The sequence below is a fragment of the Emticicia sp. TH156 genome, assembly GCF_002855535.1.
In the GTDB taxonomy this organism is placed as follows: Bacteria; Bacteroidota; Bacteroidia; order Cytophagales; family Spirosomataceae; genus Emticicia; species Emticicia fluvialis.
In genome coordinates, this window is record NZ_PKRS01000006.1 from 230686 (window position 1) to 346028 (window position 115343).

Annotated in this window: 98 protein-coding genes and 2 tRNA genes (2 of these 100 only partly in view); 58 read left to right on the plus strand and 42 right to left on the minus strand. The window is 42.9% G+C overall.

From position 1 onward, the window contains the following. Positions 1 to 718 carry the 5' end (the start) of a RagB/SusD family nutrient uptake outer membrane protein gene (locus tag C0V77_RS13030; RefSeq protein ID WP_101726777.1) on the minus strand. The gene continues 833 nt to the left of window position 1, outside the view, so only the first 718 of its 1551 coding nucleotides appear in the window; it begins with the start codon at positions 716 to 718; its stop codon lies beyond the left edge, outside the window. Between the two features lie 33 nt (positions 719 to 751). Next, entirely contained in the window at positions 752 to 3883 is a 3132-nt protein-coding gene (locus C0V77_RS13035; protein WP_101726778.1) for a TonB-dependent receptor, read from the minus strand. A 230-nt stretch (positions 3884 to 4113) separates the two neighbouring features. Between C0V77_RS13035 and C0V77_RS13040 the strand changes: the two genes are divergently transcribed. Beyond that, positions 4114 to 7410: a VCBS repeat-containing protein gene (locus C0V77_RS13040; RefSeq protein ID WP_101726779.1), complete on the plus strand. Its 3297-nt coding sequence runs from the start codon at positions 4114 to 4116 to the stop codon at positions 7408 to 7410. Positions 7411 to 7517: 107 nt separating this feature from the next. Here C0V77_RS13040 and C0V77_RS13045 read toward each other — a convergent pair. Next, positions 7518 to 7593 (minus strand) — tRNA-Phe (locus C0V77_RS13045). A gap of 192 nt (positions 7594 to 7785) precedes the next feature. Here C0V77_RS13045 and C0V77_RS13050 point away from each other — a divergent pair. Beyond that, positions 7786 to 9120 carry a 4Fe-4S dicluster domain-containing protein gene (locus C0V77_RS13050; protein WP_101726780.1) on the plus strand — a complete coding sequence of 445 codons (1335 nt, stop codon included), beginning with the start codon at positions 7786 to 7788 and terminating at the stop codon, positions 9118 to 9120. A 407-nt stretch (positions 9121 to 9527) separates the two neighbouring features. Here C0V77_RS13050 and trxA read toward each other — a convergent pair whose 3' ends face one another. Beyond that, positions 9528 to 9827 (minus strand): thioredoxin, encoded by a 300-nt coding sequence (gene trxA, locus C0V77_RS13055; RefSeq protein ID WP_101726781.1) that lies wholly within the window; start codon positions 9825 to 9827, stop codon positions 9528 to 9530. Positions 9828 to 10055: 228 nt separating this feature from the next. On the opposite strand from trxA, the gene C0V77_RS13060 reads away from it, so the two are divergent. The 5 genes from C0V77_RS13060 to C0V77_RS13080 all read left to right on the plus strand — a co-directional run bounded on the left by C0V77_RS13060 (position 10056) and on the right by C0V77_RS13080 (position 15597). After that, complete coding sequence (locus C0V77_RS13060) at positions 10056 to 11189, plus strand: glycoside hydrolase family 88 protein (protein ID WP_101726782.1); 1134 nt, start codon at positions 10056 to 10058, stop codon at positions 11187 to 11189. A 99-nt stretch (positions 11190 to 11288) separates the two neighbouring features. Beyond that, on the plus strand, positions 11289 to 11969 hold the full coding sequence (locus tag C0V77_RS13065) for a response regulator transcription factor (protein ID WP_101726783.1): 681 nt from the start codon (positions 11289 to 11291) through the stop codon (positions 11967 to 11969). After that, positions 11969 to 13345 carry a cell wall metabolism sensor histidine kinase WalK gene (locus C0V77_RS13070; RefSeq protein WP_101726784.1) on the plus strand — a complete coding sequence of 459 codons (1377 nt, stop codon included), beginning with the start codon at positions 11969 to 11971 and terminating at the stop codon, positions 13343 to 13345. Before C0V77_RS13065 ends, C0V77_RS13070 begins: the two co-directional genes overlap by 1 nt. A gap of 96 nt (positions 13346 to 13441) precedes the next feature. Then, positions 13442 to 14383 (plus strand): hypothetical protein, encoded by a 942-nt coding sequence (locus tag C0V77_RS13075; RefSeq protein WP_101726785.1) that lies wholly within the window; start codon positions 13442 to 13444, stop codon positions 14381 to 14383. Positions 14384 to 14439: 56 nt separating this feature from the next. After that, entirely contained in the window at positions 14440 to 15597 is a 1158-nt protein-coding gene (locus C0V77_RS13080; protein ID WP_101726786.1) for an endonuclease/exonuclease/phosphatase family protein, read from the plus strand. Here C0V77_RS13080 and C0V77_RS13085 read toward each other — a convergent pair whose 3' ends face one another. The 5 genes from C0V77_RS13085 to C0V77_RS13105 all read right to left on the minus strand — a co-directional run bounded on the left by C0V77_RS13085 (position 15598) and on the right by C0V77_RS13105 (position 19578). Further along, entirely contained in the window at positions 15598 to 16455 is an 858-nt protein-coding gene (locus tag C0V77_RS13085; RefSeq protein ID WP_229236276.1) for an SDR family oxidoreductase, read from the minus strand. It abuts the gene before it with no gap. A 118-nt stretch (positions 16456 to 16573) separates the two neighbouring features. Next, complete coding sequence (locus C0V77_RS13090) at positions 16574 to 17659, minus strand: DUF4097 family beta strand repeat-containing protein (protein WP_101726787.1); 1086 nt, start codon at positions 17657 to 17659, stop codon at positions 16574 to 16576. Next, on the minus strand, positions 17634 to 18212 hold the full coding sequence (locus C0V77_RS13095; RefSeq protein ID WP_101726788.1) for a hypothetical protein: 579 nt from the start codon (positions 18210 to 18212) through the stop codon (positions 17634 to 17636). The genes C0V77_RS13090 and C0V77_RS13095 overlap by 26 nt, the downstream gene beginning before the upstream one ends. 42 nt (positions 18213 to 18254) lie before the next feature. Beyond that, positions 18255 to 18833 carry an RNA polymerase sigma factor gene (locus C0V77_RS13100; protein ID WP_101726789.1) on the minus strand — a complete coding sequence of 193 codons (579 nt, stop codon included), beginning with the start codon at positions 18831 to 18833 and terminating at the stop codon, positions 18255 to 18257. 118 nt (positions 18834 to 18951) lie between these two features. Continuing rightward, positions 18952 to 19578, minus strand: a complete 627-nt coding sequence (locus C0V77_RS13105; protein WP_229236277.1) for a hypothetical protein — start codon at positions 19576 to 19578, stop codon at positions 18952 to 18954. Positions 19579 to 19904: 326 nt separating this feature from the next. Here C0V77_RS13105 and C0V77_RS13110 point away from each other — a divergent pair, with 326 nt between their 5' ends. From C0V77_RS13110 to glyA, 6 genes are all read left to right on the plus strand, one after another. Continuing rightward, positions 19905 to 20627, plus strand: coding sequence for a GNAT family N-acetyltransferase (locus C0V77_RS13110; RefSeq protein ID WP_101726791.1), 723 nt, complete (start codon positions 19905 to 19907; stop codon positions 20625 to 20627). Between the two features lie 180 nt (positions 20628 to 20807). After that, the gene (pssA, locus tag C0V77_RS13115; RefSeq protein WP_101726792.1) at positions 20808 to 21560 is read left to right on the plus strand and encodes a CDP-diacylglycerol--serine O-phosphatidyltransferase; all 753 of its coding nucleotides are present in this window, start codon (positions 20808 to 20810) and stop codon (positions 21558 to 21560) included. A 44-nt stretch (positions 21561 to 21604) separates the two neighbouring features. Further along, entirely contained in the window at positions 21605 to 21856 is a 252-nt protein-coding gene (gene purS, locus C0V77_RS13120) for a phosphoribosylformylglycinamidine synthase subunit PurS (protein WP_101726793.1), read from the plus strand. Positions 21857 to 21880: 24 nt separating this feature from the next. Next, positions 21881 to 22381 carry a hypothetical protein gene (locus C0V77_RS13125; RefSeq protein ID WP_101726794.1) on the plus strand — a complete coding sequence of 167 codons (501 nt, stop codon included), beginning with the start codon at positions 21881 to 21883 and terminating at the stop codon, positions 22379 to 22381. 107 nt (positions 22382 to 22488) lie between these two features. Then, the gene (locus tag C0V77_RS13130; protein ID WP_143706089.1) at positions 22489 to 23682 is read left to right on the plus strand and encodes a hypothetical protein; all 1194 of its coding nucleotides are present in this window, start codon (positions 22489 to 22491) and stop codon (positions 23680 to 23682) included. Positions 23683 to 23827: 145 nt separating this feature from the next. Further along, positions 23828 to 25120, plus strand: coding sequence for a serine hydroxymethyltransferase (glyA, locus tag C0V77_RS13135; protein WP_101726796.1), 1293 nt, complete (start codon positions 23828 to 23830; stop codon positions 25118 to 25120). A 103-nt stretch (positions 25121 to 25223) separates the two neighbouring features. Here the strand turns inward: glyA and C0V77_RS13140 are convergent, their stop codons facing one another. From C0V77_RS13140 to sucD, 9 genes are all read right to left on the minus strand, one after another. Next, the gene (locus tag C0V77_RS13140) at positions 25224 to 25574 is read right to left on the minus strand and encodes a hypothetical protein (RefSeq protein ID WP_143706090.1); all 351 of its coding nucleotides are present in this window, start codon (positions 25572 to 25574) and stop codon (positions 25224 to 25226) included. Positions 25575 to 25932: 358 nt separating this feature from the next. Then, entirely contained in the window at positions 25933 to 26808 is an 876-nt protein-coding gene (gene gldN / locus C0V77_RS13145) for a gliding motility protein GldN (protein WP_101726798.1), read from the minus strand. A gap of 23 nt (positions 26809 to 26831) precedes the next feature. Continuing rightward, a complete protein-coding gene (gene gldM, locus C0V77_RS13150; protein WP_101726799.1) occupies positions 26832 to 28433 on the minus strand; it encodes a gliding motility protein GldM in 1602 nt (533 codons plus the stop codon). A 96-nt stretch (positions 28434 to 28529) separates the two neighbouring features. Beyond that, the gene (gldL, locus tag C0V77_RS13155; protein WP_101726800.1) at positions 28530 to 29342 is read right to left on the minus strand and encodes a gliding motility protein GldL; all 813 of its coding nucleotides are present in this window, start codon (positions 29340 to 29342) and stop codon (positions 28530 to 28532) included. Positions 29343 to 29541: 199 nt separating this feature from the next. Continuing rightward, positions 29542 to 30630, minus strand: coding sequence for an SUMF1/EgtB/PvdO family nonheme iron enzyme (locus tag C0V77_RS13160; RefSeq protein WP_101726801.1), 1089 nt, complete (start codon positions 30628 to 30630; stop codon positions 29542 to 29544). 439 nt (positions 30631 to 31069) lie between these two features. Next, a complete protein-coding gene (locus C0V77_RS13165) occupies positions 31070 to 32020 on the minus strand; it encodes a type IX secretion system membrane protein PorP/SprF (RefSeq protein WP_101726802.1) in 951 nt (316 codons plus the stop codon). A 113-nt stretch (positions 32021 to 32133) separates the two neighbouring features. Further along, a complete protein-coding gene (locus C0V77_RS13170; RefSeq protein ID WP_173830544.1) occupies positions 32134 to 32919 on the minus strand; it encodes a uroporphyrinogen-III synthase in 786 nt (261 codons plus the stop codon). A gap of 82 nt (positions 32920 to 33001) precedes the next feature. Beyond that, positions 33002 to 34111: a DUF4271 domain-containing protein gene (locus C0V77_RS13175; RefSeq protein WP_143706091.1), complete on the minus strand. Its 1110-nt coding sequence runs from the start codon at positions 34109 to 34111 to the stop codon at positions 33002 to 33004. A 129-nt stretch (positions 34112 to 34240) separates the two neighbouring features. Further along, on the minus strand, positions 34241 to 35116 hold the full coding sequence (sucD, locus tag C0V77_RS13180; RefSeq protein ID WP_101726805.1) for a succinate--CoA ligase subunit alpha: 876 nt from the start codon (positions 35114 to 35116) through the stop codon (positions 34241 to 34243). Between the two features lie 613 nt (positions 35117 to 35729). On the opposite strand from sucD, the gene C0V77_RS13185 reads away from it, so the two are divergent. The 3 genes from C0V77_RS13185 to C0V77_RS13195 all read left to right on the plus strand — a co-directional run bounded on the left by C0V77_RS13185 (position 35730) and on the right by C0V77_RS13195 (position 38232). Further along, positions 35730 to 36179, plus strand: coding sequence for a hypothetical protein (locus C0V77_RS13185; RefSeq protein ID WP_143706092.1), 450 nt, complete (start codon positions 35730 to 35732; stop codon positions 36177 to 36179). Positions 36180 to 36265: 86 nt separating this feature from the next. Next, complete coding sequence (gene murB, locus C0V77_RS13190) at positions 36266 to 37282, plus strand: UDP-N-acetylmuramate dehydrogenase (RefSeq protein WP_101726807.1); 1017 nt, start codon at positions 36266 to 36268, stop codon at positions 37280 to 37282. Between the two features lie 218 nt (positions 37283 to 37500). After that, positions 37501 to 38232, plus strand: a complete 732-nt coding sequence (locus C0V77_RS13195; RefSeq protein ID WP_101726808.1) for an outer membrane beta-barrel protein — start codon at positions 37501 to 37503, stop codon at positions 38230 to 38232. 81 nt (positions 38233 to 38313) lie between these two features. Here C0V77_RS13195 and C0V77_RS13200 read toward each other — a convergent pair whose 3' ends face one another. Then, positions 38314 to 38766, minus strand: coding sequence for a hypothetical protein (locus C0V77_RS13200; protein WP_101726809.1), 453 nt, complete (start codon positions 38764 to 38766; stop codon positions 38314 to 38316). A gap of 125 nt (positions 38767 to 38891) precedes the next feature. Between C0V77_RS13200 and C0V77_RS13205 the strand changes: the two genes are divergently transcribed. Next, positions 38892 to 39308 carry a DoxX family protein gene (locus C0V77_RS13205; RefSeq protein WP_101726810.1) on the plus strand — a complete coding sequence of 139 codons (417 nt, stop codon included), beginning with the start codon at positions 38892 to 38894 and terminating at the stop codon, positions 39306 to 39308. Positions 39309 to 39335: 27 nt separating this feature from the next. Here the strand turns inward: C0V77_RS13205 and C0V77_RS13210 are convergent, their stop codons facing one another. The 3 genes from C0V77_RS13210 to hflX all read right to left on the minus strand — a co-directional run bounded on the left by C0V77_RS13210 (position 39336) and on the right by hflX (position 44801). Then, positions 39336 to 41126, minus strand: coding sequence for an acyl-CoA dehydrogenase (locus tag C0V77_RS13210; protein ID WP_101726811.1), 1791 nt, complete (start codon positions 41124 to 41126; stop codon positions 39336 to 39338). A 3-nt stretch (positions 41127 to 41129) separates the two neighbouring features. Then, the gene (gene rnr, locus C0V77_RS13215; RefSeq protein WP_101726812.1) at positions 41130 to 43478 is read right to left on the minus strand and encodes a ribonuclease R; all 2349 of its coding nucleotides are present in this window, start codon (positions 43476 to 43478) and stop codon (positions 41130 to 41132) included. Between the two features lie 87 nt (positions 43479 to 43565). Beyond that, positions 43566 to 44801 carry a GTPase HflX gene (hflX, locus tag C0V77_RS13220; protein ID WP_101726813.1) on the minus strand — a complete coding sequence of 412 codons (1236 nt, stop codon included), beginning with the start codon at positions 44799 to 44801 and terminating at the stop codon, positions 43566 to 43568. Positions 44802 to 45638: 837 nt separating this feature from the next. On the opposite strand from hflX, the gene smpB reads away from it, so the two are divergent. Both smpB and C0V77_RS13230 read left to right on the plus strand, forming a co-directional pair. Then, positions 45639 to 46094: an SsrA-binding protein SmpB gene (gene smpB / locus C0V77_RS13225; protein WP_101726814.1), complete on the plus strand. Its 456-nt coding sequence runs from the start codon at positions 45639 to 45641 to the stop codon at positions 46092 to 46094. Positions 46095 to 46127: 33 nt separating this feature from the next. Next, positions 46128 to 46931: an HpcH/HpaI aldolase/citrate lyase family protein gene (locus tag C0V77_RS13230; RefSeq protein ID WP_101726815.1), complete on the plus strand. Its 804-nt coding sequence runs from the start codon at positions 46128 to 46130 to the stop codon at positions 46929 to 46931. A gap of 45 nt (positions 46932 to 46976) precedes the next feature. Here the strand turns inward: C0V77_RS13230 and C0V77_RS13235 are convergent, their stop codons facing one another. Both C0V77_RS13235 and C0V77_RS13240 read right to left on the minus strand, forming a co-directional pair. Then, positions 46977 to 50000: a PVC-type heme-binding CxxCH protein gene (locus C0V77_RS13235; protein ID WP_158237957.1), complete on the minus strand. Its 3024-nt coding sequence runs from the start codon at positions 49998 to 50000 to the stop codon at positions 46977 to 46979. 218 nt (positions 50001 to 50218) lie between these two features. Next, the gene (locus C0V77_RS13240; RefSeq protein WP_101726817.1) at positions 50219 to 50563 is read right to left on the minus strand and encodes a hypothetical protein; all 345 of its coding nucleotides are present in this window, start codon (positions 50561 to 50563) and stop codon (positions 50219 to 50221) included. 263 nt (positions 50564 to 50826) lie between these two features. Between C0V77_RS13240 and C0V77_RS13245 the strand changes: the two genes are divergently transcribed. Together C0V77_RS13245 and C0V77_RS13250 are read left to right on the plus strand one after the other, a co-directional pair. Further along, positions 50827 to 52068 (plus strand): PQQ-dependent sugar dehydrogenase, encoded by a 1242-nt coding sequence (locus tag C0V77_RS13245; protein WP_101726818.1) that lies wholly within the window; start codon positions 50827 to 50829, stop codon positions 52066 to 52068. A gap of 161 nt (positions 52069 to 52229) precedes the next feature. After that, a complete protein-coding gene (locus C0V77_RS13250; protein ID WP_101726819.1) occupies positions 52230 to 52865 on the plus strand; it encodes a TetR/AcrR family transcriptional regulator in 636 nt (211 codons plus the stop codon). Between the two features lie 58 nt (positions 52866 to 52923). On the opposite strand, the gene C0V77_RS13255 is transcribed toward C0V77_RS13250, so the two are convergent. Beyond that, the gene (locus C0V77_RS13255; RefSeq protein ID WP_101726896.1) at positions 52924 to 55776 is read right to left on the minus strand and encodes a pitrilysin family protein; all 2853 of its coding nucleotides are present in this window, start codon (positions 55774 to 55776) and stop codon (positions 52924 to 52926) included. A gap of 232 nt (positions 55777 to 56008) precedes the next feature. On the opposite strand from C0V77_RS13255, the gene C0V77_RS13260 reads away from it, so the two are divergent. Next, on the plus strand, positions 56009 to 59914 hold the full coding sequence (locus tag C0V77_RS13260; RefSeq protein WP_101726820.1) for an AAA domain-containing protein: 3906 nt from the start codon (positions 56009 to 56011) through the stop codon (positions 59912 to 59914). Between the two features lie 40 nt (positions 59915 to 59954). Here C0V77_RS13260 and C0V77_RS13265 read toward each other — a convergent pair whose 3' ends face one another. Further along, positions 59955 to 60593 (minus strand): REP-associated tyrosine transposase, encoded by a 639-nt coding sequence (locus C0V77_RS13265; RefSeq protein ID WP_101726821.1) that lies wholly within the window; start codon positions 60591 to 60593, stop codon positions 59955 to 59957. 79 nt (positions 60594 to 60672) lie between these two features. After that, positions 60673 to 61737, minus strand: coding sequence for a TerC/Alx family metal homeostasis membrane protein (locus C0V77_RS13270; protein ID WP_101726822.1), 1065 nt, complete (start codon positions 61735 to 61737; stop codon positions 60673 to 60675). 202 nt (positions 61738 to 61939) lie between these two features. On the opposite strand from C0V77_RS13270, the gene C0V77_RS13275 reads away from it, so the two are divergent. Beyond that, positions 61940 to 62680 (plus strand): glycosyltransferase family 2 protein, encoded by a 741-nt coding sequence (locus C0V77_RS13275; protein WP_101726823.1) that lies wholly within the window; start codon positions 61940 to 61942, stop codon positions 62678 to 62680. A gap of 56 nt (positions 62681 to 62736) precedes the next feature. Here C0V77_RS13275 and C0V77_RS13280 read toward each other — a convergent pair whose 3' ends face one another. Continuing rightward, positions 62737 to 64014 carry a metallophosphoesterase gene (locus C0V77_RS13280; RefSeq protein ID WP_101726824.1) on the minus strand — a complete coding sequence of 426 codons (1278 nt, stop codon included), beginning with the start codon at positions 64012 to 64014 and terminating at the stop codon, positions 62737 to 62739. Positions 64015 to 64106: 92 nt separating this feature from the next. On the opposite strand from C0V77_RS13280, the gene C0V77_RS13285 reads away from it, so the two are divergent. The 6 genes from C0V77_RS13285 (at position 64107) to purU (ending at position 68461) form a co-directional block, all read left to right on the plus strand. Next, positions 64107 to 64796, plus strand: a complete 690-nt coding sequence (locus C0V77_RS13285) for a TetR/AcrR family transcriptional regulator (RefSeq protein WP_101726825.1) — start codon at positions 64107 to 64109, stop codon at positions 64794 to 64796. A 104-nt stretch (positions 64797 to 64900) separates the two neighbouring features. After that, complete coding sequence (locus C0V77_RS13290; RefSeq protein WP_101726826.1) at positions 64901 to 65428, plus strand: DinB family protein; 528 nt, start codon at positions 64901 to 64903, stop codon at positions 65426 to 65428. A gap of 138 nt (positions 65429 to 65566) precedes the next feature. Then, on the plus strand, positions 65567 to 66226 hold the full coding sequence (locus C0V77_RS13295) for a thioredoxin family protein (protein WP_101726827.1): 660 nt from the start codon (positions 65567 to 65569) through the stop codon (positions 66224 to 66226). A gap of 102 nt (positions 66227 to 66328) precedes the next feature. Next, positions 66329 to 67144, plus strand: a complete 816-nt coding sequence (gene mazG, locus C0V77_RS13300) for a nucleoside triphosphate pyrophosphohydrolase (protein ID WP_101726828.1) — start codon at positions 66329 to 66331, stop codon at positions 67142 to 67144. Between the two features lie 21 nt (positions 67145 to 67165). Continuing rightward, positions 67166 to 67573 carry a Holliday junction resolvase RuvX gene (gene ruvX, locus C0V77_RS13305; protein ID WP_101726829.1) on the plus strand — a complete coding sequence of 136 codons (408 nt, stop codon included), beginning with the start codon at positions 67166 to 67168 and terminating at the stop codon, positions 67571 to 67573. A gap of 48 nt (positions 67574 to 67621) precedes the next feature. Continuing rightward, positions 67622 to 68461, plus strand: a complete 840-nt coding sequence (purU, locus tag C0V77_RS13310) for a formyltetrahydrofolate deformylase (protein WP_101726830.1) — start codon at positions 67622 to 67624, stop codon at positions 68459 to 68461. 156 nt (positions 68462 to 68617) lie between these two features. Here purU and C0V77_RS13315 read toward each other — a convergent pair whose 3' ends face one another. Then, positions 68618 to 70240: an OmpA family protein gene (locus tag C0V77_RS13315; protein ID WP_173830545.1), complete on the minus strand. Its 1623-nt coding sequence runs from the start codon at positions 70238 to 70240 to the stop codon at positions 68618 to 68620. A 219-nt stretch (positions 70241 to 70459) separates the two neighbouring features. Between C0V77_RS13315 and C0V77_RS13320 the strand changes: the two genes are divergently transcribed. Beyond that, a complete protein-coding gene (locus tag C0V77_RS13320) occupies positions 70460 to 71440 on the plus strand; it encodes a bifunctional heptose 7-phosphate kinase/heptose 1-phosphate adenyltransferase (protein WP_101726831.1) in 981 nt (326 codons plus the stop codon). A 582-nt stretch (positions 71441 to 72022) separates the two neighbouring features. After that, complete coding sequence (rsgA, locus tag C0V77_RS13325) at positions 72023 to 72931, plus strand: ribosome small subunit-dependent GTPase A (protein WP_101726832.1); 909 nt, start codon at positions 72023 to 72025, stop codon at positions 72929 to 72931. 6 nt (positions 72932 to 72937) lie between these two features. Here rsgA and C0V77_RS13330 read toward each other — a convergent pair whose 3' ends face one another. After that, a complete protein-coding gene (locus C0V77_RS13330) occupies positions 72938 to 73585 on the minus strand; it encodes a phosphatase PAP2 family protein (protein WP_101726833.1) in 648 nt (215 codons plus the stop codon). 62 nt (positions 73586 to 73647) lie between these two features. On the opposite strand from C0V77_RS13330, the gene C0V77_RS13335 reads away from it, so the two are divergent. From C0V77_RS13335 to C0V77_RS13390, 12 genes are all read left to right on the plus strand, one after another. Next, positions 73648 to 74196: a DUF177 domain-containing protein gene (locus tag C0V77_RS13335; protein ID WP_101726834.1), complete on the plus strand. Its 549-nt coding sequence runs from the start codon at positions 73648 to 73650 to the stop codon at positions 74194 to 74196. A 69-nt stretch (positions 74197 to 74265) separates the two neighbouring features. Continuing rightward, positions 74266 to 74457 (plus strand): 50S ribosomal protein L32, encoded by a 192-nt coding sequence (gene rpmF / locus C0V77_RS13340; protein WP_101726835.1) that lies wholly within the window; start codon positions 74266 to 74268, stop codon positions 74455 to 74457. Positions 74458 to 74554: 97 nt separating this feature from the next. Beyond that, entirely contained in the window at positions 74555 to 75496 is a 942-nt protein-coding gene (gene plsX, locus C0V77_RS13345; protein ID WP_101726836.1) for a phosphate acyltransferase PlsX, read from the plus strand. Between the two features lie 135 nt (positions 75497 to 75631). Next, the gene (locus C0V77_RS13350; RefSeq protein WP_101726837.1) at positions 75632 to 76618 is read left to right on the plus strand and encodes a beta-ketoacyl-ACP synthase III; all 987 of its coding nucleotides are present in this window, start codon (positions 75632 to 75634) and stop codon (positions 76616 to 76618) included. Between the two features lie 42 nt (positions 76619 to 76660). After that, positions 76661 to 77329, plus strand: a complete 669-nt coding sequence (locus C0V77_RS13355) for a hypothetical protein (RefSeq protein ID WP_101726838.1) — start codon at positions 76661 to 76663, stop codon at positions 77327 to 77329. Positions 77330 to 77362: 33 nt separating this feature from the next. Further along, on the plus strand, positions 77363 to 77932 hold the full coding sequence (efp, locus tag C0V77_RS13360; protein WP_101726839.1) for an elongation factor P: 570 nt from the start codon (positions 77363 to 77365) through the stop codon (positions 77930 to 77932). A 309-nt stretch (positions 77933 to 78241) separates the two neighbouring features. After that, complete coding sequence (accB, locus tag C0V77_RS13365; RefSeq protein ID WP_101726840.1) at positions 78242 to 78715, plus strand: acetyl-CoA carboxylase biotin carboxyl carrier protein; 474 nt, start codon at positions 78242 to 78244, stop codon at positions 78713 to 78715. 92 nt (positions 78716 to 78807) lie between these two features. Beyond that, positions 78808 to 80151: an acetyl-CoA carboxylase biotin carboxylase subunit gene (gene accC, locus C0V77_RS13370; protein ID WP_101726841.1), complete on the plus strand. Its 1344-nt coding sequence runs from the start codon at positions 78808 to 78810 to the stop codon at positions 80149 to 80151. Positions 80152 to 80359: 208 nt separating this feature from the next. Further along, positions 80360 to 80770 (plus strand): hypothetical protein, encoded by a 411-nt coding sequence (locus C0V77_RS13375; protein ID WP_143706093.1) that lies wholly within the window; start codon positions 80360 to 80362, stop codon positions 80768 to 80770. Positions 80771 to 80984: 214 nt separating this feature from the next. Then, the gene (locus tag C0V77_RS13380) at positions 80985 to 82070 is read left to right on the plus strand and encodes an efflux RND transporter periplasmic adaptor subunit (protein WP_101726898.1); all 1086 of its coding nucleotides are present in this window, start codon (positions 80985 to 80987) and stop codon (positions 82068 to 82070) included. Positions 82071 to 82083: 13 nt separating this feature from the next. Next, a complete protein-coding gene (locus tag C0V77_RS13385; RefSeq protein ID WP_101726843.1) occupies positions 82084 to 85242 on the plus strand; it encodes an efflux RND transporter permease subunit in 3159 nt (1052 codons plus the stop codon). 3 nt (positions 85243 to 85245) lie between these two features. Continuing rightward, a complete protein-coding gene (locus tag C0V77_RS13390; protein WP_101726844.1) occupies positions 85246 to 86685 on the plus strand; it encodes a TolC family protein in 1440 nt (479 codons plus the stop codon). A gap of 43 nt (positions 86686 to 86728) precedes the next feature. Here the strand turns inward: C0V77_RS13390 and C0V77_RS13395 are convergent, their stop codons facing one another. From C0V77_RS13395 to C0V77_RS13405, 3 genes are all read right to left on the minus strand, one after another. After that, positions 86729 to 87499: a TSUP family transporter gene (locus C0V77_RS13395; protein ID WP_101726845.1), complete on the minus strand. Its 771-nt coding sequence runs from the start codon at positions 87497 to 87499 to the stop codon at positions 86729 to 86731. Positions 87500 to 87565: 66 nt separating this feature from the next. Continuing rightward, entirely contained in the window at positions 87566 to 88537 is a 972-nt protein-coding gene (locus C0V77_RS13400) for an aldo/keto reductase (protein ID WP_101726846.1), read from the minus strand. A 48-nt stretch (positions 88538 to 88585) separates the two neighbouring features. Then, complete coding sequence (locus C0V77_RS13405; protein ID WP_143706094.1) at positions 88586 to 89125, minus strand: hypothetical protein; 540 nt, start codon at positions 89123 to 89125, stop codon at positions 88586 to 88588. A gap of 323 nt (positions 89126 to 89448) precedes the next feature. On the opposite strand from C0V77_RS13405, the gene C0V77_RS13410 reads away from it, so the two are divergent. The 8 genes from C0V77_RS13410 to C0V77_RS13450 all read left to right on the plus strand — a co-directional run bounded on the left by C0V77_RS13410 (position 89449) and on the right by C0V77_RS13450 (position 97826). Further along, a tRNA-Lys gene (locus C0V77_RS13410) sits at positions 89449 to 89521 on the plus strand. A 420-nt stretch (positions 89522 to 89941) separates the two neighbouring features. Continuing rightward, positions 89942 to 90784: an EboA domain-containing protein gene (locus C0V77_RS13420; RefSeq protein ID WP_173830546.1), complete on the plus strand. Its 843-nt coding sequence runs from the start codon at positions 89942 to 89944 to the stop codon at positions 90782 to 90784. Between the two features lie 7 nt (positions 90785 to 90791). Further along, the gene (locus tag C0V77_RS13425) at positions 90792 to 91811 is read left to right on the plus strand and encodes a TatD family hydrolase (RefSeq protein ID WP_101726848.1); all 1020 of its coding nucleotides are present in this window, start codon (positions 90792 to 90794) and stop codon (positions 91809 to 91811) included. Between the two features lie 15 nt (positions 91812 to 91826). Next, the gene (gene eboC / locus C0V77_RS13430) at positions 91827 to 92708 is read left to right on the plus strand and encodes a UbiA-like protein EboC (RefSeq protein ID WP_101726849.1); all 882 of its coding nucleotides are present in this window, start codon (positions 91827 to 91829) and stop codon (positions 92706 to 92708) included. Between the two features lie 46 nt (positions 92709 to 92754). After that, entirely contained in the window at positions 92755 to 93903 is a 1149-nt protein-coding gene (locus C0V77_RS13435; RefSeq protein ID WP_101726850.1) for a 3-dehydroquinate synthase, read from the plus strand. A gap of 1 nt (position 93904) precedes the next feature. Next, complete coding sequence (eboE, locus tag C0V77_RS13440; protein WP_101726851.1) at positions 93905 to 95098, plus strand: metabolite traffic protein EboE; 1194 nt, start codon at positions 93905 to 93907, stop codon at positions 95096 to 95098. 22 nt (positions 95099 to 95120) lie between these two features. Then, positions 95121 to 96497, plus strand: coding sequence for an alkaline phosphatase family protein (locus C0V77_RS13445; RefSeq protein ID WP_101726852.1), 1377 nt, complete (start codon positions 95121 to 95123; stop codon positions 96495 to 96497). Between the two features lie 234 nt (positions 96498 to 96731). Next, complete coding sequence (locus C0V77_RS13450) at positions 96732 to 97826, plus strand: NAD(P)-dependent alcohol dehydrogenase (protein ID WP_101726853.1); 1095 nt, start codon at positions 96732 to 96734, stop codon at positions 97824 to 97826. Between the two features lie 76 nt (positions 97827 to 97902). Here the strand turns inward: C0V77_RS13450 and C0V77_RS13455 are convergent, their stop codons facing one another. Beyond that, positions 97903 to 98547 (minus strand): ankyrin repeat domain-containing protein, encoded by a 645-nt coding sequence (locus C0V77_RS13455; protein ID WP_101726854.1) that lies wholly within the window; start codon positions 98545 to 98547, stop codon positions 97903 to 97905. A gap of 166 nt (positions 98548 to 98713) precedes the next feature. Here C0V77_RS13455 and C0V77_RS13460 point away from each other — a divergent pair, with 166 nt between their 5' ends. The 6 genes from C0V77_RS13460 to C0V77_RS13485 all read left to right on the plus strand — a co-directional run bounded on the left by C0V77_RS13460 (position 98714) and on the right by C0V77_RS13485 (position 106885). Beyond that, positions 98714 to 101305 (plus strand): T9SS type A sorting domain-containing protein, encoded by a 2592-nt coding sequence (locus tag C0V77_RS13460; RefSeq protein WP_101726855.1) that lies wholly within the window; start codon positions 98714 to 98716, stop codon positions 101303 to 101305. A gap of 375 nt (positions 101306 to 101680) precedes the next feature. Continuing rightward, positions 101681 to 102586 (plus strand): OmpA family protein, encoded by a 906-nt coding sequence (locus C0V77_RS13465; protein ID WP_101726856.1) that lies wholly within the window; start codon positions 101681 to 101683, stop codon positions 102584 to 102586. Between the two features lie 192 nt (positions 102587 to 102778). Beyond that, positions 102779 to 103819 carry a DUF4097 family beta strand repeat-containing protein gene (locus tag C0V77_RS13470; protein ID WP_101726857.1) on the plus strand — a complete coding sequence of 347 codons (1041 nt, stop codon included), beginning with the start codon at positions 102779 to 102781 and terminating at the stop codon, positions 103817 to 103819. Positions 103820 to 103868: 49 nt separating this feature from the next. Beyond that, positions 103869 to 104639 (plus strand): pentapeptide repeat-containing protein, encoded by a 771-nt coding sequence (locus C0V77_RS13475; protein ID WP_101726858.1) that lies wholly within the window; start codon positions 103869 to 103871, stop codon positions 104637 to 104639. 215 nt (positions 104640 to 104854) lie between these two features. Beyond that, positions 104855 to 105517, plus strand: a complete 663-nt coding sequence (locus tag C0V77_RS13480; protein WP_101726859.1) for an ABC transporter ATP-binding protein — start codon at positions 104855 to 104857, stop codon at positions 105515 to 105517. 39 nt (positions 105518 to 105556) lie between these two features. Next, entirely contained in the window at positions 105557 to 106885 is a 1329-nt protein-coding gene (locus tag C0V77_RS13485; protein ID WP_101726860.1) for a TolC family protein, read from the plus strand. 46 nt (positions 106886 to 106931) lie between these two features. Here the strand turns inward: C0V77_RS13485 and folK are convergent, their stop codons facing one another. The 8 genes from folK to C0V77_RS13525 all read right to left on the minus strand — a co-directional run bounded on the left by folK (position 106932) and on the right by C0V77_RS13525 (position 113979). Next, entirely contained in the window at positions 106932 to 107420 is a 489-nt protein-coding gene (folK, locus tag C0V77_RS13490) for a 2-amino-4-hydroxy-6-hydroxymethyldihydropteridine diphosphokinase (RefSeq protein ID WP_101726861.1), read from the minus strand. After that, positions 107420 to 108178, minus strand: coding sequence for a geranylgeranylglyceryl/heptaprenylglyceryl phosphate synthase (locus C0V77_RS13495; RefSeq protein ID WP_101726862.1), 759 nt, complete (start codon positions 108176 to 108178; stop codon positions 107420 to 107422). Before C0V77_RS13495 ends, folK begins: the two co-directional genes overlap by 1 nt. Continuing rightward, positions 108159 to 108557, minus strand: a complete 399-nt coding sequence (locus C0V77_RS13500; protein ID WP_101726863.1) for a hypothetical protein — start codon at positions 108555 to 108557, stop codon at positions 108159 to 108161. The genes C0V77_RS13495 and C0V77_RS13500 overlap by 20 nt, the downstream gene beginning before the upstream one ends. Positions 108558 to 108796: 239 nt before the next feature. Further along, the gene (locus C0V77_RS13505) at positions 108797 to 109990 is read right to left on the minus strand and encodes a molybdopterin molybdotransferase MoeA (protein ID WP_101726864.1); all 1194 of its coding nucleotides are present in this window, start codon (positions 109988 to 109990) and stop codon (positions 108797 to 108799) included. Positions 109991 to 110203: 213 nt separating this feature from the next. Further along, positions 110204 to 110965: a hypothetical protein gene (locus C0V77_RS13510; protein ID WP_143706095.1), complete on the minus strand. Its 762-nt coding sequence runs from the start codon at positions 110963 to 110965 to the stop codon at positions 110204 to 110206. Between the two features lie 146 nt (positions 110966 to 111111). Next, entirely contained in the window at positions 111112 to 112233 is a 1122-nt protein-coding gene (locus tag C0V77_RS13515; RefSeq protein WP_101726866.1) for an XdhC family protein, read from the minus strand. A 30-nt stretch (positions 112234 to 112263) separates the two neighbouring features. Continuing rightward, positions 112264 to 112788: a nucleoside deaminase gene (locus tag C0V77_RS13520; protein WP_409012792.1), complete on the minus strand. Its 525-nt coding sequence runs from the start codon at positions 112786 to 112788 to the stop codon at positions 112264 to 112266. 36 nt (positions 112789 to 112824) lie between these two features. Further along, a complete protein-coding gene (locus tag C0V77_RS13525) occupies positions 112825 to 113979 on the minus strand; it encodes a cysteine desulfurase family protein (RefSeq protein ID WP_101726868.1) in 1155 nt (384 codons plus the stop codon). Positions 113980 to 114313: 334 nt separating this feature from the next. Between C0V77_RS13525 and C0V77_RS13530 the strand changes: the two genes are divergently transcribed. Beyond that, positions 114314 to 115343, plus strand: the 5' portion of a protein-coding gene (locus C0V77_RS13530) for a phosphoenolpyruvate carboxylase (RefSeq protein ID WP_229236278.1). 1436 nt of this gene lie beyond the right edge of the window; the window shows 1030 of its 2466 coding nt (coding positions 1–1030); its start codon is at positions 114314 to 114316; its stop codon lies off the right edge, out of view.

Consider the following 115343-nt stretch of genomic DNA (forward strand, 5'->3'; position numbering starts at 1 on the left):
CTACTTTTTCAAGTTCGGCTTTAGCGCTGGTGTAGTCGCCCAATTGCAGGTAAGTACGGGCAAGCAATACCTGCGCGGCACCTTTGGTGGCACGGCCATATTCACTGGCTGCGTAGGTAGCAGGTAGCAGGCCTTCGGCCGCTTTAAGGTCATCAATCACCTGTTTGTACACATCTTGCTGGCTTGATCTGGCCTTGGCGCCCTCAACAGACTTAACGTATTCAGTATAAAGTGGCACACCGCCCCATAGGGTGGCCAGTTCATAATAAGCCCAGGCACGCAAAAACTTCGCCTCGCCGGTTACTCGGTTTTTTATGGCAGTAGAGAAAGACGCCCCCGTGGTTTTATTGGCGCTCTCAAGCACCACATTGGCACGGTGGATGGTTCTGAACCAACCTGTCCATACTGAATTAGCAACCGAGTTAGCGGGGTCGTTCACACCAATAAGTAACTGGTTACGGGGGGTTTCAAGCTGCCCGCCACCTGTGGCCATTTCATCGCCTCTCAGGTCATGAACAAAGAACCACTCACGGGCTGCAAGGCCAAAACCCTGAATAATGGCATAAGCACCATTAACACCAGCTACCAACTCATTATCGTTCGTAAAATATGTCTCAAAAGTTACACCGTTCGGATTTACCTTGTCCAAAACAGAGTCATTACAACTCATCACGGTGGCCAGGCCTAATAAACCTGATAACAATACTGTTTTTTTCATTTCGAAGTATTTTAAATCTTTTTTGGCAATTTCTTAATTAAAACCAAGGTTTAAACCAATAGTAAGCGTGCGTGCCTGAGGGTACATGCCGTAGTCTACGCCATTGGTAAGCAGGTTACCGTTTCTTGAGGCAATCTCAGGGTCATAGCCGCTATACTTGGTAAAAGTGAGCAGGTTCTGGCTGGTAAAATAAACTCTGGCTCTGGTAAGCACATTATTGGTCAGCTTAGAGATTTTGTCTGATGGTATGGTATAACCTACGGTCAGGTTTTTCAGGCGCAGGTACGATCCATCCTCAATAAATCTGTCAGAAGTTCTTGCATTCTGGTTAGGGTCACCGCTAACGGCTCTTGGCACATCTGTGTTGGTGTTAGATGGGGTCCAGGCATTTAGCACATCAGTAGTGGCATTGAAAAGTCTTAACATACCCTGACCAATCACCTTGGTTCCATTATAGATTTTGTTGCCTTGCACACCCTGGAAGAACAATGAGAAATCGAAGTTTTTGTAGGTTCCTGAGTAGTTAAGACCATAAGAGAATTTAGGAAGGTAGCTACCCAGATAGGTTCGGTCATTGGCATCTATCTTACCGTCGTTGTTCAGATCTCTGAACTTAATATCACCGGGCTTGGTAGCCTCGTTCTGATACGGAGTACCTGAGTTACCGTCTGCACCGTTGGCCGCTGCTATTTCGCCTTCATTCTGGAAGATTTTTTCCACCTGCCAGCCGTAGAACGACTGCAGCGGATGCCCTGCCTCAGTACGGGTGATGTCAAATCCACCAAAATCGGCATTGTTACCGGCATTAATAGTAGCATTTGGCGTATCAAGACTTAATACTTTGTTTCTTACCAGGTCAAAAGTTCCGGTAATGGTTGACTTGAAGTCTTTTTTGCCAATATGATAACCCAGAGAAAGCTCAAAACCTCTGTTTTCCATGCTACCTACGTTTGCCAGCGGGCTGTTTGAGTATCCTTCTGAGTCTGGCAGAGGCACGCGCAGCAATAGACCATCTGTTTTACGTGAGTATATCTCGGTTGAGATACTTACCTTGTTGCTGAACAACGAAAGGTCTAAACCCAGGTTTTTCATGGTTGTTTCTTCCCAGCTCAGGCCGGTGTTACCCAGGCTGTTGAAATAAGAGCCCAACTGAGAAGCATTACCGAACGAATAATTAGTGTTATTGGCTGAAATCAACGGTTGCCAGTCATAGTCTCCGATTGAGTTATAACCTGTTACACCCACACTTCCTCTCAGTTTCAGTTCATTAATAGCTACGATGTCTTTCATGAAAGCTTCTTCGCTGATTCTCCAACCCAATGAAACCGAAGGGAACGTCCCCCACTTATTGCCCGGTGCAAATTTTGATGAGCCGTCGCGGCGTACCGTTGCACTCAAAAGGTATTTGTTGTTGTACTCGTAGTTTAAACGACCCACATAAGACAACAAGGTGTTTTCAGAACTTGAGGTATTACCGTTAATATTGGCGGCGCCTTGTATCTCTTTAATGTTATTGTCAGGTCTCTGGCCGGTCAGGTTGATAGACTTGAATGTAGCATCCTGTCTTTCAAGCACCGCGGTAGCGTTTACGTAATGCTTTCCGAAGGTTTTATCGAAAGTAAGCTGATTAGTAAGTATGGTAGAAAAATACTGCCCTCTGTTCTGGGTAAGCTCGGCTGTCTGGCGGCTACGGTTACCGTCGTTATAAATAGGCACAAACCCGTTGAAAATAGAACTTGAGTAGTCGCCACCCATGGTAAATTTGTAACGCAGCCAGTTAGTAAACTTCACTTCGGCATATACTGTACCCAACATTTTAAAAGAGCGGTCTATCTGGTCTTTTTGCTCCTGTACGGCAATACGCATCGGGTTTTCAGGGTCGGTTGCATCAAGCCCCTGTGCAGTAGTACTGTAACCACCCAGTTTAGTCGGGTCGCTTACAGGCCAGTAGGGTACCATACGCATAATGTTCATTACCATGCTCCGGCCACCGGCATCTCTTTCGGCAATGCGTTTGTCTTGCGTCACCATCATGGTCTGCCCGATTGATATATATTTAGAAATGCTATGGTCTGAGTTTAACCGGATGCTCTGGCGCCCATATTCAGTAAATGGCAGGATACCCTCCTGCTTGAAGTTACCCAGCGAAAGGTAAAACTTCGATTTCTCGGTTCCGCCTGCCAATGAAAGCTGGTTGTTATGAATCGGGCCATTTTTAAACATTACATCCTGCCAGTTGGTCTGGGTTTGGGCAAATGTGGTAGTGGCGCCCTCATAAATTGGGGTGTTCATGGCCGAAAAACGACCCGGAATAGGTTGACCCGAAGCAGACAGCAAAGCTGTACCATATTTGATATACTGCTCGCTGTTCAGCAGGTCCAGGGTTTTCCAGGCAGATTGCGTACCCACGTAAGAGTCAAGGCTGATGGTAAGTTTACCAGCCTTTCCTTTTTTGGTGGTTATCAAAACAACGCCATTGGCCGCTCTTGAACCATAAATGGCAGAAGCGCTGGCGTCTTTTAAAACTTCAATTGATTCAATATCGTTGGGTGCAATGGTATTCAAGCCCCCGGCAGGCACACCGTCAATTACATAAAGCGGATTAGGGTTCAAGCTGATAGACCCCACCCCTCTGATACGAACGGTTGGCTCAGCTCCGGGGCTGCTATTATTAACAATAGATACCCCTGCCACCCGGCCCTGCATGGCCTGCGTGGCGCTGATAACCGGTTGCGTGGCCAGTTCTTTATTGGTGATGGATGACACTGCACCCGTCAGCGACGATTTCTTCTGTGTACCGTATCCAACTACCACAATTTCTTCCATCAGGCCGGCATCTACATCCAGGGTTACGTTAATTTCTCTCTGATTACCAACTCTAACTTCAGCAGGTTTATAACCCAGGAAACTAAATATCAGAACAGACTCGCTGGAAGCCTTAATTTCGTAACGGCCGGCAGCATCAGTTACTGTTCCTTTGGTTTCGCCCTTAATCACAACATTTACTCCTTGAAATGCCTCGCCATTTTCGTTTTTGACTACCCCTCTGACCTGAGCCATCAGTGAGCCAACCGAAAACAAAGACATTAAGAAAAACAGCAACAGCCTTATCGACTTGCGTGATAAACCTCGCTGGATGGTCGGTTTGTAATTGTTTACCTTCATTTTTTAAGAGTTAAAATAAATTGTACAAATAGAAGTTTTATAAGGTTTTTTTATATAATTTTGATATGTGTCAAATGCACACAAATCAAATATGTGTCAAATGTACACATAAAAACGATAAAAAAAACTAAGTATAATTTTTTTTTTATTAACTAGTACTTTTTTAACAATTGCCCGTGCAATTCTTGAAATATTTAATTAAAATCACAATCAATTTCTATAAATCAAACATGAAACAAACCCTATTATTTTTACTTTTACTATTATTTATCTCCGGATGCAAAAAAAAAACCGCCAGGCTGTTCGATAAACTGGCTGTAACAGAAACAGGCGTTGATTTTGTTAATTCACTGAAGCCAAACGACACTCTGAATGCTTTTAACTTTACCAATTTTTATAACGGTGGAGGGGTTGGAATCGGAGACTTTAACAATGATGGCTTAATGGATGTGTTCCTGACGGGCAATCAGGTAAGCTCGGAGCTTTACCTCAATAAAGGAAACCTGAAATTTGAAAAAATAACCAAACAGGCCGGACTATCAACCAACCGCTGGTGCAATGGGGTTTCGATAATTGACATTAACAATGATGGCTGGGATGACATTTATTTATCGGTAGCATACCACCCCTCAATGGCTGACACACATAACCTGTTATTCATTAATCAAAAGACCTCTGCCCCCACTTTTAAAGAAGCTGCCGCCGCCTACGGATTAGATTACGCGGGCTATACTACCCAAACCGCCTTTTTAGACTATGACGGAGACGGAGACCTGGATGCCTTCTTATTGAATACCTCGCCTGATACCCAGAACCCCAGCTACCTGAGGCCGGCCATCAACGATGGGTCGCATCCTTCTGCCAGCAGACTTTTCAAAAATGATGGCGCATCAGACGGGCATCCGGTTTTCAGAGATGTATCGGCGGAGGCCGGAATCATTTATGAAGGCCTGGGACTTGGCGTAGTGGTGTCTGATTATAATAATGATGGCCGACCTGACATCTATTGCTCGAACGATTTCCTGAGCTCAGATGCACTCTATCTCAATAAGGGTAACAGACAATTTGAGAATGTAATTAAAGCCGCTATGCCTCACACGGCTTTGTCTGGTATGGGTATTGATGCCGCCGATATCAATCAGGATGGCAAAGTAGATATTTTTCAGCTGGATATGCTGCCCGAAGATAACGCCCGCCAGAAGCAAATGCTGGGCAAGCCCGACTACGACAAAAAAGAAATGAGTATACACGCACCATACAATTATGAGTTGCAGTATATGCGAAACATGCTTCAAGTCAATGTGGGAAATGCGGGGGGGATTCCGCAGTTCAGCGAAAACGGATTATTGGCCGGTGTAGCCAAAACAGACTGGAGCTGGTCTACCCTTCTTTGCGACCTGGACAATGACGGCCGCAAAGACATATTTATTACCAATGGTTATAGAAAAAACGTAACAGACCTGGACTTTATCAGCTATTACCGCAACAAAGATATGTTTGGCTCAAACAAATCGAGGGTAGAAAACCGTAAAAAGCTGATGGAAATGGTACCGGAAATTCCACTAAAAAACTATGCCTACAGAAACAGGAATAACCTTGATTTTGAAAATGTATCTGAAAGCTGGGGGCTGGATGAATTGTCTTATGCCAATGGAGCCGCCTATGCCGACCTTGATAACGATGGAGACCTTGACTTGATAGTAAATAATGTAGATAGCGAAGCATCGGTCTTCAGAAACAATTCAGATAAGCAAAATGGCAGCCTTACCATTAACCTGAAGGGAGATGCGAGTAATAAAGCAGGCATAGGAGCGCGGATAAATGCCTGGATTGGTAATGAAGTGCTGTTATTTGAAAACTACCCTGTAAGGGGCTACCTGTCTTCCATGCCCCGTAACATTGTAGTAGGTTTAGGAAAAAAGAAAAAAATCGACTCTCTAGTGATTACCTGGCCAGATGGCAAAGTGCAGAAAAAATATGGCATAGACAGTACGACCACAACAATTACCCTGAAATATGAAGACGCAACAAATGGTAAACCCTCACCCATGCCTGCAGAAAAGTTTTTTGAAACAATTGACGATGCACCCGATTTTGAGCATAGAGACTTTACATTTATAGACTTTAACCAAACAGCCACCTTGCATAAAATGCTCTCGAAGCCCGGGCCGGCAGTAGCTAAAGCAGATATCAACGGCGACGGGCTGGAAGACCTTGCCATAGGAGGTGCTTTGTATGGCAGCGAAACACAGGTTTTTGTGCAGAATAAGGATGGGAAATTCAGCAGGATACAGGAAATACCCACCAGCCGTTTAATGGAAGTTGGGGCAATTCATTTTTTTGATGCAGATAATGACGGAGACCAGGATCTGATTTTTGCCGGAGGCAGTTGCGAGCGACCTCTGGATGTAGCAGAAGCCTACCGGCCGCAATTATGGCTCAATAATGGCCGGGGCAATTTTAAAAACACGGCTGATTTCCCGCTATTACACCTAAGCAGCCGTACAATTACCACCCTTGATATTGACAACGACCACGACCTTGACATTTTTATTGGCGGGCGTGTTTCTCCAAATCAATATCCGGTTGCCCCTCCAAGCTATATACTCAGAAACGATAAAGGCAAATTTACTGATGCCACCGCTCAGGTTGCACCTTATCTGAGCAAGCTGGGAATGGTGTGCGACGCCGCCGCCATAGACATTAATCAAGACGGCTATACCGATCTGGTGGTAGTAGGTGAATGGATGCCCCTGACTACACTAATCAACAAACAAGGAATGTTTACACTCACCCAAAAGGCCGGAACAGAGGGCTGGTGGAACACAATAGCAACTACCGACCTGAACCATGACGGCCTGATTGATTTAGTGATGGGGAATGAAGGGTTGAACTCATTTTATAAGGCCACCTCGCAACATCCGATTGTGCTATTGGCCAAAGACTTTGATAACAACGGCAGAATTGACCCCGTTATGGGCCAGTATGTTAACAATCAATTGGTACCGGTGCATCCGCGCGACAACCTGAACCTGCAAATCAACAGTTTCAGGAAAAGATACACCAATTTTAAAGACTACTCCGGCGTTTTGTTTGATGACCTCTTCAGCGAAACCGATAAGAAAGGGGCTATAGAGAAGCAAGCCTATGAACTACGCAGCTGTTTAGGTATAAACACCGGCAAGGGCGGTTTCAGCCTTACGCCACTCCCCTGGCAGGCGCAACAATCGCCTGTTTTTTCAATACTATCCGAAGACTTCAATCAGGACGGGCACCAGGACATACTTTTAGCGGGTAATTTCTTTGCCAATGAGGCCCATCAGGGCAGGCAGGATGCTTCCAGAGGCGCCCTTTTGCTGGGCAACGGGAAAGGAGGGTTTCAGCCCGTTGACTTTGACCAAAGCGGCCTGAATTTTCAGGGTGACACCCGTCAATGTGTGTTCTTTAAAAAAACCGGGGTATTGCAGGTTTTTGCCAATGCAGGCAAGGTACAATCTTATCAGCTTCAAAAAAAGGTTCATCCTTAGGGTGGCATCCAAAAAAATTCACGGCTCTGAAGCTGTTCAGCCTCATGGCCGTGAATTTTTCACGTAAAAAAAGGCTTTACGAATTTCTCCATAAAGCCTTTTTTCTCTGGTGGTAATGGACGGAATCGAACCGCCGACACAAGGATTTTCAGTCCTTTGCTCTACCAACTGAGCTACATTACCTTATTACCACCATTCCCTGTGTTTTGGGACTGCAAAATTAGACAAAAACTTTTTATGAACAAATTTCAGACAAAAAAAATCTTAAAAATTTTTACAACGCTTGCTTTATATGTTTTTTGACTATATTTGTAATGGTATGCAAGCATACTGTTTGGCAAATTACCAACCATTCTTTTCCCAAATACAGATACCATGCAAGTACTCGCTCAGATATTATTTGTAGCCGCATTAGCAACCGCTGCCTTTTTTATTGGCCGCCGGGTAATACTAATTAAGAAAACCATCCTGCTGGGCCATGCCGAAGACCGTACCGACCGGCCGGCTGAGCGTCTTAAAACCATGCTTTTGATTGCTTTCGGGCAAAAAAAGATGTTCAACCGCCCAATTGTAGGGCTAATGCACTTTATCATTTATGCAGGTTTTCTGATAATTAATATTGAAGTGCTGGAAATAATGCTGGACGGCATACTGGGTACCCATCGCCTGTTCTACCCTTTGCTGGGCAGTATTTACGGTTTTCTGATTAACTTTTTTGAACTACTGGCCCTGGGTGTAGTAGCCGTTTGTCTGGTATTTCTTATCAGAAGAAATGTTATTAAAGTACCACGCTTTCAGGAGAGCCGTCACCGTGAAATGACATCCTGGCCCCGCACCGACGCCAATATTATATTGATAACCGAGGTATTATTGATGTGGGCATTTCTGAGTATGAATGCCGCAGATACCATTTTGCAACAAAGGGGCGTTGGCCATTATGCAGAGGCATCAACAGGTAATTTTCTGGTTAGCCAATGGCTACAGCCAGTTTTTAATAATTGGAGCGACACCGCCCTTGTTACCTATGAACGCATTGCCTGGTGGTTCCATATTCTGGGTATTATGGGTTTTGCTCTTTACGTTACCTACTCAAAACACCTGCATATCTTTCTGGCGTTTCCTAATACCTACTTTTCGAATCTTGACCCCAAAGGAGAAATGCACAACATGCCAGCTGTAACAAAAGAGGTGAAAATCATGCTGGGAATTGAGCAACCAGATGCAACACCGGCAGAAGTGGGCCGCTTTGGTGCTAAGGATGTAAAAGACCTGAGCTGGAAAAACCTGATGGATGCCTACAGCTGCACCGAGTGTGGCCGTTGCACCGCTGCCTGCCCGGCTAATATAACAGGCAAAAAACTGTCGCCACGCAAAATAATGATGGACACGCGCGACAGACTGGAAGAAATCCAGAAAGGCTGGTTACAAAACGGCCATGAATATGATAGCGGGAAAACCCTGCTGGGCGACTACATTACCGAAGAAGAAATTCTGGCATGCACCACCTGCAATGCCTGCGTACAACAATGCCCTGTTAATATATCGCCGCTTGATATCATTCTTCAGTTGCGTCGTTACAAAGTAATGGAAGAATCTTCGGCGCCCGGGTCATGGAATGCGATGTTTTCCAATCTGGAAAACAACATGGCTCCCTGGAAACTATCACCGGGAGACCGATTCAACTGGGCAGAAAACCTCAACAACCCCTGATTATCCTGATTTCAGGTACCGGAAAATAACTTTACCATAAAATCAATTTTTAATGTAGAAAAACTTTGCACTAAGGTGATATTTTTTTTAACTTTACATAGAAGTAAACGTTACTGAACGGTATTATAGCCATCGGGGTCACGTTTATTTAAGTAATCTTATTTACCTATTTGCAAGTTTGCCTCTACCATTATGAAAAAATTCAATTCATCCATGTTTTTACAATGGATAATATTCATGCCACTTCTTTTACCTTTGGCCATTGTGAGCGGTGCCTTTGATGGCATCAAGCGTTTCTTTGAACAGGCAGCGTCTGATATTATTGAAAAAGAAATAATATCATAATCTGCCCGTTTTACTACTACCTCTAAGGGCATATACGCTTAGGGTGGGCTTCTGTTTTGCTGTTACCTGTACTTCTCAACAACACTTTTCAATTGCGGTAAAGACAATACGCCAGACTGCCGCCATTTAAGTTCACTGTTCTTAAAAAGCATTAGTGTAGGCACCCCTGATATCTTGTATTTATTAGCCAGTTTCGGATTCCTGTCTACGTCTATTTTTACTATCTTAAGATAATCGCCTGCTTCATGCGCCAATTGCTGTAAAGTGGGTGATAAAACCTTGCACGGCCCACACCATTCAGCAAAAAAATCAATAAGTATGGGTGTTTCTGAGGCTATCAATTCTTCAAATGTTCCTGTCATAATGGTATAATTTCTATCAACAACAAAATACAGGCAGCCCGGGTTTCAGAAATCTCATTATTCAGCTTATTACAGCTTCGCACTACTCGGGGGCTTTTACTCACAACCCACACAGCACAGGAAAGTTACTCAACCCAAAACGTTATCTTTGTGTTTGGAAGCAGCCATTTATTATTGGCAAACGTCTTTTTATCATATTAGAAGTCCATTATTCAGTAATCAAGCTCCATGAAGAAAATTATATCTGCATTAACTATCATTTTTTTGCTTGCCCGCTTTTGTGCCTTTGCACAAAGCCTGCCTAAAAATCAGGATATCCTGAAAACCATCAACCTTGCCAACGAATATTTTATGCTCCGGTGGCCGGATGTCAGTAAACCCATTGCCGGACCAGACAAAACCAGACCCAGCAATATCTGGACCAGAGGTGTGTACTACGAAGGGCTGATGGCACTCTATAAAATTGACCCTCAAAAAAGATATTACGACTACGCAGTGGCCTGGGGAGATGCCCATAAATGGGGCTTGCGCAATGGCATTGCCACCCGCAATGCTGACGACCAGTGCTGCGGACAAACCTACATAGATTTGTATGTAATAGACCCTAAACCTGAGCGTATTCGTGATATTAAGGCATCTATAGACAGTATGCTGAACAACCCAAAAAAAGACGACTGGTGGTGGGTTGATGCCCTGCAGATGGCCATGCCTGTTTTTGCTCAGTTGGGGGCTATATACGAAGACAACCGTTATTTTGAAAAAATGCACGAATTATATCTGTACACCAAAACCCGGCACGGTGAAAAGGGGTTATATAATGAGGCAGATGGTTTATGGTGGCGGGATAAAGACTTTGACCCGCCGTATGCAACCCCGGCAGGCAAAAGTTGCTACTGGGCCCGGGGGAATGGCTGGGTTGTAGCAGCATTGGTACGTGTATTGGATATTTTACCCAAAGATGCCCCGCACCGAGATGAATATCTAAAAACGTATCTGGAAATGATGAATGCCCTGCTACCCTTACAACGGACAGATGGTTTCTGGAATGCCAGCCTGGCCGACCCGAACGATTTTGGAGGCAAAGAGTTAACAGGCACTTCGTTGTTTTTATATGGCATGGCATGGGGCATTAACAAGGGTATTCTTGACCGCCGTAAGTTTTACCCGCCAATGGCCAAGGCAACCCATGCCATCATGAACAACTGTGTGCATCCGAATGGATTTTTGGGCTATGTACAGGGTACAGGCAAAGAGCCAAAAGATGGCCAGCCTGTTAGCTATGATAAAGTTCCTGACTATGAAGATTTCGGGCTGGGGTGCTTCATGCTGGCCTTAACAGAGGTATATAAAATAAAACGCTGAGCGGGTACGCATTTTCTGCCGAAAACGCAGCTAAGTGTGCTTACTTAGCTGCGTTTTCGGTTTAATTTTATAATTTTGGTAAATCTAAAGCCACCAGACATGAAAATCCTAGTGATTGAAGACGAAGTACGAACCATTGAGTTAATCAGACAAGGCCTGGAAGAGCAGCAGTGGGAAGTTGATATAGCCTATGACGGTGCCTTGGGTTTTCAGCTGGCCACAAGGCAGGTATATGCACTTATCATATCAGACATCATACTTCCGGGCATGAATGGGCTGGAGCTTTGCCGGAAACTGCGCGAAGTAGGGGTTTCGTCGCCGGTGCTGCTACTGACGGCTTTGGGTACAACTGACGACAAGATTGAGGGCCTGGATGCCGGGGCAGATGATTACCTGGCCAAGCCGTTTGAGTTCAGAGAACTCATGGCACGGGTACGCGCGCTTACCCGCCGCAACATTGGTATTATGCATACCTCAAATACCCTGAAAGTTGCCGACCTGGAAATGGATCTGGACACCAAAACCGTTACGCGCGCCGGGCAGGAAATTACCCTTACAGCCAAAGAATTTGGCTTACTGGAGTACTTTATCCGTAATCAGGGCAGGGTTATTGCAAAGGCCGAGCTGGCCGAAAAAATTTGGGATGTCACTTTTGATACAGGCACCAACGTGATTGAGGTATATGTGAATTTTTTAAGAAAAAAAATAGACAAAGACTTTGACCCCAAGCTTCTGCACACACAAATAGGGATGGGCTATGTGCTGAAAGTAGTTTCCTGATGAAAAACATTCGCTCAAGGCTAACCTATCAGTTTGTCATACTGGTAACGGCTGTACTTCTGGTATTTTCTTTCGGGGTTTATTTCTTCAGTAAACTATACCTCGAAAAGCGTTTTTATAAACGCCTGCAAGACCGCGCCATTACTACTACAACTTTGTTGTTTGATATACAGGCCGCCGACACAACAGTAATGAAACTGGTGAATGTATCAGACAAAGAACTATTAACCAGCGAAAGCATATCGGTTTATAACGAAACCCTCGAGCAGTTCATTTTTTTCACTCATCCTGCCGACACCAGCTTTCATAAAAAGTTACTCCCGCTGGTGGCATCTGCCGCACCTACGGCCTACACCAGTTATAATGATTATCAGGTGCTGGGCATTCATTTCGCATCCACCAAAAATAAAGGTAACTGGGTTATTGTGAGCGCCATTGACGCCACCGGGCACGAGGCACTGAAAGATCTGAAAAAAATTCTGATTGTAATGGTAGGGGTAGGTATTTTGCTACTGGGTATATCCGGTTGGCTTTTTGCCAATCGGGCATTGGCGCCTGTGTCGGGTGTTATCAGGCAGGTAAATCAGATTTTCCCGCGTAATGTCAAAAAAAGGGTAGAATACCCTAACCCTGATGACGAAATAGGCACTCTGGTTGCCACGTTTAATCAACTGCTCGACCGAATTGAAGAAGCCCTGGTAACCCAGAAAATGTTCATTGCGAATGTGTCGCACGAGTTAAAGAATCCGCTAACCAAGATTTATTCGCAGATAGAAGTAACGCTGCTTCAGAAACGCAGCCCCGAGGCCTACGAAAAAAGCCTGAAATCGCTGCAGGAAGACACCCGCACCCTTACCCAGTTGACCAACACCCTGTTGAATCTGGCGAATGTAGTGGCCAATGCAGAAAATGTAAAATACACACCTGTCAGGCTTGACGAACTCTTGTGGGAAGCCAAAAGCCAGGTACAGAAGTGGCATGAAGACTACCAGATTCAACTTACCTTTGCCAATTTCCCCGATGATGAGAACGCATTAATTATACCGGGTAACGAAGCCGCCCTGAAAGTGGTTTTCATGAACCTGCTTGATAACGCCTGCAAGTTCTCAGACAATAAAACCGCTGTGGTCAACTTTTTTTCACACCCCGGCCAGATAACCGTATCGTTTTTTAACAGTGGCCCTGCTATTCCTAAAAGAGACATTCCATATATTTTTCAGCCCTTCTACCGAAGCAATGCCTCGGCCCAGGGTGTACAAGGGCACGGGGTTGGCCTGGCCATCGTATTGCAGATTGTACGGCTGCACAATGGCGACATAAGCGTAAATTCTGATTCTGAAGGCACTACTTTTACGCTCAGTTTCCCGCTTCAATAAATTTCAATCGTATTTTAAGGTAAATTTAAAGTGAGTTTAACGGCTCTTTAAGTTGGGTTGTTTTAGTTTGTAGGTAACAAACTATTACTAAGTATCATGAGTGCATCGGCAACACAAGGCGTATTCAAGATTTCGTTCGGAGTACTAACCGGTATCCTGGCATTGTTGGGCTACCTGTTTATGGGCGCCCGAAACGAGACTTTTGAGCTTCAGCAATCATTGACACAAAAGGTTGAGCAATTATCGGCCACCCAGGTAAAGCTGGATTCTATCTCAAAAGCGCTCGACGAAAAGATTGAAAAAATCAATCAGATGGGTGGCAATATTACAGAGTTGAAGCGCATCAGAGTACAGCTCGAAAACGATAAAAAACTGCTGAAGTCTGATTTGAACTTTTCAATACAGAAATATGACGCCAAAATAAAAGACTACGAAAATTTCCTTTCAGCCAAAGACAAAGAATTTAGTTTACTGAAAGAAGAAAACTCTCAGTTAAAAGAACGTACCCAAACACTGGAATTTGAAAAGCAGGTAGTATTAACTGAAAACGAAAACCTGAAAACAGATAAAGAGTCTTTGTCGCAAACGGTGGCGGAGTACTCGGCTGAAAATTTCAATCTGCAAAGGCAGGTAACCATGGCGTCATCCATGAAAGCCATTAATGTACAGGTTGCGGCTTTGTCGGCCAATGGCAAAGTAAGAGAGGCAATGCCTTTCAGAGCGTCTCGCATACATCGGCTGAAAATTGCTTTCATTATGCCCGCCAACCCAATTGCTGTTAAAAATAAAAAAGAAATTATTGTACGTATTCTTGATGCCAACGGTGGCGTGGTAAGCGACAACACCGGCAGTGGCGTTTTTGATTTTGAAGGTGATGAGCTGGGTTTCAGCACCCGGCATAGTGTACAATTTGAAAACAATGACCAGAAAGTTGATATCATCTATACACACGATGCCCCCTATACGGCCGGCAAGTATACAATAGAACTTTATTCAGAAGGGTTCAAGATTGGAAAAGGTGCATTTGAAGTGAAGTAGGCTGCCATTGATGGCAAGCCCTGTGTTTAATTTCTAACCTGAAAACCAGAGGAAACATGACAGTATTAAACGGCTTTAAAATATTTGTATGGGCTATGATTCAGACTTTTGGAGAAATAGCCCTGGTTGGGTTAAAGAGCATAGCCACCGTTTTTAAGAGATATCCACGTTCTTACATGGCATTGTTTTATCTGTTTATTACAATGGCCTTTTGCTATTACCCTATTTTTGGACACTGGCTTACCGGATTTATTATGATGAGCCTGCCACTTGCTGTGTTGGCCGGTTTAACAGCCAGCAGTTATTTGCTTTATAAAAACCAGAAACTGATTGCCTCGGCTGGCTTTATATGGGTTTTAATGACCTTCCCCATTATTAAACGTTTTGTTGGTATAGGTAATAGCCAGCCTGACTTCGGGTCGGCACAATCATTAAAAGTGCTGAGCTTCAATAGTGAAAGTTTTGGCGGACCAGACCGCAAGAATGTTAACTGGGCAACTTTAAAAGCAGACATTGCCTGTTTTCAGGAATACGTACCTAACGGCCATGTAGAGGAGCAGTATCAGGATAAGTTTGAAAAACTCATATCGCTCGATGCAACCACCAGAGTTGGGCTGGCCTTGTTTTCTCAGTATCCGATTATCAAGCAATACAGCAAAATCTGGGACCGTGACGGCCAGCCTAATATCAACGGTTTTATTTGTGCCGACATAGCCTATGAGCAAGACACCGTAAGGGTTGTAAACGTGCATTTGTGGTCGATGGGCGTGCGTATCAACAAAGCGGCAGACGCCTTTAAAAAAGGCCATATTGGCGAGTTTTTTATTGAAATAAGCGACACATTCCGCCGTTTGAAAGAAGGATTTGAAGCCCGTGACGAGCAGATAAAAGAAGTGGAGTCTTATGTGGCAGGCAGTAAATATCCGGTTATTATTTGTGGCGATTTCAATGAAATTCCGTTCGGATATGCATACGGTAAGCTTCGCCTGAGCTTCAAAAATGCTTTTGAAGATGCCGGCCAGGGTCTGGGTTTTACCCTGAACCGCAAGCCTTACTGGGTTCGGATAGACCAACAGTTTTTTAGTGCCGACTGGCAGGTGCAGTCGTGCCAGACCATGCGAGGCATTACGTTCTCAGACCATTTTCCGGTGGTGGCCAAATATGTACTTAAAAAATCTATTGACAAACCAACCCCGCTGGTGGCTCAACGCTAATTACAGTTTAAACATTCTGGCCAGAACCTTATGATAGGTATTCGGAAAAACCCGCGCAATTAAATCAAGGGTTCTGGCATCTTTACCTACTATAATGCGTGGCCGGTCTTTTTCAATGCCAGCCAGTATAATAGCAGCGGCTCTATCGGCCGACATCTTCAGGGCGGCTTTTTCAAATTGTTTAATTGCCCTTCTGCCCTCTTCATTATCTTTGGTGCGCCCCAGCCTTGAATTGGCCGCAATATTGGTTTTAATACCCCCCGGATGCACCGACGATACCTTTACGCTGGTTCGTAGCAACTCTATCTTCAATACATCAGAAAAACCCTTTACACCAAATTTGGCAGTAGAATAAGCCGAATTATTAGGCATGGCTGTTATACCAAAAACGCTCGACATATTGACGATGTGTCCCTGATTCAGTTTAACCATGTGTCTTAAAAAGGCCTTGGTCATTCGTACTACGCCCATCAGGTTTATATTGAGCAGCCACTCAAAATCTTCAGGCGATGTTTCAAGAAAACTACCTGAAAACAACGCAACCCCTGCATTATTTACCAGTATAATGGGTTCATGCGGATATTCATGAATGATATCCTTTGCAAAGCGCTTTATCTGCTCAGGGTCTGCCACATCAAGCAGGTACTTTTTAACAGTACCAGATGCCAGCGCCAGGGTATCATCCAGCCCTGTCTGGTTTACATCTGTGGCTATTACTTGGGCTCCGGCGGCGGCGGCCTGTATAGCCAGTGCCCTGCCTATACCTGAGGCAGCCCCTGTTACAATAAATACACTGTCTTTTATCTGGCTCATGCCCTGTGCTATGGTTTTTACAAAAATAAAAAAAACCGCCATCATTATCCGCCTGGTTGACCATTAGTTTTACAAAAGTAAGATTCAACGGCTACGCAAAGCCAGGAAACAAAAACAGGGCAGGCGTTAAACACCTGCCCTGCCTGATTTTCAGAACGCTTAATTATTGTAATTTTACACTGCCAAAATTACTGTCAACCGTTATTTTACAATTTGCCGACCCTTTACCCAGTTTGCCTGAATAATACTTGGTTGGATTAAACCCATACCTGTCTTTTTTCTCAGTATCGGTATTTCTGGTAAAAGACACGCCCTGGTCTTTAGGGTAGTTAAAATCGCCATAATGAACCTTTACATCAAAATCATAGCTTGAATTATCGGCAAGCACAAGGGCTACCGGAGAGTAACTGGCTTTTATTTCCAGTTCTTTCACGTTCTTCCCTATACTGCCCAGCTTAAACCCACTCGAAAACTCCAGGTTCAGGTTGCCTGACTCTTTCAACAAATCTATACTACCTTTAGAATAGCTGATTTTGGCATCAATTTTACCTACCTCTTTGATGTCAATATCACCAAAGCTGTTATTAAAATCAAAGTTATCGGCCTTTTCCATCTTGATACCCGAATAAGATGCTTTCAGGCTGCCACCATTCATTGACTTTATGTAAGAGTTCTGGCAAAAGGCTAATTTAACTTCCGTCTGCGGGTTAAGCAAATCATCAGCAACGAGTTTACCGTAACTTAAATCTAATTGCAGCGGTGCTGAAAACGAGGGCAGGTAACTATTGCCGAATGAGTTTTTTAACTGCAACGGATTAGACTTAGGCATATACACGATGTAGTCTATTTTTAATGAGTGTTTGTCACCTTTATTACTCCAGCTTCTGTTTTCAGATTGGTTCATAATGGTTTTGATACTCACAGCACTACCGTCTTTTTTGCCAAAAACGTCTACTGTACCCAGAAAATCCGCTGCCCGGTCTTCCGACGACGCGTTAGCTGTAATACTTACCTCCGCCCGCACTTCTTTTTTATCCCAGAAGTTTACTTTTACATCGCCAAACTGATTCTGGATATAAATTTTATCTGAGGCTGATACAGAGAAAGACAAATTGACAATTTTCTTCTTCTCAATCCATTCCTTTTCTTTGGGTATAGCAAATGCCTGCACCGCCGACAAAAATAACAATATCCGGAAAACCCCTCTTAATTGCCCCGGGAGGCTATACCATCGTTTTAATTTTTCCATCTTTCATATTTTTAATTTTCTGAATTATTTGTAACTGTTGGTTTAACAGATCGATCTGCATATTTAAGTTTTGTACCATAGCCTTCAGCAGCTCTTCCGGATTCGGATTCTGCGGCAACTCGTTTTTCAGGTTCTGGTAATTTTTGTCTAATGCCTGCAATTCGGCATCAAACTGGTGGTAGAGCTGCGGGTCTTCTTTCTCTAATGCCTTTAACTCTTCTCTTTTTTGCTCTACCAACGAAGTAAACTGAACCAGTTCTTTGCCATAGGCGCTTCTATAAGCAGGCGGAAGGCTCAGACCGGTTATATCATTGGGCATCTGCATATAAGTAATGCTACCGTAACCTACCGTAAGTATCAGGGCAATGCCTGCGGCTATACTCATGCGCCATTGCACTCTGCCCAAATTTACTATTTTGCCGTTCAGAGGTTTGCTTTTCGGTTGTTGTTGCGCTACTTCGGTTTCAATTTTTTTCCATAAGGCTTTAGACGGCTCGTAGCTATCAAAGTCTTCACGGTTGTCTCTCACAAATCTTTCCAGACGGTCTTTCATATCTATCACCCTTTACCGGGATTTTTTAATTCATTCATTTACTTAAAACAATTGTCTGCTCACTATTTCAAGGAGCCTCTTTTTGGCCCGCATGTACTGGGTGCGCGAGGTGGTCTCGCTAATGCCCAATATATTTCCTATCTCTTCGTGGTCGTACCCTTCAAAAAGATATAAAGACAACACCACTCTGAACCCCTCAGGCAGTTGCTCCATTGCCCTTCTGATGCGTTCTACCTCATACCGGGTGTTATCTTCGGTATAAGTATCTTTATCCGTGTAATCTGCCACATCATATTCATCGCCTCCCAATCCGTACTCATCAATGTTTACCAGCTCAACTTTTCTCGACCTCAGCTGGTTAATGGCCTTATTAACCACAATCTGTTTCAGCCATACGCCAAATGTTGCCTGCTGCCGAAAATCACCGATTTTGGCAAAGGCGTCAATAAACGCCTCCTGCAATACATCTTCAGCTTCACCTACATGGTTCAGTATGCGCATGCAGACATTGAACATCGCTTTAGAGTAATGCCTGTACAGCTCGTACTGCGCTTTACTTTCGCCACGTTTACACTGCTCGACCAGGTCGGCATGTTTATTAATGAATACTGTGGTAGCCAGAGGTTATCCTGTTTTATGGTTTCAAACAAAAGACGCCCTAAAAAAGCGAATGTTGCATAATTTAGGCAAGTTTTTTAAAAAAACCATTTAAAACCCTGATAATGAGAAGAATAAATAACTAAAAAAAGTAAGAAACCGCTAATAGGCTTAACCCTACACCCAAAAAAAGGCCGGCCCAGGCTTGTTTTGGTGTATGCGCATTGAGCTGCAAACGGGCGCCCAGTACATACCCTGCTAATATCATACAAAACAAAAGCGGCATAAAAAGGGCGCTTTCGCCCATCTTTACCATAATACCTGCCAGTGCGCCTATAACCCCACCGATACCCGCACCATGTGCACTGATTTGCCAGCGGAAACTGATAAGTGCCACACACAAAATAACGATGGTAATGCTCCAGAGTATATAAGCACATGCAAACAGGCTGGAATTTTTATTATATAGAAAATAGCCCAGCAGCCCATAAATAAGCGCAGTAAGCAGATAAGGTAGCCGGCGTTCCTGAAGGTTTTCGAGTTGAAGGCTGCTGATAAAGCCCCAGCGTTTAAGCAGGTAAATCAGGTAAGCTGGTATGGCAAACGTGTAAATGAATACAAAGCCAATCACAATCCATCTGAACATGGGTTCCAGACCTTCCAAACCTAGCGAAACAGGTGCCAGAAAGAACAGAATCATAAACAAAACTGTAGGCATTAATAAAGGATGCAATATAAACGATAGAAAGGTAGCCAGGCGCGTATTCAATGCTTATTCATTTTTTCTTCAAAGTTATCAGATTTTTTCTAATCCACGAACTAAAACCCGGGGTGCTTCGTTATTCTAGCGCATACAAAAATATTGGTCTTATATTTTGGATATAAATTTTAAAGCTGACATCTTTGTATCTGTCTTATAAAAATGAACATTCGTCTTCCCATAACGCCAGTTCGATATGTCAGGTCCGAAAGGACTCGACCGTAACCGCTTTTGCCTGCGTGGCAAAACAACCCCTCCGATATTTTTCCTTTATTTTCATTTTAACAATCTTAGGATACAGCGTCTCCGTTTGTGGGAAAGCCCAATAAATGACGATGAATAATACAGATATAACTTCCGACGACCAATATATTGTTCAAATAGCTAACGAAAGCCACTATAACTTAGCAGAAACTATTTGTGACGAGATGGCAGAGAGTGCAAAGGCCCGTGGTACAGGGATTGCCAAACGTTCTCCTGATTATTTGCGTGAAAAGATGCGTGAAGGTAAGGCCATAATAGCACTTACCAATACCCGTAAATGGGTTGGTTTTTGTTACATAGAAACCTGGGAACACGGAAAGTTTGTAGCTAACTCAGGCCTGATTGTAAACCCTGATTATCGTAAAAGCGGTATTGCAACGCGTATCAAACAAAAAGCGTTTGAGCTTTCGCGTTCTAAATACCCCGATGCCAAAATCATAGGCCTTACAACCAGTCTGGCGGTAATGAAAATTAACTCTGACCTGGGGTATGAGCCAACCACTTTCAGTGAGCTGCCTGCCGACGACGCTTTCTGGAAGGGCTGTTCGAGCTGTGTCAATTATGATATCCTGACGCGTACCAACCGTAAGCACTGCCTTTGCACCGGTATGCTGTTTGACCCGGCCGAAGCCAAGAAAAAAGAAGACGATGGCAAGCACCATGAAAACTGGGATTTTCTTAAGGAACTTCCGCTTTACGAACGCTGGATGCGTTTTAAACAAAGAATTTTATTGAGACGTGAAGAACGTAGAAAAAAAAAATTGGCAGCAGCAAGGGAATTAGTGGAATTATAGACACTATTAACGGTATTATTGAATAACTGAAGGCCTCGTTACAGAAACGAGGCTTTTTTTATGGCGTTCAAATTATGCCTGCGAGTTAACAAATATGCAGATTAATGATAATTTGCGCGGTTTAAACAGAGGATTATCGTAATTTTCGGCAGTTTAGACCTGTCACCTAAACACCAACACATGAAACTTTTTACTGTTCCTAACCTCATGACCCTCGGTAACCTGCTATGCGGGTGCTTCGGAATTATCTTTGTTTTTCAGGGTGAACTGATAAGCGCCTCCTACCTGATTTTTCTGGCCGGTGTACTTGATTTTCTCGATGGCTTTGTGGCACGCCTGCTCAATCAGCACTCTGCCATTGGTAAAGAACTCGACTCCCTGGCCGATATGGTTACTTTCGGTGCCTTACCTGCATTTATGATTGCCTGGCTCATCAGTTACACCGGTTATCAATCTGCCATGCCGGCACATGATATCCAGACGGTGGTTTCATACACCACGTGGCATCCAATATCTTACGTAGCTTTTATACTGGCGTTATTTTCGGCCTTGCGTCTGGCCAAATTCAATGTAGATACGCGTCAGTCAGACTCTTTCATTGGCGTACCCACCCCGGCCAATGCACTGGTAGTGGCGTCGTTTCCGTTGATAATCACATTTAACCCTTCCTATTCATTTATTATCTTCAACGTTACTTTTCTAGTTATCTATAGTATCGTCATGAGTTATCTGCTGGTTTCAGAAATACCACTGTTTGCCATGAAGTTTAAAAATTTTTCGTGGGCAGATAATAAAATCAAATACATATTTATAATTCTTTCTGTAATTTTGCTGGTGGTTTTGCAATTTCTGGGCATCCCGCTGGTGGTATTCCTTTATATTGTGCTATCGTTATTTAATAATAAGTCTGCCCCTGTTCCCAAAGGGGAGTAATTTTTAAACCAAATCCCCCGTTTCGGGAATGGGGGTAAATACTTATGAAATTCCTCGCTTCGATTGACGTAATGCCTATCAAAGAAATCCTTGACCCTCAGGGAAAAGCCGTATTATTGGGTCTTAAAAACCTTGACATTCAAGGTTTCAGTGATTGCCGCATCGGTAAGCACATTAACATGGAAATAGAAGCAGCCGATAAAGCTACTGCAGAAAGCATTGTAGAAGATGCCTGCAAAAAACTTCTGGCTAACCTGATAATGGAAGAATACAGCTTTGAGCTTACAGCTATTTAACAATTCTTTATAAATATTTTTATTATGCGTAATCCATTTGATGAGAACACCGTACCTGTTCGCCCTGCGTTTCTTACCGTTTTATGCATACTCACTTTTTTGTGGAATGCCTACAAATTTTATGGTGCCATTCCTAACGTTTTTGCGCCTGAAAAAGTAGTGGCCAGTAAAGAGCAGGCCAATGAAATGATGATGGATATGATGTCTAAGTATTTTTCAGAAAAAGACCTGGAAAAGATAGAAGAAAGCCAACAGGAAACCAATAAAATGTTTGAAGAAAAAACGCTGATAACCACAGGTGTGGTAAGCATCGTGTCAAGCGTGTTGTTGATACTGGGCGGTATCTGGATGTGGAGTTTACGTAAAAAAGGATTCTTCGTATATATTGCCGGTAATGCCCTGGGTGTTATTGCTCCTATTGTTATCTTAGGCGGGCAAGTAGGCTGGGCTATCGGTATTGTATCATTAATTAATGCTGCGCTGTTTACAGGCTTGTATGCCGTGCATTTGAAATACTTTTCATGATACTGTTAAGCATTTGTTAATGCTATTAAAAAACCAGCTCATGTATGAGTTGGTTTTTTAATTTTATAGGCATTTAAAACTCATTTACTGCCTGCCCATCTTCTGCTATGAAAAAGCTACTCTTACTATTTTGCCTATGCAGCCCCTTTTGTTTTGCACAGGCAGACTTTACCCGTGTGTATTATCCTATCATTAACGAGGCCGAACTGGCCATTGTAGACACCAGCTATTATGAAGCCCTGCAATTTTATAATGAAGCTTTTGCCAATGTACAGAGACCCTTCGCCAAAGATTACTACAACGCTGCCATTTGCGCCACTATGGTAGGCAAAATGCCCCTGGTGTTTGAGTATCTTGAGAAAATAGTTGAGAAAGGCTATAAAGTAACTAATTTCAGAAAAGACGCCTTCTTCAAAAACGTGGCAGACACCTGCAAAAAATGGCCCGACTTTGAGAAACAGGTACTTCTGATTGAACCCGCAATTAATAGACAAGTGCGCGACTCGCTGCAAAAAATTAAACAGCAGCAGTTTGTTTACCATGTTGCCCCTATTACCGCCGACCTCCGTAACTATTATAAACCTTACCTTAAAAATTTTAAATGGGTACCTGTTGACAGCCTGATACATTTGCCTGATATGCCTAAAAATCTTGTTGCCCAGCAAGACAGCCTGCGGCTCATCAATGCCAAAATTGCTACGGCCAACACCTACAACAGAATACAAAGAACCCTTAGCATAATTGATTTAAACGGGTATCCTGACGAGAATATGATAGGGCTTAACTCTCCTCTTCCGGAAGGCAGCCCCTATACGTTCAATGCTACGGCTTCTTACCTTCTTCAAAATACTTTATTACCCGATATCTTTCAGGAAAAAGCCAATCGAATAGACATATTATCGGTTGTTAAACAAGCCATCAGAGACGGTAAGGCAGACCCACACATACTGAAGTCGTTAATTGAATACTCAACCGACGAACCCTACACCATGGGGAAGGTACTGGTTTTGCAATTGCGCCTGGAGAATAACATTGACTGCCCAAATGAAAACTGGCAACAAAAAAAAGAGCAGTTTTTCTGGAAAAAAGAGCGCCCCAGCACCATGACGGAGATAGAAATTAATGAAAAAAGACTTGCCATAGGGTTGGAAAAACTGGAAGACGCCTATAAAAAGGCATTTTTTAAAGCCCGTAATACTCCTTTCCTAATTTTAGGAGGCACTTACTTAGCCGAGCTGGCATATATACCCAGTTGCGAGTTAATCGATAAAACCATAAGCGGCACAGTAATGCTTAAATGAAATAGTATTTTTTCAAGAAAGTACGGTTTTATTTACTGCCACGCAAAAGATTATTTGGTGCAAAATTCTTGTTCTTACAACATTCCATTAAATTTGTACTCATTTTATCAGTCGTACTTCTTTAATCGTACATCAAATAATCAATATGTCTGTCCAAACATCGCTCTATCGTGATACCGAAATCTTCGATTTAATCACGAAAGAAAACAATCGCCAGTTACATGGTATTGAACTGATAGCTTCTGAAAACTTTGTTTCGCCACAGGTAATGGAAGCTGCAGGTAGTGTGCTTACTAATAAATATGCAGAGGGGCTACCCGGTAAACGGTATTATGGAGGCTGTGAGGTGGTAGATCAGGTAGAACAAATAGCAATTGACCGCCTGAAAGCGCTCTTTAACCTTACCTGGGCAAACGTACAGCCACATTCTGGTGCGCAGGCTAATATGGCTGTTTTCTTGGCATGTTTACAACCGGGCGACAAAATCTTAGGCTTTAACTTGTCTCATGGCGGCCACCTATCGCATGGCTCGCCTGTTAATATATCGGGTAAATATTTCCAGCCGTTTTTCTATGGCGTTGAGCAGGAATCTGGCCTGATTGACTGGAACAAGGTTGAAGAAACCGCCCAAAAAGAAAAACCCAAATTAATTATTTGTGGTGCGTCTGCTTACTCTCGTGACTGGGACTACGTGCGTCTGCGCCAGATTGCCGACTCAGTTGGCGCCATTCTGTTGGCAGACATCTCTCACCCGGCAGGATTAATTGCCAAAGGCCTACTGAACGACCCGTTCGACCATTGCCATATCGTAACCACCACTACACACAAAACGCTTCGTGGTACACGTGGTGGGGTAATAATGATGCGTAACGACTTCCCGAATCCTTTTGGTATCACGACACCTAAAGGCGATGTAAGAATGATGTCGTCATTGTTAGACTCAGGTGTATTCCCGGGTACACAAGGCGGGCCCTTAGAACACATCATTGCTGCGAAAGCTGTGGCATTTGGTGAAGCCCTTACCGAGAATTTCTATAACTACGCCGTGCAGGTTCAGAAAAATGCACGTGTAATGGCTGCCGAATTTGTAAACCGTGGCTATAAAGTTATTTCAGACGGAACAGATAACCACCTGATGCTGATTGACCTGCGCCCGAAAGGTTTAACCGGTAAAATAGCAGAAAACGCCCTTATACAAGCCGATATTACGGTAAACAAGAATATGGTGCCTTTTGACGATAAAACCGCCATGACAACCTCAGGAATGCGCGTAGGAACCGCCGCCATGACAACCCGCGGGTTGGTTGAAGCCGATATGGTAAGAATTGTGAATCTGATTGACGATGTATTAATGAACCACGATAAAGCTGCCACCATAGCAGCAGTTAAAAAAGAAATCAATAGCTGGATGCTCGATTATCCGTTGTTTCAATTCTAAGGTTCATATACATACAGCATATATATAAGAAAAGCGCGGTTCAAAGAGCCGCGCTTTTTATCTAAACCTTAACTAAACCGTATGAAAATAAGAATCTTTATGATTAACCAATAAACTGGTATTCAAAATCTTGTTTAATTGCAAAGCACTCATAGCGCGCTTTCTCAAATGTATTTACCACCGCTACGCTTTTACGCTTGCAGATGGTTTCGGTAAACAAATGAATAACGTAATCTGCCACCATTTGTATAAACGATTGCTGATTGGTTTCTTCTTCTACACTGATTGCTGCTTCTTTTATCAATGATGATTTCAATGATTGTGCCTGTGCTGCAGTTTTTTCAACTGCATTAGTCAGAATACGTTGGTGTACGTAGGCGCTGCGAGGGAAACTCAAAGCCATTGAGTTGAGGCTTATCAGAAGTGTTGCAAAAATTAATAATAGCTTTTTCATAATTTTATTTTCAGAGCACATTTACCTTTATTTCATTGACAATACAAAGATATATGTTTTGTTTGGTATTATGCAATACATAGTACTATTTTTTTCTTGAGTTGTGGATGAATGGCTAAATAGACTGATGAACGGCATTGTTGGGTTTTGTCATTTAACCGCTTTTATTCACACATCAATAAGATGCGAATTGATGGAACAAAGTTGCAGCTAATAAAAGATTTTTTATGCTAAAAAAAGTTAAAGAGTGTTAAAACAATCCTAAACCCGGGTTTTCAGGTAGATGAACCGCTAAAGGGCAATAAAAAAGGGGAATAGCCTGATGCTACTCCCCTTTTGCTTTATTGATTGAATGCGTTTAATATTCCCAGAGGTTATGCTCCAGTTCCATTAATTCATTTTCAAGTTGTTCTGATTTCAGCAAACCCTCCCGAGCCGACTTATAGATGTCGTCCAGGTCTCTGTCTGCGGCATTTGATTTTTTGGTGATTCTTCCACGGAAGAAACGTAATTCAAAAGCATCAGCCAGGTTTTTATGCTGGGCCGTATTGGCGGCATTATACCAGATACATTTTGGATTTGATCTGAAATAACGGTCTAAGTCTTTAAACTTGAAATACGCTACGGCGCGGTCGAAACCCAGGGCTGTCTGTGCCGCAGGAATAACGATTCCTAAAGACTGGATATCATAATACTGTCGCGAGCGTTGTTTATCAAAAAGCCAGTCTTCCCGCAATTCCAGGGTTGTTAACTGATTCGGGAAATACTCAGTGGCACCACTTGGCATAACTGTTTTATTTCCGAAGCCGTCATTTTTAGAGGTGCTGTCACCTCCGCCACCCCAGCCGTCGTCGCTGGTAGGGGCATCAGTAAAACCAGCTTCTCTTTCTTCTTTAGACAACCCGCTACTTTCTTCTTTAATCTGCAAACGTTCACTGAATTGCTCCAGTGTCAGTTTAGTAACTAATGAATCGTTGGCATAGGCATCAAGAACCCCCGCTTTCACACCTTCAATCAGATGCTTGGTAATTTCATTACCCTTTGCAAAAAAAGGCTGATTCATCTTTTCACGAAGGTCAATCTTTCTCCATAGTGTAACTTTATACATTACGTTGGCATCATTAACCGGGCGCAACGACAATGGATTACCCTGAGCATTTGTTTTTTCCTGAGCTACTGCAAACTGGCCGGTTATTAATGCAACACCCAGAGCCAGGCCTTGTAATTTTCTCATTAGCTTCAATTTATTTAAACCTTTTATTTCAAGTTAATTGTTGTAATTGACGAACTCCCAATCTCAACCGACTCAATTTCACCTTTAAAGTTTCTGCGTTCTACCCTTTTTATTTCAATTACATAACGGTCTCCTGCTTGTGCTTGTTGCGCCAAACTTGAAATATTTGCCGGGCCGCCATTAGACACCACGCTACCCAGCGGTTTGCTACCACGTGCCAGAAAAACCTGATACTCAGCCACACGGAATGCGGCATCTTTAGGGTTAGTAGTTTTAAAGTTCTCGTCTGCTGCGGCCACTGCATTAATAACGCGCAATGAAGCCGCCGTTTCTCCACCTTTCTCGTTCAATTTCGCCCCAGACTGATTCGTAAAATATACATCAGGTTTAGGTACACGACGTACTCTGAAAGGGAAGCTCTTCAGAACAGAACCACCGTTGCTTACATTCATGGTTACCTGTGCCGAATTAGGCACCACAGTTACCTTGCCACCACCACCTGGAATGAACTCAGCGCCAGAACCACCAAAAGTTGGTGAATAAAGCGCGCCAAGGCCAGGAGAAGAAGTCTGAATCTCGTTGGCACACTTGAAGTACAAAGGAGGCAATGAGGCAGACTCAATCTGTACAGATGGCTGTAATACGGTATATGATTCTTCTTTGTCGACGGTTTTCAGGCTACCGTCAGGCGCAGGGTAAGATACACTGGCCCTGAAAGAACGCGTCAGCTTACCGTTTTTATCGTACTCGCCACCTTGTGCTGTCAGTTCATAAATACCTTTACCATCTTTTACAGGGATAGAGCTACCATTGATACTGATACGTGGAGTAATAGATTTTGAATAGGCTCCGATAGCAATTTCGGCATGGTATTTCTGGCCTGCCACTACGGCGCGGGCATCAGGAATAACCACCGCAAAAATTTCGTCAAACTTAATCTCTTGTATACCTACTTGTTTAGCCAGGTACTCAAGGGTCTGCGCTTCCAGACGGCGTACCTCCGATTGTTTCTGGCTCAATACGGCCAATGCCGCAGGCACCGGAGTCTGAGCAAAATAGAGTTCAGAAAAATCTTTTTTTCTGGTGGTAACATCGGTTTTGGCAAGCGCAGGGTCTTCAGAGGCATCAATGGCCAGGTTAGACATTTTTACGCTTGGGTCGCCTAGTTTCTGCAGGGCAATTACGTATTCGTTCAGTTTTTTCTTCAACTCATAGCCTTTACCGTTTTTGTTGGCCCCTACCATCAGAATAGCTACTTTCTCTTCTTCTGAAGGGTTTTTAACACCTCCGGTTTCGGCGTCAAATCCGCCTCCGGCATTGATAACCTCCTGCTTCAGGCTTCCTATGTAAGAATCCATTTCGGCTGTCAGTTTTCTGACATCATTAGCTCTACGTAAAACATCTGCATATTTTTCGCCCCCAGGTTTTTCAATTTCCTTTTTGATTGCCCCTACCGACTTTTCGTTTGTTTCATTAGCCGATGAGTTTGCCCTTTCCAGACTATTATTCAATAACTGAAATTTTTGTAGAATAGCGTTACTTATTTGGAGTGCCAACATTGCGGTCAGAACAAGATACATCATATTGATCATCTTCTGCCGTGGTGACTCTTTTCCAGCTGCCATATATGTTGAGTATTATACGGTTAGTAAAAATTTTAACTGTGCCTGCCGTTTATAAAGCCATAAGATTAACTTGCCGGCTTAACAAACGCCAAACGATTAGTTGCCTCTCATTGCCGACAACATGCTGCCGTATACATTGTTTAACGAGCTAAGGTTATTAGTCAATTTAGACAACTCTGACTTAAATTGCTGTGTTTCCTTAGATGCCTCTGCCATATCCTGCATGGCAACGCTCAGGTTGCTGTAGAAAGCATTCATGGCTTTCAGGTGCTTGTTGGTATCTTGTAACTCCAATTCATAAACGGCATTCAAAGCGCCCATATTCTGGGTAATTTTACCAAACTGCGCTCTGTATTCCTGCGCATCTTTGGTGGCATCTGCCATGCTATTCATCGCTACTACGGCTGTTCCGTAGGCGCTGTTCATAGCAGTTATTTGTGTTGAAGCCGCTTTTACATTTTTTGCATATTCGCTGGTGGCTACTGTTGCATCGCTGATGTCTGTCATTTTAGCAACCTGGCCTGTCAGATTCTGAATACCGCTTTTAAGGTTATCAAATACATCAGGCGTAATTTTGGCATTAGCCAGCATATCATCAAATCTGGCAGTAAGACCATTGCCCTGTGCAGGTGCAGCAGCGCTTCTTCTTACAGGCTCGCCCTGATAATCATCTGCCAGTTCAGGATAGGCTCTTTCCCACTGATAATCTACCGGAGGAAACAAAAAAGATTGAATTGCATATAAAACGAAAATAAACGCCTCGGTTGCTAATCCTATGGGGAGCATAAATGCCAGTGACTCATAATGCATAATTTTACCCATCGCACCCAGAATCACAACTGATGCACCCAATGCATAAATAGTAGGTACTAGTTTGTCCCAAAAGAAATTCGTATTCTTTGCTGCCATCTGTTTAAATAAATTAAGAGTTTACTTAAGTATAAATAAGGTTATTCGGTTACGAAATAAAGAATTTGTGCGACTATAAAAAATTAATCACCAATTATTCTGATAAAAAAATATTTATCTAAATAGCACAATTGCGAAACACGAAGATAGCATTCTGTAAGAATACACGTTCTTCATGTTTCGCAATTAATTATTCATATCAGTCTCTTCCTGGAACACCCCCCAGGCGGTTCATCACGCACCGGAAACCGATGTATGAACGACGCACATTGCGGTATTCAAAAGTGTTAGTACCAGTTTCAAGAAAATATGCCACATCTTTCCATGAGCCCCCTTTAATTACTTTTCTGGGTTCGTTTTCGTCGTTGTAGACAGGGTTCAAATCCCAGGTAATAGGCATGTAAGAATCTGCATAGGCGTCTTCACACCACTCGGCTACGTTTCCTGCCATGTTGTACAAGCCGTAGTCGTTGGCATTAAAGGCATTGGCAGGGGCGGTGTATGGGTATCCGTCGGCACGGTAGTTACCACGATAGGGCTTAAAGTTGGCCAAAAAACAACCCTTTCCGTTAGCAATATAAGGGTTACCCCACGGATACTTGGCGCCTTCTTTACCACCACGTGCGGCCCACTCCCACTCTGCCTCAGATGGCAGACGGAAACTGGGCGAGCGGTAAGATTTATGCTCTGCCAGATACGCATTATATAACTTTGAGCGCCATTTACAGAAATAACGGGCGGCATCCCAACTTACACCCACAACGGGGTAGTTGTCAAAAGCCGGTAACCCGTAATAATCTTCCGTCATCTGGTCGCCGTTATGATAAGTAAAGTCTTTGGTCCATACTAAAGTATCAGGATATAACTCCGACATAATAAACTCTTCGCCAATTACAGAAGCTGAATCTTCAATCATACGATTGACAAACTGGCGGTACTCATGATTGGTGATTTCGGTTTCGTCCATGTAGAACGAAACAATGGTTACGCGTTTATTCATTGAAACCCTTGCTGACATCACGTCTTCATCGGCCTGACCCATCAATAATGACCCGGAAGGAATCAATACCATACCGTCGGGTGCAACCTGCTTATATCCTTTACGAGCGTTCGCATTAATTTGCCCATTACGGATGCCATCCATTCCGGAGTTACCGCCTTTTCCTTTCTTTCCTCCAAATAGTCCGCTGAGAGGATTCTTGCCCGAAGAACCACACGCCTGCATCATAACAATTGGGGCAACAATTAACAGACTTCTAAATAAGGTCTTAAGCGTTTGCTTGTTCATACGTGTAAAACAAGTTAATAATCTGATATTTTGGGGTATTTTAATCTACTCGTTGTAAAAACGAGACCAATGAATTTATTATTGTATTAGTATGCAAAGTTATGAAAAAAATTGAATCAATAGGATAATCCACAAGTTTCGGGCCATTATCGCATTAAAAACTGTTTTTTTTGCGGTATCTGAGCTGTTTATCTGCACAGTACAATGGGCCCGGTAAAGAAGCATTAAAACAAAAAAAAGGTAGATTTTGTTTGACAATTGAACGGCAGATTTACCAAAACTATTAATTGACGATTCAGTGCTGAGCAGTGAAATATTCCCTAATGAATCACTAACGTTTCCTCAGGCCTTCTTTTATGTTGCTTAATGATTCAAAACTTTGTCAATATTAATCAAAACAGTTCAAATTTATTATATAAGTTTAGTTTCATAGCTGGTTTTAATATCTATATCGTGGTGTTCTGATAATCGATTTTTTACCAGCTCTTGGTGGTGCCAGCGAATAGCTGAGCAGTATCTCATGCGTGGTTGGGCTTTTTGCCTTTGCTCCGTTCACTATCACATCAATGGCGTAGCCTATTCTCATGCTGCCGTTAAAAATATTGGCTCCTAAAAGCGCTGTTGCGGCATCGCCTATTCTATAGCTGCCACCTACCCAATAGGTGTTGTCATAAGTAGCTATGGCTCCGGCTGAAACCGTTGTAAGGCTCATGTTGCTAAGATTTGAACTAACAATAAACATGGGGCTGATATCAACCATGTAAGAAACCCCAAACAACATACTGCCCGTCAGGTATGCACTCCTTTGCAACGCGTTAGTGGCTGTTTTGGTTGCCAGACCAAACTTGGGTTCGTTGATATGGTTAACCGATAAACCCAGCGAATACCCCGGATTATATAAATAAGCACCGGCACCGAAATCGAACTCTGACTGGCTCACAATACCGGTACCCAGCAAGGGGTCATTATTGTCTCTTGCGCGCAATTTACCGTAATCAATACCTCTGGTATACAGCCCCCCATTAACCCCAATAGCCAGCTGGCTGCCGCCAATGGGTATATGATAAGCATAAGAAAGTTTCAGGTCTCGCTGGATACTCGCCCCTATCTTATCGTTTACGAATGTAAGGCCTATACCGCTTTTGATTAGTTTTAAAGGCAGATTGGCCGAAATAACCTGAGAAACAGGTGCGCCGCCTTCGTCATAGGTACTCTGATAACCTGTATATTGTGTTCTGTAAAGAGCCTGAAAACGTGTAACATTCTCTGACCCTGCAGTGGCCGGGTTAAAGAATAACTGGTTAAAGTAATAATGACTGAATTGTGTGTCTTGTTGAGCAGAAGCTGTAAAATATGCCAAAGACAATATTAAAATGTAAATTTTTTTCATAGTTGGCCCGGGGCTATTTCTGTTTTACTAAAGCAATATAAGCAAAAATACTTTGTGCAAGAGTATAACGTAAAAAATTAGGCTAAACTTGTAGTTTAGCCTAATTAATTGTGTCAGATATGATTCGCCTTTTTTATGTAAAGTTCCAGGGCGCCTGTCATAGAAGGTGCATTAGGAAGCGGCGCTTCAATATCAAGAATATAGCCTGCGTCTCTGATGGCCTTGGCCGTGGTAGGCCCGAATGCCGCCAGACGCGTATGGTTTTGCTGCCAGTTCGGGAAATTATGGTCTAAAGACGTAATACCTGATGGGCTGAAGAAACAGATAATATCATAGAAAACCTCTGTCAGATCTGATAAGTCAGCCGGAACAGTTTCATACATAATGGCTTCTGTAAGGTGAAGGTCATTACGGTTCATAATATTGGGAATATCATTGCTTCTGATGTTTGAACACGGAAACAGGAATTTCTCGTTTTTGTGTTTCAGAATCAATGCTTCCAGGTCAGCAGCTGTTTTCTGCCCTACAAAAATCTTACGTTTTCTAATAACTATGTATTTCTGTAAATAATTGGCAGTCTGCTCTGAAATACAGAAATACTTCATGTCTATCGGTATTTCAATGCGTAGTTCTTTCGCTATCCGGAAGAAGTTATCAACGGCATTACGGCTGGTAAGTATGATAGCCGTATGTGCCAGGATATCCACTTTCTGACGGCGGAAGTCGCGGTGATCCAAGCCTTTTACCTCAATGAAAGGGCGGAAATCTACCTTAAGATTGTATTTTCTGGCTAATTCAAAATACGGAGACTTCTCGTCTGCCGGTCTTGCCTGGGTCACTAAAATGCTCTCAACTTTACGGAGGCGTTCTTGAAGAAGTTTATCTGTCATTACACTCATCCAATTGCGGGTTTCAAGTACAGAATTCTTATTTTAATTCAACAAAAAAGTCAATAAATCGCGTCTATAACACACCCGACCATTAAATAGCGAATCTGATTCCAAGCACAATAGGTAACAGTTCGACAATGCAAAGGTACGAAATTAAATAAAGACTTGGAATGGTTACACTTCTATTTATCGTAAAATACACAATAAAGAACCGTACCAGATAGAACAAAATAACGGGTGTATATAAGTACGCCGACCAGTTAAGGTCAATCGGAAAATACTCTAAAAACATCACCAGCAAAACCAGAACCAAAACGCTGTAGAAAATAATAGACGACTGAATAATTTTAAAATAGTGCAGGTCTACTACTTTTTCGAGATTAAATAACTGGCCAATCAGACTGATGAAAAAATACTTGAAAATAAGCGCGATAAATACAATCAGGCAGATACGGAAATAGTTTGACGCCAACACACCAAAGGTTTCGCCTTCCTGCAGGAATGTCTTCGACCCAAAAACATTAATGCCCTTGCTTTGTAGCAGCATATAAAAAAAGCTGATAAGCATAGCCAGCATTGAAATAAACAAAATGTTCATGCGGTTCAACGGTCGGTTAATCAGAAAAGACTGATCTCTCACCAGGGTTTTGAACAAATCCTGCAGATTATAGTATCTGTCAAACGCTCTTACGTATGAGTTTGACAGGTAGGTAAATATAATCAGTATAAATACCGACACAAGCACAAAATAATTTTTGTAAGGCGTTGGCGCGCGTGGTTGCGCCTTAATGCCCGACTCTGCCAGTATAATAGGTTTCTGATTCAATTGCCGTTTATAGCCCATATACAGTTTTTTATACGCTATATCCGGCGAGCCGTATAAAGTTATGAAAATCTGGGGCTGGCGATAAACCTTGTAGAGGCTGTCTACGTTCAGCACAATCCAGCTGTTTGCCGGTATTTTCTGTCTGAGTGAGCCATTGATAAATAAAAAATTATCTTCTTTCTGTACCTGAATCAACAGGTTATAGCCACGGTTGCTTTCAATATCACAAAAAACAGTATGTGCCGGATAATTGACATGCTGCTCTGAAATATAAGGTACGTAAGCCTTCGCCCGGTCGCTATACACGCGCCAGTCGTCATGGTAATCATGCACCAGGTAATACTCTCCGTTTGGCCCGACAGTTCCAGCGAACAAATTATAGGAAAGCAAAAGGAAGAGTAAATAGAGGCCTTTTTTCAAACTATTATTATGAAATTTTTCGCAAAATTAACAAAAAAAGGTCAGATATCTACATCTGACCTTTACCATCTAATAAAATTTTTATTATGCTCTGCCTAATGCTTTCAACATTGTGGCACCGATATCAGCCGGCGAAGCCACCACGTGGATACCACATTCGGCCATAATTTTCATTTTTGCTGCAGCTGTATCATCAGCTCCGCCAATGATAGCACCCGCATGACCCATACGACGGCCCTTAGGGGCGGTCTGGCCGGCTATAAAACCAACCACAGGTTTGGTACCGTTTTCTTTAATCCAACGAGCCGCTTCTGCTTCCATACCTCCGCCAATCTCACCAATCATCACAATACCTTCTGTTTCAGGGTCGTTCATCAGCAATTCTACAGCCTCTTTGGTAGTAGTACCGATAATCGGGTCGCCACCGATACCGATAGCCGTGGTTTGCCCAAGACCAGCTTTGGTTAGCTGGTCTACTGCTTCATAAGTAAGCGTACCTGACTTAGAAACCACACCGATGGTTCCTTTTTTGAAGATAAAGCCTGGCATAATACCTACTTTACATTCTTCTGCTGTGATAATACCCGGGCAGTTAGGGCCAATTAAACGAACGTCTTTGCCTTGAATATAAGACTTTGCCACAACCATGTCTTTGGTTGGGATACCCTCAGTAATACAAACGATTACCTTGATACCCGCATCGGCCGCTTCCATAATGGCATCAGCTGCAAAAGCAGGTGGCACAAAAATAATTGAAACGTCTGCTCCTGTTGAGATTACGGCCTGCTCAACAGTGTTGAAAACAGGTTTGCCCAGATGCTCCTGGCCACCTTTGCCGGGTGTAACACCACCCACCACGTTAGTACCGTATTCTATCATTTGTCCGGCATGGAAAGTTCCTTCAGAGCCGGTAAATCCCTGAACAATTATCTTTGAATTTTTATTGACTAAAACGCTCATTATATCATTGATTAGATGATTAGTAGATTTTTTTACTCAAAACAGAGACAGCGTTTGCAAGCAAACTGAATGATTCTCAATTTTACGTAAAAGTAGCTTGAAATGAGAAAAGTGCAAAAGTTTTTTTGATGCAAATACCTGCCTGCTTTGGGCGAAAAATATAAGAATCTGATAGTCAACAGATTATAAGACATAAGTGTCTGACTAAAATTTCAAAACCCTTTGATTTTTCACAATTATTTAATGCAAGTGCCGATTGGCAGGCTAAAACGTACCTGAAAATAATTTATAGGCAGGGTGAGTAGTGGTTTAGTAAATCAATTACTAAATAAGAGGTAAGCTTGAATAGATGCTGCAAATATAGAATATTTCGTATAAAAAGTATAAAACAAGGAAGTAAAAAGTGAATTTTGTTTCAAATATCTGCTTTTCTTCGGCTAAGTGTATGATTATCAAATGCATACATAGCTTTACACATCCTTGAAAATTGCACCATCAATTTCTTATAAAAATTTCGCACAGCTTACAGCCCACAAAATAAATTTGCGCTATATTGCCAGTTAACAACCATTATAATACATCTTTGCTTTTAACCGATTTAACTTTTACAGAATTGAACAAAAATCTAACCCTACTAAAAAACTTTTCTTTAATAATAAGTTTGATAGTATATGCAATGTCTTTAACACAGACTGCTTTTACTTTTAAAGACTATGATGGAACCAAAAGCTATAAAGGCTTTGAACTCATAATTTTCGGGGGAATGGCTATTCTTGGTGGTGGCCTCCTTGAATGGTTTATATGGCTTGCTAATCCTATTTACATTATGGGTCTGTTTTTATTTTATAAATCCATTAACCGTAGCCGTAGAAACTTACTTGCGGCAACAATTATTGCTTTTTCTTTTATGAGCTGGAAGGAAATTCTAGCATCTGAAAGTGGCCGAACTGCACCAATCACAAGTTTAAATATTGGCTATTATTTTTGGATTATAAGCATTGTTATTGCAACCATAGGTGCATTTTGTTATTTCTATCTTACAGATAAAAGTGTGGAAAAATGATTGTCATTGCTCAATAATTGTTCTCTGTGTTTCAAAAGCACTATATTTGCAGCATCGTGAACTAATTATTCTCTTATTTCTTCTCCATGACGGTTCAAACCAACGTATCGCTTAAGCCTTATAATACTTTCGGTCTGGAAGCTACTGCTAAATATTTTGTTGAAGTTTCAGGTATTGAGCAATTACATGCCATACTGAATGACCCGGCGTATCAGCAAACCGAAAGACTAATATTAGGCGGAGGAAGCAATTTGTTACTGACTCAGGATTTTGACGGTATAGTAATCAAAATAGCCATTAAAGGCATTGAGAAAATTAAAGAAGATAAGGAATATATCTGGCTGAAAGCAGGTGCCGGAGAAGTATGGCATGACCTCGTGATGTACTGTGTCAATAATAAATATGCTGGTGTAGAAAACCTGTCGCTAATACCCGGTACAGTAGGCGCTGCCCCTATGCAGAACATAGGCGCTTATGGGGTTGAGATTAAAGAAGTATTTGAGAGCCTGGAAGCAATTGAAATAAAAACAGGTAACATAAAAACTTTTACAAAAGAAGAATGCCGCTTTGGCTACCGGGAGAGCATTTTTAAGCATGAAGCCAAAGGCAGGTATGTGATTGTGAATGTCAGCTTTAAACTGAATAAAACTCCGGTTTTTCAGGTAGCTTATGGAGCCATTCAGGAAACACTGGCTGCTATGAAAGTGGAGACGCTGAGCATCAAGGCCATCAGTGAGGCGGTTATCAGTATCCGCCAGAGTAAATTACCTAATCCTGCCGAAATAGGGAATGCGGGGAGCTTCTTCAAAAATCCTGAAATACCCAAAGTACAATTTGATTTACTGAAAGAGCGGTTTCCGTCTATACCCTCTTATCCGGTAAATGAAAATACCGTAAAAGTACCGGCAGGGTGGCTGATTGAACAGGCTGGTTGGAAAGGCCAGCGATTTGGTGATGTGGGTGTACACACCAAACAAGCACTTGTGCTGGTGAATTATGGCGGCGGAAAAGGGAACGAGATAAAGGAACTTTCTCAGAAAATACAACAATCTGTTCTTGAGCAATTCGGCATCCAACTGCAAGCCGAGGTGAACTTTGTGTAAATCATACTTTTTACTTTTAAGAATCATCTACCTGCCAAACCGCTGACAGGGCAGTTACTGCCGTTTGTCATTGCCTCAATTTTTTTTTTACTTCTACGCAACCCCGGTGTTTGCTTTCTGCATCTTGTTTATGAAAAGCAACAAAAAAAGTCTTTTTAAAAACTCCGCGGCAGTTTTTTTAAATATATCAAATTACACCATTATTAATTATTACTATTATGAAAACGCTTATAAAAACCATCGCCGCTTTAGCAATTGCCATGACAGCTCACATAAGTGTAATGGCTCAGGATGAAGAAGACCACTTCGACTCTGACAATAAAAACTACCATAGCAGAAGCTATAAAGAAGAACGCACCGAACGCAAAAGCCGGAATATGTTTTCAAGAAGAGATTTTGGTTTATACCTGGGTTTGAACACTTTCGATACTGATAAAACGCCAGAACTTGACAACTGGAACTCACGTTATGTGGCACTTAACTGGAAGAAAAACCATCGGCTTATTACAGGTAACAAAGTTGATGTGGCCATGGGAACCGGATTTGAGTTTGCCTGGAATAACTATATGTTTAAAGACAATATTACATTGAAGAATCAGGCTACCGGAGCAGATTTTGTAGAAGTGAAAGACCAATTAGACAAATCTAAACTTGTAGTTACCAGTTTCAATGTGCCTTTAATGTTGCAATTTGGCTTTAAAGAAAGCAAATGGATACTAGGCCTGGGTGCTTATGGCGGAGCCAGAATAAACAGCTACACCAAAATTAAAGGCGAAAACGGCACCAAACGTGACCACAGCGCGTTTAACATGAACAAGTTTCACTATGGGCTGGCAGCAGAGTTAGGACACAAGAACTTTACTCTTTTTGCCCGCTATCAAATGACCCCGGTGTTCAAAGATAACAACCCTGTAAACGGCAACACCATTATGTTTGGTATTCGTCTGTAATCAAAATGAAAAGTCAAAGCGTGCCACGGTTAAACTCTAACAAGTAAAGCCGTGGCACGCTTAATTTCAGCAGGTCTACCATCAGATTTTAGTAAAATCAAGAGGTTGTATATCCGGCGCTGCATAACCCAGCCGTGCTTCTTTAGAAAAAAGGCGTTCTCTCGAATAAAAAATCAGCGCGTTGTTTCTGTCTGCATATTTACTTTGCAGAAAAGTATTACAAATATCTTCAAATGACCGGCCTCCCTCCGAGTACCTTATCCAGTATTCGTTCAGCAACCAGACCCAGAAAACCGTGATGGTATCATGATACCCGCCTGAATCGGTATTCATTCCACCGCCAGCTTCATTATAAACCGGAATATGAGCGCGCATTTCAGCAAGGGCCTTTTCGTAACCTATTCCGGCTACATGCCAAAGCCCGGTAATAAGATGTGCCTGGTGTGTCCAATCAGCAGAAGGTAACGTTTTGGCCAGAAAGCCACTTACCAGGTAATCAATCTCTTTTTGAGTAACGAAGCCGAAGGAAGCCATTGATTCAAAATTTTATTCTGATTCGCAAACAAAAAAACACTTTTACCGACACTATTCAAAATATTATTCTGCAATATTTTTCGATAAGGTATTTTCAATATATTTGCCAATAAAACTGAAATACCATGAGCCCAATCTTTGACCATACCTTGCTTAAATTGATTCAGGTTGCTGTCTCGCTTTTTGCCGGAGTACTTTTTCTTCAATCCGGTTTCGACAAAGTGATTGATTTCAGCGGCAATAAGTCTTATATTCAGAGCGTATTTGCCAAGACTTTCCTCAGCAGTGTTTCTACTCTTTTGTTTATTGTTATCCTGATTCTGGAGGTTTCGGCAGGGATATTCAGCTTCTTAGGTGGAGTGTACTATTTTGTAGAAGGCCAGGCAGATTTTGCGGTGCTAGGTTTAGAGGTGTCTGCCCTGGCCATCCTTTGCCTGTTTACTGGGCAACGTATTGCCAAAGACTATGCCGGAGCGGCTTCGCTGGTGAGTTATTTTTTATTAATGGTTTTCGGTATATATCTGTTCTCTCTGCATGGCTAACACCTCAGCAGAGAAGCAGTGCTATTATCAGAACCAATCACTTTGCATAGAAATGGTTACCTGGTCTGCACTTAGCAAACGCTTCATCAGTGCGTCGGCTTTTACCAGTTCGTATTCATAAAAATAGCGCGCTGTCATGAGCTTGCCCTGATAAAAAACTCTGTCAGTATCATGTGCACCCGGCATACTTTGCTGCGCTGTAATGGCCTGCCTGAGCCACTGCCAGCCAATGGTAGTAAGGCCGAAAAGCTCGAGGTACAGTGTGGCATCAGACAGATACTTTTCAACCTCTCCTTTGCCTGCCAGGCTCAATAAATGCGCCGTTACCTGTTGAGCCTTGCCCAATGTTTTTTGCAATTGGTCTGCCAACGGTTTCAGCTCATTAATAGCCAGCGCCTGGTTTATTGTTTCGCTTACTTCTTCAAAGAATAGCTGTGCCCCTTTACCTTCATGAATAGTGATTTTTCTGCCCAGTAAGTCAAGCCCGTGAATAGCCGTTGTACCTTCATGTATGGGATGAATGCGGGCCTCACGATAATACTGTTCGACAGCGAAATCGGTGGTGTAACCGGCACCGCCCAGAATCTGAACAGCCGCGCTGGTAGAAAGACAGCACATTTCTGAAGGGTATGACTTGGCAATGGGCGTAAGTAAATCAAGCAATAACTGCGCACGCACTTTAGCCTCTCCTTGTTCAACATGCGCAAGGTCGGCCAGTTGGCTGCAATACATCAAAAGAGAAAACGCCCCTTCGGTTACTGCTTTCTGAAATAACAACTGCCGTTTAATATCTGCATGATTGATGATAGGTGTCTGCGGCTGCAAAGGGTCTTTCTCTGAAATTTTTCTACCCTGTGGTCTTTCTTTTGCATAAGCCAGAGAGGCATAATAAGCCGCCGTACCAATAGCGGCAGCACTAATACCAATGCCTATGCGGGCCTCGTTCATCATCTGAAACATGTAACCAAGACCTTTGTGGGGTTCACCTACCAGATAACCTTCACAATCATCGTTCGAACCCACCATCAAATGCGCAATGGGTGCGCCCTTGTAACCCATTTTATGATATACACCAGCCGTAACAACATCATTTGATACCAGGCTACCACCGGCACCGATGCGTTCTCTGGGTACCACAAATAAAGAAATACCTTTTGTTCCTGCAGGCCCGCCTTTGATTTTGGCCAGCATAAGATGCACTACATTGGTGCAGGCATCGTGGTCTCCGCAAGAGATGAATATTTTCTGCCCTTTCAGGTTATAGACGCCTGCCTGTGCAGTTGGCTCGGCCGAGGTGCTGATGTCAGACAAAGAGCTACCTGCATTGGGTTCGGTAAGAGCCATAGTACCCTGCCATTCGCCAGAATACATGGGCGGAGTAAAAGTATCAATCAGTTGTTGCGAGCCGAAACTGCGGATGAGGTTAGCAGCACCGGAAGTAAGAAACGGAAAAACACTAGCCGAATAATTGGCAGCCTGACAGATAAACCCTGCGGCATTAAGCACAGTTACAGGTAGTTGTTGCCCGCCTTCTTCATAAGAAAACCCGGCGTTTATCCAGCCATCCTGTCCAAACTGCCTTACAATCGGTTTCATTCCGGGGTGTACTTTTATTCTGCCGTTTACCAGTTGCGGTTCTTTCCTGTCCATTTCTGTCAGGAGCGGATACAGCATTTTTTCGGCTATATGCCCTGCAGCATCAAGCACCATATTAAAAGACTCCCGGTCATGATCCTGAAAATAGGCATAACGACTTAGCGATTCAATATTGAGTAGCTGGTATAGATTAAACTGAATGTCTCTTTTTGAAAAAAACATAGATTATCTTCTTCTTCTTTTGCCTTTATCTTTACTACCAGCAGTACCGCCGGCTGACTTTCTGCCTGAACTTCTGTTTGAGCCCCCTCTGCTGCCCCTGTCACGCGAGGCAGCCCTTCTTGACTTGGTATTTACGCCTGAAGAAGCCCTGAAAGCCTTTCCTGAAACGCTCACCAGCTCAAGGTCCATGCTTCGGCGCTCCATGTCTGTTGCTTTTACGCGCACTTTAACGGCTTCGCCAAATGATATTACCCTGCCATTGCGTTTACCAACAACCCGGTAATTTTCTTTATCGAGTTCATAGAAATCATCATTCAAATCAGCCAGACGAACCATTCCTTCACAACTGGTAGAGGTTATTTCTACAAACACACCAAAGTCTGTAACGCCAGTTACCACCCCATCAAAAATGGTGTTGTGGTCTTGCATGCTCATGAACTCTACCTGTTTATACTTGATAGAAGCTCTTTCGGCTTCTGCTGCCAGTCGCTCGCGGTCTGACGAATGCTTCGATTTCTTTTCGTATTCTTCCAGGCTCGGGGCTTTTTTCTTGTCCAGGTAATTCTGTAACAAACGATGCGCCATCATGTCGGGGTACCGCCGAATAGGAGAAGTAAAGTGGCTGTAATGATCAAACGCCAGGCCGAAGTGTCCTAGTGGTTCGGTTGTATACCTTGCTTTAGACATGGTTCTTACAGCCAGTTGTTCAAGTACATTTTGTACAGGCGTACCTTCTACTTCTTCCATCATCTTATTCATGGTGGTCGATAACCCCTTCTCAGAATCTGTTTTGATGGTAAACCCAAAACGCGCTGCAAAATTGGCGAATGTACTCAGCTTTTCAGGGTTTGGCGGTTCGTGTACACGATAAACCATGGTATTACCGGGGTTTTCTTCGTTGGGTTCTTTCTGCTTGCGTTTACCCAGATTAAATACAAATTCGGCCACTTTCTTGTTAGCCAGCAACATAAACTCTTCAATCAGTTTGTGTGCGTCTTTTCTTATTTTTAAGATAACCCCCAGTGGCTTGCCTTTTTCATCGAGCCTGAACTTCACTTCATTAGTCTCAAAATTAATAGCTCCTTTACTGAAACGCTCCTGCTTAAGAATCTTTGCCAGCCTGTTTAGCGTATGCAAGGGCATTCCATACTGGCTGGCTATTGCGTCGGCCAATAGTTGTTCGTCCTCTATTTCCAGAATCTCCTGTGCCTCTTCGTAGGTAAATCTTTTATCGGAATGAATAATGGTTCGCCCAAACCATTCTTTAGTAATGATACCTTCATTGGTCATTTCAAAAACGGCCGAGAAGGTCAGCTTATCTTCGTTGGGGCGTAGCGAACACAGATTGTTAGAGAGCTTTTCAGGCAACATAGGAATGGTTCTGTCTACCAGATAGATAGAGGTAGCTCTGTTCAGGGCTTCTTCTTCAAGTCTGGTGCCGGGCTTCACATAGTGCGTTACGTCGGCAATGTGTACGCCAATCTCGTAGTTTCCGTTTTCCAGTATTCTGAAACTCAGGGCATCGTCAAAGTCTTTGGCATCGTGCGGGTCAATTGTAAAAGTGAGTATTTCTCTGAAATCTCTTCTTTTCTTAATCTCGGCTTCATCAATGGCTTCCGGAATACGCTCAGCTTCTTCTTCAATTTCTTTCGGGAAACGGATAGGCAGACCAAATTCGGCCAGAATGGCGTGCATTTCAGCATTATTATCTCCGGCTTTTCCTAATATTTCAATAATCTCGCCCACTGCCTGCTGGCCATTGGCCGGATAAGAAAGAATCTTCACAATTACCAGGTCGTTCCTGGTTGCTCCGTTTATTTTTTCTTTCGGAACAAATATATCTTCATGCAAACTTTTATGGTCGGGCCTTACCAATGCATAATTGCCAAAAATCTGGGCTTTGCCTACTATTTCGCTCCTGCCGCGTTCCAGTACTTCTACAATTCTGCCTTCCGGATTTTCACCTTTCCGATAAAAGTCGCCGAAAGTAACCACCTTAACGAGGTCGCCGTCTATGGCGCCATTCAGGTTATCTGCTTCAACCCAGATATCAGGCTTGCTGTCGTCATGCCTTACAAACCCAAAACGTGGGTTTACGTGGTCAAGCCGCCCTACTACTGCATTTGTTTCTTCGTCAACGGTATATTTGCCTTTTTCTGTCTGCTGTACCTTGCCTTCTTCCAGCAAATCATCAATAATCATGGCAAACAGTTTTTTTTCCTGCTTGTTATGTATATCATAATGTTGATAAAGGTCTTGTAAGGTATAGGGTTGTGTGGTGTTAATCGACAAAAAGGCCAGAATTTCTGCCTTTTGTCGTTCATAATATGATTGATGTTTGTTTTTTGACATTTTATTATTGACAGACATCGTCCGTCTGTTTTATATTTATTATTAGGTCATGGCTGAGTTTAATGGAATCTGCAAATCTACAATTGCTTACTGCCATTCATACAAAGGATTCAGGGTCGGGTCCCAGTTCGGATAAATTTTGAAGTGTTTCTCCTGTACTTTATCTAACAGAATATCGCGCAGCTCAGCGATATTCTCTTTGTGCTCGGCAGAAATAAACACTACATTCTCGGTATTTTTGGTCAGGTAACTCTTCTTAAGTTTTTCCAGGTTCCGTTGCAGGTCTTCTTCTGTTACGGTTTCCAGATGCTCGTCCAGGTTTTCTTCAGTTTCAGGCTTAAACAAATCCAGCTTATTAAAAACAAGTACCGTTGGTTTTTCGGCAGCGCCAATCTCGGCCAGTGTTGCATTTACCACTTCAATCTGTTCTTCAAAACCCGGGTGAGAAATATCAACCACGTGTATCAGCACATCAGCCTCACGTATCTCATCCAGTGTCGACTTAAAAGACTCAATCAGGGTGGTTGGCAGCTTTCTGATAAACCCGACGGTGTCTGTAAGCAAAAACGGAATATTGCCCAACACAACTTTTCTCACTGTCGAATCGATAGTGGCAAAGAGCTTGTTTTCTGCAAATACATCGGCCTTTGCCAGCCTCCTCATCAGTGTAGACTTGCCTACGTTGGTATAACCCACCAATGCCACGCGCACCAGGCGGCTACGCTCTTTGCGGCGGGTTGTACTTTGTTTGTCTATTTTCTCAAGTTTGTCTTTCAGAAACGCAATCCTGTCCTGCACAATACGCTTATCGGTTTCCAACTCCTTTTCACCGGGTCCGCGCATACCAATACCACCCTTCTGACGGCTCAGGTGGGTCCACATACGGGTTAGCCTTGGGTACAGGTATTGGTATTGTGCCAGCTCTACCTGGCGTTTTGCCTGGTCGGTACGGGCTCGCTGCGAGAAAATATTTAAAATCAACAGACTTCTGTCAAGAATCTTTATATCCTTAAATGCTGCTTCCAGATTACGTACCTGTGAAGGCGTGAGGTCATCATCAAAAATAATGGTGTCAACAGGATTTTCAATAATCCAGGTTTCTATCTCTTCCAGTTTACCTTTACCAACAAAGGTTTTCTGGTCGGCTCTGTCCAGTCTTTGTACAAATGTCTTTTTTGTAATTACTCCGGCTGTTGTAGCCAAAAAATCTAATTCGTTGAGGTAGTCATACGTACGCTCAGCGTTTTGTTTCTGCGTAATCAGACCAACCAAAACGGCCGTTTCCTGATGTTTTGCAGTTGAAAAAATGGGTGAATTAAGCAATTTTTACTAATTTTTGTTTACTAAACGATAACTATTTAACTTCTTGAAAAGTTTCTGCCATCGGCATTGCACTAATGGAAAGAAAGCATTCAAACAAGTATTTTGAAGCCTGATAACCAGCATACCATCATAAAGCAAAAACATTATTGGGTTAATTGTGCTAACAGGTTTTTGCCAGACAGACTTCTGAAGAACGAATGGTTCTAAATAAATATAATGAAAAAAATGGAAACATTATATATTTTTTTGGATAAATTTACAACCCCGATATTTGAACAACAACCAAAAGAGTAAAAAGTCTACCTTACTGAATACCAACAGGTATTAATTTATCTGTTTTCTGACAGGCAAATCAGGAATCTGGCATAGATTTAGATAATTAATTTTGTGGCTAATGCTGTTTATAAAGCCGTAGAACCAGTGGTTTTAACTTACCATAAAATAAGAAAATTAGATTTTTCATTGTGGTTTCATGTTATATATCATAAATTGCACTATTTAATTAATATACCTTCAAAGACTGAATATAGATATACAAGCGAAGCGTTTGAGAAAGTGGCAGGGATGGTTATCTAATAAAATTTTCAGCTTTGTACCGGGAAGTTTCCATTTTTTTTGAAACTTCTCACCTTGGAATCGAATCCAGATAGAGCTTATACATGGATTATTAGGAAAGCACGTAAGTCGGAATCCCTGTCACTATTTTTGAGACAGGGATTTTTTATTCTTAAAAATTGTATGAATCATTAAACATCCGGCACCCCATTACCTGTTCTGGATAATGCTGGCGGAATCAACCATAAGGCAGATAGCCTGTCTTATGACAATTGTAGTATTATGAAAGAGAAAATTGCAAAAAAGATTGATGTATTTAATAAAAAGGCTGGCTTTGAGTATTTTTTCCTGGAAAAATATGATGCAGGAATGGTACTGACAGGCACCGAGATAAAATCGATACGTCTGAATAAATTCAATATGACAGACGCTTATTGCTTTTTTATTAATGGCGAATTGTTTGTGAAAAACCTGAACATATCTAAATATGACCAGGGTACGCATTATAACCATGAACCCCTGCGCGACAGAAAGCTGCTGCTTAAGCGAAAAGAACTGAAACGTTTAGATAATAAACTGACCGACAAAGGATTAACCATAATACCCACCCGCCTGTTTATTAATGACGGTGGCCTGGCCAAACTGGAAATTGCACTGGCCAAAGGTAAAAAGTTGTATGACAAACGCGATACCATTAAAGAAAGAGATGTATCGAGAGAACGCATGCGGGAGGAATAAGTCTACTGAACCATTCAAACCACCCAAAAACCTATGAGACCTAACCGACTAAAACAACTCTGGAAAGAAGACAAGACCGTTGTTAATGCCTGGGTAACGATACCTTCGTCGTGGACAGCAGAAGTAGTAGCGCATTCGGGCTTTGATGCCATGACTATTGATGCCCAGCACGGGTTGGCAAGCGACCACATGACCATACTGACTATGCTTCAGGCTATTTCAACCACAGATACGGTTCCGCTGGTGAGAGTGCAATGGAACGACCCGGCTACGCACATGAAAATGCTCGACATGGGCGCTTATGGTGTAATATGCCCTATGATAAACACCCGCGAGGAATCTGAAAGTTTTGTAGGCGCCTGCAGGTACATACCCAATGGTTACAGAAGTTTTGGGCCGGTGAGGGCTAGTGTGTATGGAGGAGACGGCTATTTTGAGCAATCGACAGAGGAAATAGTAACTATGAGCATGATTGAAACGGCCGAAGGTTTGAAAAACGTGGAAGACATTGCCAAAACACCAACCATGACAGGGCTGTATATAGGCCCCTGGGATTTGAGCATTGCCATGAGACGCCCCAAACAGGGCGACTTTGATGATGCAGAGCTGCTGAAAGCCTTTGAAAAAGTGCTAAATGCCTGCGCAAAAAATAATCTGGTTGCGGGCATTCAGTGTCCTTCACCTGAAGTAGCCGTGCGGATGTCTGAAATGGGTTTCAGATTTGTAACCGCCGCCAACGATACAACCCTGCTGAAAGAAGGCGCGGTAGATACCGTAAGGCATTTTCATCAGAAAGGGACAGGTAAAAATACCCATGTAAATAACCCTTATGCCTGATAAAATAATTTTGGAAAGAGCAAATAAGAGAGGTTGAAGCCTCTCTTATTTGTTTTGAATAAAGGCTATCAAATCTGCCATTTCTTTAATGCTGATAGCATTCTCAAGGCCGTTAGGCATTATAGAAGTTTCTGACTTCACCATTTTGGCTATGTCTTTTTTCTGAATCACACTTTCTTTGCCGCCTACTTCCCGCAGGGTTAGCACATTGGCGTTTTCCTGCAATATCAGGCCGGCCATGGTATTATTATTCTTGAAGGTCAGTGTCCAGAAATCATACTTATCGGCAATGGAGTTATTCGGGTTGATAATTTCTGTAATGATTGAAGTAGCATTACGGCTTCTCAAGGTAGAAAGGTTCGGCCCGAAGTTTACACCGTTTACGCCTTCAATCTGATGGCACGTAGCGCAGTTTTTTTCAAAAACCAGTTTGCCGTTGGTTTTGTCGCCTTTTGTATCCAGCGCCTTCAGGTAGTTCTGTAATACTGCTTTCCGGTCTTCATTTACAGCAAGCACCTTACGGGCAAAGGCGCGTATATTGGTTTCTTCATAATTCATCAGATCAACCATCTGCCGCCAGCCTATGGCAGCCTTGTCGATTCTCTTGGTTTCTAAAGCTGAAAGCAATAACGGAATCCGTTCAGGCTTAGCCATCAGTAATTCAACCACTTTTTGCTGAATAGGCGCCGAGAACGTCTTGAATTCTTTCAGCAGAAAATCAAAAGTAGACTTATCTCCTATTTTGCTTAGGGTATTCAGAACAGTTACCTGCACCAGTTCAGGCTCTTTGCGGTTAAGTAATTGTAGAAACTCATTTTTGTAAGCGCTTGCGTTGGCAATAGACAATAGCTCAACGGCATCGGCTCGCAGTTTTTCATCCTGTTTTTTATCGCTCAGTATTAATCCGGCCTCTTTTATTTTAGCAGTTACCTCTGCTGACCTGGGCAACCCTGTTGCTTCCAGCAAATCGAGGCAGGCTTTTCTGTATTCTGCTGTACTTTGAGCAGAAAAAGCAGTCAGTAACTGTTCTTTCTGTGCATCTGCCAAAGGCACCGTTATGCCCTTATAGTGCCATAATTTAGATATACCGCTAAGGGTTGCAGCTTTCCACCAATCGGCATTGCTATTGCCATTACTTGTGCTTACTCTGGCAAACACCGCCGTAAATACCTCTTTATTACCACTATTGGCAATGGTTGCCCCCAGATTAGAGAAAAACTCGGCTGTTTCATTTGATTTCTCAGCAGCCAGTTCTTTTACTGCAAAGTCAAAAACCTGGTTTTCTTTACCCGCAAAAGATGCTATACACGCCACCCCGACCCATTTATCATGAAAATCGCGTTTCAGAATGGCAAGCCGGGCTTGCTCTGAAACAGGCGTTTTTACAAAACCCAGGGTATTCAATAACTGAAACCTCACTTTATTGTTGCCATCGTTCTGCAAGGCAATCAATTCTTTCTTTAGTTTTTCAGTGTTTGCCCCTGCCGGATTCCGGCTCATGTAGTTTTCAGCTACTCTGATACCATTCTCACGCACGCCTGCTTCATCATCGCGGAAAGTCTGGATAATATCCTGAACGTCTACAGTTTTCAGCCCATCCAACAACCAAAGTGCATGTACTTTGGCTTCGGGCAGTGCGCTTTTGCCTATAATTTCTCTCAGGTTACCGGCTATGCCTTTCGCCTGGCGGTGTAGTAGCAAACGTTGTGCAGTGCGTCGGTCCCAGATGTTGTCGTTCTCAAGCAATTTTACCAGCTCAGCATCTGATTTCTTCGATAGTTTCAGCTTACCCATCCAATCCATTGGCAATCCGTTTTCTGGTACAATTCTGTAAATACGGCCTTTGTCTGTACCATTATATAAGGCACCTGATTTATTGATTTCGTCAGACATCCACTCCGGATGCTCAATAATCTGGCGGTAATAGTCAATTACATATAAAGCGCCATCTGGCCCGATATAGAAATTTACCGGCCTGAACCAGGCATCTTTTGAGGCCAGAAACTCTGATTTTTCATTCAAGCGGCTGGCAATAAAACTGGCTCCCGCCTGCCTGATAACGTCGGCATGCACCATATTATGAACTGGTTCACCTACAAACGTAACATCTTTAAATTTATCTCCGAAAGCGCCGCCAAGGTACCAGGTAACACCGCACGAAGAGGTAATAACCCCTACATCTGTTAGCAACTGGTGATTCGGGTTTTCTGTGATGGGGTATATTTCTGCTGCATTGCCGTGGTCAGAGATATCATGCGTTGCAGTCGGAAGCAACAAATCAGGATTGTTTTTCATGTAGGGTGCAGCCAGCACTTCATGAAACAGGTGGTCGGCATTACTGGTATATAACCTGTGCCCCCAGGCGTCTACGGTATGCCCGAACTGTGTCTCACCCGACAACTCCTCTACCTGGTAGCTATCTAAATTAAACCTTACTGCACGTCCGTTAGCGTTTTTACCCAGATGCTGCCCATCTGGCTTATCGGCAAAATAAATATCTTTCCCTTCATCGCCAAATTCCTTTTTATAGACAAAAGGCGTAACGATGGCTTCGTGCCCCAGGTAAATCCAGTTATCAAGCTCAAAGCGGGGTGTGTTCAGATTATGCTGCGGGTTAGATAACGCAAAGCCCGTCAATACTACTTTGCGGATATCGGCCTTCCCATCGTTATTGGTATCTTCCAGATATATGATATCCGGCGTATCAGTAACCAGAATACCTTTCTTCCAGCGCATAATTCCTGTGGGCAGTTTCAGTTTATCTGCAAAAACAATGCTGGTGTCAGGCAGCCCGTCATTGTCTGTATCTTTCAGTAGCTTTATCTTGCCCGAATTACTCAGATCAAGCGGGTAGCCGTGCATTTCAACCACATACATATTGCCGTCTTCGTCTATTTCCATGGCTACGGGGTCTGCTATCAGTGGCTCGGCAGCTACCATTTCTACCTTAAAACCGTCCATGACAGTAAGGGAAGCCAGCGCTTTCTGATGTTCAGGCGAAAGAGCTTTTTGAGGTTTTTGCTCACATGCAAAAAGCAGCCATACAAGAATAATGGATAAATAGCGCATAGAATAGAATTTTGAAGATATGACTCTGATTGGTAATTTAACAAAAAAACAGATGGTAACAGCTACGGGGCGCGTAAAAAACCATACTGGAGACATTTTACCAGTATATAATAAACAAATTGCCGGTTTGCCATTTTAATCCTGTCAATCAATATATACTAACAGGCACAAAAAAAGGGCTATCAGAAGCCCTTTCAATACCAAAAGAATTACAGAATCTATTTTTTCTGAAAAAGACGCCCTAAACCACCTGCAACAAAACTAAACACCAGCGACATCACCACTGCCACATAAGAGGCAAACATGGCCAGGTCTTCACTAACAGGTTTGATGGGTTTGAGGTAATAAAAACTGATTACTACGGTTGCTTGAACCAGTGCCAGAATCCAACCACGGCGGGGTTCCAGAAAACCAATCAGAAAGCTAGACAACGCGATGGCGCTCATGGCATAATAACCTGTTTCAACATGAAAATTAGTGTAGGCTATTAACGCACCGGTGCCAATGGCTATGAAAATATTACGAACTAAAACCAGATTTGATTTATGTGTATTTGCTGTCATGGGAGCAGAATTTAAAATTTAGAACAAATGTACTAAATATTTAATTGCGGTATCAATTCACTAAAGGAAATTTTTTGAAAACATCATAAAAGTAGTTAAAACGGCACTTTAATTTTCCGATACTCTTTAACTAGTGCTTTAAAACACTACAATTGATCAGCGGTTCTGCTTTATAATTGTACGTTAAAAACAGCTGGTCATCTTTTCACTGGCATAAGTTTTTGACAATTATCAGATTTATCACACACAAACAAAGCACAACAATGAAAAACGAAATTCTGACAATGATGGTATTTGGTCTGATGGGGTTATCTTCATGCAAGAACAATTCTACCGAAGCGCCTGAAACTACTGCCAATGGCGACAGTATCTCAACTGCGGCTTCAGTTGAAACCAAAGACCCCAATACCAATTACAAACCGGCTTTTGCAGGCCAGACACGCGTTGCCGCCGTAAAAACACAGACAGCATACGAAGGTAAAGTACTTACAAACGACCTGAAAAAACCCTGGGGACTTGCGGTTTTGCCCGACGGCAGATTGTTAATAACAGAAAAAGAAGGGACTCTGAGAATAGCTACCAGTAACGGTACCCTTAGTGAGCCTATTACAGGCCTACCCAAAGTAGATGCTGATGGACAGGGTGGCTTATTGGGAATAACGCCTGACCCTGCCTTTGCCAGCAACCGTATGGTGTATTGGGTTTTCTCGGAGCCACAAACGAAGGGTAATCTGACAGCTGTGGGTAAAGGCAAGCTGTCGGCCGATGAAAAAAGAATTGAAGGCGCTACCACAATTTACAGAGCCACACCCGCCTATGACGGTGACAAGCACTATGGCGGTCGTATTCTTTTTGACAAAACCGGCAACCTTTTTGTGAGTACCGGAGAACGTTCTGACCTGGAAACCCGCCCGCAGGCGCAACAATTGAACTCGGCACTGGGTAAAATCTTACATATTACTAAAGACGGAAAACCAGTGAGTGGTAATCCGTTTGCTTCAGATGCCAACAACAAACCTGAGATATACACTTATGGCCACAGAAACGTACAGGGCCTTGCTTTGCACCCAACTACAGGCGAATTATGGGAGAACGAATATGGACCTAAGGGCGGCGATGAGGTAAACCTCATAAAACCCGGTAAAAATTATGGTTGGCCTGTTATTACTTATGGTATTGAATATAACGGCAATAAAATAGGAGACGCCATTCAACAGAAAGAAGGGATGGAGCAACCGGTTTACTACTGGGACCCCGTCGTGTCGGCCAGTGGTATGACTTTCTATAGCGGCGATGCTATGCCCGAATGGAAAAACAACCTTTTTCTGGCTTGCTTGAGTGCCACACACATTGCCAGACTGGTAATTGAAAACAACAAAGTAACGGGTGAAGAACGATTGCTGGAATCAGAAAAACAACGTTTCCGTGACATTGCCCAAGGTACTGACGGCGCCTTATATGCCATTACCGATGAAGGCCGGCTTTACAGGATTTTCAAGAAATAGATTCAGATACAACTCCATCGGGCTAAAGCATTCAGCCCGATGGAGTTGTATCTGGTTCAGGGCCTTGGCTTATTTCTTTGAATATTCTAAACATCCTGCTGAATTAGCACAAACGCACTAATGCTGAAAGGATTTTGTAACTTCGTGAAAAATTGCTTTTCATGACCACCAAAGAACGCATTCTCCATACATCACTTCAGTTATTCAATGAACAGGGCATAGACGCCGTAACGGTGAGGCATATAGCAAAAGAACTGGGCATGAGCCACGGCAATCTGTGCTATCATTTCCCTAATACAGATGCCATTGCTGAAAAACTGTATGAGCAATTGATTAATGAACTGAATGCCGTTCTCAATGAGCCTGCCTCACTAGATGCCGTCAACCTGCAAACCTTGTACAAACTTGCCGCTTTTGTATTTGAGAAACTGTATAAGTATAAATTTCTGATGCAGGATTTCATCAGCCTTATGAGGCGAATCCCCAGTCTGAAACAGAAGCACCGCGATTTAATCAATAATAGAAGAGTTTTTTTTAAGGCTGGGATAGACGCCGGCATTCAGGCCGGATTCTTAAAACCCGAAATAATAGCAGGGCAATATGAAAACTTTTTCAACCAGCTTTTTATCATTGGTGATTTCTGGCTGGTAAGCGCCGAGATTTTGTATGAAGGCAAAGAAGAAGACAAACTGCTTACGTATCTGAATATTGCATTTACACTCATTGTACCCTACCTAACAGAGAAGGGGCTGGCGGAATACCGGGAGTTGCAAAAACAAACGGAGACCCTGCAATAGAGAGCCTCCGTTGATTCAGATTTTTAATTAAGCAAACCGTAAGTTCGCTTCACAAATATCAGTTTTTACTACCTGACACCCCCTGAGCAGGTGCAGGTGTACCATTAGCTGCTTTTTTATCAAAATCACCTGCTTTCACAATCGTGATTTTCTTAGGATCAATGAATTTCTTCATAGCTGCATTTATCTGCTCTGCAGTTAAAGCCTCAACTTTTTTCTCAAAATCGGCATCAAAAGCAAGGGTTCTGTCGTAATAAAGATAGCTGTTCAAACGGCTCGACAGCTCGTTGTCTTGTGCACGAGACACATTACGACTTTGCAACCAGCCTGCTTTGGCGGCCTTCAGCTCTTCTTCAGTAAAACCTTCTGTAACTACTTTATTCATTTCTTCATAAAAGGCCTTTTCAAGTTTTTCGGCGTTTTCTGGCGCATAAATGGCGTAAGTCATAAAATTGCCTGATTTGTCGAACGGCGCACCAGACAACTGAGAACCCACACCATAACTGATACCTTCTTTCTGGCGGATTCTTACAGCCAGACGAGAACTCAGGAAGCCACCACCTAGCATATAATTGCCCAGCAAAAGCGCCGGATAATCAACATCGGTATCCTGTAACGGCAAGTTCAAGCCTGCAAGAAATAGCGCATTGGCTTTATCAGGGGTTTTGATGGCGTTATTTGTAGGAGCGATGTCCTGATACACAGCCTGAATGCGCTTAAACGGCGTAGGGCTTTTCCATGTACCCAATGAGTTGCTGATAAAGTTTTTAATGGCTGGCTCATCGAAATCACCTACCACAGAAACGGTAGCGGCTGAGGCACCGTAGAAATCACTGTAGAATTTCTTCAGGTCTTCCAGTTTTACATTTTTTACATTCTCCAGTTGCTCGTCCAGAGTTCCTACATAGCGCACATCGCTTTTAGGATAAGGATTCATGGTACGCTGAAATGCCACAAATGCCAGACCCTGCGGGTCGCTCTTCTGCGCCTCTATCTGTGCAATGTTTTCCTGCTTCAGTTTGTCAAACTCGTTGGCATCAAATACCGGGTTTTTCAATATATCGTTTACTATGGCCAGCGCCTTAGGAAGATTTTCTTTGTTAGACTCAATATTTAACGACACACTGTTACCACCACCACCAATAAACACCTGCGCTTTCAGCTTATCAAGGGTATCTTTAATTTGCTGGCGGCTCATGGTTTTGGTGCCTTTATTGAGCATTGAGGCCGTAAAAGATGCAATAGTCTGTTTGTTTTGCAGGCTTTGCTCGTCGCCCATTCTTAAAACAATATTTGCTCTTACCGTATTTCCGCGGGTTGATTTCTGCAAAAGCGCATACTCAAGACCATTAGGCTCCTGACCGCGCTTTGTGCGGCTTTCAATATTAGCCGGCGACGGATCAAAAGCTTCTCCTTGGGCTACCACTGCGCGGCCTTTATAGTTTTTCACAAGCTCATCAACGTTTGGTGCTTCCGGCACACGTACCCTGTCAGGGTTTTCTTCAGGTATAAACAAGCCAATGGTGCGGTTAGATGGCTTAAAGTAGAACTTAGCTACTCTTGCTACATCTTCCGGTTTTACTTTTTCAACGGCATCGCGGTAGATAAAGGCGAGTCTCCAGTCACCTGCCCCTATATACTCACTCATTTGCAAGCCTGCTCTTTCGGTGTTGCGCAAGGTCAATTCAAGCGATTTCAGGATTTCGTTCTTCGCACGGTCAACATCTTCTTTCGTGATACTCATGGTTGGTACGGCATCCAACGTTGCCAGCATTGTTTTTTTTGCGTCTTCCAGATCTTTGTCTTTCAGCACAGAAGCACCAAAATACAAGAATGTAGGGTCTTTATTGGTGAATGAGTACGAATACTGCCCTGATGCTTTTTTGCTTTCAACCAATGCTTTATAGATTTTACCGGCTGGTTCGCTGGTCAGTATCCCCTGCAGCACGTCTAGTGCGGGGTAGTCAGGATGCGCGTTGCCACAAATGTGGTATGCTACGCCAATAGCCTGCACATCGCCTACACGGCGTAAAGTAACCGAGCGCTCGCCATCCTGTACAGGCTCAACTGTATAAGTTGGCTGCAGCACACGTGTAGGGCGTGGTATAACACCAAAATATTCGTTTACCATTTTAAGGGTTTTAGCCTCGTCTATTTTTCCGGCAACCAATAGTACGGCATTATCCGGCTGATAATATTTTCTATAAAATGCCTGTAGGTTTTCAATAGGCACTCGCTCAATATCCTCGCGAGACCCAATGGTTGAATTACCATAATTATGCCACAGATAGGCCGTTGCTATAACTCTTTCGCTTAATACGCTTTCCGGGTCGTTTTCTCCCATTTCAAACTCATTTCTAACAACAGAAAACTCTTTTTCAAGATCTTCTTTTTTTATGAACGAGTTAACCATTCTGTCTGACTCCAGGTCCAACGCCCATTTCAGGTTTTCTTCAGTGGCCGAGAAGGTCTCAAAATAGTTGGTGCGGTCAAGCCAGGTGGTACCATTAGGGCGGGCGCCGTGGTCGGTCAGTTCCTGCGGAATATTGGTATGTTTAGTTGAACCCTTAAACACCATGTGTTCAAGCAAGTGCGCCATACCGGTTTCGCCATAGCCTTCATGGCGAGACCCCACCAGATAGGTAATATTAACGGTAATGGTTTGTTTAGATGGATCCGGGAACATCAGTACCCGCATGCCATTTCCAAGAACATACTCTGTGATACCTTCCACCGATGTAACTTTTACGGGGTCCGGAATCACCGGTTTTTCGGTCGCAGCTGCAACTTCACCTTTTTTCTTTCTCTTTCCTTTTTTCTGAGCGAATGCGTCTCCACCCAGCAGGAAAATACCCACAAGCAAAGTAATAGCCAAATGCCTGATTGGGAAGTGCCGGTAGTTTTTTAACATAATTTTGAGAAGTATAAAGTAAATATTTACAAATAAAGAGGCCCCAAAATAAGCATAAGTATTTAACTTTCGCTTAAATTGCCGAGTTAATTTTAACATTAACGACATAACATGATTAAATAATTTATACCAGCCAAAAATGTTGACACTTGTTGAACGTTGATGAATGGTTAACATTGTTTAATTATCAGCCATAAAAACTAACATATTTGAGCTTTGAAAGGAAAGAACCGTGCAGAAATTACTTAAGACATACCTCCGCAGACTGACTAATCTTACATCCCGTAATCGGTCATTATTATTGTTAAGTTTACCTCAGGAACAGTTCATTGATTTGCATATCCTGAATTTTCTTGACAGCAAGCCATCGTTCGACTACATCCATCAATTAATTGCACAAAAAACGCAGATACCTTTGTGCGATGTACACGACAGCCGCTTCGATAAAGTAAATGAAGCCAGCCAACGGCTTCGCAAGCTGGCACGTACGGAGGCATTCATTGAAGAAGAACGGGGTGCTAAAGATTTATACATTGGGTATCCGTTTGTAAAAGGTAAACTTTCAGATGGCACTGTTGTCAGGTGCCCGCTATTGTTTTTTCCGGTTACGCTAAAAAACAACGGCAAAAAGTGGATGCTTGAACAGCGCGATGAACCCGTAAGCCTGAACAGGAGTTTCCTGTTGGCGTATTCGCATTTTAACCAGATAAAGCTACCCGACGAATGGCTGGAGAAATCGTTTGAGGATTTTGATAAAGACAGCCTGGCGTTTCGTACCCAATTGTATGAAATGCTGAAAGACAGCCCGGTTGAGGTTAATTTTAATCAGGAACTGTTCACTAACCAGCTAATTGATTTTGAAAAGTTAAACCGCGCCGACCTCGATAAATCTGAAAGAAATGGCGAGCTGAAACTACAGCCTCAGGCGGTGTTGGGTATTTTTCCGCAGGCGGGGTCTTACCTTGTGCCTGATTACGAAGAGCTGATAAAAAACGCCGAAGAGGGGCATTATGAGCTTGATACCTTTGAAGAATTTTTTGAGCATGCTTCTATGCCTGCCCCGCAGGCCCAGTATAAGGAAGAATCAGCCTTTTTACCTTTTGCCATTGACGCCTCGCAGGAAGAGGCCATCAAACAGGTAAAAGAAGGTGGCTCTGTTGTAGTGCAGGGTCCTCCGGGCACGGGCAAGTCTCAGCTGATTGCCAACCTGATTGCCGATTTTACAGCCCGTGGTAAAAAAGTGTTGGTTGTTTGCCAGAAACGTGTGGCCCTAGACACCGTGTACCAGCGGCTACAAAAAATACTGATGACAGATTTTGTAGCGTTGATTCATGATTTTAAAAATGACAGAAAAACACTTTTTGACAAAATAGCCGGACAAATAGCGCGTGTTGAAGAGTTTCAGAAAAAGAACAAAGGGCTGGATGCCATTTTTCTGGAACGCAACTTTACGCAAATCAGCAGGCGGATAGATAAGATTTCGGAAGAATTGCAGGAACTGAAAGACGCACTTTTTGATGAGTCGATATGTGGAGTATCGGTAAAAGAACTTTATCTGAGCAGCAATATCAACAAGCCTGCCATTGAGATACAAGACCTTTACCGCTCTTTCAGGTTTGATGAGCTGGCCGACTTTGAAGGACGCCTGAACCGCTTTTTGAAATACGAGGCAAAACTTCAGGCGTCAGCAGGTTACGACTTCTGGCAATTAAGGAATTCGTTCCGGAATAAAAATTTTATTGAACTGCCCAGAATATCAGAAACGATTGAAGACATCATAGATTTTCAACAGAAACACGGGCAACTGTTTTCAGTTATTGAACTGAATAATTTTGATGAGCAAATGCTCAATAGATTTATTCAGAACTTTGAAAACAAAGAGGTTGAAGAAATTTTCAGGTCTATCATTCAGCAGGGTAAATTTACAAGTAACCGGCTGTTTGACATAGAAAAAATCTACCAGTCGCTTGAAAAACTGTTTATCAACGATGGTATTGAGCCGAGTATTCCGGCCAGCGATTTAAATTTCAGAAAAGCGCAGATAGAAAAAGCTTATGCTGCCAGCCAGTCTGCTTTAAACTGGTTTATCTGGAAACTGTTTTCTAAAGATAAAAAAGACATAGAAGCGCTTTTGGCTAATAACCGGCTGCCTGTTAGTGAAGATGGACTGAGCAACCTGAGAAAGAAGGTTCATCAGCGTATTACCTTTGAAGATATAAAGGAAAAACTTAGCAAAAAAGAAATTCTGATTGATGAAAAAGACAGCTGGGATACCCTCTCGGCATATCTTCAGAATTTCATTCTGGCTAATAAGGCCTATGCCCAATACCAGCAGGAAGAGACTATTCTAAGACAGACGACGCATATATTCCAGAATCCGAAGACTATATTTTTACGAACTTTTAATGCGCTGGAACAATTAATTGCCGACACCAAGCGGCATTTTGTACAATGGAATGAACATCTTTCTGTACCACAGATAGAAAAACTGGTAGATGTGCCCGACTTAAAGAAAGGGCGACTGGGTTACCTGAAACAGCACTTTGATTTGATGGTTGAGGCCGATGAACTGAAAGAGTCTTTTCTGGCTGCAGAACTGGAAGTTGTGCAACGATTATTGAATTACAAAAGTCAACAGGCAGATATTGCTGAGTTAGGAGCTGTTTTTCAGAACGCTTTACGCCTGGCCTGGAGAAACCACATTGAGAATCTTTATCCGATTCTCCGCGGGGTAAGCTCGCTTAAGGTGGAACAACTGGAAGCAGAGTTACAGGAAAGTGTGTTGAAAAAACAGGAACTGAGCCAGGAAATATTGCTGCTGAAACTGCGAGAGCAGACATATCAGGACCTTGAGGTTAATCGTCTTCAAAATGTGGTTACCTACCGGGATTTACAACATCAGACCACCAAAAAACGGAAGTTATGGTCGGTACGGAAATTACTGGAGAATCATTCGGAAGAAATATTCAAACTCATACCCTGCTGGATGGCTTCGCCGGAATCAGTGTCTGCTATTTTTCCGTTGTCGGCTCAAAATCCAGAGGAATCTTTATTTGACCTCGTAATTTTTGATGAGGCCTCTCAGTGCTTTGCTGAAAACGGTATCCCGGCTATTTACAGGGGTAAGCAGGTGGTAATTGCCGGCGACTCCAAGCAATTGCCACCAACAGACCTGTATCAGGTAAGGTACGATGAAGACGCCGAAGACGAACCTGCACTGGAAATTGACTCTCTGCTAGACCTGGCCGCACAGTATCTGCCTCAGGCCTGGCTCAAAGGCCATTACCGAAGCCAGTCTTTAGACCTGATTGACTTCTCGAATCAGCATTTTTATAAGAACTCGCTTCAACTATTGCCTCATTATTCCGAGATAAGTAAGAATAAACCTGCCATCAGCTTTATTAAACTGGATGGTTTCTGGGAAAACAACACTAACCCGATTGAAGCACAAAGGGTGCTTGAAATGGTAACAGACCTGAAGAAAAAACTACCAACCAAAACTATTGGTGTGGTTACTTTCAACTTCAAACAGGCTGATTTGATTTACCAGACCATTACCCCCGAACTGGGTGAAGACTGGGGTGTGATTAAAAATATTGAGAATATTCAGGGCGATGAGTACGATATTGTCATCTTCTCGGTAGGATATGCCCCTAATCTGAAAGGTAAGCTATTGATGAACTTTGGCAGCCTGAACCAGCAGGGAGGAGAAAACCGACTGAATGTGGCAATTACCCGCGCCAGAGAACAGGTATATATTGTAAGTAGTATTCTGCCTCATCAGTTGCAGGTAGAGCAGGCAACCAACAATGGCCCGAAACTATTGAAGAAATATCTGGAATACGCATTGGAGGTATCGGAGGGTAAATACTCGCCTGAGCCTTTTTCTACCGAAAAGCTGAACACGCGTTGGTTGCTGAAGCATCAGCTGGTTCAGGAGAACCACGGATTTTACCTGGAGCTGCCCTTTGCTGATGTTACAGTAAAAGACGCTGGCAGATATGAATCGTTAATTCTGACAGACGATGATTTGTATTTCGAAAGCATTTCGCCTAAAGAGGCGCATGCTTACTTGCCTATAAGTTTGCGGGCTAAAGGGTGGAAATTTGAAAGAATCTGGAGCCGTAACGTGGAGTGATACTCCGCGTTACAGTTCCTCGGAGTGCCACTCCGAGCTACTACAAGTACCAGCCCTTAACAGCATCTGACAAATAGGTAAACCTCCATGCCTGCCAGTTATTGACCAGCCCTGCCTTAACCGGATTCTGAACAATATAGTCCACAACGCGAACAAACTCTTCATCGTTGCGCACTACGTGGTCATAACTTTCTGGTGCCCAGAAAGCATTGCCGGTCAAATCCAGTAATTCGTTTGATTTGCGTGCTGTATGGCTTTTCAATGATTGCAAAACCCTGAAAAATCCTTCCTGATGAATTGTGGCAGTCAGCAACACATGCACATGGTTGGGCATTATGCAAAAGGCATGCAACTGGTAATATTTGGTGTTTCTGAAATGTAGTGCTTCTGCTAATATTTCTGCTATGGAGTCAACCCCAAGCCATTTTACTCCATTCAGACTTTGATGCAAATAGCTGTCGAACCTGGCAAAGTATCGCTTCTGAATTTTATATAGTTCAACCTTCCTTATTGTTTCATCAGCAACTATTTTTCTAACCTGTGCCTCTGCCAGTTCTCTCTCGGCCATTAGTTTCTTAATTATTTCTTTCGGCAAAGAATTGGCCAGACGGAAAGTTATAAACAACCTTTCGTCTGGAGGAAGAATATGAGGCAAATTTCTTCTATAATGGGTTTTCATTATCACAGCAAACTTTGAGGCAAAACACCTCAGTACGGAACTCCCGGAGTATCACTCCGAGGAACATTCACGCAGAGTATCACTCCGCGCTACTTTTTTTCTCCGGAAACACCACACTGGCCCCAATACTCACCACCAGAATTCCCACAATTACCAACAAAGAATGCACGTTGGTGAATCCTACGGCAGACAGTTGGTGGTGCAACAGCATCTTCACACCAATGAATGTAAGTAGTATACCCAGACCAAATTTTAAGAACCGGAAAAGGCCCATAATACTGGCCAGGAAGAAAAACATAGAGCGGAGCCCCATAATAGCAAACACATTGGAAAAGAATACAATGTACGGGTCTTTAGTTATCGAGAAAATAGCAGGAATAGAGTCAACAGCAAAAACCACGTCGGTACCAGCAATAACCAGCATTACCAGAAATAAAGGCGTAATATACCATTTTTTATAACGGCGGTGATACACCAGAAAATGGTCAATTACATTACGCTTATACACATTAAAATATTTGGAAGCAAACTTCACAATAGGGTGATGCGCCGGGTCTATTTGTTCATCTTCTTCCTTGTTACGCAGAATATTTATACCCGTGTAAATCAGAAAAGCGCCGAAAATAAATAAAATCCACTCAAACTCCTGTATAAGCGCAGCCCCGATAAAAATGAAAATAAAACGCAAAACAATAGAGCCAAGAATACCCCATACCAAAACCTTTTTATAGAACTTTTTATCAACCCCAAACGAGTTGAAAATCAGTATAAAAACAAATATATTATCAACCGAAAGTGAGTACTCTGTCAGATAACCCGTCAGGTAATCAATAGCCATACTATTCTGGAAAGTACGCAGGGCGGCATCAAAATTAGGCGGTAGCTTTAAAGAATCGTAATAAAGCGACTTTACATGCTGTAAATGGCTCTCATCACTGATATCATGAATCAAATACCCGTACTGGCGAAGAAAAAAGAAAAACGCTATGGCCAGAGACACCCAAACGGCGCTCCAGATACCTGCCTCTTTAAAACTCACAACATGGCTTTTAGATTTGCTGAAAGCCCCCAAATCAAGAGCCATCACAAATGCAACAAAAATGGCAAAGCCAATAAAAAATATTGTCTCACTAGATAATGTCATAGTATAAATGTGTAAAACGAAATCTACTTCCGTGTGTTATTCAATAGTTTCTGGCATTCTTATTGCCTGTATTTAATAGGTGCTTCACTAATTTATTCTTGGAAATCAAAAGAATCATGCCCTATTTTGCACCAAAATGTAATAATACGGCAATTTGCCGGAAATCGGATGCAAATTTGCACCGAAAACTCGAATAATTAATATGTATAATAATAAAAAAGTAGTGGTGGTTATGCCCGCTTACCGGGCCTCTCAAACACTTGAACGTACGTACCGGGAAATTCCCTTCGATATTGTCGATGAAGTAATTTTAGTAGACGACTACAGCCCCGATGATACGTCTGAGGTTGCAAGAAAACTAGGCATCAACCACGTAATACGCCATGACATAAACAAAGGCTACGGCGGAAACCAGAAAACCTGCTACACCAAAGCCCTTGAAATAGGGGCTGATATTGTGGTGATGGTTCACCCCGACTACCAATATACCCCCAAGTTAATACGAGCCATGGTAAGTATCATCGGAGAAGAACTCTATCCGGTTGTTTTCGGCTCAAGAATACTGGGCAAAGGCGCATTGAAAGGCGGCATGCCCCTCTATAAATACATTGCCAATAGATTTCTTACCTTTACACAGAATCTGCTGATTAACCAGAAACTATCTGAATACCATACCGGTTACCGGGCATTCTCAAGGCAAGTGCTTGAAACTGTACCTTTCAGAAAATGCGACGATGATTTTATTTTCGACAATGAAATGATTGCGCAGATATTCTGGAAAGATTTTGAAATAGCTGAGGTTACCTGCCCTACCAAATACTTTGAAGAAGCCTCTTCTATCAATTTTGTAAGAAGCTCTAAATATGGCCTGGGTGTTTTGTGGGTATCTCTTCGATATTTATTAAGCAGAGCCGGCCTCTATAAGTGGGACCTACTGATATAACCCATCCGGTATTAAAACGAAGGGCGAATATCTGACTGGATATCCGCCCTTTTGATTTATGCTGATTTCAATTCGAAAATAGTAATTTCAGGATAAATACCCACACGCCCCGGATAACCGATGTAACCAAAACCACGGTTTACATACAGCTTCTGGTCGTTCTCTTCATACAAACCTGCCCATTCTTTGTAGCGCAACTGCACCGGCGACCACTTAAAACTACCCAACTCTACCCCATATTGCATACCATGTGTGTGTCCGGCAAAGGCCACGTCTATATCTTTATATTGAGGCAGCACCTGGCCTCTCCAATGGCTTGGGTCATGCGATAACAATAATTTCACCGGATACTCCTGCGTACCCGCGTGCGCCTTTTCAAGATTACCATACTTAGAGAAACCACCCGCGCCCCAGTTCTGAATACCCAGAACAGCCAGCTTTTCACCATCAACCTTCACTTCTCTGTGTTCGTCAAGTAAAATATCCCAGCCCATAGTTTTATGGGCCTCAATCAGGTCATTCAGGTTCTGGCGTTTTTTCTCTGCCGAAACCCATTGTGTATAATCACCGTAATCATGGTTACCCAGAGTAGAGAATGTTCCGAGTGGAGCCTTTATTTTTGAAAAAATCTCAATATAATCTCTTACCTCCGGCGCAATGTTATTCACCAGGTCGCCGGTGAAAAAAAACATATCCGGCTTTTCTTTAATCAGCATCTCCACCCCGCCTTTTACTGCCGTTTTATTAAAAAAACTGCCAGAGTGAATGTCAGACAACTGCGCTATCCGCATACCGTCAAACTGCTTTGGCAGGTTTTTCAGGTTAAGAGTTACTTTTCTTACATGATAGTCATGCGCTCCTGAAAGAATCCCCCAGGTCATACCTCCCATGTGCAAACCACCCAGAGCCAAGGCCGACTTGGCCAGAAAATCTGAACGACTGATACCCGTTGCCACAGGTTCCAGGTTCTGTGCAACAGTGGCCGGTTGCGGAGGTGAACTTTGAAAAAACGAAACAACCCACTTAAGTAAACGGATGATGTCATCAATAAACAATACCAGCACCGAGAATATCTTAGAAATATAAAAAATGAATATCCCGGCCATCAGAAAAGTGCGGAAACTTGCCCTTACCGGCGCAGTAGCCGGCGTATAGTTAAAAACCACAAACAACCCTGCAATTGAAAAGATGGTTAGACCCCAATATCCGATTCCGATTACCTTCTGGGTCATTTCACTTGTTGACCGCATCAATAACCTGACAGCCTGCCATACGTAGAGGTCAATCAACACAAAAACGACAGCCATGATGACTTGTCCTGCAATTTTATTCATATATATATCTTGATAGTGTTTGTAAAACCAACGAACAAGAAACGGTTTTACAGAAAAGTTGGTTTCAACAGGCTGATTTTTAATGCATTTATATGATGAAAGGCATATTTACCATAATAATGGAAGACAGTAACAAAAAAATATCAAATTTTACCTACCAACCGTTTGGTAAAGTAAAAATTATATTTACTTTTGTAAGGCTGCCTATTAAGCGCTTTAAAAATATGCCTGTTCAGAAAGTTACCAAAGAAGAAATACTGCTTAAGTCGTCAGATGTTTTCCGTTTAAAAGGGTATCACAATACATCCATGCAAGACATTGCCAATAATTGTGGCTTGCTTAAAGGTAGCTTGTATCATTATTTTTCCGGCAAAGAAATGCTGATGAAAGATTTACTGGTATGGATTCATGTTTACCTGAAGGAAAAAGTATTCCCGATTGCGTATGATGCTGCCGTAAGCCCCGAAGAACGCATGGAAAAACTGCTAAAAAAAATGGGCAGGCTGCTGCTGGAAAAAGAAGGAGGCTGCCTGATAGGAAACACCACACTGGAGACAGTTGGCGTTATACCCGGGTTTCATGATATATTAAAGCTCATCATGAATGATTGGACCAACGCCCTGCAAAATATTTTTATGAGCGGAAAAGACCTTGATACCGCATTCAGAATGGCACAGCAAACCATTATGGAGTTTGAAGGAGCCGCAATGTTCGCTAAACTATATGGCAGCAAGGAGTTCTTGCATGATGCTTTTCTGCGGACAATGGAAAAACTGAAGTAATGTTTAAAGACAAAGATTTTAATAGTGCGTTAACAGGTAACAGGTCAGGGGGCGCCTGCTTTGGGCCCCCATGATTTTATCCTGCAATTTCAAATCTACTAATCATGACAAAACCTACTTTAAAAGAAGCAATTACCGCTAGTTTCAGTACCATTGCACAGGAATTAGCATCAGTTGACGAAAAAGAATTCTTTGCACCCATTGGCGATAAATGGTCTATTGCTGAAAACATACTGCATCTTACACAGTCTGCCAAAACCCTGAATGTGGGTTTAGCCCTGCCGCAATCTGTGTTGGCTGAGCAGTTTGGTAAAATTGACCGCCCACAAATGAGTTATGATGAAGTAGTGGCCAGCTATCTGGCCATTCTTGGTACAGGGCTCAAAGCCCGTGGCGCATTTATACCTGAGCTACCAGCAAACCCTTCAAAAGCCGTTTTAATGAGCAGCTTTATTAAACATCATGAGGCACTGGTACATTTCCTGGATACCTTCACTGAAACCGAACTCGACGAGCTTTGCATAAAACATCCGGTTTTAAAACTGCTAACTATTCGTGAAATTTATTATTTTATGTACTACCACATAGGGCATCATCATAAAGCCATTAAAGCAGGTTTTAGCAATGTTTAATACGCCTATGCGGTACTTGAATCTTAACATCTGATAATCGTTAAAATTCCGATTTTATAAACAAAGTGTTTTATCGGCCAAATCTTTCTATATTTGTTTGCCCAATAAAAATTACGCTACCTTATTGAATCAGATTGTATGAAAACGATGCCGGGATTGATGCTGACTCTGCTTACCGGGTTGTACCTATTAATAAGCGCCATACAGACAGTGGCCGGTGCGCATGAATCGCCCAGCCAACCACATAAAGCAGCCCCCGGTTATGGTATTGGCGACAAGGTGACTGATTTCAGACTGAAAAACATTGACGGTAAAATGGTTTCGCTGAAAGATTTTGAGTCGGCCAAAGGCTTTGTCATTATTTTTGTTTCTAATCATTGCCCATTCTCTAAGTCTTACGAAGACCGCATCAACAGTATCGACAGAAAGTTTGCTGCACAGGGCTTCCCCGTTATAGCCATTAACCCTAACGACCCTGAAGCCTATGAAGAAGACTCATTTGCCAATATGCAGGCAAGAGCAAGAGAAAGAGGTTATACGTATCCATACCTGAACGATAACACACAGGCCGTAACCAGGCTCTTTGGCGCTACCCGTACCCCGCAGGCTTTTGTATTGAAAAAAGAAAACGGCCACCTGGTTGTTCAGTACATAGGTGCCATTGACGACAACTCGCAAGAACCCGCCCTGGTAACCAGGCACTACGTAAGCGATGCCGTAAACAATCTGCTGCTGGGCAAACCCGTTGTAACCACAACAACTAAACCTATCGGCTGCGCCATTAAATGGAAGTCTTGATTGAAAGCCAAAATACAACGTTTGATTATGCCCTCTGTTTAATTCAGGTGGCATTTTTGTTTTTTATTACCGACCTTTACAGAAATTTCGAACAATTGAGATATGAGTAATAAACTTCCTTTAGTATTTCCTCAGGAGCGTATAGAAAAACTCATGGCCTTTGACCGCCTGCTGACCATCATGGATGAACTGCGCGAGCAATGCCCCTGGGATAAAAAACAGACGATGGACACCCTGCGCCATCTGACGATTGAAGAAACTTATGAGCTGTCAGACGCCATTCTGGAGAAGGATCTTACAGAGGTAAAAAAAGAACTGGGCGACATCATGCTTCATCTGGTGTTTTACGCCAGAATTGGCTCTGAAACCGGAGATTTTGACATAGCTGATGTACTGAATGGCATCTGCGATAAACTCATAGCCCGGCACCCGCATATTTATGGCGATGTGAAAGTTGAAAACGAAGAGCAGGTAAAACAGAACTGGGAGCAACTAAAGCTAAAAGAAGGCAATAAATCTGTACTGTCCGGAGTTCCGCAATCATTGCCTGCATTGGTGAAAGCCATGCGGATACAGGAAAAAGCCAGAGGTGTGGGCTTTGACTGGGAAGAAAAAAGCCAGGTGTGGGCTAAGGTTGAAGAAGAAATGCAGGAATTCAAAGAGTTGTTTAATGCCGAAAAGCAGGAGGTAATTGATGCCGAAAAGGCTGAGGGCGAGTTTGGCGATTTGTTGTTTTCGCTCGTAAATTATGCCCGGTTCATCAACCTGAATCCGGAAACGGCGTTGGAACGTACCAACAAGAAGTTCATCAAGCGTTTTCAGTACCTTGAACAAAAAGCCAAAGACGCCAGCAAACAACTGAAAGACATGACACTGGCCGAAATGGACGTGTTCTGGGAAGAAGCCAAAAAATTGTAGTTAATTTAAAAACAGAATCCATTGCCAAGAATACTCGCCATCGATTACGGCGCCAAACGCACAGGCCTGGCCGTTACGGACCCGCTGAAGATGATTGCCTCGGCGCTGGAAACAGTACCCAGCGGCACACTGATTGATTATCTGAAAAAATACACCGCTGCAGAAGAAGTGGAAGCATTTGTGGTGGGTATGCCCAAAAATCTGGACGGTAACGATACCCACGGCACCTTTTATGTAAATAAATTGATTGAAGAGTTAAAAATTCAGTTTCCGGCTATGCCCGTGCATCTGGTTGATGAGCGTTTCACGTCTAAAATGGCCGTGCAAACCATGATTGCCGGTGGTATGAAAAAAAAGGACAGACAAATAAAAGGCAATGTGGATAAAATAAGTGCCGTGATTATATTGCAGAGTTTTATGGGCATATAAATATACGTGCCCGTTTATTAATGATCAGTTTACAGCAAAAGTAAAGTAATGGTAAAGCATATTCTCTTAATGGACGGCCCCGATGCCAAAGGGCTTATTTTTCATGTAACCAGTGTCTTATATAAAAACGAGTGCAATATTCTTGCCCAGGACGAATACGTAAGCCCTGACAGGCAGTTTTTTATGCGCACTGAATTTGAAGCGCCTGACGAACTGAACCCCGAAAAAGTACTGAAAGACCTGAGAGACAACATTCTTTCGAATGCCATTAACCTGAGGATAATTCCGAAGAAGAAAAAAGACATAGTGGTACTTTGTACCAAAGAACACCACTGCCTGTCTGACTTACTGATACGTTATAATTTCGATGAGCTTGATGCCAACATTATAGCAGTGGTAAGCAATTATAATCTTCTGCAACCTCTGGCCAGCAAATTTGGTATTCCGTTTCATTTTGTAAGCCACGAGCATAAAACCCGTGAAGAACACGAAGAGGCGCTTTTAAGAACGCTGGAAATCTACAAACCCGAATTTGTGGTGCTGGCCAAATACATGCGTATTTTATCGCCAGAATTTGTTTCGCATTACCCCCATAAGATTGTTAACATTCATCATTCGTTTTTACCTGCCTTTATAGGTGCTAACCCATACCGCCAGGCCTACGAACGCGGTGTAAAAATTATTGGCGCTACGGCTCACTTTGTGAACAATAATCTGGACGAGGGGCCCATCATTGCCCAGAACATCAAAGAAGTAAACCATCGCTACACTTACCAGGACATGGCCCGCGATGGCAAGGAAGTAGAGAAATCGGTACTAACCCAGGCACTGAAACTGGTGTTTAACGACAGGGTATTTATTTATGGCAACAGAACCGTGATATTGTAGTTAGGTCTTGAACTGTGCCGCGACGGCGGACCGTTTGAACTGATTTGATGATTACGCTGATTTGTTTATACATTGAATGAATCACTCTTGAATAAGATTTTCCAGCCGCTACAATTCAACAATAATAAAATCAGTTAAATCAAAGTTCAGAAAAATTTACTTACGCACAATAGCCATTTGCACCCTGCGGTTTAAAGCCTTCCCCTCATCGGTATCATTGGGGGCAATCGGGCGTGTTTCACCGTAGCCAATGCTGCTTACTCTTTCAGGATTGATTTTCTTTGAAACCAGATATTTCCTTACGGCCTCTGCCCTATCCTGCGATAACTTGAGGTTACTCTCGTTCGACCCCACGTTATCTGTATGCCCCTGAATCTCAATCACCAGATTCGGGTTCCGTTGAAGCGTTTCTACCATTCTGTCCAGCTCAGGATACGAATCCGGGCGTAAATTAGCCTTCGCGTATTCAAAGAAGATATTATTAAGTGGAATATCAATGCCTACTTCAATGGCAGCAATACGAAGTGTCTCGTTTTTTAACTCCTTGTATTCCCTGATTTGCGTCAGGTCAATTCCTTTCTCGATACTGATAAAATCTTTGGCTTCGGCCCTGTAGCTATATTTGGCGCCGTAAGGCAATACAATTTTATATTCGCCGGTAACTGGATTAGTAAAGGCCTCTCCGTCTTCTCCATCAGGCAATGCCTGATAAACAATTTTAGCGTCAGGCACTGGTTTGCCTGTTCTGTTATCAACCACTCTGCCACTGATAACCACCACTGGCGAAGGAGCCAGGCTTTTGGCGTCAATCGGTGTTCCGCCATTGTCCAGGTTCTTTTGTTCTTCAGATCGTGACGTTTGCAATGCCGAGGCCGTTACAGGTGCTTCCTTCTTTTCTTCTCTCAGTTTAAACCTCACTATGTCGCCTTTGCCCAAAGAGTTTTTCTTGGTACTCACATAGGCATATTCGCCCGATGCCCCTACAGAAAATGAATACTCGTTGGCATCAGAGTTTATTTTATTACCCATATTTACCGGCTTCGACCAGCGCTTCCAGCTTCTGTCCAATCTTTTCGACACCCAGATGTCGGTTCCGCCAAAGCCATCTTTACGATCGGTGGCAAAGTATAGCGTATAATTGTCTGAAGCCAGAAAAGGCGTAGTTTCTGTGCTGCTTGTGTTGATGTCTCCCCCAATGCTTTCAGGTTTAGACCACTTGCCGTCTCTTGAAAGAAAAGACACGTAGAGGTTATCTTCCTGCGAATTCTTCTTTTCGCTAAAAGCCAGTATCAGTGTTTTTCCGTCGTTTGACAAACAGGCTGCCAGATATTGTCCTTTACATACATCGGCCAGCTTCGGAATAACCACCTCTTCGGGTTCCGACCAGCCGGTTTTGGTTCTTTTGCACATCGATATCCCCACTGCATTATCCCTTCGCCCGTTATGATACACGCCTGAAATCAGAATCTTGTTACCATCAGGTGTAATACTGAACAAGGTGTTGTATTGGTCTTTATTAATAGAATTGGGCATACGGCGCGCCATCGTCCAGTTGCCATCGTCTCGTTTTTCAGAATACCATACATCGTTGCTGCCTTTAGTTCCGAACGTATTAGATGGGTGGCTCACCCGCACAAAATACAGTGTTTTATCATCCGGTGATATGACCGGACTTAGCTCGTTATATTCAGAATTGATAGCTGTTCCCAGTTGTTCAAGTGTTTGTGCTTTGGCGGCAAAAAAAGAAGAAACAGCAAGTAAAAAGGCTAAAGAACGCATAATGTTGTTTGTAGTGGGTATTATATATGTGCGCTTTTGCAAGGGGCAGGTAAATACCGCTTAATCAAAAGCCTGCAATTTTCACTTACAAATAACGCAATCTATTGCCCAAAATGTATGATTTTTTTAAAAATCCTGTTAAATTCCTTAGTTTTGTAACTCCAAAAAAGCGACCTGCATTGTAAACGAGGCATTAGAACACAACAAATACTTTTTTGAATGAATGTAAATCAGATTTTTGATTCTTTTAATAATCTTCGCGTCCTGATTATTGGCGACGTAATGATTGATTCTTATATTTTCGGAAAAGTTGACAGAATTTCGCCCGAAGCGCCCATACCCGTAGTAACCGTAAAGCAAAAGGAAATAAGGCTAGGAGGCGCCGGAAACGTGGCCATGAACATCAAGTCACTTGGCGCTACCCCGGTGTTATGCTCGGTGGTTGGTAAAGATGCCGAAGCCAAAGATTTAATAGAGCTGCTGGCTTCAAACCAGTTGCCTACAGATGGAATCATCCAGAGCAGCAACCGCATAACCACAATTAAGCAAAGGATTCTGGCGGGCTCGCAGCATGTTGTCAGAATTGATTCAGAGATGGACTCCGTTATTAACGCCGAAGAACGCAGCCAGCTGATTGAAAAAGCCAAATCGCTGATACCTACCTGCCAGGTTGTAATATTTGAAGATTATGACAAAGGCGTGCTTGACGAAGAGAGCATTCAGGAAATAGTGGCGTTTGCCAGACAACATAAGGTGCCCACCATTGTAGACCCTAAAAAAAGAAACTTTAAGTACTACAAAGGTGCCGACCTATTTAAACCCAACCTGAAAGAACTAAAAGAAGGCCTGAAGATAGATTTTGATGCCGATAACCTGGATGAAGTGAAAGCAGTAGTAGCCGAAGCCAAAAATGCACTGGGGGTAAATGGTATTTTTCTGACACTCTCTGAAAGGGGCGTTTTCATTGATTTTGAAAACGAAATACACCATTTGCCGGCGCATCGCAGGAGCATCACTGACGTTTCAGGGGCTGGCGATACCGTTGTAAGTATTGCCGCTATTTGCCTGGGCTTAAACCTGCCGCCCCGAACAATTGCCGAGTTATCAAACCTGGGTGGCGGTTTGGTTTGTGAGTACGTAGGTGTTATGCCTATTGAAAAACAAAAACTGCAAAACGAGTATCTGAAACACCATGCATAAAATGGGTACTGCCTGACCAGAAATGAAAAGATTCTCAGCGGTACCCGGTTCTGAGGCCGGACAATCACTGAGAATCTTGAGAAACTGTAAAATGGTTTTGGCTAACGGGCATGCACAAAATTATCTTACATTGGGTCTGTAATACGGTAATGTTGGTTTGGTTTTCTTGGCTAAAGAATAAACTACAACTCCTACGGCTACAGCGGCTAATCCGAATAAAACTCCCTTTTTCATTGGTGGTACCAGATAATTAGTAAATATTAGATGTTCTATAACCTATAAACGAAAAAATTGCACAAAACGTTGCCCGATACTTAAAAAAATCTTAAAAATTTATTTAAAGGCTGCTATGTAGCTGCCAAAGCTGCCTTTCAGGCTTTTGAACAGTACCGGAAGCCTTGGGCCAACAATTGTAAATATTATAGGTTTACCGGTCGTTTAGGGCATAAATGGTTCAGTACCTTTGCTTTAAAAACAGCAGGATTGGCACTTTTTAAGATTAATTTAAGTTTTGATTAGAATAAATTATCATTTTCAGACTTTAAACGAAAAAAAATATTGAGCCGGAATATAGGTTTAGTGATGCGTTCTACTGGCTCTTGGTACGATGTACGTACCGAGCAGGGCAATATTTTGCAATGCCGTCTGAAAGGGAAGTTCAAAATCAAGGATTTAAAAGTAACCAACCCAATTGCAGTTGGCGACAAAGTGGCTTTTGAACTGGAAAGCGAAACTGAAAACACCGGTATTATATACGACATACTCGCCCGCGAAAACTATATTATCAGGCAGTCGGTGCATAAAACCGCTCATGGCCATCTGATTGCCACCAATCTTGACCAGGCTATTCTGATTGCCACGCTTACTTTTCCACGAACATCACTGGGCTTTATTGACCGCTTTCTGGTTACTGCCGAATCGTTCCGTATTCCTACCATTCTGGTATTTAATAAGCTGGACATTCTGGTTGATGAAGCCATTGCTTACCAGGAAGAACTGGCCAATCTATACGAAAGCCTCGGCTACCAATGTGTGTTTACCTCGGCCACCAATAATATTGGCGTTGACACCTTCCGCAATTTACTGAATGGCAAAGTATCTTTGTTATCCGGGCATTCGGGTGTCGGGAAGTCTACCTTAATTAATGCCATTGCCCCCGATTTAGATTTGCGTACTTCAGAAATATCAACCTTTGCCAATAAAGGGGTACACACCACTACATTTGCCGAAATGTTTGAGATTAGCCCGGACACCTTTATTATTGATTCGCCCGGCATCAAAGAACTAGGCCTGGCAGATATGGAGAAAGAAGAAATAAGCCATTACTTTCCTGAAATGCGAGAAAAGCTGGGCAAATGCCGCTTTCATAACTGCCTGCACATTGACGAACCCAAGTGCGCCGTGAAGGATGCAGTTATTGAAGGCACCATTGCCGAAAGCCGCTATAACAGCTACCTGAGCATGGTGCTGGGTGAAGATAACAGAAAATAACAGGTGTCAGCCATTGGCTTTGCTGGCCGGCCATTTCATTTTATCAAACAAGAGCACAAGCCCAACTGGCACGGCAACACCCAGAACACTGCCTGCAAAAACATCTCTCGGGAAATGCTGAAACAAATAGACCCTCGAATATCCTACCAGCATTGCCAGGCCCAACCACAAAAAGCCCCAGAAGTTGTTTCTGGCTACCAGTATAAAATAACAGGCAAAGGCAAAAGCCGTAAAAGTATGGCCCGACGGAAAACTCTGCCAATGGTGTATTTCCAGGCCTTCAACTACATGTATAACCCGGCCGCTATGCTCATAAACCTCCATCGGCCTGGGCAGATTAAACGCATTTTTCATAATAACTGATACCAGGCCCTTGGTAATCCAAATAATTATGAGCATTATTGCCTGGTTTTTTACATTTTCCTTTCTCATTAACCACTGATACAGATAAACAGCCAGCGGTATAAGCCAGAAGCCGTCTTCACCTAACAGGGTGAGGTAACCAAACAGGGTGTCAAGCAGCGAGCTGTTATGCCGGTTTACCCAAAACATCAATTCGGCAGGCGACCAGACAATCTGTAAACTTGCCAGAATAACCAGCCAGATGAAAAATATGATAAAAAACCAGCGGTGATTTCTAAGAATTTTAAGCATTTTGTATAAAAACTTTCTTAATTCCAAAATTAGCAGTAAATTTGCAACCTTTCTGTGAAAACGTGAGCAAGGTATTATCAAAATATGACATTCACATTCAGGGTCTCGAAAATAAACGTTATAATTACGAATTTGAGGGAGCCGATGAATTTTTTGAGTTTTTTGAGCAGGATATTATACAATCAGGGCATTTTAAAGCCCATGTTCTGCTTGATAAAAACTCAACCATGATTCAGCTGTTTTTTAAAATAGAAGGACAGATTGAGCTTGTCTGCGACAGAAGCCTTGAGCTATTTGATGAACCTGTGCAATTAGAAGAAAAGTATATCTTCAAGTTTGGAGACAGACACGAAGAAATAACTGACGAGCTGGAGATGATTCCGATGAATACCGCCACCGTCAACCTTGCACAGCATATTTATGACTTTATTGCGGTTTCGCTTCCTATGAAAAAGCTACATCCGCGGTTCAGAGATGAAGAGGATGATGATGATAAGTTTATCTACTCAACAGGTGAAATTGCTGAGGAAGAAGTAAAAACAGAGGAAGACATTGACCCACGCTGGAAAGCGCTGTTAGCATTAAAAAACACCAAAGACGGACAAAATTAAGACAATTATAAAGTACAAAAATATTAATAGCTGCTTCAAAAAAGCCTGTTAATTAAATTAAATTGAACAATGGCACATCCAAAACGAAGACATTCGACAACCAGAAGAGATAAACGTAGAACTCATGACGCTTTGTCGACCAAAGCATTGTCAGTTGATGCAACTACAGGTGAAATTCACCTGCGCCACCGTGCACACGTATTTGAAGGAAACTTGTATTATAAAGGTAAATTAGTGGTTGAAAGCTACGAAAAAGCGTAATACTTTCGTAATAACACCTGATTCTGTTCTTTAGGAAGGTGGCTTCCGGGTGAAATTCAGGAAAAGGTTACTATTTATTCACTAAAGAAATTCCTTTATGAAAATTGCCGTTGATGCTATGGGAGGAGATTACGCCCCCAAAGCCATTGTCGAAGGTGCCGTAATTGCCGCTAATCATTTACCTGAAGGTACTAAAATTGTATTGGTAGGAAAACAAAGCATAATGCTTGATATTTTAAGAACATTAAAGTATCCTGCACATGCTATTGAAATGGTTAATGCCGATGACATTATCGAAATGAGTGAGCATCCCACCAGGGCATTTTCTCAGAAACCCAATTCCAGCATTGGAGTTGGGTTTAAACTTTTAAAAGAAAAGCAGGTAGATGCCTTTTGTAGCGCCGGTAATACAGGTGCTATGATGGTGGGTTCTTTGTTTACCCTTAAAACGGTAGGCAATATTCAGCGCCCTCCTATCGCTGGTTTTTTTCCGCTTAAAAACGGCGGCTACAGCCTTATGCTAGACATAGGCGCCAATGCCGACTGCAAGCCGGAAGTACTGGCCGAGTTTGCAGAACTTGGCTCTTTATATGCCCGATTCTCTTTCGGTATTGAACGCCCCAAAGTAGCTTTACTGAATATAGGTGAAGAAGAACAAAAAGGTTCTACCGTTGTTCAGGCGGCTTATCAGCTCTTAAAAATCAACAAAAAAGTAAATTTTATCGGAAACATAGAAGGTCGCGACCTCTTGGAAGGCAAGGCTGACGTAATTGTTACCGAGGGTTTTACAGGCAATGTGATTTTTAAAATGGGCGAGTCGTTTTATGACTACGCCGCCGAAAGAGGTATTAAAGACCCGCTCATTGACCGCATGAATTATGAAGTGGGTGGTGGTAGCCCCATTATTGGTATCAAGGGTAACGTAATTGTGGCGCATGGTATCTCAAGCCCTGAGGCTATCAAAAACATGATTCTGCTGGCCAAACGCCAGATTGAATCAAAAGTAACAGACCATATCATAGAAGCATACGAATACTGATAAACCCCGCCAGACAACCTGCGGGGTTTATCTGCATCCTATTTATACAGACACTTTTCCCACTGAAAAACTAATCCCGAAAAAGAAAAGTATCCTTATCGTTTTCTTCTGAATGGGCTTGGAAAAAATTGTACAATGAAACTTAGAGCAGCTATCACGGGTGTTCATGGCTACGTGCCAGAAGATATTTTGACAAACGAGGATTTATCTAAGATTGTGGAAACCAGTGACGAGTGGATTACTACCCGGACAGGTATCAAGCAACGTCATATTCAAAGAGGAGACGGTCTTGCCACCTCTCACATGGCTTCTGAAGCCGTGAAAGGTCTTCTCAAAAAAACCAACACTAAGCCTGAAGAAGTAGAACTGGTAATATGTGCAACGGTAACCCCCGACTACATGTTTCCGTCAACAGCCAATCTGGTATGTACCCAATGCGGTATTCCAACAATTGCCAGCTTCGATATTCTGGCGGCTTGTTCAGGTTTCCTTTACGCATTATCAATTGGCTCACAGTTTATTGAGTCTGGAAAATACAAAAAAGTAATTGTAATTGGGGCCGACAAGATGTCTGCCATTGTTGACTACACCGACCGCACTACTTGCGTACTGTTTGGTGACGGTGCAGGTGCAGTTTTACTTGAACCTACCACCGAAGAATACGGATTGATGGATTTTCTGTTACGCTCTGACGGAACAGGCGAGAATCATCTGATTATGAAGGGTGGCGGAAGCAGGTTCCCGGCCAGCCATGAGACAGTAGACCAACGATTACATTACATCCATCAGGAAGGACCGTCGGTATTTAAATTTGCCGTAACCAACATGGCCGACATCTCTGCTGAAATAATGGAACGCAACCACCTAACCGGCGACGACATTGCCTGGCTGGTGCCGCATCAGGCCAATAAGCGCATTATTGATGCCACTGCCCGCCGTATGGGTATAGGCGATGAAAAGGTAATGCTCAATATACAGAACTATGGTAATACTACTGCCGGAACTATCCCGCTTTGTCTTTTCGACTACGAAAAACAAATCAAAAAAGGAGATAACCTGATTCTGGCAGCATTTGGCGGAGGCTTCACATGGGGCTCGGCTTATATTAAGTGGGCATACTGAGTAAACCAAACAACTGAGGATTTTTCTCTACAACGGCATACCATGAAGAAAATACTGATACTGACTTTATTACTTCTGGGTTTCAGAGGCTCGTTCGCACAACGGATAAGAGTAATTGAAAATTTTAGTGTAACCTACGGCTTTGAGAAGAGCACCTATGTTCCATCAATAATGTACGGGCAATCGTTGGTCTTTGGTAAAAAGTATGCTTTTGCAGCTGGTACTGGCATAAGACTTACATCTTTTTTTACCGCCGGCAATGCCTATAAAGGGCTGGAGTCCAGCAATACACGGGTGAGTTTTACTCCTTACCCCAGAGCCAATGCCAATGCACTTAATGTACCCCTAATGCTGGAGTTCAGAACTCCGAAAATAGTAATAGGCGCTAACTTCGACATCGTGGGGCTGGCGTTCGGAAAAAGAAAAGATTCCCTGACTGTTTACAACAAATCGGGTTTAGTGCTAGACACCCTCAACGCCAAACCTACCCGGTATAATTTGGGCCTGGGGCAAAGAGGAACCACCAATAACGAAATTTATATTGGTTTCAGGCCGCAGGAAGAACTGACCATCAAAGTTGGCCTCAGCATGATTTTCAGCCAGTATGATGCCCGATACAGAAGAAACCGGAAAGATGTTCCGTTCGGGCGGTTTGGTTATGAAAGCCCCCTTCTGCCCTTTATAAGTGTGGTTTTTAATTTTGAACGATAATAACTATTTGATAATTAAGCTTACTGAACAGTAATGGCAACAACAGCAGATTTCAGAAATGGCCTTTGTATGGAGTGGAATAACGACCTCTACACCATTGTGGAGTTCCAACACGTAAAGCCCGGCAAAGGACCAGCTTTTGTTAGAACTAAACTCAGAAACCTTCGTACAGGAAGGGTAATTGACAATACTTTTACTTCAGGTGTAAACATTACAACTGCACGGGTAGAAAAAAGACAATACCAGTTTCTATATAAAGATGAAACAGGATTCAATTTCATGGAAGTTGAAACTTTTGAACAGATAAATATAGAAGAAAAACTGGTGCCACAGGCCGACCTGATGAAAGAAGGCCAGCAGGTTGATATTCTGGTGCATGCAGAAACAGAAACTATTCTGAGCGTAGAGCTACCAACCTATGTTGAACTTCGAGTAACCTACACCGAACCAGGCGTAAGAGGCGATACAGCCAACAGCCCGTCTAAACCGGCTACTGTAGAAACCGGCGCTACTATTAAAGTACCTCTTTTTATTGATACAGACGAGCTTATTCGTGTAAATACAACTACTTATGAGTACGACTCACGCGTGAAAGAGAAATAAGATATTTATAAAAGACGACATCGCATTTTATAGAAACCAAGCGTAGCATGATACTGATTTTAAGTGACTTTTAATGCTTAAATCAAGCCCTGGCGCCTCAGTTTTCTTTGTGGGTGTCGTCTTTATGTTTACTTTTGCAGAAGATTAACCAGTTTTTTATGCGCTCTAACGCCAGACAACCATCCACTGTATCCGGACGTTGTCGGCTGGCAAAAGCCCGAAGCGCCCCAGTTAAAAGCCGGTTTTCTCAAAAACTTCTGGAACCAAACAAACTATACTCATTTACAAAACGACAAATCTTTACCCTTCATGGAAACAAAGGACATTCAAAAACTGATTGATTTTATTGCACAATCAGGACTAGATGAAGTAAATATCGAAACATCAGAGTTAAAGTTGGCCATCAAGCGCTATTCAAACGTGGCTCCGGCTGCTGCTCAGCCGGCTCCGGCAGTAGTAGTACAGGCTCCGGTAGCCGCTCCGGTAGCTGCTGCCCCGGCACCGCAAGCTGCTCCGGCTGCCCAGGCTGCACCAGCCAGCAATCTGATTACCATTAAATCTCCGATGATAGGCACATTTTACCGTTCTGCCGGGCCTGACAAAGCATCATTTGTAGAAGTAGGTGATGAAATCTCAAGCGGCAAGGTAGTCTGCATTATTGAGGCTATGAAGTTGTTTAACGAAATTGAATCAGAGGTATCAGGAAAAATCGTGAAAATATTGGTTGAAAACGCCACTCCGGTGGAATTTGACCAACCGTTGTTCCTGGTTGAGCCTGCATGATTTTTTCAAGAAAAGGCGTTCTAACATTTTTTTATAAAAACTGTTTATAGATTTAATAGCCTAAATAGCATACAATTCCTAATTGACACTATATGTTCAAGAAAATACTTATAGCCAACCGTGGCGAAATAGCCCTGCGAATCATCAGAACCTGCCGGGAGATGGGCATAAAAACGGTGGCTGTTTACTCAACTGCCGACCGCGACAGTCTACACGTACGCTTTGCCGATGAGGCAGTTTGTATAGGGCCTGCTATCAGCAAGCAATCTTACCTCAATATTCCTAATATCATATCCGCCGCCGAAATCACCAATGCCGATGCCATTCATCCGGGTTATGGTTTCTTATCTGAAAACGCCGAGTTTTCAAGAATATGCGCCGAATATGGCATTAAGTTTATTGGCGCTACTGCCGAGCAAATTAACTACATGGGCGACAAAGCTACAGCCAAAGCAACTATGAAAAACTCTGGCGTACCGGTAATTCCGGGTTCAGAGGGCCTGTTAGAGTCGGTAGAAGAAGGAAAAAGACTGGCCAGAGAAATCGGTTATCCGGTTATCATTAAGGCAACTGCCGGAGGCGGCGGCCGCGGTATGCGCATCATTAAAGAAGAAAGTGAATTTGAAAAAGCCTGGGACGACGCCAAGATGGAATCGGGCGCGGCTTTTGGAAATGATGGCTTATACCTGGAAAAATTTGTTGAAGAACCCCGCCACATTGAGATTCAGGTGGTGGGCGACCAATATGGCAAAGTATGCCACCTTTCAGAGCGTGACTGTTCTATTCAGCGCCGCCATCAGAAACTGGTAGAAGAAACGCCTTCGCCAGTTGTATCGCAGGAACTACGCGAGAAAATGGGCGAAGCCGCCATCAAAGGTGCTGCTGCTATTGGGTATGAAGGTGCAGGTACAATTGAGTTTCTGGTTGATAAATATGGCAAATTCTACTTCATGGAAATGAACACCCGTATTCAGGTAGAACACCCCATTACAGAAGAAGTAACCGACTTTGACCTCATAAAAGAGCAAATAAAAGTTGCTGCCGGAGTGCCTATTTCGGGTAAGAACTATTTCCCTAAGTTATTTGCTATGGAATGCCGTATCAATGCTGAAGACCCTGGCAATGGCTTCCGCCCTTCGCCGGGTAAAATTACCAATCTGCACCTGCCAGGTGGGCATGGGGTAAGGGTTGACAGCCACGTGTATGCGGGCTATACCATTCCGCCCAACTACGATTCAATGATTGCCAAGTTGATTGTAACGGGGCAGTCAAGAGAAGAAGTTGTTACAAGAATGAAACGTGCATTACAGGAGTTTGTGATTGAAGGTATAAAAACCACTATTCCGTTCCATATAAAACTGATGGAGGATGAGCAGTTTAAATCTGGTCATTTTACCACCAAATTTCTTGAAACCTTCGATTTCAGCGATTTATAAAAAAAGAAAGCCCTCAGTGTACAGCAAGAGGGCTTTTTTTTTGCCTTAGACCTATTAAATCAGGCTACAAAAAGTGCCTAAAATAAGCCATCATTCCGCAGTAAAAGAATCTCTTAAAAAAATTTTCAAATTAACGTTATGATTTTAATCATATTTTAAGACATTTTTTTTACTTCCATATCTTTTGTAGAATACTTTTGTTGCCAGAATGATGAAGGCATTACAAAAATATCATCTCTTTTTATGGCTTCTTCTGAGTGTGAGTAGCCAGCTTTTCGCAAACCATAGCGAGAAAACACCTGTAGTTATGTTTTCGCCTGGCGGGCAACAGGCACAGCAACAGTTTTCTGCGCACTTAACTAACTTTAAAGCTGCTACTCAATTTTATTACACACCAGGTACCAATAAAGATTCTTTACTCTTTCTGAATGAAATTGAACTGGAGAAAGAAGAATCTACCGGTAATGAACAGCCCGTTTTATATATTGCTGATAATATCAGTTTTTTAAAAGCCAAATGGCTTTCTCTGCTGACAGACAACCGCCCGACTTGCCAGAGGCAGCAACCTGAAAGATGGTCTGTGAGGTTGTTTATTGTTTACTGCGTTTACACAATCTGATTATCTTCTGAAAAGCACATTTCGGTTGCTCTCGTATTACTTGCCCATATACCCATTGTGGCTGTTATTCCAATACCTTTTTTAACCCGCCCGAATCAATTTACACTACCCTGCCGATTATGAATCTGTATGGTCAATGCCGTTTGTATTGACTGAAAATTCTGTACACAATTACTGTATTTCAGGTATTATTAACTTAAAAAGTATGCTCATTATGAAGAAAACGCTCATGCTTGTGAGCCTGTGTGCACTTCTCTACAACGCAGGCTGTAAATCAGAAGAAAAGGAAGAAAAAAAGGAAGAGACCACGTTGCTGGTAACTACCCCGCTTAAAAAAGATACCACTATTACTGCCGACTACGTGTCTCAGATACGCTCCATTCAGCACATTGAGATGCGCGCCCTTGAACGTGGCTACCTGAATAAAATATTTGTTGACGAAGGCCAGCTTGTAAAAAAAGGGCAGTTAATGTTTCAGATTCTGCCGGTTCAGTATCAGGCAGAATTTCAGAAAGCCCAGGCAGAGGCCAACTATGCTGAAATAGAATACAAAAACACAAAGGCGTTGGCCGACAGCAACATAGTGTCGCGCAATGAACTGGCCCTTGCAAAGGCAAAGCTCGACAAAGCCAAAGCAGAATTGCAATTGGCACAGGTACACTTGGGCTTTACCGAAATCCGCGCGCCTTTTGATGGCATAATGGACCATTTCTATGTAAGGCAGGGAAGCCTGGTATCGGAAGGCGATTTACTGACCATACTATCAGACAACAGCAAAATGTGGGTTTATTTCAACGTACCGGAGGCAGAATACCTGAACTTCAAAAGCAATGATAACAGTAAAAACCCTATGAAAGTAAGCCTAAGGATGGCCAATCATGAGATGTTTCCATATCCTGGCATTGTAGAAACCATAGAGGCTGATTTTAACAACGAAACAGGTAATATTGCGTTCAGGGCTACATTCCCGAATCCGAAAAGATTGCTTCGGCATGGTGAAACAGGGAATATTCTGGTTGAAAAACCTTTGAAAAACGCCATGTTGATTCCGCAAAAGGCAACTTTCGAAATCCTCGACAAAAAATATGTTTTTGTGGTCAACGATAAAAACGTAGTACAACAAAGGCAAATAGATATTCTGGCTGAAATGCAGGATATATACGCTATCAGCGGTGGTTTAAAAGAAAATGAGAAAATACTGTTAGAAGGGCTGCACAAGGTGCATAACAATGATAAAATCGCATATCGTTTAGAAAAACCCGAGTCTGTATTTACACATTTAAGAGTTTACGCTGAATAAACCTGAAGAGCTTATGTTTAATAAATTCATACAAAGGCCGGTATTAGCCATTATACTATCGCTGGCCATCGTTTTTATGGGTGCGCTGGTAATCAATACCCTGCCTAAATCTCAATTTCCTGAAATATCTCCGCCGATGGTTATTGTTCGGGCGTCTTATCCGGGTGCCAGTGCGCACGTGCTGGTTACCTCGGTGCTGATACCTATGGAACAAGCCATTAATGGTGTACCGGGCATGAAATACATGACCTCTGACGCTACCAGCGCCGGTGAAGCCAATATACAAATTGTGTTTAACCTGGGTACAGACCCAGACCAGGCCGTTGTAAACGTAAATAACCGTATTGCGCAGGTGCTTAACCGGCTTCCGGTGCTTGTGCAGCGCGAGGGGGTAATCGTAAACCGGCAAATGCCCAACATGCTGATGTACGTAAACCTTTACAGCAAAGACCCCAATGCAGATATGAAGTTTCTCTTCAACTTTGCGGGGGTTAATATGCTGCCTGAGTTACAGCGTATCAATGGAGTTGGGCAGGCTACCATTCTGGGCAGCCGGCAATATGCCATGCGTATCTGGCTGAAACCCGACAGAATGCGTGCCTATAATATAGGTACGGAAGATGTTATGCAGGCGCTTAATGAACAAAGCGTGATAGGCTCGCCGGGGCGTATAGGGCGTGGAGATGGGATGCGGTCGCAATCACTTGAATACGTACTCACTTATCAGGGGCGGTTCAGCAAGCCTGAACAATATGAGGATGTGATAGTAAAAGCTAACCCGAACGGTGAAATCATTCATCTGAAAGATATTGCCGATGTAAAGCTGGGTAGTGAATACTACGATATTTATTCAAACCTGAATAATTATCCGTCGGCTGCCATTGTGTTAAAACAAACCTACGGCAGTAATGCAACAGACGTAATTAAAGACGTAAAAGCCAAGCTGGAACAACTGAAGGCCAGTTCGTTTCCACCCGGTATGGAATATGAAATCAGCTATGACGTTTCCAACTTCCTGGATGCTTCTATTGAAAAGGTTTTACATACCCTTGGCGAAGCCTTTGTGCTGGTGGCGCTGGTGGTGTTTATTTTTCTTGGCGACTGGCGTTCTACGCTTATTCCAACTCTGGCAGTGCCGGTCTCTTTGGTTGGAGCCTTCATTTTTATGCAATTGTTTGGCCTTACGGTTAACCTCATTACCCTTTTTGCACTGGTGCTGGCCATTGGTATAGTGGTTGACAACGCCATTGTGGTAGTAGAAGCCGTACACGCCAAAATGGAAGAAGAGCATCTGTCGCCCTATTTTGCGGTTAAAAAAGTACTGGGCGAAATCAGCGGAGCGGTTATAGCCATCACCCTGTTAATGACAGCCGTGTTTGTACCCGTTGCCTTTATGACAGGCCCTGTTGGGGTCTTTTACCGGCAGTTTTCCATCACCATGGCTACATCAATCGTACTGTCCGGAGTGGTTGCACTTACGCTTACACCAGTTTTGTGTATCCTGATTTTAAAGAATCCGCATGATAACCCTAAAAAGAAAAACCTGTTTACCAAGGGTATAGACGCATTCAACCGGGGCTTTGAAAAAGTAACCGGAAAATATGCTGCCATACTGCGTATGATTGTTAACCGCAGGCTGGTTACTTTTTTATTGTTGATAGGTTTCTGTGCGGGTACTTTCGGCTTAACCAAGCTATTGCCCTCGGGCTTTATTCCTTCTGAAGACCAGGGGATGATTTATGCCATAATTCAGACACCACCCGGCTCTACGCTGGAACGCACCAATGACATTGCCCGTAAACTACAAGAAATTTGTGAGCACGTAGACGGCGTAAAATCGGTATCGGCACTGGCAGGTTATGAGGTTTTAACAGAAGGACGTGGCTCTAATGCCGGTACCTGCCTTATTAACCTGAAAGACTGGTCGGAGAGAAAACACAACGTGCAGGAGATTATTGCGGAGCTGGAAGAGAAAAGCCATGAGATTCCGGGGGCTACCATTGAGTTCTTCGACCCCCCGGCTGTACCCGGCTACGGTGCTGCGGGTGGTTTTTCATTACAATTGCTTGACAAAACCAACTCTGGCGATTACCGCCAGTTACAGACCGTAAACGCCGAGTTTATGAAAGAACTGAGCAAACGCAAAGAGCTCACCGGTTTATTTACCTTCTTCAGTGCCAATTATCCGCAATATGAGTTGGAGATTGACAACAAGGCTGCCATGCAGAAAGGAGTGTCAATCGGCAAAGCTATGGACAACCTGTCTATACTTATAGGTAGTAGTTATGAGCTGGGCTTTATCCGTTTTGGCCGATTCTTTAAGGTATTTGTACAATCATCGCCCGAATACCGCAAACTGCCCGAAGACATCATGAATCTGTATGTAAAAAATGACCAAGGAGAAATGGTACCCTATTCGGCATTCATGAAGATTGTCAAAACTCAGGGCCCCAACGAAATAAACCGTTATAATATGTACAACACAGCGGCTATCAGAGGGGCGCCAGCCAAGGGTTATAGCAGCGGCGAGGCCATTGAAGCCATTAAAGAAGTAGCAAAGAAAACCCTCCCAAGGGGTTTTGATATCGACTGGGCAGGTTTGTCAAAAGACGAAGTGGTACGTGGCAATGAGGCCATTTACATTTTCATCGTAGTGTTAATATTTGCCTATATGGTACTGGCAGCTCAGTATGAAAGCTTCATTATTCCGCTGGCGGTAATACTGTCGCTTCCGGCCGGGGTGTTCGGCTCTTTCTTACTGCTGAAAATGATGGGCCTTGCCAACGACATTTACGCACAGGTCGGGCTTGTAATGCTGGTTGGTTTGCTGGGCAAAAACGCTGTACTGATTGTAGAATTTGCCGTGCAGAAAAACCAACAGGGCGCCAGCATATTTGAGGCCGCTATTGAAGGGGCGAAGGTGCGTTTCCGACCTATTCTGATGACCTCCTTTGCCTTCATTGCCGGTCTTATACCACTGGCATTTGCTACGGGGCCCGGTGCCATAGGCAACCGTACTATCGGTTCTTCAGCTCTGGGGGGTATGCTTTTAGGAACCCTCTTCGGGGTTATCATAGTGCCCGGCTTATACTACGTTTTCGCCAAGTTGGCTGAAGGCCGTAAGTTAATCAGAGACGAAGATTTTGAACCATTATCAGAAGAAATCAAATAGGATATGTATAAACGATTCATTTATCAATGCCTGGGGGTAGCTTTCCTGACATTGGTGCTTTCTGCTTGTGCTGTTCCGGTAAAGTTAGTTGAAAAAAATGCTAATAAATATACACCTGAGCGCTTCAATAACAGCGCTCAGGATTCTACCAATACGGCAAAAATTAAGTGGAAGGATTATTTTCAGGACCCAAATCTGGCAAACCTGATAGAAACCGCTCTGAAAAATAACCAGGAGCTGAACATAACCCTGAAGGAAATAGAAATAGCCCAGAACGAAATAAGTGCCCGTAAAGGAGAATACCTGCCTTTTGTTCGCCTGGGAGGCGGAGCAGGCGCCGACAAGGTATCCAGATATACCAGCCAGGGTGCAGCTGATGAGATGTCTGAAATAAAGCCGGGTAAAAAAACGCCACCAGTATTGCCAGAAGCCTACTTTGGCGCTACCGCAAGCTGGGAAGTAGACATCTGGCATAAATTACGTAATGCCCGCAAAGTGGCCATTGCCAATTATCTGGCAACAATAGAAGGCCGGAACTTTCAGGTTACGAATCTGGTAGCTGAAATTGCCAACTCTTACTACGAGCTGCTGGCGCTGGATAATCAGTTGGAAACTATCAGGAAAAACATTGAGATTCTGAATAGCGCACTGGGGATTATCAAACAGGAAAAAGAAGCTGCCAAAGTAACGGAACTGGCCGTGCGACGGTTTGAGGCCGAGGTATTTAAAACCCAGAGCCTGCAGTATGAAATTCAGCAGAAAATAACTGAAACCGAAAACAGAATTAATTTTCTGGTGGGGCGTTTTCCGCAGAAAGTTGAACGAAGTTCGCAACAGTTTAATGAGCTAATTCCGGCTGGCATCCAGGCGGGTATTCCCTCACAGTTATTACAGAACCGACCTGACATAAGACAAGCCGAACTGAAACTAGAGGCCGCAAAACTGGACATCAGCGTAGCCAGAGCCAACTTTTATCCATCATTGGGCTTGTCGGCTTTTGTGGGCATCAGCGCTTTTAATCCATTATTGCTGGCCAATATTCCGCAGGCGCTGGTTACCTCTCTTGCCGGAGACCTGGCGGGGCCTCTCATTAACAAAAAAGCCATTATTGCTACCTATAAAAATGCAAGCGCCAAACAGATACAAGCCGTATATGTTTACGAACGAACAGTACTGAATGCCTACATAGAAGTAACCAATCAGCTGGCAAACATCGGTAATCTGGAGAAAAACTATGCTATGAAAAGCAATCAGGTTGATGCCCTGACGAAGTCTACTAACATTTCGCTCAGACTTTTTACATCAGCCCGTGCCGATTACATGGAGGTATTGCTGACCCAGCGAGACGTACTTGAATCGAGAATGGAATTAATTGAAACCCGAATGAAACAACTGAATGCCGTAGTAAATACCTACCGTGCTTTAGGCGGAGGGTGGAATTAATCAACGAAACCATAAAACAGGCCCTTCCAGCAAAGGGCTTGTTTTATTTGTAAAGCTGCCAAACGTCATACCCGAACCGGAGAATGAGGCCAAACACCACAACCAGAAATATTACCCGCACAAAAGAGTTGCCGCGCAGGATAGCTATCCTGCTACCTACATAAGCGCCTGCCATATTGCACAACATCATCGGAAAGGCAATCTGAAAAACCACAAAGCCTTTGCTGACAAAGAAAATGAGAGAGGCTACATCGGCTATTACATTTATAACTTTTGAAATGGCAGAGGCCGACAAAAAACTGTAGCCAATCATGCTCACGAAGCCAAATACCAACAGGCTGCCGGTACCCGGCCCCACAAAACCATTGTAAAAACCAATAGCCATGCCTATCAGTAAGCTATATCGCGGAACCACCGCCAGGCTGAAACGGAGTTTTTCTTCATGGCCCAGATTCTTCTTCCGGTAGGTATAAAGGGCTATCACACTCATCAGCACTAATATGGTTGGCTTTAAGATGCGCGCACTCATGAGGCTGGATATTAACGCCCCTGAATAAGACATTACGGCCGCCCCTAACCCGGCATAAATAACGGTTTTCCACGGAATCTTCACCTTTTTGGCATATTGATACCCGGCCACTGCTGTACCCATAAAAGAAGCAAAACGATTGGTACCAATAACCTGCGGAACAGAATAGCCAGGAAACAATATAAACAAAGCAGGGACCTGCACTAAGCCGCCCCCGCCTACAATAGAATCAATAAAACCTGCAAAAAAAGCAGCTATGCAGGCCAAAACTGTGGTTTCTGACATGAATGTTATGGAGAATGAAAAAAGGAGAAAGGACTTGAATGTCCTGTTCCTTTCTCACTTTTAAAACTATTGCGACCACTCAGTCGGGGTTCTGTCCCATCTGTGGCTTTTGAGTTGTACGCGAAGATTTTCGTCTAGTTTTTTGCCATCACTGGTACCGATATTGGCATTTACGTGGCGAATCTTTCTCATGCCCGGTATTATGGTATGTACATCATCATTACCCAAAATAAAACGCAGGGCCATTTCAGGCATGGTCATTCCTTCAGGTACCAATGGTTTCAGTGCATCGGCGTGTTCTACACTCGGAATCAGGTTTTCAGGCACAAAATAGGTAGACCGCCAGTCATCAGCCGGAAACACCGTGTCTTTGGTTAGCAAACCGGTAAGGGTGCCTTCATCAAATGGTACACGGGCAATCACGGCAATATCCAGTTCGCGACAAAGCGGAAACAATTCATCTTCCGGATTCTGGTCGAAAATATTGTATATTACCTGTACCGAATCTATCAGCCCGGTTTTCAGGGTTTCCAATACATTGGCGGGCTCCCAGCGGTTCACACTTACGCCAAAGTGTTTCACTTTGCCTTCCTGTTTCAACTTGGTAACTGCCTCTTTCCATTCGTCTTTACCTGCCCAGGCGTCTTCCCAGACATGGAATTGCTGCAAGTCTATGCATTCAACAACCATGTTCTTCAGGCTTTTTTCGGTGTATTCAATGATATGGCTTGCCGGGAAACAATCTTCCAACAGGAAATGTGATTTTGACGGCCATGTAAAATTCTTTGGTGGAATTTTGGTGGCGGCATACAAACGTCTGTCGGCATATTTTTTCAATACCCTTCCTAATATTTGCTCACTTTTACCCTCGGCATATCCCCACGCCGTATCAAAAAAGTTACAGCCAAGTTCAACCGACCGGTCAAGCGACTGCCCTACTTCGTCCTGGTCAGAGCCGGTCCATCCCGCAAGGCCCCACATACCATATCCTATTTCGCTGACATTCCAGCCAGTACGTCCAAATCTCCTGTACTCCATAATTGATATTTAATATGATTAAAAATAAATTTTAAATTAATGCCCCCATCAGTTTTTTTTCCTTTTGGCAATGGATGATGCCCAGGCCACCAGGCCTGTTAAAAACAAAGCTATGCTGATACCAAAGGTAGTCCATTTAAATATTCCTGCCGTTGAAGCCAGACTGGCAGCGGCGTTTATTCTTTCCGGATACGCCTTCAGCATAGCAATATTACCAGCATTTTCTAATATATCACTAATGAAAACCAGCATCGGAAAAACGTTGAGATTCTGCATAAAACTATCAGCCTGAAAACCTCTTTTGAACACAAAACTCAACAACAACAAATTGGTAATGGTATAAAAAACAGGGTAAATGATATCTATACAGGCTTCCATCACAAAATAGAGTTTTCTGCCCTCTTCGCCATAGGCCGACAACAGTTGGTAGGCTTCATCAGGCGTAAATCCAAATTTCAAATCTAGCACACCTAATACGCCCTGTGGGTCAAACCTGGTTTGCAGGTAAGGCAAAACCACACCTGAAATGGTTATTTGCAGCACAAAGAATATAATAATATTCCGGCCCGAAGCATTTCGGTGAGCCAAGTTTGAAATCGACGCAATCATAGCGAGGTCAAATCGGGTTAAAGGGATACACAAATATATAGAAAATGATGTATTCTCTTTCATTAACCCGAGTTAACAGAAGTAATTATTAGTTTTTAAATACCAATTGCAGACACTGAAAATAATTTTATATAATATAGCAGCAACAGTCCAAAAAAAATTAAATTTGCAGCGTATGAGACTCCGTAGCTCAGTTGGTAGAGCAACTGAGTGAGCGTCACCCGGCGAACGTCGCCCGGCGAACGTCGCCCGCTCTTAATCTATGGGTTGAGAGTTCAGAAAATAATTAAAAGTAGTACAATGACTCCGTAGCTCAGTTGGTAGAGCAACTGACTCTTAATCAGTGGGTCGAGAGTTCGAGCCTCTCCGGGGTCACAAATACTCGCTCGAATAAACTAAAACAAGTATGCAGGCTCTCTTGCTCAGTTCGTAGAGCAAAGCGTGAGCGTCACCCGCTCTTAATCAGTGGGTCGAGAGTTCGAGCCTCTCCGGGGTCACAAATACTCGCTCGAATAAACTAAAACAAGTATGCAGGCTCTTTTGCTCAGTTAGTAAAGCAACTGAGTGAGCGTCACCCGCTCTTAATCAGTGGGTCGAGAGTTCGAGCCTCTCCGGGGTCACCTGATAATCAAGTACTTAGCAATCTTGTTAAGTACTTTTTTGTTTTGGGGGCTTAACCATTTGCACAAAATTGCCCCTTTTGTCTATTTTAATATCATTTTTGGTATAAATACTTTAATAAGCTCAGAATTCTTCTTTAGATTTGCTTCTAATTAATACAAAGTGCCTAACCTTATGAATTATTCTGCATTGTTGCTTGAAAAAATTAAAATTCAGGCATCTGCTAAAGAGCTGAGTTGGATTGAGTCTAAAAGTAATGGTGGTTTACAATCATTACAGGTAGCATTTGTGGCCGTACCAAGGTTTATCAGCAAAAGCCCTGTACTTGCAGCCGATACCATCAATGGTGTTTCTTTTGATAACTGGACACTGGATAAACTGGTAAGAGTCTATTTACTGGCCAGTCTGGAAAGCACTGATAAGGAAGCTTACACAAAAACACTGGATATCCTTTTTGATACTGCAGAAAACAATGAAGCCAGCGCTTTAATTGCGGCTCTCCCATTCTTGGCATACCCCGATTATTGGCTTTTAAGAGCCACAAACGCCGTGAGGTCAAACATCGGGCCTGTTTTTGATGCTATTGCATTCGGAAACCCGTTCCCTAAAATTCATTTTTCTGAACCGGCCTGGAATCAATTAGTCTTAAAATGCATTTTTAATGATAAGCCCATTCATAATATAGACGGGCTTGATGAAAGAGCCAATCAGGAACTGGCCGATTCAATATCTTATCTGGCGCATGAGCGCTGGGCTGCAGGCAGAACTATTCCGTCGCAGGCCTGGCGTCTGGTAACCAGATTTATGAACGAGGCCATTCTGAAAGATATTGAGCATTTGTTTACAACGGGAACGGCCGCTGACACCATTGCGGCAGCAATTGTATGTGGCCAGTCTGATTTACCTGCCGCTAAAGACCTGCTAACGAAACAAACAGCCTTGTATGAGCAATGGCAGAACGGAATCTTTAGCTGGCAAATGGTAGAAGACCACCAAAGAAGTATTTTAAATTATTAAGTAAGTTATGTGCCAGAAACATTCAGAAATATCGCAGAATCCGTCACATTTTGAAGGAAGCGCCGAAGAGCTAAAAACTTCAAAAGAGATTCAGGCCAATTATACCGATTACATCAAAGGAATGAAGTTCTTTGACCCTCATATTCACATGACCTCAAGAACTACCGATGATTACACTGCGCTGATAGATGCCGGAGTGGTTGCCATCATTGAGCCGGCTTTCTGGCTCGGACAACCCCGCACAGGTGTAGACTCGTTTAAAGATTATTTCAGCAGCCTGGTTGGTTGGGAAAGATTCCGCTCTTCGCAGTTTGGCATCAAACATTATTGCACCATCGGGCTGAACTCACGCGAGGCCAATAACGAAGCACTGGCAGAACAGGTAATGGAAGTATTACCTCTGTTTATTTACAAAGAAGGTGTTGTAGGTGTGGGCGAAATTGGTTTTGACGACCAGACAGCCGCCGAAGAAAAATACTACAGGCTTCAACTGGAACTGGCAAAAGAAGCTAACTTACCCGTTCAGGTACATACGCCTCACCGTGACAAGAAAAAAGGAACCGAACTGAGTATGTCTATTGCCCTGGAGCATGGCATTGACCCCGGCATGGTAATAATTGACCATAACAACGAAGAAACTGTTGAAAGTGTGCTGGAGCAAGGTTTCTGGGCTGCGTTTACTATTTATCCATTCACCAAAATGGGTAACGAACGTATGGTAGAAATTGTAAAAAAATACGGTTCTGAACGAATAATGATTAATTCGGCCGCCGATTGGGGCATCAGCGACCCGCTGGCTGTACCAAAGACAGCCGCCCTGATGAAAATTAAAGGGATATCAGACGAAGACATCCGTCTGGTTACTTATCAGAACGCCATTGACGCTTTTGCGCAAAGCGGCCAGATAAATGTGGCAGATTTTGAAAACCCGGTAGTAATTGACCAGAGCCTGAAATTTAACGGGAACACCATTCTGAGAGGTGGCCAGATTCCGCGGGTAGATAAAAATTCAATTTTTATCTCTTAAACAACCACTTGTATCTTGAATATTAAATCTTACATACAAATAACCCGCCCCGCCAATGTAATCACGGCAGTATCAGATATACTGGCCGGGGTTGCTATTGCTGTATTTTCTTTTTCGTATGAAGAGGTAAATATCACGGGTGTTTTGTTTTTGTGCCTGGCCACTATGGGTCTTTATGGTGGCGGCATTGTGTTTAACGATATTTTTGACCTGGAACTTGACCGCATTGAACGCCCTGAAAGGGTGATTCCAAGCGGAAAGATAAGTAAGACCAATGCCGTTATTTATGGCTCCTTTCTGCTAATTTCCGGAATATCGGCGGCGTGGTTCAATAGCCCGCTTAGTGCAATAATAGCGGCTTTGGTTGCAGCCTGTGCGCTGGTTTATGACAAATATGGCAAACATCATTCCTTTTTCGGCCCTATAAATATGGGATTATGCCGCGGCGGTAATCTGATACTGGGCATGAGTATCATTGAGCGCTCTATTGAGCAATGGTGGTTTATCGGCCTTTTGCCGGTTTGCTACATTGCTGCTATTACAATGATTAGCCGGGGCGAAGTTCATGGAGGTAATAAAAACACCTTATACTTTGCGGCGTTTCTTTATATTATGGTAAGTACAGCCCAATTGTATTTTTCGTACCAATTAAACAATCTTCCGGTAGCAGCAGCATTTGTGGTTTTACATATTTATCTGATATTCAAACCATTGCTTGCAGCCATAGCAAACCCGATTGGCCCCAATATTGGCAAGGCAGTAAAAGCAGGGGTTCTGTCGTTAATAGTCATGAACGCCGCGTGGGTAAGTGTTTCGGGCAATATTTTGCTGGCGCTGGTAGTGCTTTGCCTGTTACCTGTTTCAATATGGCTGGCCAGGTTTTTTGCAGTTACATAGCCCCGGCAGCTACCTTTTTATTAGATTTTATTTATTTTATCTACCAATGAATGTAATTCAGCAGGCCTTTCAGGTGCCTTTTTCTTTTAATATTATTTTCACACAAAACCTTTTTTCTTCTGAAAACAAAGCGTTTATCAATTTTCTTACAAACTTCGGCGAACCCGGTTTTCAGAAAAAAATATTGTTTTTAATAGATGCCGGTGTTGCTGAAAAACATCAGTATTTGCCTGAATCAATCAAACAGTATTTTCAAGGCCAAACCCAGATTGACCTGGCAGACGAAATACTGGTTTTACCGGGCGGAGAATTAGTTAAAAACGACAGCCAGTATCTCGACAAAGTTCTGCTGGCTATCAATCAATACGGTATAGACAGGCACTCTTTTGTGGCAGCCATTGGCGGTGGCGCATTTCTTGACATGGTAGGCTATGCCTCCTGCATTGCGCACCGTGGCGTAAAGCATATCCGGATACCTACCACCGTGCTATCACAAAACGATTCAGGCGTGGGTGTTAAAAACGGTGTCAACTTTCTTGGCAAAAAGAATTTCCTAGGTACTTTTGCGCCTCCTGTGGCGGTATTTAATGATTCTAACTTCTTAACCTCTCTTTCAGACCGCGACTGGCGTTCGGGTATATCAGAAGCCGTGAAGGTGGCTTTAATTAAAGACCTGCCCTTTTTTGAGTGGCTGGAGACCCATGCACAAGCTATGGCAAACCGCGAGATGAATGTGATGAATGAACAGATTTTCCGTTCGGCTGCCCTGCATACCAATCATATTTCAAGTGGTGACCCATTCGAAATGGGTTCGGCCAGACCCCTAGATTTTGGGCACTGGGCAGCTCATAAATTAGAATATCTGAGTAATTTTGAAATAAGACACGGAGAAGCCGTGGCTATTGGTATTGCACTGGATTCTGTTTATTCAGAATTATCAGGGCTAATCTCCAATGAAGATTCAAACCGTATCATCAGATTACTAAAAACTTTAGGGTTTACCTTGTATCACGACTCGCTTGCAGCCAATGACAAGCTGAATTTGTGGGAGGGCCTAAATGAATTCAGAGAACACCTGGGCGGAAGGCTGACCATAACCATATTAGAAAAGCTCGGTAAGGGCAAAGAAATTCATGAGGTGGATTTTGATTTAGTGAAATTGGCTGTTGACCGCCTGAAATTAACCCTCGATTAAAATGAAAACACCGTACGGACACCTGAGTTATTGTAGCAATATTCATCCCGGCGAAGACTGGAAAGAACATTTTGCGGTTCTGCAAAGCAGTATTCCGGAAATCAAGGCAAGGGTTTGTCCCGATGCGCCTATGGGCATAGGCTTAAGACTAGCCAATCAGGCCAGTATTGATTTATCAGCAGAACAAAATTTTGAGACCTTTCAAAACTGGTTGACCGAACAGAATTGTTATGTTTTTACCATGAACGGTTTTCCGTTCGGAAACTTTCATCATACAATTGTAAAAGACCAAGTGCATGCACCTGATTGGACAACACAGGAAAGGCTGGACTATACCATAAGGTTGTTTAATCTGCTTGCCCGATTATTGCCGGATACTTTAGAAGAAGGTGGTATATCTACCTCACCGCTCTCTTATCGGTTCTGGTGGTTAAACGAAGTTGCACTAGAAGAAGCAACCATTAAAGCCACCAAAAACATGATTTTGGTAGTTGAGGAGCTGATAGCATTAAAAGCAAGCACCGGTAAAACGCTTCATCTGGATATTGAACCGGAACCCGACGGGATTCTGGAAAACTCTAGAGAGTTTATTAACTGGTATAACAACTATCTGTTACCGATAGGAATTGAGCAACTGGGCGCCAAAGGTTTCTTGCCCGGGCAAGCCATTGAGGCCATTAAAACGCATATTCAGCTTTGCTATGATATTTGCCATTTTGCGGTTGGTTTTGAGGCGCCAAAGGATGTAATTGTAAAAATGGAGACTGAGCAACTGAAAGTTGGGAAAATACAAATAAGCTCGGCCCTGAAAGTTGACTTTGCTGAACAAGCGCAGGAAAAACTGGACGTAATTGCTCAGTATAACGAACCCGTTTATCTGCATCAGGTTGTTGCTCAAAGATATGACGGCAGCTTTACAAAATACCCCGACCTGAGTGAGGCCATTGCAGGCTTTGATAACAGCATCAGCTCGTGGAGGGTACATTTTCATGTGCCTTTGTTTTTAGAGCAGTATGGTTTGCTGGGTTCTACGCAATCTGATATTGTCAATACCGTTGATGTACATAAGGCAAAGCCATTTACCAACCATCTTGAAGTAGAAACCTATACCTGGGGCGTTTTACCGAAAGAATTTCAGGCTCCGCTTAACGAGTCAATCATCAGAGAATTAAATTGGGTAAAAGGATTATTATAAGAGGCTCTAAAATTCTACTAAAATGCAAAAAACTGTAGTTATTGATATAGTTGGCCTTAGTACCAGTGTCATTGGTGAACACACACCGTTTTTACAGAAATTCATTGCAAAAAATACGCTTACGCACATTAAACCGGCTTTCCCTGCGGTTACTACCACAGCGCAAAGCTGTTATATAACCGGTAAAAACCCGGATGTGCACGGTATTGTAGGGAATGGCTGGTATGACCACGATGCGTGTGAGATGAAGTTCTGGAAACAATCTAACAAACTGGTTCAGTCTGAAAAAATATGGGAGGCTGCCAGAAGACAAAACCCGGATTTTACGGTTTCTAAGATGTTCTGGTGGTATAATATGTACTCATCGGCCGACTTTTCAGCTACGCCTCGCCCGCAATATCATTCAGATGGTGTAAAAGTACCAGATTGTTACACCTATCCGGCCGACTTAAGAGATAAACTCCAGGCCAAGTTGGGTACCTTCCCATTGTTTAAGTTCTGGGGGCCTAATACCAGCATTGAGTGTTCGAAATGGATTGCCGATGCCTCATTAGAGGTTGACAGAACCGAAGACCCTACACTAACGCTCATTTACCTGCCTCATTTAGATTATTGCCTGCAAAAATTCGGTGTTGATTTCGGCAAAATCTCTAAAGATTTACATGAAATTGATAGCCTGGTAGAAGAGCTGGTCAATTACTATGAGCAACGCAATGCTAACGTTATATTGCTTTCTGAGTACGGTATCAACAATGTGAGCCATCCTATACACATCAACAGAATCCTGCGCGAGCATGGATTACTTTCTGTACGGGTAGAAAGCGGGCTGGAACTGCTGGACTGCGGCGCGTCAAAAGCTTTTGCCGCTTCCGACCACCAGATTGCCCATGTTTACATCAATGATGAAAGCCAGAAAGAACGGGTAAAAGAAATTCTATCTAAAATTGATGGCATTGCCCTGATAATGGATGAAGAAGAGAAACAAAAATACCATATCAATCATAAAAGAGCCGGTGATTTTGTGTTAATGGCCAAGGCCGACAGCTGGTTTACCTACTATTATTGGTTTGATGATAAACTGGCCCCTGATTTTGCCCGCAGTGTGGATATTCATAACAAACCGGGCTATGACCCCGTTGAGATGTTTATGAATCCGGCTAATCCTTTCATTAAATTAAGAGCCGCCTACAAGTTGCTTCGTAAACTAACAGGCTTCAGATACAGAATGGATGTTATTCCGCTTGATGCCAGTCTTGTCAAGGGCTCACACGGCACGCTCGATATCGGAAAAGAGTTTTATCCTGTACTGGTTAGTAATCAAAAAATAACAGAAGAGATAGCTGCAACCGATGTTTATGATGTAATCTGGAACAGTTTGTTCGGGAATAACATGAAATAAACATTTTAATCCTTTCGGCCAAACAACAGGCCCTCTATGGTTGTTTAAACTGACAGCGGCCCAATCACGAAATCCGGCCGTGCCGCACTTTGCTTATCCTTTTTTCTAATCAGGCAGGCAAACTGTGCCAGACACTTTTGGTGTAACATTTCCAATACCACATTGGCGGTTTTTACAGCTAATGGGCCAATACAGCACGAATACTTTACTTATACATCTATAAAAAACTTATCCATGGAATCCGTAAAATCAGTAACCGGTGGCGCAACAGATGTTCCGTCAAAAGAAGTAAAAGCATTTGGTACGCTAGCCGCAGATGCACGATTAGACCAACTGCAAATTAAACGCAGAACGCCTAAACCGCACGACGTTGAGATTGAAATATTATATTGTGGCGTTTGTCATTCAGACCTGCACACAGCCAGAAGCGAATGGCCCGGCACGGTTTATCCATGCGTTCCGGGGCATGAAATAGTAGGAAAGGTTGTCAGTGTCGGTAATCATGTAACCAAATTTAAAGTGGGCGACCACGCTGCCGTAGGTTGTATGGTTGATAGTTGCAGAGATTGCGAATATTGCAAGGAAGGGTTGGAGCAATACTGCGAACAGGGCAATACAGGCACCTATAATGCACCTGATGTACATTTAGGCACACACACCTTTGGTGGATATTCTGAAAGCATAGTAGTTGATGAATCTTTTGTGTTGCATGTGCCTGAAAACCTTGATCTGGCCGCTACTGCTCCACTATTATGCGCGGGTATAACCACGTATTCTCCACTAAGACACTGGAACGTCGGGCCGGGCAAGAAAGTAGGCGTGGTGGGTATTGGCGGGCTGGGCCACATGGCAGTAAAACTGGCTAAAGCAATGGGGGCAGAAGTAATTGTTTTTACTACCTCAACATCTAAGATTGAAGATGCCAAACGCCTCGGTGCCGATGACGTGGTGTTGTCAAAAGACAAAGCGCAGATGGCCAGATACAGAAGCAAGCTTCACTTTGTTTTGGATGCGGTTTCTGCCGAACACGATATTAATCAATACCTGGGTTTATTGAAGGTAGACGGGTCTCTTGCTTTGGTAGGTGCGCCTGAGCGTCCGCTGCCTGTGGCTGCATTCAGCCTGATACCTGCCCGCAGAAACTTTGCCGGCTCAATGATTGGAGGGATTGCCGAAACGCAGGAAATGCTTGATTTCTGTGGCCAGCATAACATTGTTGCCGATATTGAGATGATTAAAATGGATGAAATTAATGAAGCTTATGAGCGCCTGTTGAAAGGCGATGTGAAGTATCGGTTTGTAATTGATATGGCTTCGTTGAAGAACTAAAATTCTAAGTCAATTAAGCGAAAACAAAAGCCTTTCAGCAGTTACACATCTACTGCTGAAAGGCTTTTTAAATGAATCAACTCAACAATTCTTTTAGTGCTTTATTCTCTTCTTCAATCATGTCAAAAACTGTTTTCCCACCACTGTTTGGAATGCTCTTGTCTGCCCCTGCTTCAAGCAAGAGCTTAACACATTGCAGGTAACTATCCATATCTTTCTTATCACTGCTATATAAACCATGAACGGCCCAGAAAAGCGGTGTCGACTGAAAATCAACACATCTCCTGTTTATTTCTGCCTGTGCTTGAATCAGCCTTTCTACCACTAAAGGACGGCCGCACCAGGCTGCCCAATGCAGGGCCGTACCGCCATGAGTACCTGCATGGTTTATTACCGCATCGTTTTCAATATAAAGCAAAGCTATTTTATCGGCATGCAGGCTGGAAGCGGCTATTAATGGGCTGTCCTTTTTCTCTATTAATTCTCCTCCGTTTACATCAGCACCATATTCCAGAAAAAGTCTGGCCATTTCCACACCCTCCTGGTCTGAATATTTGCCAATGAAAACGCCATCGCAAATCCGGTGTAGCGGATGTGCCCTGGTTGTATTCAGCTCGTCGTAAGGCAAGCCCTCGTTCGCCAATTGCGGATTAGCAGAAAGCGCGCTTTTTAAACCCTGGTAGTCTGCTCTGTCAATTAATTGTTTTACTGATACCGCCATGGATTAAATGTCTAATCTCTAAAAGGTGAAGTCTGATTTCTGCGATACAATATACCATATATTTTTTTAATTATTGCCAGCACTAATTTATCCGTTTGGTTTCAGGCAAAATGTTGTTTTGCAAACAAAATTCTATTACTTTTCGGAATCCATCGACGTCTCAAAAATGAAAAAGAATTTACTCGCTACGCTTTTGCTATTACTGACTTTCTTCTGCGGTTTTAGTCAGGAACAACCCCCGGCAGTTGAATGGGCCGAACCTTATCGCGGAGGTACAAGAGGGGGCAGCATCTCACCTTTCAAGGGGTCTGGCCATTTATTTGCACTAATCAAATACCAGAATTCAAACAGCGGCTCAGCAAGTATCAGCAAGTTTAATGCTGATGGATTTGTAAAAGACCAGTATATCAGCGCAGAAGGGGGTTCTTCAAATGCTCCGGTAATGACTCAATGTGCATCGCAGGATGGTGGCGTTCTTGTATTTTTGCTGATGGACAGAGAACTGAGAAAATATGATGATAACCTAAATTTAAGTTGGCAAAAAAATGTCAGCTACCAGGTGCAAAATGCCACACCAACACAGTCAAACGGATTCTATTTATTAACCAACCGATTTGTCAGCAACACTACTTTAACCGAGATAAAGAGGATAAAAAGTGACGGCAGCGAAGAATGGACCCTTGAATTAACAGATATTTCAAACATAACTGATCTGGAAACCAGTGCTGATGATGGGTTGATTGTGGCCTATTCAAACGGTGTTCGTAAATATAACGCCAATGGCTCACTGGCCTGGTCAAATACCGGTATCTTTGGCAGCTATCAGATTATGCCCTCTGCCGATGCATCTTTCTATGTTTTAGCCCGCAACATCACCACAAACATCAGCTATGTGGTTCTGGTTAATTCTTCTAATGGCAATGCAACCTGGACAAAGTCCTTAACCGGTGAAACCATTACCGATTTCGAAAAAACAACCGACGCAGGCTGTGTGTTCAGCACCAATACAGGGCTGTATAAGTATAATTCCTCAGGTGTGCTTCAATGGAAAAACGTTGATTATACTTCCGGCAAAATTGCTGTTTCGGGCGATGATAAGATTTTCGTTGTCAGAGATAACGCCATTTTCAAGCTCAATTATAACAATGAGACCCTCTGGACCAAAAACTTCAACCGTAATCACTATATCATTCAGGATATTCAAGAGGCATCAGACTTTGGCTTGTATGTAAATGCAGTAAAAAATGGCACAGCGTTCAATACTTCTCCAAATTTTCTCGTTTTCAAACTCGCAGCTCCGGCTTCGCCCTGCAAAATGTCTTTTGATATTACAGGCAATAACGCCACTTTTTGCCAAAGCGGCAGCATAGACCTTGGCGCTTCGTTTGGCAAAGTTTCGTTTAAGCACATGGCGCTTCTCACAGATATTTCAATTCAGTGGTACAGAGGCAACTTTGCCTTAACATCGGCCACAGACAGTGCCTATACCACTTCTATTAATGGCAATTACCGACTGGAGGTTACGCAAGGTAATTGCGAAGCCTTATCGAGATCGGTAACACTGAAAATAGTAAATGAAACGTCGCCTTTTGTAACAACTGATAAAAGAATTATTTGCCAGGGCACGCAGACCTCATTAAGAGCGCTGGGCTGCGAAGGCAAGGTGGTTTGGTCTACAGGTGATACGGGTGATACGCTTTGGGTTGCCCCAACTGCCACTACCAGTTATAGTGCCGTATGCGAGCAAACCATCAATAATGAGACCTGCCAGAGTGCGCCCAGTTTAAAGATTACCATAACCGTAGTGAGTACATCTAACCTGCAAATAACGGCAATAACGGGCAGTAAAGAGTTTTGCGAACAAGATTCAACCGTGCTGGAGCCTGTCATTACCGGGGGTATTGCCCCATTCAGCTATATGTGGTATATGTGGGCCTCTGCCGACAATACATTATCTTATGAACCAAAGCTGGTAGTAACCCAGGAAAACAAGTATATACTACAAGTTTTTGATAATGCCGGCTGTTCGGCATCAACAGATTTGTTTGAAATCAGGAAAAATGCCAAGCCGCTGGCACCTACCATATTATCGCCTTCCGGCACCCAGATTTGTACCGGTGCAACCGTCAGTTTAACTACTGCGGCCAAAGAAAACAGCTATTTGTGGTTTAAAAATAATACTGGCATTGCAGAGGCAACCAAAGAAGCTTATACCCCCACCTCCGCAGGCATATACAAACTAAAAGTCACCAACACCAAAGGTTGCTCGGCGATGTCGGCCAATGCCATAACCATTACCGAAGTTGTTATTCCGCAGCCTAGTATTAAACAATCGAATGATAGTTTGGTATCAAGTGCAACCAGCGGAAATAAGTGGTATTTTAATGGCAGTGAGTTGTCTCAAACCAGCCCTAAAATCCAATTCACTCAATTGGGCAATTATCAGGTGAAGGTGTTTGACAAAGGGTGTGAGAGCCCAATCTCGGCTGTTTTCCAACCTGTGTTATTGGCTAATGAAGAACATACCCCTTACATCCAACTATACCCCAACCCGACTGCCGATAAGGTATATCTGAAATCAGCAAGGTTGTTTACTTATAAACTGATAGATGCAGCAGGGCGGTTAGTTGGTAAATCTACTGTTAAGCAGGATACGCATACGATTGATTTTACTGGCTTTTCTACTGGCAATTATTTTATTGTTCTGGAAGAAGAAAACGGGAATATTTTGGTGAAACGGGTGAATGTGAGTAGATGAGGGGTTTCCTTGTTAAAAGAATTTCGCTAAGTTAGAAATGAGCTTCTTTCAAGGAGCTTTTATTTATACCCAGAAGGCTATTGTATTGAACAAGACGTGTTCAATACAATAGCCTTTTTGGATTGTTGAGTATTTTTTTTCCCTACCAGTCTGAGACTACTACATTTTCAGGCATTAATTTATCCGGCTATTCCGGCTTTTAAAACCTCACTTTTGCTCATTCCGGGCTGATTTTAATGGTCAATTATCAAACGTTTATACACTTGATGGCATAATTTTTTACGCTTCTTCTGAAAACTCAAGGCATCGGAAGCACAACAACGCAACTCTGAATCCTTCCGGCCGTAAATATGTAATATTAAAACACGCAATCTCATGAAAGTTTTAGTAAAACCCCTGATTATCTTTTTTGCAGCCACTTCGCTGGCTTCGTGCGTAACAAAAAAGAAATATGTTGCCCTGCAAAATGAATATGATCGCTCGCAGTCTAATCTGGTAAAATGTGGCGACGAAGTGCAAGACTATAAAGACCGCCTGGCTGCCGCTACGAGAAATGCCGAAAACCAGAATATGGCTTCGCAAAGTGCTATTCAGCAACGCGACCAACAGCTTAGCTACATGAAAGACCAACTGGAAGACCTGAAAAAACTGCGCGACAGACAACTGGAACAAGTGGGCGACCTGACGGTGTTATCAAAGGCCGCGAATGCTAACATTGACAACACGCTGTCGCAAATGCAACAAAAAGACCTGTACATCAACCGGCTTCACGCTGCCAGAACCAAGACCGACTCAATTAATCTGGCCTTAGCCGTTAACCTGACCAGCGTGCTCAAAGACGGTATTGAAGATAAAGACATTGAAGTAAAGGTTGATAAAACAGTGGTGATGATTAACATCTCTGACAAAATGTTGTTTAACAGCGGAAGCTATAAAATTACCCCAAGAGCAAACGTAGTGCTGGGTAAAATTGCACAGATAGTGCAGTCAAGACCAGAACTTGAAGTAATGGTTGAGGGCTACACAGACAACGTTTCTATTAAAAATGATTGTATTACCGACAACTGGGATCTGAGCGTAAAACGGGCCACTTCTGTAGTAAGAACACTGCAAGGCCAGTTTAAGGTAGACCCAAATAAACTGATTGCAGCCGGCCGTGGCGAATACAATATCCTGACAAGCAATGATACGGCAGAAGGGCGCTCTACCAACCGCAGAACCAGAATAATTCTGATGCCAAAATTAAACCAGTTTTATGAACTGCTTGGTTCAACCAAATAACAGGTAGAAGACACCCAACAAACGGGCAGAATCGCAGGTGTGATTCTGCCCGTTTGTTTTTAAACCTAAGCCAGAAGTGACCCCGTAAATGAACCATCAAAAAAAAATTGTCTTATTTACGCAACTTGCCTTTATTTTTCTGCATCTTAAGATAAACTGTATCAAATTATCATTTTCTAACTATACATAATTATGAAAAAACTACGCTTATTGTTTGTAACAGCATTATCTGCTATCAGCATTTCGTATGCTCAGGACAAAGAATCACCATATTTTGTAAAAACGTATCGCTCGGCCGAAATTCAGAATGTTAATGTTCGAACCTCCGGTGGTAGTATTTCAGTTATCGGCCAGGAAGGCAGCGAAGCCCGTGTTGAAATTTACGTAAAACCTAATAACTGGAACGGGAGCTCGTTAAGTAAATCTGAAATTGAGGAAAGACTAAGAGAATACGAACTAAGTGTAAAAAAAGAAGGCAGCACCATTTACTGCGTAGCCAGAAGAAAAAATGAAAGTGGCTGGAACAACTGGAAAAAATCGTTGAATATATCATTCAAAATTTACTCGCCTGAAAAAATCTCAACAGACCTGCAAACCAGTGGTGGTGGTATAACCCTTAAAGACCTTACCGGCAACCTGAGTTTTTCTACCAGCGGTGGCGGCCTGAAACTATATAATCTGGGTGGTAATATTAAAGGCAGAACATCAGGCGGTGGTATTGATATTACCGACAGCCGCGATAACATTGACGTAAGCACCAGTGGTGGTGGCATTGACGCTACTAATTGTAAAGGCGATATCAGACTTGTTACGTCTGGCGGGGGGCTTCGCCTAAAAAGGCTGAACGGCATGGTAAAAGCTTCTACCAGTGGTGGGGGCATCCGAGCAGAGGAAATAGGCGGAGAGTTCATTACTTCAACTTCAGGTGGCTCTATACATCTTGAAGACATTACTGCCAGTGTAAAAGCCTCTACCAGTGGTGGCGGTATACATGCCGACATCAAATCCCTGGGTAAATACTTGTCGTTATCAACCAGTGCAGGAAGTATTACGGTAAGAATGCCGCTGGACAAAGGCATGAACCTTGATTTGGATGCTAACCGCGTGCGTGTGCCAGAAATAAGAAACTTCAATGGTCGTATCGAAAAAGACCGTGTAAGAGGTTCGGTTAACGGTGGCGGAATACCCGTAACAATGGATGCCAATTCTGGCAGCATCAGTATTAATGACTAAACAAACCCGGAACTAAATCATAAAATTTATTACTTAATACCGATAAAACATGAAAAAACTATTCATCTTTCTTTTATGTGCCGGAATTGGCGGCTCGGCCATTGCACAAAAAGAGGTTTCGGCCAAAACAATTTTCGAAGCCATAGACCAGGGCAAAGCTGTTAATTATGAAGGTGTAACCATAACCGGCAACCTGGATCTGACAGAGCTATCAAACAAAAAGAGAATCAAAAAAAGCAAAGGTTATGAAGAGTATAAAAGCTATGTTGAAGTACCCGTAACTTTCAAAAACTGCGTTTTTAAGGGCGATTTCATTGCTTACAAAAACTCTGAAAATGAAAAAGGTGGTAAATGGGGCAACACCTCATGGAGCATTGGGGAAGGTGCCACCTCTACAACAGACTTTGAACGGAGTGTAACCATAGAAAACTGTACTTTTGAAGCAAAAAGCGAGTTTAAATATTCTGATTTTGCCGACAAAGCCTCTTTTGCCGGAACCAAGTTTCAGAAAGAAGCCAATTTTAAATATGCAGGCTTTAAGAAAGAATCAAACTTTGCTAATTGCAAATTCGGCGAATACGCCAACTTCAAGTATTCTGACTTTAAGTATGATGCCGATTTTTTTAGCGCAGACTTCAGAAACTATGCCGACTTCAAATATGCCAATTTTAACGAACGCGTTACATTTAAAGGTTCAACCTTTAATAACAATGCCGATTTTAAATATGCCGAATTTAAAGACTCTGGTAATTTTGATAACACCAGGTTCCGCTCGGGTATTGATATGAAGTACTCAAACGGGAAGAAATATATCAACTGACCTGAGTAATCAAAGAACCCAACCCCTTGTCCGAAGGCGTACAAATCCTGTCCGTTTTCGGACATTTTTATTTTACAAAAACATCTTAAATAGCTTATTATAAGACATTTAAATTTAATGGCATAAACTTTGGCAAACAGTTGTAGGAGCGTGAAACCTGAAAATCGGCCAGGATACAGTATCTTAACAACCAGAACTAATCAATTCAATCAAAAATGATTCAATTAAAAAACATATCTAAATATTACCCTGCGGGTTTCGGAAAAACTTATGTGCTGAGAAATATTAACCTGACCATCAATCCGGGCGAATTTGTATCTATCATGGGGCCTTCAGGTTCTGGAAAGTCAACCTTGCTGCATATTCTGGGTTTGCTTGAAGAAGCATCAGAAGGCGAGTATTTGTTTGAGGATATGCCGGTACAGAAGCTTTCAGAAAAAAAACGTACCGAATTACACCGTACCAGCATTGGGTTTGTGTTTCAGGCATATCATCTCATTGACGAACTGACAGTTTATGAAAACATAGAAACCCCGCTTTTATACAAAGGGCAGTCTGGCTCGGAACGTAAAAGCAGAGTAGCCGACGTATTAGACCGCTTTAATATGGTAGCTAAAAAAGACCTTTTCCCGACACAGTTATCAGGCGGACAACAACAGTTGGTAGGTATTGCAAGAGCCATTGTGGCCGATCCCAAGATAATCTTTGCCGATGAACCTACCGGAAACCTGCATTCTGAACAAGCCAAACAAATTATGGAGCTGTTTAAAGAACTGAACGAAAAAGACGGCGTAACCATAGTACAGGTAACTCACTCAGAAGAAAACGCTACCTATGGTAATAGAGTTATCAGGCTTAAAGACGGCTGGATTGATTAACACAACCCTTGTTTTGAAATTAGTGATAGAAAAAATACAATGAACAATTTACGCAAATACGTACTGCTTTTTTCGTTTTCGATGTGCCTCTCGTGTGTTAGTGCACAAACCCGGCTAACCCTGAAAGAATGCCTGGACATAGCCATAAAGAACAACCTTACTTATCGCGAAAGCCAGATACAAGCTGAAGCAGCCAATGTGGAACTACAAAGGGTGAGGTCACTGGCGTATCCAAGAATAGGTTTTGGCATAGGCCAGGACGTACGCCTGGGTAGAAGTATTGACCGTTTTACAAACGCCTACATTGAAGAGCTATACAGCACCAATGGCTTTGGGATTGACGCTTCAATAGCTTTGTTTAACGGATTTCAGATAAAGAATCAGATACAACAGAACATATTGCTGAAAGAAGCCGGCCAGAAAGGTATTGAAGCCAGCCGTAATATGATTACTATTAATTTGATGCAGGCATATTTGCAGGTGCTGGCGTCGCAGGAGCTGCTTGAAGTAGCGCTGCAGCAGGTAGAAACATCTAAAGCCCAGCTTGAGCGTATAACCAAGCTTGTTGATGCCGGAGTGTTGGGCCAAACAGAATATTTCCAGATAAAATCTCAGCTGGCTAATGATGAATTTGCACTCGTAACCACTCGCAACACATTAAAAACTAACAGGCTGGCTTTGTTTCAGCTGATGAACCAGACCCCCTCAAACAATGTAAGATTTGAGCCTATTAATGATGAGGTAAACATTTACAAAACAGATGATAACTTTGTTAATCAATTATACGAGCAATCGATTAACAGTTTCCCGTCAGTAAAAAGGGCTGAATTACAGTTGAAAAGCTTCAACAACCTCATAAAAGCAACAAAGGCCAATGTTATACCCAGCTTAACGCTATCGGCCAATTATGGCGCTTTTTATTCTACATCCAATAAAGCCGAAACATATATAAAGCAGATAAACGGTACGCGTAATGGTTCGTTGTCATTAAACCTGAGTGTGCCTATTTTTGGTGGTTTGCAAAACAGACCAAGGGTAGCAGCCGCCAGAGTGCAACAACAACTGACAGAAAATAATTTAAATACGGCTAAACTTCAATTGCGCCAGGCTATTGAGCAATCGTTCCAGTCTTTTGATGCGGCCTCTGAAAGATACAAGGTAGCTACTGAGCAGGTAGCCATTAACGAGCAGAATGTAAAAGCCGCCGAAAGCAGAATCAGTGCCGGAACTGTTAATTCGGTAGAATACGTACTGGCAAAAGTAAATTATGATCGTGCCAGAAGCAACCTGGTTCAGGCGAAATACGAAGTACTGCTACAACAAAAAATTCTGGACTTCTATAAAGACGGAGAATGGAGAATTAATTAGTAAAGGAATAAATAATAAGAAACATAGCTGCAACGGCTTATTGCGGCTATTGTTTTTTCCTGACCTCGCTGGTATCTGCACATACCTCCAACAATTGTGCATTACTTAGCTGAAGTTGAGGATGCAGTAGAGCCCCGGCAATTTCGGCCAGAGGAGCCAGTACAAATCGTCGTTCCTGAATAAACGGATGCGGCACAACCAGCTCAGGCAGCTGTATAATTTCGTTGTTGTAATACAGCACATCAATATCAATTAACCTTGCCCCCCATTTAAGGTCTCTCTTTCTTCCCATCGCCAGCTCAACAGCTAAAACGGCAGCTAGTACCTCAAGGGGTTGTAATTTTGTAGAAACACAAATTACCTGATTCAGAAAATCGTTCTGCTCTTTTAGCCCCCAGGCGGCTGTCTCATAAATGGCAGATTGCGCAATAATAGAACCTACGTTTTGGGAAATTTGCAAACGGGCCATATTAAGATTCTCTTGTCTGTTACCAAGATTTGACCCAAGCCCCAGATAAACCTGATTGATTTTCACTAAGCGGTTATTAAATTGAAAGATAGAATCACCTCTGCTATTTCGGGCAATAAGGCAGGGTTTTTCTCAAATGCATTGCCTATAACGATGATGTCAGCACCGGCTTCTAAGGCATCCTGGGCTTTTTGGGCAGAGTTAATACCACCGCCCACAATAAGTGGCGCAGCAATGTTTTCTCTTACCTTGCGAATCATTTTAGCAGATACAGGATTAATGGCCCCGCTGCCGCCGTCAAGATAAATAAGGCGCAGGCCAAGCATTTCTCCGGCTATGGCCGTGCAGGCGGCAATATCTGCTTTGTCGTGAGGGATGGGCGTTGTATTGCTGATATAAGAAACCGTTGTTTGCCGGCCGCTGTCTACCAGAATATAGCCCGTTGGCAGTATTTCAAGCCCACTGTGTTTCAGTAAGGGTGCCGAAATCACATGCTGGCCAATCAGGTAGTCCGGGTTGCGGCCTGAAATCAACGAAAGGAACAGAATGCCATCGGCAGATGGCTCAATATGCAGGCTATTGCCAGGAAATATTACAACAGGAATATTGGTTTGCTGACGGATGACGGCAATCATTTCAGCCATCATCTGATTCGTAATGAGGCTACCACCCACAAAAAAGAAGTCAACCCGGTTTTCTACGCAGCTGTATAAAAATTGATTAAATGTAGCAATCTCCACCTTGTCAGGATCAAGCAAAACAGCTAAAGCCTTTTTTTTGAGGTGATTAAGATTTAATATTTTATCAAGAAGTTGCTTCGGCATCTTTAGTTGTGAGGTGATCTATCAATTCCAGTAATTTTTCTTTTGCAACAGCTAACAGAATAGAGGTGGCAGCACCTTTCATGGCAGCCCATAACATAGAATCTCCGGCTTTTTCAGGTTCTGGCTCTGGCAGTGGCTCGGGGTCTTCGATAGTCTTTTTCCCGGCAGGTAAAAGAAGCTCAGTAACTGCATATACGGCCACGATGATTCCACCGATAACCAAAGCATTTTTACCTACTTTTTTAAGGTCTCCTATCTGGGTTTCAATGGCACCTAAATATTTATCTATGGATTCCTGCAACTGTTCTTTGCGTTCTTCACGATTGGCCTTTGGCGGTACAACAGGCACTCTGGTTATGGTTTCTCTTAGATTTTTCACTTTCCCACAGATTTTTGTTCAAAATTATTGAAAAATGCTAAAAAAAGAAAGGCTGAAGCCCGTTTATAGCAATTAAAGATTTCAGGTAAATGTAATCCTTCCGGTTTTTAAGCAGTAAGCTGCCAGCCTGCGCCGACAAACACTAAACTGATTAGCCGGCCAAAAAGTTTTGTATTTGGGTGGTAACAACTTCTAATTTGAGTAAACGGTTTTTTAGTGCTGGTACCCAATAAAGAATTTTATTGCCTGTACCGCCATACAGGGTAAAGGTTGCCTTTTTTATAAACTCCTTTACCCATAGGCAGCTGCATAAACGCATCTGCTTCTAACAGACTGGAGAGGTCGCCGGAGCCATTTCCTGCCACTGGTATTGCTTTTACAATGCCGCCGGGTTCTTGTATCAGGCGCACCTGCATAAAAAAAGTGAGTGGAAAATTCACTTCAAAATCTTCCGACAGCTCTGCCAGCTCGGGCTTAAGCGGCATTCCCTGCGACACATCAAGCCAGGGTTTAAAATACCGGTGCAAACACATAAAAGTAGAAACCGGATTACCCGGTAAAGCAAAAACAACCTTTGTGCCTTTTACGCCAAACCAGAATGGCTTGCCCGGCCTTTGCCCCACTTTATGAAAAAGTTTATGCACCCCCTGGTTTTCTAAAGCAGCAGGTACAAAATCAAATTTACCCGCCGATACCCCTCCACTCAGAACCAGCACATCGTAAGTATCCAGAAACGCCTTAATTTTCTGCTCTATAGTTTCCTGGTTGTCAGGCAATAAAACAATGTCGGCATGTACCCCCCAGCTTTTAAGGCAAGCCTGTAAAGCATAACTGTTAGAGGTACGAATCTGGTGTGCTAACGGGGTTTCAGTAACAGGTATAATCTCTTCGCCTGTGGCAATTAAAACTGCTCTTGGCTTTTTCTGCACCAATATTTCATGTTTGCCAATAGTGGCGGCTATTCCAATTTCTGCTGGTGTAATTCTGGTACCTGTTTTTACGAGCTTATCTTGCTTTTTCTTGTCTGCTCCTTGTTTATGTATGCTCAGGCCCTGTTCTTCCGGTATAACATTTATGGTTGCCAGGCTGTCATTAATGGTCACATCCTCGTATCTGATAACCGTATCGGTTCCATCGGGCAATATAGCCCCCGTCATTACTTCTATGCAATTTATTGGGTTTTGCAACATTACCTGTGGCTTACCTGCGGCTGCCGTGCTTTCAATACGAAAACTAACCTGACCGGCAACTATCTGCTTAAAAGCCAGCGCAATGCCGTCCATAGATACTCTGTTAAAAGGAGGAAAATCGCGGTCGGCGTAGAAATCTTCAGCCAGTATTCTTCCTGTGGCGTCTTCAATTGCTACTTTTTCTACCTGTGGTGTTATTGCGTGACTCAATATTATTGATTCAGCCTGTTCAACTGTTATCATATCTGCTAGCTTTTACAGGTTTATCTGTTGTTTAACTGCCCGGTTCAACAGCCTGATTTCTGAAACTATTAATGAATAAATATCTGAATGGTAAACAAAAACGCAGGGCGATGCAAACTTAACTCAATATTTGCTTTTTAAAATGATTTAAGACTCTACAATTGGCCAAAGAAGAAAAAAGCTACCCATCAGCGGGCTGAAGCAAGGCTTTTTTTAGCGGGGAATAAAAACAGGAGCATTTTTTTTAACCATACATTTGCGCATGATACTATCGGCAATCAGCAAAATACCCATTGAGAAAATAATTTTTCCGATAGTGAACGCAAAAGCCGGATAAACTTCAAAAACAAAACGGCTCAGGTATAAATAAATTTTCAAGGTAACAATGGCTATCGTACCAACTGCCAGCCTGTATCGGTTGCGGCTTAAAGGCCCGTTTACATAAAAGCTGATGCCCACAGTAATAATGTTAAGAGCCATCTCAACCATTATTAAGAAAAATATTAGTTTTTCGGACGAAAAATAGATTTTATATGCCTTTGCCAAAGAAAAACTAAAACCTAATGCTACTACAAAGCAAGCCAAAAAAACATAACCCAGCTTTTTGTTGTAAATACCTGATGCCCGTAGACGCAAACGCTGCTGGTTATATAGCACAAACAACACCACAAAGGCCAAAATATCATTGATAAGATTAGCAGCAAACAAAGAACCCGTTGATACAAAATAATAATAGATTTCGACCAGGATTTCAAGAAACAGAAAGGCAATCAACAAAAAATAACTGAGGCTGTCATGAACTCTTTTTCGATGAAATAAAAGGTACCCCAGGCAAAGCAAAGTTGGCGCCTGATTCAAAAATTTAGACAGCAAAAGCTCTTCCCAGGAAAGCATTTCCGGTACGGGCAAGAACAGAAAGAACAGGACAGTTAATAGAACAACTATCCCATGTAATGAAACAAACCTGGGTGACATGAAGACGGTTTTTTCAAAAGCCAAAGCATCTGATCAATCAGCAGTAGCTTATTCTAACTCAATAGCAAAATTATAAAGGGTTAAGGTTAACCGGGTAGGGGTAATCAGGGGACAATAATATTTCAGATTTTACAAAAAAGCAAATTTTATGTCTCGTAAATAGGTTTATTTCTGAATTTCAGCCTTCCGGCGTCTCTTCCGCTGAAATTTGCGCGTATTTCGGCACATACAGCAAGGGCAATCTCTTCTGGCGTGCTGGCGCCTATATCCAGCCCTACGGGACTAAATATGCGTTCTTCGTCTTCAGTAGTAATGGCTTTGCCCTCTTCTGCCATACGTGCATACATTTTTATTGTACGCTTTTTAGGGCCCAGCAAACCTATATAAGAAATACCGGTATTAAGCAGAGTTTGCAGATTAGTGTAGTCGGTCTCGTAATCATGGCACATAGAAATAGCCGCGGTGAATCTATCTACAACCGGCATGTGATTCTTGGGCATTACGGCGTCGGCAGTTGCAAAAAGAGACGGATGCATTCTGGCCGGATTACAGATAACCGTTACTTTCCAGCCCAGCTCTTTGGCTATGCGCACCATTGGATAAACATCGTAGTTACTTCCAAACACATAGAGGTGTACGGGTGGTGGCACCACTTCAATAAATAAACTTATTGTTGCCTCTGATGCTAAAACATAGGTTTTAGAAACTGACTTGGTGTTTAAGAGTGCCGTTTCTATTTCATGAACCAAATCTGCTTTGATGGTGTCCAGAGTGAAGCTGCTGTTGAAATGGTCTGGGTTGTCATACCTGAAAACCTGCCCCAATTCAACTTCCACTTCTTGCAGATTCGGTTTTTTAACATCTGTTACAGTTACAATAACATTGGGCGTGCGTTGGTTGAGGCAACTGCTTAGCTGCAAAACAGCATTTTGCTCATTGTGTGGGTCGAGCGGACTTATCAACACATCAATTATGCCATTACAACCCAACCCGACGCCTATCTGGTAGGGGTCGTCGTCGGTGGTATCATAAGTTATCAGCGTAGCTTTATTCTGCAGCATAACCAGCCGGGCTTTTTTGAGTGCATCCCCTTCAAGACATCCACCGCTGATACCCCCAATCCATTCGCCAGACTCCATCACCAGCATTCTTGCACCGGTTCGCCGGTATGAAGACCCCTCTACCCGCACCACGGTTGCCAAAGCGGCTTTATTCTTACTAAAGTCTATTTTCTGATAGGCCTCAACAATCTGCTTAATCTCTTTCATATATATCCTAAAAAAAGGCATATCCGTAATTTAATAGGCTATTTTATCTTCTTTGTTTGCCCAAAGCTCAAAGGCAACATGCGCTTCGTCTCTGCTCATTGCTTCTATGGGTATCTTCCGTTGTTCTAACGGAAGCGGTATTTCATGGTACAAGAATGCGTCATCGAAACCAATTTCGGCGGCATCATTACGTGTATTACCAAAATAAATTCTACCAAGCCGAGCCCAGTAAATGGCGCTCAGGCACATGGGGCATGGCTCACATGAAGTATAAATTTCGCAATTGCTTAAGTCGAAAGTCTCCAGGTTTTTGCAGGCATCTCTTATGGCCATAACCTCGGCATGTGCGGTAGGGTCGTTCGTGGCAACAACCTGATTATGCCCCTGCCCTATTATCTGGCCATCTTTCACTATTACTGCCCCAAAGGGTCCCTGCCCAACACCCGCCTGGCTGCCAATCAATGATAACTGGATGGCCTTCTGCATAAATTCTCTTTTTTTGTCTTCCATAACTCTATTGTCAATAACCCTGTGGATTCTTTGATTTAAAATCATTACCGGTGTTTTAAGTTCCGGGGCTTAGATACTCATTCAATCATAAACTCCCACGCGCCTCATTCTGCCTACCACCTCACATACATGTCTGATGCCCAATTCAACATCGTCGGCAGTGGTGTTTCTTCCGAGACTAAACCGAACCGAGCCGTAGGCGGTGTCGTCGTCAAGCCCCATGGCTTTCAGCACATAAGAAGGTTCTGTTGAGGCAGAATTACAAGCCGAGCCATTGGAAACAGCAATTTCGTTGAGGCTCATCAGCAATTGCTCGCCGTCAATCCGGCCAAATCTGATGTTAGTGGTGTTAGGCAGGCGATTAGCCCTGTTGCCATTGATTCCGGCCTCCGGCAGCTGGTTTAATATTCCTTCTTCAAGTTTATTTCTTAACCCGGCTAGGCGTTCATTTTCTTCATGTATATCCCGGTGGCAAAGTTCAGCAGCTGCGCCCAAACCCACTATACCTGCTACATTAAGTGTACCCGACCGCAAGCCGCGTTCATGCCTGCCCCCATCTTGCTGGGCAATGATATTCAGGTTCTTTCTGACATATAGCGCACCTACCCCCTTTGGCCCGTAAAACTTATGTGCCGACAGGCTCAGCAAATCAATTTGGTCATCCATTACATTCATTGGCAGTTTACCCACTGCCTGGGTTGCATCGGTATGAAACAACGCCTGATACCGGTGGGCTATCTGAGCTATTGTTTTTAGCGGTTGCAAGACCCCCGTTTCGTTATTGGCGGCCATTACGGAAATCAGAATTGTATCGGGTCTGATACACCTTTCAAGGTTCTCAATATCAATATTGCCTTCTTTATCTACTGGCAGATACGTAATTTCTGCACCAGATTTCTCCAGATGGGCGCAGGTATCCAAAACGGCCTTATGCTCGGTTTCAACAGTTATGATATGCTTCCCCTTTGCGCTAAAAGCCTCATAAACACCTTTAATAGCCAGATTAACCGATTCTGTTGCCCCGCTGGTAAACACCATTTCTTTTTCTGCTGCACCTATTAAGCCAGCTACCTGCCGCCGCGCAGCAGTTACTGCCTCAGCTGCTTTCCAGCCATAAGCATGAAAACGACTGGCGGCATTGCCAAAATGGCTGGTAAGATACGGCAACATGGCGTCTAGCACCTCAGAGGCCAGAGGTGTGGTAGCGTTGTAATCCATGTAAATCGGGTACTCCATGCATTAAAAAAATTAATACCTACGGGTTGTGATGTGTTTATATCTACCTTTGAAAAGTAAAAATACTGAATTTAACGATTATTGCTGCCGAAAAAGAAATGGCTTTCATAAGAATTGATTTATCTTTTGAAATATTTTAACTTTTTCAAGAAAAGCCAAACTTTATTCGGCTAAACAATCAAAATACAGTAGATTTTTACGTAGTTTGCTCATTCAAAACATTAATACTAGTAAAAAAATGCTGGGAAATTCTATTGATTCGATTTTTACACAGGAAATTCATAATAAATACCTTGTATTTAATACACTTTTTTCAAGGTTACCTTATGACAAGATGACTAAAATTGGTCAATTAATGCCTTTTCTGCACGATATGTCAGAGGCCGGTTTTGAAGAAGGCAAAGAACCGAAAGAAATCATCGACACGTTTTTCAGGCAATATACCTCTATCAAAGAAGAAAAGGAAAAAATTGACCTTTTGTTCAGGTTCATAACCTATATAGAACGGCAGGTGGTACTTTTTGACAGCGTAGAAGACTCAGCCTTTGAAAAGCTTTATCCGCTCAATGGCAAAGGTACTTTACAAAGCACCCTTGAACTGGCCGTACAACAAAACAAGCTGGATGAAGTTCAGAAAAAACTACAGAACTTTAAAGTGCGTATAGTTTTTACAGCGCACCCTACACAGTTTTACCCCAGCAGTGTACTGCGTATTATTCAAGACCTTGAACAGCTTATTCCTAAAAATGATATTAACGGCATTGACTCGCTGCTGCAACAGCTGGGCAAAACGCCTTTTATTAACGATAAAAAACCTACCCCGCTTGAAGAAGCACAAAGTATTATATTTTACCTGCGCCATGTGTATTATCAGGTAATAGGTGAAATACACGAAAAACTGAACACCTATTTTCAGAACAATAATAACAGCCAGGGCTTCAAGCCTGTGCTTGAGTTGGGTTTCTGGCCAGGCGGCGACCGCGACGGCAACCCTTTTGTAACGGCAGAAATATCCAAAAAAGTTTCGACAGAACTGAGAACCAGCATCCTGAAATGCTATTATAACGATTTCAAAATTATTTGCCGCCGTTTAACATTTAAAGGGGTAATGCCATTGCTGACAGCCATCAGCAACCGCATTTACACCAATATGAACGGCCTTAAAAATGACCTGACATTGCAGGAGCTGCTTGCGTCATTAGACGAGGTAAGGCAAATACTGATAACCCAACATAAAGGCCTGTTTCTTGATTTACTAGACCGTTTTATACAGCAGGTAAAGTTATTTGGTCTTCACTTTGCCAGCCTGGATATCCGCCAGGACAGCAGCATACATGAAAATGTAATGGAGCAGATAAACCAGA

Bases quoted from the DNA above. Each gene is read 5' to 3' on its own strand.
- C0V77_RS13520 (WP_409012792.1), bottom strand. From the start codon at position 112,788: ATGATTTTAAATCAAAGAATCCACAGGGTTATTGACAATAGAGTTATG.
- C0V77_RS13270 (WP_101726822.1), bottom strand. From the start codon at position 61,737: ATGACATTATCTAGTGAGACAATATTTTTTATTGGCTTTGCCATTTTT.
- C0V77_RS13035 (WP_101726778.1), bottom strand. From the start codon at position 3,883: ATGAAGGTAAACAATTACAAACCGACCATCCAGCGAGGTTTATCACGC.
- C0V77_RS13470 (WP_101726857.1), top strand. From the start codon at position 102,779: ATGAAAAAACTACGCTTATTGTTTGTAACAGCATTATCTGCTATCAGC.
- C0V77_RS13065 (WP_101726783.1), top strand. From the start codon at position 11,289: ATGAAAATCCTAGTGATTGAAGACGAAGTACGAACCATTGAGTTAATC.
- C0V77_RS13435 (WP_101726850.1), top strand. From the start codon at position 92,755: ATGAATGTAATTCAGCAGGCCTTTCAGGTGCCTTTTTCTTTTAATATT.
- C0V77_RS13090 (WP_101726787.1), bottom strand. From the start codon at position 17,659: ATGGAAAAATTAAAACGATGGTATAGCCTCCCGGGGCAATTAAGAGGG.
- C0V77_RS13060 (WP_101726782.1), top strand. From the start codon at position 10,056: ATGAAGAAAATTATATCTGCATTAACTATCATTTTTTTGCTTGCCCGC.
- gldN (WP_101726798.1), bottom strand. From the start codon at position 26,808: ATGAGAAAATTACAAGGCCTGGCTCTGGGTGTTGCATTAATAACCGGC.
- C0V77_RS13295 (WP_101726827.1), top strand. From the start codon at position 65,567: ATGAAAACGATGCCGGGATTGATGCTGACTCTGCTTACCGGGTTGTAC.
- C0V77_RS13200 (WP_101726809.1), bottom strand. From the start codon at position 38,766: ATGGCTTCCTTCGGCTTCGTTACTCAAAAAGAGATTGATTACCTGGTA.
- C0V77_RS13160 (WP_101726801.1), bottom strand. From the start codon at position 30,630: ATGAACAAGCAAACGCTTAAGACCTTATTTAGAAGTCTGTTAATTGTT.
- gldM (WP_101726799.1), bottom strand. From the start codon at position 28,433: ATGGCAGCTGGAAAAGAGTCACCACGGCAGAAGATGATCAATATGATG.
- C0V77_RS13480 (WP_101726859.1), top strand. From the start codon at position 104,855: ATGATTCAATTAAAAAACATATCTAAATATTACCCTGCGGGTTTCGGA.
- C0V77_RS13390 (WP_101726844.1), top strand. From the start codon at position 85,246: ATGTATAAACGATTCATTTATCAATGCCTGGGGGTAGCTTTCCTGACA.
- accC (WP_101726841.1), top strand. From the start codon at position 78,808: ATGTTCAAGAAAATACTTATAGCCAACCGTGGCGAAATAGCCCTGCGA.
- C0V77_RS13085 (WP_229236276.1), bottom strand. From the start codon at position 16,455: ATGATGGCGGTTTTTTTTATTTTTGTAAAAACCATAGCACAGGGCATG.
- C0V77_RS13280 (WP_101726824.1), bottom strand. From the start codon at position 64,014: ATGAATAAAATTGCAGGACAAGTCATCATGGCTGTCGTTTTTGTGTTG.
- purU (WP_101726830.1), top strand. From the start codon at position 67,622: ATGGTAAAGCATATTCTCTTAATGGACGGCCCCGATGCCAAAGGGCTT.
- C0V77_RS13510 (WP_143706095.1), bottom strand. From the start codon at position 110,965: ATGTCACCCAGGTTTGTTTCATTACATGGGATAGTTGTTCTATTAACT.
- C0V77_RS13140 (WP_143706090.1), bottom strand. From the start codon at position 25,574: ATGAAAAAGCTATTATTAATTTTTGCAACACTTCTGATAAGCCTCAAC.
- C0V77_RS13495 (WP_101726862.1), bottom strand. From the start codon at position 108,178: ATGCCGAAGCAACTTCTTGATAAAATATTAAATCTTAATCACCTCAAA.
- C0V77_RS13095 (WP_101726788.1), bottom strand. From the start codon at position 18,212: ATGAAAGACCGTCTGGAAAGATTTGTGAGAGACAACCGTGAAGACTTT.
- pssA (WP_101726792.1), top strand. From the start codon at position 20,808: ATGAAACTTTTTACTGTTCCTAACCTCATGACCCTCGGTAACCTGCTA.
- C0V77_RS13130 (WP_143706089.1), top strand. From the start codon at position 22,489: ATGAAAAAGCTACTCTTACTATTTTGCCTATGCAGCCCCTTTTGTTTT.
- C0V77_RS13320 (WP_101726831.1), top strand. From the start codon at position 70,460: ATGAATGTAAATCAGATTTTTGATTCTTTTAATAATCTTCGCGTCCTG.
- C0V77_RS13165 (WP_101726802.1), bottom strand. From the start codon at position 32,020: ATGAAAAAAATTTACATTTTAATATTGTCTTTGGCATATTTTACAGCT.
- plsX (WP_101726836.1), top strand. From the start codon at position 74,555: ATGAAAATTGCCGTTGATGCTATGGGAGGAGATTACGCCCCCAAAGCC.
- eboE (WP_101726851.1), top strand. From the start codon at position 93,905: ATGAAAACACCGTACGGACACCTGAGTTATTGTAGCAATATTCATCCC.
- C0V77_RS13290 (WP_101726826.1), top strand. From the start codon at position 64,901: ATGACAAAACCTACTTTAAAAGAAGCAATTACCGCTAGTTTCAGTACC.
- C0V77_RS13275 (WP_101726823.1), top strand. From the start codon at position 61,940: ATGTATAATAATAAAAAAGTAGTGGTGGTTATGCCCGCTTACCGGGCC.
- C0V77_RS13455 (WP_101726854.1), bottom strand. From the start codon at position 98,547: ATGGCGGTATCAGTAAAACAATTAATTGACAGAGCAGACTACCAGGGT.
- C0V77_RS13050 (WP_101726780.1), top strand. From the start codon at position 7,786: ATGCAAGTACTCGCTCAGATATTATTTGTAGCCGCATTAGCAACCGCT.
- C0V77_RS13380 (WP_101726898.1), top strand. From the start codon at position 80,985: ATGAAGAAAACGCTCATGCTTGTGAGCCTGTGTGCACTTCTCTACAAC.
- C0V77_RS13255 (WP_101726896.1), bottom strand. From the start codon at position 55,776: ATGTTAAAAAACTACCGGCACTTCCCAATCAGGCATTTGGCTATTACT.
- C0V77_RS13355 (WP_101726838.1), top strand. From the start codon at position 76,661: ATGAAGAAAATACTGATACTGACTTTATTACTTCTGGGTTTCAGAGGC.
- trxA (WP_101726781.1), bottom strand. From the start codon at position 9,827: ATGACAGGAACATTTGAAGAATTGATAGCCTCAGAAACACCCATACTT.
- efp (WP_101726839.1), top strand. From the start codon at position 77,363: ATGGCAACAACAGCAGATTTCAGAAATGGCCTTTGTATGGAGTGGAAT.
- C0V77_RS13460 (WP_101726855.1), top strand. From the start codon at position 98,714: ATGAAAAAGAATTTACTCGCTACGCTTTTGCTATTACTGACTTTCTTC.
- C0V77_RS13515 (WP_101726866.1), bottom strand. From the start codon at position 112,233: ATGAAAGAGATTAAGCAGATTGTTGAGGCCTATCAGAAAATAGACTTT.
- C0V77_RS13445 (WP_101726852.1), top strand. From the start codon at position 95,121: ATGCAAAAAACTGTAGTTATTGATATAGTTGGCCTTAGTACCAGTGTC.
- C0V77_RS13210 (WP_101726811.1), bottom strand. From the start codon at position 41,126: ATGTTTTTTTCAAAAAGAGACATTCAGTTTAATCTATACCAGCTACTC.
- C0V77_RS13375 (WP_143706093.1), top strand. From the start codon at position 80,360: ATGATGAAGGCATTACAAAAATATCATCTCTTTTTATGGCTTCTTCTG.
- C0V77_RS13315 (WP_173830545.1), bottom strand. From the start codon at position 70,240: ATGCGTTCTTTAGCCTTTTTACTTGCTGTTTCTTCTTTTTTTGCCGCC.
- C0V77_RS13525 (WP_101726868.1), bottom strand. From the start codon at position 113,979: ATGGAGTACCCGATTTACATGGATTACAACGCTACCACACCTCTGGCC.
- C0V77_RS13240 (WP_101726817.1), bottom strand. From the start codon at position 50,563: ATGACAGCAAATACACATAAATCAAATCTGGTTTTAGTTCGTAATATT.
- C0V77_RS13080 (WP_101726786.1), top strand. From the start codon at position 14,440: ATGACAGTATTAAACGGCTTTAAAATATTTGTATGGGCTATGATTCAG.
- C0V77_RS13265 (WP_101726821.1), bottom strand. From the start codon at position 60,593: ATGAAAACCCATTATAGAAGAAATTTGCCTCATATTCTTCCTCCAGAC.
- rnr (WP_101726812.1), bottom strand. From the start codon at position 43,478: ATGTCAAAAAACAAACATCAATCATATTATGAACGACAAAAGGCAGAA.
- C0V77_RS13330 (WP_101726833.1), bottom strand. From the start codon at position 73,585: ATGCTTAAAATTCTTAGAAATCACCGCTGGTTTTTTATCATATTTTTC.
- C0V77_RS13395 (WP_101726845.1), bottom strand. From the start codon at position 87,499: ATGTCAGAAACCACAGTTTTGGCCTGCATAGCTGCTTTTTTTGCAGGT.
- C0V77_RS13450 (WP_101726853.1), top strand. From the start codon at position 96,732: ATGGAATCCGTAAAATCAGTAACCGGTGGCGCAACAGATGTTCCGTCA.
- C0V77_RS13245 (WP_101726818.1), top strand. From the start codon at position 50,827: ATGAAAAACGAAATTCTGACAATGATGGTATTTGGTCTGATGGGGTTA.
- C0V77_RS13350 (WP_101726837.1), top strand. From the start codon at position 75,632: ATGAAACTTAGAGCAGCTATCACGGGTGTTCATGGCTACGTGCCAGAA.
- glyA (WP_101726796.1), top strand. From the start codon at position 23,828: ATGTCTGTCCAAACATCGCTCTATCGTGATACCGAAATCTTCGATTTA.
- C0V77_RS13250 (WP_101726819.1), top strand. From the start codon at position 52,230: ATGACCACCAAAGAACGCATTCTCCATACATCACTTCAGTTATTCAAT.
- C0V77_RS13285 (WP_101726825.1), top strand. From the start codon at position 64,107: ATGATGAAAGGCATATTTACCATAATAATGGAAGACAGTAACAAAAAA.
- C0V77_RS13425 (WP_101726848.1), top strand. From the start codon at position 90,792: ATGTGCCAGAAACATTCAGAAATATCGCAGAATCCGTCACATTTTGAA.
- C0V77_RS13075 (WP_101726785.1), top strand. From the start codon at position 13,442: ATGAGTGCATCGGCAACACAAGGCGTATTCAAGATTTCGTTCGGAGTA.
- rpmF (WP_101726835.1), top strand. From the start codon at position 74,266: ATGGCACATCCAAAACGAAGACATTCGACAACCAGAAGAGATAAACGT.
- C0V77_RS13110 (WP_101726791.1), top strand. From the start codon at position 19,905: ATGAATAATACAGATATAACTTCCGACGACCAATATATTGTTCAAATA.
- murB (WP_101726807.1), top strand. From the start codon at position 36,266: ATGACGGTTCAAACCAACGTATCGCTTAAGCCTTATAATACTTTCGGT.
- C0V77_RS13235 (WP_158237957.1), bottom strand. From the start codon at position 50,000: ATGCGCTATTTATCCATTATTCTTGTATGGCTGCTTTTTGCATGTGAG.
- C0V77_RS13205 (WP_101726810.1), top strand. From the start codon at position 38,892: ATGAGCCCAATCTTTGACCATACCTTGCTTAAATTGATTCAGGTTGCT.
- C0V77_RS13230 (WP_101726815.1), top strand. From the start codon at position 46,128: ATGAGACCTAACCGACTAAAACAACTCTGGAAAGAAGACAAGACCGTT.
- gldL (WP_101726800.1), bottom strand. From the start codon at position 29,342: ATGGCAGCAAAGAATACGAATTTCTTTTGGGACAAACTAGTACCTACT.
- C0V77_RS13170 (WP_173830544.1), bottom strand. From the start codon at position 32,919: ATGAGTGTAATGACAGATAAACTTCTTCAAGAACGCCTCCGTAAAGTT.
- C0V77_RS13465 (WP_101726856.1), top strand. From the start codon at position 101,681: ATGAAAGTTTTAGTAAAACCCCTGATTATCTTTTTTGCAGCCACTTCG.
- C0V77_RS13400 (WP_101726846.1), bottom strand. From the start codon at position 88,537: ATGGAGTACAGGAGATTTGGACGTACTGGCTGGAATGTCAGCGAAATA.
- C0V77_RS13070 (WP_101726784.1), top strand. From the start codon at position 11,969: ATGAAAAACATTCGCTCAAGGCTAACCTATCAGTTTGTCATACTGGTA.
- accB (WP_101726840.1), top strand. From the start codon at position 78,242: ATGGAAACAAAGGACATTCAAAAACTGATTGATTTTATTGCACAATCA.
- C0V77_RS13040 (WP_101726779.1), top strand. From the start codon at position 4,114: ATGAAACAAACCCTATTATTTTTACTTTTACTATTATTTATCTCCGGA.
- C0V77_RS13125 (WP_101726794.1), top strand. From the start codon at position 21,881: ATGCGTAATCCATTTGATGAGAACACCGTACCTGTTCGCCCTGCGTTT.
- C0V77_RS13475 (WP_101726858.1), top strand. From the start codon at position 103,869: ATGAAAAAACTATTCATCTTTCTTTTATGTGCCGGAATTGGCGGCTCG.
- purS (WP_101726793.1), top strand. From the start codon at position 21,605: ATGAAATTCCTCGCTTCGATTGACGTAATGCCTATCAAAGAAATCCTT.
- rsgA (WP_101726832.1), top strand. From the start codon at position 72,023: ATGCGTTCTACTGGCTCTTGGTACGATGTACGTACCGAGCAGGGCAAT.
- C0V77_RS13505 (WP_101726864.1), bottom strand. From the start codon at position 109,990: ATGATAACAGTTGAACAGGCTGAATCAATAATATTGAGTCACGCAATA.
- C0V77_RS13385 (WP_101726843.1), top strand. From the start codon at position 82,084: ATGTTTAATAAATTCATACAAAGGCCGGTATTAGCCATTATACTATCG.
- mazG (WP_101726828.1), top strand. From the start codon at position 66,329: ATGAGTAATAAACTTCCTTTAGTATTTCCTCAGGAGCGTATAGAAAAA.
- C0V77_RS13485 (WP_101726860.1), top strand. From the start codon at position 105,557: ATGAACAATTTACGCAAATACGTACTGCTTTTTTCGTTTTCGATGTGC.
- sucD (WP_101726805.1), bottom strand. From the start codon at position 35,116: ATGAGCGTTTTAGTCAATAAAAATTCAAAGATAATTGTTCAGGGATTT.
- C0V77_RS13420 (WP_173830546.1), top strand. From the start codon at position 89,942: ATGAATTATTCTGCATTGTTGCTTGAAAAAATTAAAATTCAGGCATCT.
- C0V77_RS13195 (WP_101726808.1), top strand. From the start codon at position 37,501: ATGAAAACGCTTATAAAAACCATCGCCGCTTTAGCAATTGCCATGACA.
- smpB (WP_101726814.1), top strand. From the start codon at position 45,639: ATGAAAGAGAAAATTGCAAAAAAGATTGATGTATTTAATAAAAAGGCT.